Below are 115,343 nucleotides of genomic sequence, written 5' to 3' on the forward strand. Positions count from 1 at the left end.
CGTAAGTTCGGTTCGGCCCGCGTTTTTAACTCGCCGCTTGCCGAGGCCAATATCATCGGACGTGCCGTCGGCATGGCCATTCGCGGCCTAAAGCCCGTTTGCGAAATACAGTTTTTTGATTACATCTTTCCGGCGATGATGCAGATCCGAAATGAGGTCGCCCTGACCCGCTGGAGAAGCGACGGTGACACAAAATGCCCGATGGTGATGCGTGTGCCGGTCGGCGGTTATCTAAAAGGCGGTGCGGTCTATCACTCGCAGTCAGGCACGACGCTCTTCTCGCACACGCCGGGCCTGATGATCGTCTATCCGTCAACCGCACTCGATGCGAATGGCCTGCTGAGAACCGCGATCCGCTGCGACGATCCGGTCCTGTTCCTCGAACACAAGCACCTTTACCGACAGGTCTACAATAAATCCGCCTACCCGGGAAGCGATTTTCTGATACCGTTTGGTAAAGCGAAACGCGTCCGTGAGGGCAGCCACGTTTCGATCGTCACCTACGGAGCGCTCGTCGAACGTTCGAACCAAGCCGCAAAACGCCTCGAAGCCGATGGCATCACCGTCGATCTCATCGACCTCCGCACGCTGGTTCCCTACGATTGGGAAGCTGTCGCCGAGTCCGTGAAGAAGACCAGCCGCGTAATCGTCGCCCATGAGGACCCAATTTCCTACGGCTACGGTGCCGAGATCGCCGCCCGCATCTCGAACGAACTCTTCGAATACCTCGACGCCCCGGTCGGCCGCGTTGGCGCCACCGATACCTTCGTCGGCTACGCCCCGCAACTAGAAGATTTCATCCTGCCGCAGTCGGAGGATGTCGAATCCGCAGTGCGGGAGTTGATGAAATACTGACATATGCCATACGTGTCGATGTTCTTTGGGATCATCATCAGGATGTTCCACAACGAACACAATCCGCCGCATTTTCACGCAGAGTATCAGAGCCAAGTCGGTGTTTTTGACTTCGATGGTAATATGAAAGCGGGGTCGATGCGTTCGAGGACTGCTCGCCGGCTCATCCGTCAATGGGCGAGATTGCATAAGGACGAACTTGAACGAAACTGGGAACTGGCGATGAGCAAGAAGGAGATCCAAAAGATCGATCCGCTGGAATAGTGATGAAGAACGGATATTTGCCAAGGGTTATCGACGCCGATTACCTGAAGGACTATAAGATCAAGCTCACGTTCGACAACGGCCAGATACGGGTTGCCGATTGTTCGAAATGGGTCGGCGGCGGCGTTTTTGAGGCGCTCAAAGACAAAAAGTACTTCAAAAAATTCTTTGTCGACGGCTGGACCATATCATGGCCCAACGGCGCCGATATCGCACCAGAAACACTCTACGAAGAAGGCGAACTGATATAGAAGCAGGCCGTATCATGAACTGCACAAATTGGGAGTAGTTCGATTTGCGTAATTCGTGTTACTTCGTTGGCGATCTATTCAGCCGATAAACGCCGGTCGTGACGCGCTCGGCAGACCCTTCATCAACCAGCTCGTGGTTTGCCTTGCCTGATTCCCAACGGTAGAAACCGAATTTGCCTGACAGCTCACCGAGCAGTGTCATGCCGCAGGCCTGAAGATACGTTCGGGCGAGTTCCCGGACCGCCTTTTCCCGGCTCATTTTGACCTTTAGCTCCTCGGGAAATCGCGCCTCGGCAAGTGTCCAGATATAGGTGAATTTGGGCATATAAACGACCTCCGCTGGAACGACTTTCATTCGGCGTTGCAGCTCGTCTATGGCAGTCGTCAGGTCTTTCTTGTCCTTAAAGCCGCACTCGGCCCGTAGATCGGCGGTCGCCATTTCCCATTCTTTGCGGAGTACCTTTAAGACTTTCTGGGCATTAGGGGAAAGCACGCCGGACTCGCCCTTTCGCGAGCATCCCCAAAGCGTGTTGAATACAGGTATCATCCGCCGCGAGAGAAACCACGACTTGCCCTTGATGAGCTTGCCGTAATAGATGCGGCCGCGGGCTATACAATCGTCCTTTAGCACCCACGCGCGGCTGGCTTCGTGGTCCTTTTGAACATTCCTCGGCAGGTGAGCATCGCGCCGACCGCAGACCGCGGTATAGACCGACGGCAGTCCCGCGCGGGCGTCGGTCAGCCCCAGGCAGAAGCCGATCTCCTCGACCATCGCCTCGACATCCTCTGCTGAGTCAACGCGCAATGATTCCTCACGCCGCCATTTGCGATCTCGGTATAGTTCTATCTCCTCCGGAAGTGTCTTGTAGCTAACAGCCACGATAAATGCCGATAGGCATAATAGCAGAAAAGGACGGGCGATCCTCGGATCGCCCGTCCGCAGTTCTGACCGAGGGACTGTGCTATCTTGGTCCGACCGACGACGAGGACGTTGACAGAACGGTCAACGTGGACCCGGCCATAAGGCGAATGTCGTCCTTTCCGGTCAGGATCACAGAACCGGCTCCGCCGCCGGCACCGATCACAGCTCCGATAGCCGCTCCTTTACCACCGCCAATGATGGCACCGAGAACTGCCCCAATACCGGCCCCAATACCGCCGCGTTTGACCGTCTCTTTTGTCTGACTGTCGCCCTTTGCTGTTCCCTCGTTATCAACCTTCACAGGCTTGCCATTCTGGTCCTGGATGCTTTGCAGGACGGCGGCGAAATCATACGACTGTCCGTCTTGCAGCGTTATCCGTTCGAAGTTAAAGGTGATCTTTGACTGGCCCAGGACCTTGCCTGATCGGTTGATGCCCGTTATATAGCCCTCGACCCGCGCACCGCGGAATTCACCGGGCGACTGCACCGTCATACGGAAGCGATCATTATTCTGCGAAACTTTTGTGTTGATCTCATTGTCGAGGACACCTGTCAGGACAACGCCGTTCGGGACGATGAAGTTTCCCGATCGCGTAGTTGCGATAGTCGGCACGCCACCGTTTGACACATTACCGGACTGGTCGTTGTCAGAATATGTGCCGTATTGGCCGGACGTGTTTCCGCTGTTGCCGCCGACGCTGAGTTGAGCGACAGAATCGATCTTGTTATATACGCTTTCGGCAAAGACGGTCTGATTCAGATAGTCGGTCGTGATCCGTCTGGACACCTTCATTGCACGTCCCTCCGATACAGAGGTGAATGTAATGTTATAGTCCGTTTCGCCGCCGATCGACGAGACGATGAGCTTGTCTGCTGAGAGTGTTGCACGCAGGCGAACACTGCGGCCCTGTGCATCACGCTCAACCTTGTCGCGTCCGTCCGCAATGAACTTGACGGCCGGGGCGTTAGATGTGGCAAGAGTTACCTCGCTTCCACGAATGTCGATAGCGATCTGCTCAGGCGCCTCCAGCTTGTCACGAAGATCCTGTCGCTGGTCGTTTCCGAGCTGCGTGTCCGAAACGATATCATCAACCTTCTCGCTCCGGACTCGATCGATCTCATACGTGCCGGACAAACCCACGCTGAGCGTCTTGCCCGGCGGGTAAGACGAATAGTCTCGCACGGGCTCAGGCACCGTCTCGGCGCTCCAGTTAGTTACGATCCCATAGTTGGCCGAGAGACGGTCGATCTGCGTCTTGACGGCAGTCCAATCGTCATCGATCCGACGGTCGGTCTCGAGTCGTGCGAGCAGATTGCCCACGGCTCGCGCCGCACCGACGATGCCGCTCACGTCGGCGCGGCCCTCGCGTCGGCGGTCGAAGTTCTGCTCAAACGACCACACACTGTCTCTAAGCCCGCGAATATTATCCGTTGCAAGGCTAACGTCCGTACTTGATTCAGAATTGCTCTGCATGTATTCGCGGAGGTCTGATTCGAGGTCGTCGATCCTGGAGTTCAGGCCACGAACGGCGTCGCGAATGTCGCGGTCATTGCCGCGCTGGGCCTCGGCCGCTCCGGCTCCCGCCAGAAGAAGCGCCGCCGAGAGAAGCACCGTCCAGATACGATCGTTAAAGCTTTTCATAGTTGTTGTCCTCCGCGTGGCCGACCAAGCACACGACCACCTCGCGCTCTTTTGAAGCATTTCGCGTGCCATAGGTTGTGCAGGGCAACAAGATACCAGGGTTTGCGTATGCTAAACTGAGCGAATAAGTCCACTATCCAAGATGTCATCAAACGAATACAAAGCAACGGTCAAATATGCCGGGGATGAGTTCTTTATCGGAACCACTCCGAACGGATACTCACAAGTTATGGATACCAAAGGAGATAGACATTCGGCGCCGACGCCTATGGAGATGCTCCTTGTATCTGTGGCGGCCTGTACAGCGGTCGATGTGATCTCGATCCTTAATAAGAAGCGCCAGAATGTGACCGATTATGATGTCGAGATCACCGGCGTCAGGGCTGACGATCATCCACGCAAATTTATTTCGTTTCACATTAACCATATCGTGCGCGGTCGCGACATTTCGGAAAAGGCTCTTATCGACGCCATCGAGCTCTCAGACGAGAAATATTGCTCGGTCGCGGCCACGGTACGGCCGACAGCGACTATCACAACGACCTACAATATAGTCGAATCCTAAACTCTATGAGATATTTAGCGATCTTGATCCTGATGCTTGTTGCGTCGAGCATTCTTGCCCAGGCTCAGATACCGTTGGCGACGGCAGTGCAGATCGCAAAGTCCGAGGACTCGCGTACCTTTGACGCGACGTTCGAAGCCTTGTTCTCTAGCCCAAATGCTGATGTGCGTCGGCGGGCGGCCCTAGCGGCCGGACGGATCGGCGATGTCGCGGCGGTCGGCGCACTCGAGAGGCTTGTTGCGAAGGACGCCTCGGACGACGTTCGAGCCACGGCAGTATTCGCTCTGGGTGAGATCGAATCGCTTGACGGGGCAGCGGCTGTCGTAGCGGTGCTGGATGATACAAAAGCCTCCGCCGAGGTGCGCGGCCGTGCGATAGAGGCTGCGGGGAAGATCGCCGCCGCAAACCTCCCTCAGGATGATGCCAAACAGCTCGGCCTGGCTATACTATCGGCCCTAAGGTTTGAGGACACAAAGCGGTCAGCCGCATACGAGAATGTTGTCCGATTGGGCCTTACCGCACTTCTTCGCGTCCGGCCTCCGGGAGCTGACGACGTCGCAAAACGCTTCCTGCGGTATTCGGATCCGTCTATCGTCGCGGACGCACTCAATACTCTCGCACGGCTGCGCTCAAGGGATGTGAATCCGGAAGTACGCGATCTGCTCAAAAAGGCATCTGACCCGCTTGTCCGTGCTAATGCAGCCCGCGTGCTAGGGGCGGCTGAGGCAAAGGCACTTGTCCCTGAGCTTCTTGTCGCGGCGGTCGAGGACAAAGACAGCCGTGTGCGTGTGTCGGCGATCAGATCTCTGGGCTCCTTGAATGATAAGGGAGCAGCCAGACAGCTTATTGAACGCGGCAACATTCTTCTCGCCGAGATCGGGAACACGCCCTATCGCACTCCGCCTGGTCAAAAGAGTGAACTGATCGAGATAACTGTCGTGATTGGCAGATTGCTCCAGGGAACGGGCGACCAAACTGCGATCAAGTTTCTTAAGGATTTTGGGGTTCTTGACCGCCTTATGACGCCGGACATATTCATTGCGCTGGCGAGGGTCTCTCCATACGAGATGCTCAAGACCTATGACCACACGCATTGTGCATTCAAAAAGTCACAGCCGTCATGTTGGAAGTACCTTAGCGGACTCGATCAGGGGCGGGCCGAGCTTGCCCGGCTGCCCGCCGGCGACCCGCTAAGGGCTGAGGCCCTTGAGGATGTGCGAAGCGCTGTAAAGGCCGAGAAGGAACTCGAATTCGCCCCTGATTCGAAGAATACCAGGATGGCAATTCCCGATCGGTTGCGGAGCTTTGCTGCGTTCAAGACGGATGACACAGCGGAGATAATTCGCCCGTTCCTGACCTATGGAGATGTTCAGGTCAGGGCGGCGACGGCAGGTATTCTCCGTGATCTGCCGAGTTCTAAGGAGAATATTGATGCTCTCAAGAGTGCCTTCGACAAGGCGATGCTTTCCGACAAACGCGACAACGATGCTCAGTTGGCGATACTTGATGCATTGTTCCAACTCAACAAGACAGAGGCCGTTGGGCGATTGCTCGTCGCGGTAGATTCGCCGGACTATCTCGTTCGCAAGCGCGCGATCCGGATGCTCGAAGACAAAGATCTACAGAAGGCATTTCCAGAGATCACAACCACCCTCGATAAAGTACGTGCAGAACATAAGGACCGTGTTCTGCCTTATTCGGGCGCCATGGGAACAAAGCTTGGACAAGTGCTGAATTCCGACGCAGATTACCGTCGCGCTCTGTCACGCCGGAACGGTTCGGTCAAAGCGGTGGTAAAGACCGATAAGGGGACTTTCACAATCGACTTTCATCCGGAAGATGCTCCGTTGACAGTCGATAACTTTATCAAGCTCGCACGCAAGCGGTATTTTAGCGGCCTCGAGGTGCATCGCGTAGTGCCGAACTTTGTAATGCAGGACGGAGACCCGCGCGGTGATGGCAGCGGCGGGCCCGGCTGGTCTATTCGCTGCGAGATCAATATGCACGAATACCGCCGTGGTGCGATAGGCATGGCTCTCTCGGGGAAAGACACCGGCGGCTCACAGTGGTTTGTGACCCATTCACCCCAACCGCATTTGGATGGCGGCTACACCGTTTTCGGCCGAGTGAGTGAGGCCGATATGAAGGTCGTCGATACGATCGTGCGCGGCGATAAGATCATCAGTGTAAGAATCATTGGAAAGTGAAATAACCGCATAGATGTCTATGTGGTTGTTGTTAATATGGATGACCTTGAGCGCCAGGAAAGAAGGGTCAAGATCGAGCGGAATCTCGATGAGCTTTCGCGCTATCTCGACGGCTTATTTCGAGTACCCGGAACCGAATGGAGGTTCGGGCTCGATTCGCTGATCGGATTGATACCGAATGTCGGCGACACGCTTACGGTCGTCCCTTCGTTATACATACTGGTTTCCGGCGTTCGTTACGGCGTGCCGAAGATCACGTTGCTTCGCATGGCTTTCAATATCGGCCTCGACTATGTCGTAGGAATGGTACCGTTCGTGGGCGATGCATTCGATTTTGTCTGGAAGGCCAACAACCGCAATATGAATCTGATACGCGAGCGGGCCGCCGGCCTTGGCCGGGGAACGACGGGTGATTATGTGTTTGTCTTTGGCCTTATCGGGCTGCTGATAGCGTTGCTGTTAGGCTCGATCTTTCTAAGCATGTTCGTCATGTACTGGCTCCTCTCGAGCTTGGCGATGACCTGAAGCGATCAGGCACCCGCTGAAGCGGCAAACATCTTCTCCAAAGCACCTGTTAGAACACCTATGCCGTATTCTCCGGCGGCTCGCGATCTGAGTTTTCCTTCCCCGTCGAAGAGATAGTAAACAGGCACCCACCCTTGCTCGTTCTGAAATGCGTCCTTAAGCTTGTGGAGGCTGTCGACAGCCGTCGGTTCCGTTATCCCATTCGCGCCGATCGCCTCGTTAACCGTGTCCAGATCGGTATCGGCCTCATAACGCGGCATGTGGACCGCTATCGTCTGCAGACCAAGCGGGCCATACCTTGCCTTTAACTCATTGAGCGCCGGCATTTTCTCCTTGCATATGCCACACGATACCGCCCAGAAATGCACGAGCGTCGGCTTGCCTTCAATATGCTCGGTTGCTTCCTGCAGTGAGCCATTGATCCAGGTGGTTGCCCCGTCGAACTCTGGCATCGCATCTCCAATTCTCATTGGCATAACAGTCTTCTCCAATCGAATGTGTCAGCAGCCGGGCTACCGATGTAACCCGGCTGCTATTCACGATAGTTGCTTTATACCTTCAAATTCTCCTGTCCCGGCGACCAGTCAGCGGCACAGAGGCCACCCGTCTGCAGGCCCTGAAGGACACGCAGGGTCTCATCGACCGAACGGCCGATATTTAGGCTGTGGACGACCGAATACTGCAGCACACCTTCAGGATCGATGATGAAGAGGCCGCGGAGAGCAATATTCGCATCCTCGACGAGAATGTTGTATTGCCGTGCGAGTTTGCCGCCCACGTCAGATGCGATCGGGTAATTTACGCCTTCGATGCCGTTCTTGTCTTTCGGCGTGCGAAGCCATGCCCGGTGCGAGTGGACCGAGTCCGTCGAGATGCCGATCACCTCGGCGCCGATGCCATTCAGCTCGTCGAGGCGATCTGAGAAATGGATGAGCTCGGTCGGGCAAACGAACGTAAAATCAAGCGGATAGAAGAGCAGGATGAGCCATTTGCCCTTGTAATCCGAGAGCTTGACGTTCTCGCCGAGTGTATCGATGTTCTTGGTCGACGGCATGTCGAAATCAGGCGCCGGTTTCCCGACCTTTGCGAATGTGACCGCGTTCTCGGCGGCCGTTGCTGTTGCTGTTGACATAGTTGTGTATTTCTCCTTGTTATTTCATCAGACGGTTTCTCGACCGTCGCGAAAACTTTGATTGCTGCTTGGCCTTGTATGATCCAACTCCTGACGGTTCCGCCGATTCGCTCGTGCAGGCTGAACACTTGCCTAGCAGCGTGAGCTCGATCGATTCGGGTTCAAAATGCGAATACTCAGCGGCCCGAGCCATCAAGCCGGACGGCAATTCCATCTCAATATCTACCAGCCGACCGCATTCAGTGCACAGTGCGTGGTCATGTCGATGCATGACCGCATCAAACCGGCTCGATCCGTTGCCGAACCTGATCTCTGTGATGTGCCCGGACTCCTTGAGATAGCGAAGGCTGTTATAGACCGTTGCGAACGAGATCGATGGTAAATGTTCCTTTGCCGCTGTGAATACCTCGTTGGCTGTCGGGTGAGAATTACTCATCCGAATGACATCAAGGACCGCCTCCCGCTGCGGGGTCAAACCGGATGTTTGCTTGTCCAACGTGTCACGCGACATATACTATAGTTAGAATAATTCTAATTATAGCACTTGTCAACAACGAAATTGAAAGATCTGTATTAGGGCTTGACCAAGAGCTTTCGACGAGCAACAACCGTCAAACGGGCCCGCTTAGAGCTAACGTCGATCATTCGTTCGGCAACGCCGCGGGTTTCGATTACCGGCATTTTGGGCATATAGGTCACAACGTACGCAGCGTCGATCATACGTGCGACGAGCGGGGCCTTCTCGAGCATTTCGTCAGTCGTTTCCGGTAGGATAAACTCGCCATTCGTGCTGTCGGCAAGTGTGGATAGCTGCTCTTGGCTGGCCTCGAGGTCGGCCTTACGGGCCCGCATACGGCGCAGAAAGCTGCGGTCGGTAACGATGGTCGGGCCGACCTTGACCCCCTTATCGCGGACACCATTGGGCAGCGTCGCCTGTATCTCATCCGGGATCGCCTTTGGTGGCGGTGTCTGAGAAATACCTTTGGCCCGAGGTTCGATATCGGCAGTTTCGAGTGCTGTGTAGCTAATGATGTGAACAGAGATATCCGTTGCCACCAGATCGCGGATCGCATCAAACTTCGCAGACGGACGGCCGAGGCTATCAGTTCCATCTGTGATGAGGACGATATGACGATTGTCGGCGGGGTTCCGCATCACGAACTCGCGAGCCATCTTGAGAGCATCGGTAAATAGCGAGCGCCGACCAAACTTGGCCCTGGTGATGGCATTGACGGCATCAGCCGGGTCGCTCGACCATTCCGATAAGATCTCGGGCTTGTCCGAGTACTGCATCACCGCGATCGAATCGCCAGCCCTGAGCGCCGTGACGAGAGACTTTGCCACAAGCCGGGTTTTGTCGAGGGTCTTGACGAAGCGCATCTCGCCGCCTGTGTCCATTACGATGAGAACTTGCGCCGGTATCCGCCTTACACTGGTCGGCTGATGAAGAAGATCGTTCTCCGTGATGACGATATCGTTCGCCGTCAGGCCAGGGAAGAAATTACCATCGGCGTCGAAAGCCAGGACGTTGAGCTTGATCTCTTCGGTGACGACCTTGAGTGGTTCTTCCGGCGTTGGCGTTGGCTGCACCCGGCCGCTCTGGCCGAAAGCGATCGTTGACAATGTAAGGAAGAGCGCACAGCTTAAGACAGACTTCATCTGATCGTTCGATGCCTGACTAAGATCAGGCTTTGCTTCATAACACCGGAAACTCATCGACAAAGTCGAGCAGGTTGCCGACATAAGCGGGAAACTGCGGGCATTCGATGCTGTGCGGTCTCAGCAGCTGTTGAGCAATACTTGTGTCATAGGTCTGCGAAACAAAGAAGTACGGCACGCCATGATGCGGCAGACCGGTAACGAGCGGCGAGATACGCGTGTTGAGAAACCACTCTGTCAGCCGCGGCGATGGACGGAACTCTGACCTGCGGCCGGTCAACTCTTTTGCGATAATGTCAAAAAGCTCCGCCGTTGTCAGCGGAGACGGGTCGGCCAAGGCTATCGTTTGGCTTGTAGCGGCCTTGTCCTTCGCGAGCGCGGCCATTGCGTCAACGACAAAGTCCACAGGCACCAAATTGAGCCTGACGGCGTCATTGCCGACGTTTAGGATCCGGAGTATCTGAGGAGCTTTTCGCAGGTATTGGATCAAATAGTAGATGCCGTCGTATTTCGCCGTCTCGCCGGTTCTGGAATCGCCGACAACCACTGAAGGACGAAAGATGGTAACCGGCAATGTCGGCTTTAGACTCTGAACTTCCAACTCGGCGAGATACTTTGTTTCCTCATAAAAATTTCGAAAGCCAGCCTTATGCTCGAGGTCGGATTCCAGTACCAGGCCCTCGCGTTTGCCGGCCACATAACAGGTTGAGACGTAATTGTATCTGCGAAGCGGACGGATCGTATGCACAAAATCATTAATATTCTTCGTCCCCTCGTAGTTCACACGGAACGCTAGGTCTTTCTCGACCGCGAGATCATATGCCGCTGCGAGGTGAAAAACGTCGGTCACCTCGTGCTGCATCGTTTCAAGATCTGTGTCCGAAATACCAAGTTTCGGCAGCGTGATATCGCCCTCGACCAGAACAAAACACTCAAGCGGAGTACGCGTGGTCTCGGCAATGTCCTCGACCTCAGCCATGGCTTTTTCGGTAAACTGCCGCTGGACTATGAGAAAGAACTGCGTCTCAGGGGCGGCGAGCTTCTCTACAAGACGGCTGGCGATAAAGCCCGGAAAGCCGGTCACAAATATGGATTCGCGAAAGAGCATAACGACAATCTGATTCTATCAAGCAGCTGGAAATCGATGCAAAAAAAGTATTTACACATGTTTTTCGTCTGTGCTAACGTTTGAAGCGCTCTTTTTTGTGTGATGAGAATTCAGGAGATGCGGTCCGGCACCGTGCATCTAAAGAGGAGGATGGACGAGGATCACGAAACAAGCGATGTTACGTCTGCGTTCGACGACGCATTATCCGATGTCCTGCCGTCGCGGCTCGATGATCCCGTTTGGGCTGTAATATCCTTCGAAGGGCTGCAGGCAGGCGGATTGACCTATGCGCAGGCCCGGGGCCTCATGTTTGAGCTCGACGCGCAGGGTGTCGCAGGGCTGTGTGTGGTTACGGACGAAGCTGCGACGCGGATCATGGCCTAGAGCTCTAATACAACCTTTCCGAAATTTACGTTCGATGCCACGCGAGCATAGGCATCAGCCACTTGAGACATAGGAAAAACACTGTCCACGTTAGGCCTAACATGACCGTTAACGAGCATCGGCAGTACTTCCCGCGAAAAGCGGTCGGTCACAGCAACTTTCTCGGCAAAGGTGCGCGAGCGCAGCACGGTGCCCCGTATTACGAGCCGTTTCTTGAGGGCCAAACCCAGATCGAACTCTGCTTTGCGGCCCGATGTCAGTCCGACGAGCATCAATCGTCCTCTTTCGGCTAGGCACGCAAGATTCCGCTGGAAATAGGAGCCGCCAACAAGGTCGAGGATGACGTCAACGCCTCGTCCGCTGGTTGCGTGCATGACCTTGTCTGTGAAATCTCCGTCGGCAGCGTCAATTGCAACATCGAGACCGAACGGTTGGCACCGGTCAAGCTTGTCAGCCGTCCTTGATGTGCCGATCACCGTCGCACCCGTGGCTTTGGCAAGCTGAAGCGCGGCCAGGCCGACGCCCGAGCCGACCGCATGGACGAGGATAGTTTCGCACGCGGTTAGGCCGGCCTGCGTAATAACGGCATCATGAGCCGTAACAAATGCTTCAGAAACCGCAGCCGCGGCAAGATAATCAAGGTCATCGGGTATCGCAGTGATCAGCGACGAATGCGTCAGCACAAATTCTGCCTGTCCACCGGCCGAGACTATTCCAAATACACGATCGCCGAGTTTCCATGTCGAGACAGTGCTGCCAATCGCCGTGATCTTGCCTGCGAATTCCAGGCCGGGCAAGTGAGGATCGTACGTGGGCGGCGGCGGGTATAGTCCCTTGGCCTGGAGAATATCAGCCCGATTGATACCGGCCGCGTGAACCTTGACGAGAATAGCGTCGCCGCGCGGCTCTTCCGGAGGCGGAATGTCTCGTACCTCAATCCCATCCAAACGGCCAAACTCACTAATGTAGACCGCTCGCATACGGGGCTATTTTAGCTCAATATTGTTAGCCTTCAGGGTGTTTCCCATCGCTCGCTGGAGTTCGGCGATGGCTTTGTTAAGTTCGGTGCGCGCTCGAAGCTCACTGCTTCGGCCCGCGGCCAGAGCGGTCTGGCGCTCGAGGACCCTATAAACATCGGATTGTCCGGCTAGCATCTTGCGGCTTTCTGAATCGTACTGTCGGGTCAGATTCTCACGAGCAATTGCAGCCGCCCTCAGTCTCGCTTCCACCGTCCTTACGGCCTGCAGCGCGTTTCGTACCTCGACCTCGATGCCTTGTTCTACCTGCTCGCGCTGAACCTCAAGCCGATCAGCCTCCACACGGGCCCGGCCAAGTTGGGCCTTTGCGGCCTTATCACCCGGGAGTGGAATATTGAAGTTGATGCCGACGCGAAAGACCGGATACCTGTGAGCAAAAACGCCGCGGTACGGACTGCCGATAAGCAAAGCCAGGTTGGCCTGCTGCTGCTGACACGCCGGCGAATTTGGATTCGTCTGACATGCCGTCGGAAAATCTGGGCTAAAGTTCGGATTCGCACTCCCTCCAATTCCCGTCTCGGTGATACTCGCCGTGAAGTCGATCTGAGGCTTGGTCTGGTCCTTATACAGCCGCTGGTCGATCAGGTTGATCTCCTTCTGAGTTCTGTTGAGGTCAAGCTCAGGCCGTTGCGCAAGAGCCGTGTCCATTGCCTCGCCGAGCGTTGTCGTTGGTACGGCCTGGTCGACCGGCTCTATCGGCGTGATCGAACGGCGCCAAAGCGGGTCGCTTCGGTTAGACGAAAGAAGGAACTTGAGCGCGTTCTCTGCGAGATTAACCGTATTTAATGCGTCATAAACGGCCTGTTCAAACGTGGCAACCTGTGTCTCGGCCGCCACAATGTCTATTGGTGCCAACTGGCCTTCGTCGACGAGGCGGCGGTTGTGATCGAGCTGCGATCTGGCGTCGCGAACCGCATCGCGCTGGACCTGAAGATTTCTAAGGGCGAATGCGAGGTCCCAATACGCCTTTTCGACATTCGCGACCGTTTCGATCGACCGCTGGCGAAACTGAGTATCGCTTAACTCAATGTTGCGCTTTGCTAGGGCAAGCGAGCGCCGGGCAACATCCGTCTTGCGGCCGCGGAATAGCGGCTGCAGCACCGAGAGGCCAAGGCTTGCATTGAGCTGCGGGCTGAGGATCGAGATCGGGTTGTCCGTCGCCAGACGCTGGTTGCTGAGCGAGGCTGTGGCAATAGTTCCGAACCGTTCTGATGCCGCCGAGATAGACGCATTGCCAAACATGGTGCCGACCGTCGTTTTCTGATTACTGCTGAAAATACTGACGTTCGGGGCAGTTGTCCGATCATAATATGCCTGACCGGTCAGGCGTGCCTGGAAAGCACCGCGGGTCGCTTTTAGGTCGAACTCGGCCATCGTAACTGTCTTGCGCGAAATCTCAATGTCGCGGTTGTTCTCTAGGGAGAGTTCGATCGCCTCTCTGAGTGTCAAGGTTTGCTGATCGGCGATATCAACACCGACGCGGCCGAGATCGGGCAAGAGCCGGTCGTCGCTTCGATAGTCGGGAGCTATTGCCGGAACTGTTATGGTCTCGGGCGACGGTGACGGCACCTGTGCGCGGGACGAGATGACCGCTAAGGCAAAGAACGAGATCAATAGAACGTGACTAAACTTCAGCATCCCGAATTACTGCCTTGTAAAAACTGAACTTGTAGCACCGGCGAACCGCCGCTTGATGCCGCCGAAGAGCCACTCGGCAACACGATTGACGTATCGGAACAGCTTCAGTTCAGCGAGATCGTCAAAGAGTGAATAGAAGACGGGAACCGCAAGCAGAGTGAGGAGCAGACACAATGTTTGGCCTCCGACCACGAGAACACCGATAGATCGGTTAGTGCCTGAACCGGCGCCAGTGCCGACGACCAGTGGGATCATGCCTGCGACCAAGGCGATCGTTGTCATAAGTATCGGCCGCAGCCTGTCGCGATTGGCCTGAATGATCGCGTCATAGCGCGACATTCCCTGCGAACGGAGGTGATTGGTATGGTCGATCTGCAGGATCGCATTCTTTTTCACCACACCGAACAGCAAGAGCAACCCGAGGCCCGAGAAAATATTTACCGTCTGTCCCATGATGAGCAGGCTGAATATGCCGAACGGAATGGAAAGAGGTAGTGTCAGCAGGATCGTCACCGGATGAATAAAGGACTCGAACTGTGCAGCGAGCACGATGTACATGAATACGAACGAAAGAGCGAAGGCGAGTAAAAAGTAGAATCCGGCCTTGCCCATCTCCTTTGACTGGCCGACATAGCCGGTGCGGTAACCCGCCGGCAGATCAAGCTCCTTAACATAATCGTTGATCGCTGATGTAATATTTGCGGCTGATCCGCCGGGCCTTGTATTGGCGAGCAGAGTTACCTGACGCTGGCGGTTCGTGCGATCAACCGAACTCGGACCTGTTCCCGCTGACGACTTGACTACACGGTCAAGCGTGACCCAGCCTACCTTTGATGACGGCACAATAAGGCGATTGAGGCCCTCAATACTTGTTCGAAACGGATTGATCGCCCGTACGCGAACCTCGTATTGATCCGTGCCGGCATTGAATGTGGTGGCTTCCTGCCCGGCAACCAGCGTGTTCAAGGCTTGGGACACATCGCCGACGCGAACGCCCAGATCGGCCGCCGTGTTACGGTCTACCTCCAGCCGCAGTTCCGGCTTGCCCGATATGAGCGTTGAGTCAATATCGACGGCATCTTGGATCGTCCTCATTTTAGCGAGGATCTTATCTGAGTATTCCTCGAGCTTCTTGATGTCAGGCCCTGAAATCAAGAACTGCACATTAGCGTTTCGAAAGCCGCCACCGGAAAAGGCCTGAACCTGTTGGACGCTTGTGCGCAGCTCGGCCGGGAAGCCTTTGAGCAGCTCGCGCGCATCGGCCATCATGGCCTCTTGAGACTTGGCGCGATTCTTGACGTCCGCCAGCTTGACATATATCGTGCCTGAATTTACGACCTGTTGCTGCCCGCCTCCGACCGTAGCGAGAGTGTCGGTAACACCCGGGATCTTTCTGACCTCCGATGCGATCCGCTCAAATATCTGCGAGGTGGCTGTCAGGCTTGACCCTTCGGGAGCTCGTATCTGGATCTCGAATTGAGATTGGTCATCCACCGGTAAAAAGTTCTTGCCGACGAATACGAAGAGCGGAACAATGCTGAGAAATACTAGCACGACCAGGCCGATGATCACCCATCGATGACCCATCGAGAATCGAAGCATCCATGTATAGACGCCGTCGAGATGTCGAAACCAACCTTGGTAATGGCTGCTGGCTTCGGCCTCGGCGATCATGCCATCACCGTGTATCTCAGATTCGCTCTCTGCGATCTGCCGGTGCGTGTCTTTCTTAGCCTTGATGAGCCTGGCCGCCAGCATCGGCGTCAGTGTGAAGGAGACTATCAACGATACTGCGACCGCAAAAGCAGCCGTCAGGCCAAATGAAGACATAAACCTGCCGACGATGCCCTGCATAAAGCCGATGGGCACGAACACGGCCATCAACGAGAGTGTGGTCGCCATCACGGCCGGACCGATCTCGCGCGTGCCCTCGATAGCTGCCTGGAATGGGTTCATTCCCTTTTCGTCGACAAACCGATAGATGTTCTCGAGCACGACGATCGCATCATCGATCACGATGCCGACCATCAGCGTGAGCGAGAGCATCGTGATCGAATTGAGCGTGTATCCCATTGCATACATCAGTGCGAAGGTCGAAATTATCGATGTCGGTATCGCAAGCCCTGCGATAAACGTTGAGCGAAAGCTCCATAAGAACAGGAAGACCACGATAGCCGCCAGGATCGAACCGACGATCAGGTGTTCCTCGATGTTGCGTAGGGAGTTCTCGATGAAGATCGAGTTGTCTCCGATGATCCGCATCTGAAAGTCCTTCGGGAGCGTCGGTTCGATCTCTTTCAGGCGTTCTTTGATGTCATGCGCGACAGAGACGGTATTCTGCCCGGACTGTTTTGAGACGACAAGCGTGACGGCAGGCTGTCCGTTCAGCCGAGCTTCTGACCGCGGTTCTTCGGCTCCGTCCTCGACATAACCCAGATCCTTGATCTTGACCTGATAGCCGCCTCGCGTTGCGACCACTACTTCGTTGAATTCCTCCGGCTTTGCTATCTTTCCGACCGTTCGAACGCTCGTTTCAGTTTGTCCCTCGTCGAGGCGGCCTGAAGGAAACTCCATGTTTTGAATACGGAGTGAGCCAGCAACCTCGGCCGGCGTAACGTTATACGAACGCATCTTGTCTGGATCGACCCAGACGTTGATCTGACGTTCCTGGCCGCCGATGATCGTGACCTGGCCGACGCCGTTGATCGATTCGATGCGTTCTTTGACCTTGTTCTTTGCGATCTCAGTGACGTCGCGTCGGGAACGCGGAGCTGAGATCGAGATCCGCAGCACAGGAGCCGCATCCGTGTCCAGCTTCTGGACCGTGGGCTGTTCGGCCGTGTCAGGCAGATTGGGAATAACGGTCTGGACGCGGTTCTCGACCTCTTGCGCCGCAACGTTCACATCCTTCTCGAGAACGAACTGGACAAAGACCTGCGAGACGCCCTCGATCGAAGTCGAGCGAAGCTCATCGATGCCGCTTATTGTATTGACAGCCTCCTCGACCTTTTCCGTGATCTCGGTCTCGACCTCCTCGGGTGATGCGCCGGGATTGATCACGGTCACAGTGATCGTCGGAAAGTCGATCTTTGGAAAGAGGTCGACGCCGAGGCTCAGGAACGAAAATGCCCCCACCACCACGAGCGACATGACAAGCATCGTCGCGAATACCGGACGTTTGACACAGACCTCGGCTAACCACTGCATAACGTCAATTTACCTGTCGGACCAGGACGCCGTCCGATAATTCGCCAATCGCACTAGTTGCGATCACGTCGCCCTCCGCAATGCCTTGCTTGATCTGGAGCATGTCCCCTTCGAGGATGCCTGTCTGGACAAGCTGCTCCCTCGCCGCCCCATCTTTTACGACAAATACACGGCTAAGGTCGCCCTCCGTTCTGACGGCTGCGGCCGGAACCATAACGGCATTCTCACCCTTTGACTGAGCGATCCTTACGGTCGCAAATTGGCCCGGTTTGAGCAGGCCCTCGCCGTTCGGCACCTCAGCCTCTACCGTTAGCGTTCGAGCGGTGGCATTAAGGCTTGGCAGGATCCGGGCAACTGTTCCTAAAAAGTTTCGATCCGGATAAGCACTGACCTGGAGCGAAATACCCTGTCCTGTCTCCACCTTGCCGATAGATTGTTCAGGAACGTCTATCTTGAGCCGCAGGGTGCTTGTCCGGACAATGGTCGCAACCTTTGTGTTTGGTGCGTTGGGCGTAATGAATTCGCCCAGATCGGCCACGCGTTCGGCAATATAGCCGCTGATCGGAGCCCGAATGGCCGTGTCGGTGAGTGCTTTTCGTGCCTGATCTACCTGCGTTTCGGCTGTTGCAATGCCCGAGCGAGCTGCGGCGACCTGTGCCTCAGCCGAGTTGATCGCCCTAACAGCTACGGCGGCGTTGGAGCGGGCCTCATCAAGCTGGCCGATCAAGGCGTCACGCTGCGCCCGTCGCTGGTCAAGGAACGATCGCGATACGTCCTCCGTAGCAAACAGCCGCTCTGCCCGAGCGAGTTCTTTCTCGGCAAGAACGAGATTCGCCCGCGTCGATTTTACCTGCGAGAATGTTTCGATATCGAACGTCTCACCGTCCTTCAGGCCAAGCCGCACCTGCGCTTGCCTGAGTGTGGCCGTCGCGGTGTCAACGGCCCGTCGCTGCTGCACGACCTGAGCCTCGGCCTGTTCGAGCCGCAGCCGCGCGTCACGATCGTCAAGGCGCACCAGGACGCTGCCCTTCTCGACATAGCTCCCGACATCGAAATTGACCTCAACGATCTTACCGCCAATGACCGGCGCAACATCAGTCTGCGCATCACCTGCAAGATTGCCCGTAGCTTCAAAGTACGTCGGTATCTGCCGTGTGACGGCCTGGGCCGTTGTGATATCGACGATCGTCGGCTGATTGTTGGCGGAATTGCTGCCGGTTGAGTTGCGCGAACTGCAGGACGCCCCCAAGCCCGCCGCCACGATCCAGCCGAGTACTGCAAACTGTTTCTTCGTGATCATCTTGTTCCTACGCCCTAATGCCATTCAGAAGAATCTCGGCAAAGTTCTTCGCCGCTGTCTCGTTCGATACCTTCAAGATCGTTCGGCTCTTGTCCCAGAGGATGTTGTTAATGGAATGATGTATGAGCATCCCTATAAACGCCCGCACGACGATCCGCGGATTCACCTTCCTAAATGCCTTGTCACGTTGCCGACGCGAGATATATCCGCCGATGAACTTGTAGACTTCTATGACAAATTCATCAAAGAAGCGCTGAGCTAGATCGTGCTCCTCTAGCGCCGAGTAAAATAACAGACGCATGAATGCCTCATCGGCGTGGTGCTTATTCATTGCGTCGAGAGCGATGTGATAGAAGACTGCAAAATCGTCATCGCTCTTGATCGCCTTTTGCAGCTTCGCGTTTTCCTCCCACGGAAAACGCCTTACGCCTTCCTGGCAGCCTTTGGTGTGCAGTATCGCGCCGTAGAGTTCCTCTTTATTGGCAAAATGCCGAAAGACCATCGCCTCGGATACACCGGCGGCCTTGGCGATCTCTTTTGTGGTCGTACCATCAAAGCCGCGTTGTGAGAAGAGATGGACAGCGGTCATCAATATCTGCTCACGTCGGGCGTCGCCCTTCATTCGGCCAGTGTGTTCACATGTGAAAGCGTCCCGGGTCAATTCTCTATACTTAGTAAGTGCTTACTAACTCCATCAACAAAGATTCGCATCTGCGCGGTTATTATGTCAACCGCGGCACTCCAATTGTGACCGAGAACGAATTCGCGAACATAATGGTTGCATTTTTCGTTACAACCAATTGGCGGCTAACTCTCATCAGAGAGTCCCGGACGCATTTTCACCTTGGAGGACAGAGATCAGCAATGTCGGAGTTTGAAGCAGAGGTCAAAAAGGCAGAGAAGGAACTGGAGCAGGGTTTGATGACGGTAAACGAGCCCGTTGACGGCAAGGCCGGTCAGGACGAGTTTTTAGGAGATCTCAAGATGCAGGCACAGGAATACGGACAGAAGATACAGGACACGGCGTCGAAGGCCTATGACTACGCCAGCGAGAAATTTACGCAGGCCGGCGACAAGATAAAGGACCTTTCGAGCAAGGACCCGCGTGAATTGGTCGAGGATGCGAAGGAATTTGCCCGCCAGAAACCGGGCCAGACGATCCTGATCTCGGCTGCTGTTGGGCTCGTACTGGGCCTGATACTGCGAGGGCGCAAATAGGGCATGGGACCAGGCAGATTTTGAAGGGCGGGGCCGTCATCGGTCCCGCTTTTTGTTTTACTTTTGTCGCCTTTTTCCTTTACTCTACGCATTCAAGGTATATGAAGAACGATCTCTTTGTCCCGGCCGCCCTGCTTTGCCTCGCATGCCTGGGTTGTTCCCTTGCAGATAAACTGAACAACAAGCCGACAAATACCGAGTGGACCAATACAAATACTAACTCGAACGTAACAGAACCGTCACCGGAAGGTGGCGACGAGGGCCAAGACCGGGCCGGGTCGGCTCAAGCCTTGGTCTCAGACCTATACAAGGATCACGATACGGGCCGCAGCCCCTTCTTTCAGACGCGCGACCGAGGTCTTGTCGATCGGTTCTTCACAAAACCGCTCGCCGATATGATCTGGAAGGATTCAATGAACGCCACGACTGAGATCGGGGCTATAGACTTTGACGCGCTATATGATGCCCAGGACGTTGAGAAGAAAGGCTTTTCCGTTGGTTCGGCTGAGGTCAGCGGTGATTCGGCGACGGTCGTTGCGACATTCACGAACTATGGCGAGAAGAAGCGCGTAACCTTCCTCCTTAGATCGACAGGCGGCGTCTGGAAGATCGATGACGTTAGGTACCAGAACGGAAACTCGTTGATGGGGCTGTATCGACAAACTTACGGGAAGGGCGAGACCAAGACCAACGCGCCCACGGTCAAAAACGTTGCCGGTGAGTTTGAGGGAACCTTTCGCGTCGGTGACACGACCTGCACGGTAAGGCCAATTCGGATGGCTTTCGAAGTCCGTTGGGCAAAGGGACGCGGCAGCGAAGTGTTTGTTTTCAGGAGCGGCAACGCCTTTGATTCCGATGACGGCAACAGCTTTGAGTTCGACGATGAGAACTATAACTCGGGTACATTCTATCGCGCGGACGGCAAGACGTTTCCGGTTCGACGAGCGAATTAGTATGATTACGGCGATTCCCGGCTCGCTCCGAAGTTTATGAAGCATATCAAACTCCTGGTCCTCTTCGTGCTCCTGATGGCGGTGACATGCAGTTTGGGCTGCGGTCCGGCGACGGTTACGTCGGACGGGCCGTCGGCGAAGAAGGTTCGGATCGGCTTCGCGATGGATGCCTTAAAACAGGAGCGCTGGCAAAAGGATCGCGACCTTTTCCTGCAACGTGCCGCAGAACTCGGTGCTGAGGTGCTGCTCCAAACTGCTGACGGCAATGACGAAGCGCAGATGAAGCAGGTCGAGAGCCTGTTGACGCAGGGTATCGATGTGCTGGTTATCGTCCCGCACAACGCAGAAGTCGCGGGTGCGATGGTCGAGATGGCCCGCAAACAGGGCGTGCCGGTCGTTTCATATGACAGGCTCGTGAAGAACAGTGAGCCGGACCTTTACGTTTCATTCGATAATGAACGGGTCGGCGAATTACAGGCAGAATATCTCTTCGAAAAGATGCCGAAAGGCAATTATGTGTTGATCGGCGGAGCCCCGACGGACAACAACTCACTGTTGCTGCGAAAAGGCCAATTAAACATCCTTCAAGCAGCGATTGACCGCGGCGACATTAAGGTTGTTGCCGATCAGTGGGCCAAGGAGTGGCTTGCTGAGGAGGCCCTCAAGCACGCCGAGAATGCGCTAACGCAGAACAATAACAAGATTGATGCGATGGTGGTCTCAAATGATGGGACTGCGGGCGGCGTCATCGAGGCACTGAACGCCCAAGGCCTCGCCGGCAAAGTCCTCGTATCAGGCCAGGACGCTGAACTTGCCGCCTTGCAGCGCATCGTCAGAGGCACGCAAGCGATGACCGTCTACAAGCCGATCTCACGGCTAGCTCCTGCTGCTGTTGAAGCCGCCATAGCTCTTGCAAGAAAAGAAAAGCTTAACACGACCCGCACCGTCAACAACGGCCGCATCGAAGTTCCCTCGATACTCATTGAGCCGATACCCGTCGATAAGAACAACATCGATACAACGGTCGTCAAGGACGGATTTCAGGACCGCGAAAAGATCTACAAGGAAAACTGATCTGGCGAATTTATTCCCACTCGATCGTGCTGGGTGGCTTTGACGAGATGTCGTAAACGACACGGTTTACACCACGCACCTCTGACGTGATACGTGACGAGACCTTCGCGAGAAACTCATGCGGGAGCCTTGCCCAGTCGGCAGTCATCCCGTCTGTCGAGGTGACGGCCCGGAGGGCGACGGTTTTCTCGTAGGTGCGAAAATCGCCCATGACCCCGACCGATTGTATCGGCAGCAATACCGCAAAGGCTTGCCATACTTCGCTATAGAGGCCGGACGTTTTCAGCTCTTCGATAAAGATGCGGTCGGCCTGCTGCAGCAGTTCAACTTTCTCGGTAGTAATGTCGCCGAGTATCCTCACTGCCAGGCCTGGCCCGGGAAAAGGATGCCGTTCGAGGATCATCTCGGGGATACCGAGATCTCGGCCGATATTGCGGACCTCATCCTTAAACAGTTCCCTTAGAGGTTCGATCAACTTGAGCTGCATCTTATCGGGCAGGCCGCCCACGTTGTGATGTGTTTTGATCGTTACCGACGTCCCACGTGGGCTGACCGATTCGATCACGTCAGGGTAAAGCGTGCCCTGGACGAGCCACTTTACATCGCCGATCTTCTCAGCCTCGGCCTGGAAAACATCAATGAATGTTGCTCCAATGGCTTTTCGCTTCTGCTCCGGATCGCTAACGCCGGAAAGGACCGAATAGAAATCCTGCGATGCGTCCACGCCGACAACGTTGAGATGAAGATTCTCCCTGTAAACCGAAAGCGTGTCCTCAAATTCCCGATGCCGCAATAGGCCGTTGTTGACAAAGATACACGTCTGTCTCGGGCCGATGGCCTCGTGCACCAACACACCGGCGACGGTCGAATCGACACCGCCGGACAAACCGCACACCACGTTTCCGGTCGGACCGACGATACTGCGAATGCGCTCGATCGCTTCAGCGATAAAGCCTGCCGGTGTCCAATCACCCCTGCAATGACAAGTTTCAAACAAGAAATTTCTTAGGATCTCTTTGCCTAGCGGCGTATGGGCAACCTCAGGATGAAACTGAACACAATAGATATCGCGTTCGGAGCTTTCCATGGCCGTGACGACCTCGCCCGTCGTTGCCGTGACCTCAAAACCGACCGGAAGCTCCGTGACGTGATCACCGTGACTCATCCACACGTCGAGCTCGAATGGCAATTCGCGAAACAATCGCGTCGCCCCGCTTAAGACCTTGAGCGTCGCATGGCCGTACTCACGCCGTGCCGCGGGAGCGCTCCTGCCGCCTAGGTCGACAGCCACGAGCTGCATCCCATAGCAGATGCCCAGAATTGGCGCTCTGACCTTATCATAAAATCCCGCCTCGACCCGCGGTGCATCCTCGTCCGAAACACTCGACGGCCCGCCCGACATGATCACACCTTTGGGGTTCTTCGCGGCGATCGAATCCGCAGGCATGTGGAAGGGATGTATCTCGCAGTAAACACCTTGCTCGCGCACACGCCGTGCGATCAGTTGGGTGTACTGTGAGCCGAAGTCGAGGATGAGAATGAGTTCGTGCTGCAAGGGTCTTTTACTATTTCGCCGACCGTCGGGAAACGGAGTTGACTGGTTCTAACGACTCCTTGATGAGCCTTTCGAGGACATTCTCGTTGACATCGGCGAGACGTTTAATGACGAGGCAGCTAACGCCCGCCTTATGAGGGCCGAGTTTCTTGAGCAGCTTTGCCTCGACCGGCCTTCCGGCGAGAACATAGAGCGACAAGTTACCCTTTCGCGGGCTAAATGCGGTCCTTGGCCATTCAAGCTCGCGGCCCGTGGCATACTTCAGCATTTGCGAGCCGAATCCGATGATTGCGGGGCCCCACATTACGGGCTCCTCGCCCGAGAGACGTCTCATCATCTCGACCACTTTTCGAGCGTCGATCCGCTGTTGTTCGTCGGCGACGCCTTTTAGAAATGTCTCGACGCTTGCCTTTGTCGGTCTGGTCTTAAGCTCCGCTTTTGCCATTTGATGTCACGATTCTAAACGACAGGCGCCGAAACAGCCAAATACTTGACAACGCAGACACAACTTTCTAATCTTGTTATTCGCCTCAAAATGAGGTGTGCCATTATTCCGCAGTAGCTCAATGGCAGAGCATTCGGCTGTTAACCGAAGGGTTGTAAGTTCGAGTCTTACCTGCGGAGCCAATATTTATAATAACTTAGCCCGTCAACGTTTGACGGGCTTTTGTTATTTACCTACGAAATTACCTAACGCAAGCGGGGGTTACCTTTGCGATCCTAAACGTTGCCCCTGGACCTCGCATTTCGCGAGGTACGGCAACAAATGCTTTTCTTTCGAATAAAGAACGCGAATGCCGACCCGGAAGAAGCCGATAAGCCCTGCATTTCGTTTGCGAAGAAGGGTCATTTTGGAGATCCCAAGGAACCGCGAGGCTTCCGCCTCACTCAACAATGGCTCGACGATATCCGATGAATCTCCGGAGTCGATATTAGGTTCGTGCGGGGTTTCGTTGCCGGGTTCCGAACGTTGCTCAAGTGTTGGCGCTTTAAATAAGGAAGGGTCGCACGCGAATCGTATCGATATCGATTCGCGTGCGACCACGATTTTTTCACATAGGTGTTCCACTACCAAGCGTTTTTTCTCGTTTGAGAGCGAAGGCCATCGATCTTCAAACACCTGTGCGCCGAAGTTCATGCGACCGATCTGCGAAGTGAAAACGTTTTCCAGATCATCGGCTGGAATCTTTGAGCGGCATCGACCGCATACATATTTGTTTGAGTTCGAAGGGACGCTCATCGAACCGCCGCACGCACAAGCCAAGCGCCCGACGAAGACATTCGCCGACGGCTTGTTCTCACGGACGCCGAGCAAACGATTAGCACGATCCCAGATATCGGTCGAGACAATCGGCTCGACCTCGATCTGAAGACCGCCCTCGTCTCGTGTGCCCTTTGCAGTTTTATCTCTTAACAGTCGATCGATCGCCGTGTCGGAGAATTTCGCCTTGTTTCGGGTCCGATAGCCGAGATCGTTCAGAAGTTTCGCTACCGTCTTCTTTCGACGGTGCTTTAGAAAAAGATCATAGATGAGACGTCGCACCGGCGCCTCGCTCTCATCGATTTCGAGCTTGCCCTCGTGCCAGCGATAGCCAAACGGAGCAACGCCGCCTCGCGATCGAACTACATCCTTCTCGTTCACTCCGCGTGTCCCTCCGTTAGAATTTCGACGATCGCGTCGTTTATCTGCTCGACGGCGGAAGGCGGCGCGTCGGCATAGGAAGTAACGACCGTATAGCCCCTGACCTTATCCGGCGATCGAACAATATCGAGATCAGCACAAAGGCGTTCGAGGTAGAGGTGAAAATTTTCGGGCTTCAGGAATGCGATGCGATCGATGTTGCTTCCATCGATAGTCTCGCGCGCGGCCTTCTCGATCTCGCGCAGGTGCCGTTCATCGGGAGATAGGACGATGACCTTTTCATATCCGGAGCTAGTGCATTTCTGGATACTCTGTACCTCATACGGAACCGTGTTTGTAACGGCGATCTCGCAAGCCACTTTTAGGCTTCCATTCTCGAGAGCTACATCGATCCGGCCAATACCGCCAAGCACCTGCTTTTCAAGCGTTGCAATAAAGTCATATTTCTCAGCGATCCGCTTCACTATCCGCTGCAGATATTGATGTTCGCCGGTCTCGACACCGGGCATATTGCGATCAGGGGCTCCATCCGTCTCTATCGGGGATACTTCGCGCTCAGGTTTCGGCGGGGGCTGTCTCGACGGAACCATTCGCCCGCTCGCCGCTTCAGCTTCGGCGACGCACTTAGCGACTGCAAAGCGGTCGCGTGAGCGTTGCACCAGCTCAGCCTTCTTTGTTTCAGGAACGGCGTCGGCCATAGTTGGCGGCTTGATAGTTTTGAGGTTGAAATCGTTATCGGATCTTTCTATCCGACCGATGGCTTCGCCAATGCCGAGATTCTGGAGATCCGCCGCGTCGAAGTACGAGAAACCTCCGCCGAACCGGTCGGCGTCGGAATCTCCCAATCGGAAGCAGATCCGCGTGTAGCAATTGGATATCACGCTCGCCGCAACCTCTTGACTCCTGCTCTGAAGCTGGCGGAATTCTTGATGACTTAGATGCAGGCCGACATTGTACTTGCGTATCCCCGATAAGATTGGCTCGATACTCGGGCCAACGAAGTTGTGAAACTCATCGAGATAGATGGCAAAGAACGGCCGGTTTGTGGTTTCCTGTCGGCTCAGCGCGATCTGGTGCAGCTTGGTCACGATCAGCGTGCCCAGCAGGTGTGCGTTTTCGAGTCCTATCGTGCCCTGCGCAAGTTTGAACAAGAGGATCTTGCTGTTGTCCATCATCGATCGGAAATCCAATTTGTTTTCTTTTTGACAGACGATATTCCGAATGAGCTTCTGGCGGAGGAACGCATCGAGCCTGATCAGGATCGATGCCTGCGGCTTCCTGGAGACAAGCGGAAACTCATGCATCCAGAAGTACCGAACGGCCTCATCCTCGACCGACAGTAGAAAGTCTTCTCTGAACTGCTTTTCAACAAGGAAACGCTTGAGATCAATGAGGGTGCCGCCCCGGCTGCTTTCGAGGAGGGCCAATACGCCGTTCGCAAGCGTCGCATCCATCACATCGCCCCAGCTCGTGGCCATTCGCCGAAAGGCCGCCACAAGGTCCGAGGCGATAAGCGTCTTTTCGAGGTCGCTGTGTGCCTGGAGAACGTTGAAGCCGATCGGAAACTCAGTGTCGGACGGGTCGAACAGAAGTACATCGTCGAGTCTTGAGTCCGGAACCGATGCGCAAACCGCGTCCACAAGATCACCCGCGGGATCGAGCACACAAACCCCTTTGCCCGCTTCGACGTCCTGTCTTATGAGGTTCAAGAGCAAGGTTGACTTGCCTGACCCCGTGCTTCCGACGATGTGCACATGTCGCGAGCGCTGCTCATCGGACAACGTCGCGGGCCGTGTCTGTCCGTCGTGGATGTTTTCGCCGAGGAGAACCGCGTTGCCTTCCGCGAGGCGCGGTATACGCTTGGTTTTCGACGCCGACCGAACCAGCTTGTCGGCTCTTATCGATGAGCACGGCAAATGAACGAGTGACGCGAGCTCGGACGTGTTTATCAGAAAGCCGCTCCTATAATTGGTCCTCGAGAAAAACGATAAGCGGTGATTGTTTGCCGGATATCCGTCGGAACCGAGAGCGATGAGTTCATTGCTTTGCGGATGACTGAACTGCCTGAGGCTGCCGCCGATCTGACGGATCAATTCCCAGGCGCGATCGGTTGTACCCGATTGAACCATCAACCGGATGGTGACGGCATTCAAAGGCGTCGCGAGCTTTTCCTTGATCGCTCCGACATAGGCCGGATTCATTTCTGCTAGCAGCTTCCGCTGCTCCGGATCGGACTGGATCGCTTGTAGCGTCTGGCTCCACGCAAATCTGGTCGGAACGAACAGAACCTGAAATGCCGCGCGATCATCGCCCGTGAGCGGAACGAGCGAGCTGACAAGGCCATTCAGAGGATCGGGATTGAAGGTGCGAAATCCCCGAAGGGGAAGCAGAAAACTGCCGGATAACGCAAAATCCGCAATGACGGACGGGTGTCGCCCCTCGAACTGTTTCTTCAAGAATCCGTCGCGACGGGTGATCGTGACCGCTGGTACGATCGTCTTCCACTGCGTCGTGAGATGTGACACGAAGGCGCCAGAGCACGCGAGCTGGACCGAGATCGCATCCCGGTCGCCATAGATCTCATACGAGACAGGGTCGCGGAAGTGACCGAGCGAGAGCAGCAGTTGCTCGCTGACCACCGGGGTGACGTCCAGCTCGCCGGGCAACTGCAGATGCAGTTCGCCGACATCACCGGTCCGGTAATATCGATCGGGTCTCGCGGTCGGGAGTGCCGGGATCGGAGCGTTTCCAGTTCCAACAGCAACTGGAATGCCGGTACTGACACGATTACGGATCACAAGACCGCGAATGCCGCCGCGTGTCCTTGCGTCGTCCGTGACAGGGTACTGTTCGGAAGGGGCTGGATTTATTCGGGAACAGGGCGGCTCAAGCTCGACAGCGACATCCCAAAGCGTCCAGCCACGGCAAGGCCTTTCCCAGGATGAAAACGCATTCGCCCAATTTCGGGCGTGTTGTTGATCGACGTAGTCCAACGGTCAAACTCCATCATCTATAGAACTCGCGCAGCAGCGGCCTTTGCTCGGCCGGATGCAGCGGGCGCACACCGCGCTGCGCTAGTACGTTGGTAGCCTCAACCACGCAACCCCTGATCGCCTGTTCGAGAGCGTCGTACATATCCGTGCGGTAAAAGGTCGGCGGTGCGATCGTCCGCTCCACGATGAAGCCGAAGTACGGTATTTCGAACAGGATCATAGAAAATCGCGACGGCATCGCGGCATACCGCCACGACACGAGCAATCCGGTGCCCACCGGAACCGCGCTGATAAAGCAGACGGCGTCTCGAAAGCGAATGAGCAGATATGTGCGACGTGTTGACAGTAGATGCCATTCAAGACGCGAGACCCGCGAAACGTTGATACCGATGATCTGTCGGCGAGCAAAGACGTCCTCGATGACACCGTAGAGCTCAAGCGGCGACACCGGATACCTCTCGAAAAACAGCTGGTGCCGGCGATAGTCCGGTCGCGTGTCGCGCACTGCGTTCACGAACCATCTACCGATCCGGCCGACGGTGCGAAAAGGCGTGATAAAGATCAGCCGGAGCATTGCTCTGATCGATCGCCTGATGAGCGGATTGCGCGGCATCACATGACGGCCGATCCATGACAAGCCGAGCGCGATGAGAACAAGCCAGAAGATCAGCGAGAGGCATGCAAGCAGTGATGACGAGCCGCTATCCATCGTTAGTGCGTGAGGTTGAATGCCTCGGTAAGCATGTGCTCCACAAATGTGTACGCGTCGCCAAAAGTCGTCGCCGGCTTTTCAAAGTGCAGCTTGAACCACTTACTGGCAGGCTCAAGAAGCTGAATGCATCGGCCGTGGCGATGCTTGGCGATGTAGACGGGCGGATCGTAGAGATACACCTCAGCCGTTGGTGGATCCCGGAAAGCGATGCGGCCGCGAACATAATCCTGGACGATTCCCGAGCGGTCATAGATCAGAAAACGTCCTTCAAACGCCTCGTAGCCGCCCCGGTCATCGTATGACCAGTCGAAAGGGCCCGCGAGGTTCTCAGCAAAAATTATCGATTTCTTGCCGAATGTGCCCATGTGCATTTGTCACCCCCGATTCTCGCCGTTCACGAGCAGACCGGACACTGGGGCCTCCTCTCAACGTTCCCGATACGGTCCGGGGCAACTCCGGAGAGATCGGCCTCCCGCCAGTTAAAAGGCTTCATCGTTCCCCAGCCCATGAGCGCCCGGTGGGCAAAAAAGATCGTGAATGCCGCCATCATGAAACAGCTGGATACGACCGCCGATGCGCATGGCGTGATACGTTCGGGGTCGAGGTTCGGCAACGCGCACCACAGGCATGGCGCCAACGGCGATGCATCCTGAAGAAAGACATGGCCCCGCATACCATTGAGACTCAGCATAGAAAAGATCGCCGGGATGCCTCGCTTACGAGCTTCGCGCACGACATGCAGGCGACAGGCATTGTTGTCGACGCCGGCGATGATCAAGTCGGCCGGGAGCGGGTATTTCTCGACCGCGGCTTCGAAGGGCAGACCGATACCCGTAATGTCTGCGCCATCGATGGCGTGCGCCGCGACATGATGAGCGAGACGCTTGCCTTTCCGCTTTCCGAGATCCTCAGCAAAGAAGAACTGTCTGGACAGATTCGACTGATCGACGCGGTCCTCGTCGGTGATCGTGATCGTCCGGCACCCGCTTCGCGCCATTCCGATCAGGGTAATGCTATTGAGCCCGCCGGCACCGACGCCGAGTACACGCGCCTTGCCCAGCAGTTCCTGGTGATGTGCGGGCACGCCTTCGTGCCGGGCAAAAAGGCCGAGCGCGGGAGGCGGTGCGGGAACGAAACGATCAGCGTGAACCATCTCGATCGGTTCTGGCTCGGTCTGCAGGTGTACGGGAAATGCCCCCTCTGGAACGACCTTTGCTGGTTCGGTGTAGTTGTCCACAGCTATACCTCCAGCTTGTAAACATGCTCATCGGCCGTGACCGACGCCACGCCGTCGCCCGTGATCGAGACCGCCATCGCTCCAGCCTCCAAGGCGGTTCCCCAAAAACGGAAATACCGGTCCTCGACCATGATCGCGGACACAAGATCCGGTGAATAATTCTTAAGCCAGTCCGCGTGCTGGCGGAGATCGATGCTGCTCGGATGCGTCATGCCGGGGCCGCGTCCCGGGTGCGAGTGGATCCAGAGCGCAAAGTATGTTCCGCTCTGCGACATGGCGATCAGTGCCTGACCGAGGCGATCCGGGTGAGCTTTGACCCCGCCTGCGCTCGCGTTGCCGGTCACGTCAAACAGGGCCTCGATCGTCACGACATTGTCCGATCGACGACCGGCACCGACGATCATCCGTTCTGCGGGAAACAACGACTGCCTGAGCTCGAACATCATTGCCGACGGCAGCTCCATGACGTGCCTTCCCGTTCGCCTCGTCGGACCTGGTTCCGGCACCAGGCCCGGACCGACCGTCATAGCAGCGTGACCTTTAAGACCGAACCTGCTGTGCAGCTCCTGGCTCGCGGCGAACAGAAGGTTCAACGTTTTCGTCGTGATATTGGCCGCGCGATCGGAGTTTGCCGTACCATTGACGGCAAGCTGCTTTGTATTGGCAAGCTGCGTGGCCACAATGTCGGCCGCGGTCTGCGGGCTGATCGGGACCCTTGAGGTGACCAGTCGCCTGATCGCGGTGTGGCACTCGGTCAAGTTCTCGATTGCCGTATGCAGGCTTTCGGTTTGAGCCTGATCGAGGCTCGGTGCGCCGGTTGCGTACTTCAGGCCCTCGGTCCATTCGTTGAGGAGCGAGCGCTCGACGGTCTTTAAGGTGTCTCGCGCGTCATCGATATCTTGACCGGGTTTAAAAATCCGGACCGCCTTCGAAGGCAAGTCCTTTATCTGGTCGAACATTTATATATACCTCCTTATCTGTTGTTGATCGACTCATCTAAGATTTGTTCAAAATAGAGCAGCGCCTCATCGACATTTCTCGGTGACCGCTGCCAATGAAGGATGTACCAGCCGGTGCCGATGCCGAACTGTTGGAAGCACGCGTGATGCCGGTGCCTGCGGATCTCGCGCGGCGGATTGTAAACGTAAGCCTGTATGCGTCTTCGACGGCCGACCTCGATCCTCCCTCGGAATCTGTGGTCGCCCACCTGATAATGACCCTCATAGACCTCGCGATCGCCGTCCCGCCGTCTCGTCCAACCGCGCTCATCCCAGGCCCCTCGCCGCGCAGGCTGCACGGTCTCGGCCCTGACCGGCGTGACCGGCGTCACGGCGGCCGGTCTGACCATCGTCGCCGCGATAGGCGTCGGGCGGATCTGGATCACGTTTAACGGTGTGATCGTGACAACCGACGACGGTCTTATTATTGTCGCCGGGCCGGTCGGCCTGACCGTGATCGGAGCAGATGGAGTGATCAGTGTTGGCATGATGGAAAAACAAATGCCAGCAGGCGGCGTGCGGCCGCCCGCTGGGCGATAGGTGTCAGTCAGACGAAAACCGGTATGCCGGCCTCCACGTCGGACTTTGTCGCGAAAACCTTTTGGCCATCGCTGACAGCCTGGTAAAGGTCATCGTTAAAACCGAACGCTCCGCCCTCCGGCCTGTTGAGCTGAAAGCCCGTCAGGTTAAGCTGCGCGAGAACGTCGCGCGGCTTGGTGCCCGGAAGGATCTGGACGTCCTTATACTCGCGGCTGCCATCGGTGCCGGCTACGGAAATGATTATCTGTTTCATGGTCGTTACTCCTGTTCGTGATATCCGCGGGTGAACGCGTATAATACGGCTAAATCTTTAGCACAATATTATACTGTCAGTCTTACCATATTATTATGGCACAATGCAAGCATAAAAGTGGGCCTTGCAATATATCGTCGTTCGCAAAGCCCAGGTCTTAGTTAAATCGTATCGATGAGGGGCGAGCGTGTTGGATCCAAGCCCGCGTCTTTAATAAGTTTGCGGATGGCTTCCCGAACAAGATCAGACTGTTCCTGCCTCCGGTGTAAAGCGATAAACTGTAGGTTATCTTTCATCGCCGGATCTAAAAGGTACGTGGCCTTCACAAAATCACGTGTAGCGACCGCTTCGTCAGGTGACATCTTTTTGCCGCGTTTCATATTTTTCACCTCGTGGTTGATAGACTGTATTGCTGTATCAATGACACAGCTGTATAAAACTACAAACCATCATAACTCCATATTACCTGAATTGTCTACATCTTTCTGTTTAAATTTATGTGAAACTTGAGTGGAAATTTCCGGAAAATTTTGCTAAATTTTCGAGGATTCATTATAACTTCGACCTTCCGAAGAGTTATGAGCAGAAGTAAACGTCCGGATTCACGTCCGGACGAGCCGACATCTGGAACTGAAAAAGCGTATCGCGAGCGCGATCGGCGGCTCGGGCTGTTTATCGTAGAGGTCGCGCGGGCGACGCATGAGGGTCGTTTGCCCGTGAATCAGACCGATATTCGACGTTCGTTAAAAAAGAACTTCCGGCTCGATCTGCCACCCGCCACGTCCACTTCGTTGACGAACATTCTAAAACACGAATATAGGAACAAGATCTGGCTCAAGGTCGATGGTCAAAAAGTCACGCTCTTTTCCGAGGATGAAACACTCGTCGATTCGCGAGCCATTCGCGCTTTATATCTGGCTCGCGAAGAGCTGAACGATGACGGACACATTGCTTTAACGGAGTGGAAAGAGCTGTGCGCCTCGGAGCTAAACCTGTCTGACGAAACATGTGAAGAGTTTCTTAACGACTTTATCAAGTGCCGGTACATTGACGGCCCGGATAAACGTGGCTTCTTGAAGGTGGATGTCCGTGCTATTGGCGAAGACGAGTTCTACCTCGCGGCGGCTGCAAAAGCTGGCCTTAAGAAGTCGATCGCTCGAACCAAGCCGGCGAGACTCTAGCCTTACTAGCTAGTACCAGGCGCTGGCTCGCCGTTGCCGGCTCTTGACAGCATTTTGATTTCTCGCTATCGTAACCGGTCAGCCTGGGTCCCAGAAATGGGCACTGACTGCTCACCCACCATCAAAAAACGGCTTAACTAAACCTCTTTTTCTGTCTCAAAAATCCAAATCGAACAGTCTTAATAATACCCCTGTTGCCTAAAGCCGATTCGGACTACGCTAAACCAGACGTTCGCGATTGTCCCCATGCCCATGACCATAAATAAACGCAATAAATCAGAACCGAATACGGCCTTATGGCGAGCCCGACGCAAAACCGGACTTGAAAGAAAGCAGTCGGCGTGGCTTCTCGGCCATCGGACGCCTGACACGATCGCCCGATACGAGCGCGGCGAGACGGAGCCGAGCCTTGATAATGCGGTCAAATTATCCATAGCCTATGGGTGTGGACTCGAGAAGCTTTTTCCGCTCAAGTATGAGTCTTTTCGGCGCGAGCTGGCGACAAAGGCTCTTTCCATACGGATGCAACCAACGGACGCGCGCCATGACCTGTTTGCTCGGATAAATGTTTGCAGCTACGAGGATGCTCTTCGCGATCCTGAGCGTTCAGCCGAATACTTTCCGCACGTGCGCGATCACGTGACGAGGCTCGCGAAGCGCCTTGCGGGCTTGTAACAAGCTAACCACTACTCTATATCAGTTTTTCTCACCTTTATGTCTTCCACCAACCCAAACATCTTATCCCTATCGCTAAGCCGAAATCGCCTTGCTTTCGCGGTTTTTAGACATGGAAAACTCGACTTTCATGCCGGCAAAACACTCCGTCAGTATCGATCGGTCCGTGCTCGCAACCGAGCATTAACCTCGATTCTCGCGAACCTCGTCGTGGCGCATGCGATTCATAAGATCGCGCTGCCGCGTCTAAATAAACAACAGCGGCGCTCAGCCGCTCTGTGCAGTCTCTACGAGGTCGCCAAGCAATTCTGCTCAAAGACTTCACGACCGCTTCTGATGCTTGACCCTGTAGAGTCTCGGCGTATGCTGATCAAGCGGGGAAAGCCATCGAAAGCGAACGCTCGTGATTACCTTGTCGGGGTTTTTCCTGATCTCAAACGTTACACCCGAGGAGAAACCGAATGGGAAGGTCGATATTACGACCATATTTTTACCGCAATTACCGGCGGCCTAGCGGACATCGGCTCCCGATCTGGAAACGTACCGTGGAAGGAAAAGACAGATGACTGATACCAAGAAGGGATATTCGGAGGGGTCGCCAGGAAACGAAACGGTCGGAATCGTTTCGAAAGAACCCGCTGTTTCTGATAGGGCGAATTTGAAACGGTATGTTCACCAAGTTTGGCGAATCTCCCAGCGCCGCAAGTCGCGGCCCATTGACAAAAAAACGAGCGCCCGCTAATTTTATGAGGCCAGGCCGTTCGGCCTCGGCTCTTCACTTCCTAACCCTCAATAGATGTTAAAAGGCTACTTTGCCTATGTTCGGGTTTCCACGCAGAGACAAGGGCAACTAGGCACATCTCTTACAGAACAAACGGCGGCCATCGACCGCTACGCCAAGACCTGGAACCTTGAGATCGTCAAGAGGTTTGAAGAGCGCGAAACCGCTGCCAAGACCGGCCGTCCGGTCTTCTTAGACATGGTCAAAGCACTGAAGCGACGCCAGGCTCGCGGAGTTCTCATACACAAGATCGACCGCAGTGCTCGGAACCTTCGCGATTGGGCTGAGCTGGGGTCACTTCTCGATTTAGGGATAGAGGTACATTTCGTCAACGAGAGTCTGGATCTAAACTCGCGTGGCGGAAGGCTTTCGGCTGACATTCAGGCCGTCGTGGCTTCGGATTACATTAGAAACTTGAGGGAAGAGACGATCAAAGGAATTCGCGGCCGTATCAAACAGGGTCTGTTTCCGTTTCCTGCCCCGCCTGGATACCTGAATTTGGGCTCCGCACGACCGAAAGAGATCGATCCCGTTACCGGTCCGCTGATCAAGAGCGCTTTCGAGCTTTACGCAACCGGCAGGTACAGTCTATATGCACTGACGGAAAAGATGTTTGAACTCGGTCTTCGAAACCGGAACCGGGGCAAGCTCTCAAAGAATGGTATTAATATCTGCCTACGAAATCCCTTCTATATGGGACTGCTGAAAGTGAGCACAATGAAAGAGGTCTTTGTTGGCCAACACAAACCGCTTATAACAAAGGCCCTTTTCGACGAGGTCCAGAACGTACTCGACGGCAAAAGGATAAAGAAAACGACGAACCACTTTTTTGTTTATCGCCGCCGCGTCCGATGCGGATACTGCCAAAATCTGCTCATTGCCGAACGCCAAAAGGGTCACGCCTACTATCGCTGCCACACAAGAAATTGCGCCCAGAAGCCCCTGCGAGAAGAGCTGATCGAGGGTCAGCTTTGCGAAGTTCTAAAGAGGATCGAGTTCGGGGAAGATGAGCTGCAGTATTTCGAAGTTGAGATCTTGAAACTACAAGAAACCGAACCAAAACGGCTCGAGAAAATGAGGCGGGAACTGTCGATGAGGGCGGAGCTCATCGCTCCACGTCTGAATCGCCTGGCAGACGCCTACATGGACGGTGTCTTCGATGGTGAAACCTACGCCCTGAAGAAGAATTCCCTGACCCGAGAGCGGATCGAGATCGGGGAGAAGTTGGCGGCATTGGAGGACGACAACGACCTTGTGATGTCTGAACTTAAGAAATTTCTCGAACTGGCAAAATCCGCTTATCTAAGCTTCAAATCGGCGAATGATGAGGAAAAACGGGAATTAGTCAAAACGGTAACCTCGAACATTACGGCAAAGGATAAAACCCTCTCAATTAAGCTGAATTCTCCCTTTGACAAGGTGTTCGAGCGACACAGCGGCCCGGGTGGTTGCCCGTTTCGGGATACATCTCGAACTTTATCCGCATCACTAAGCCAATTGTTGAAATTCTTCCGCGAAAATCAAGGCGGACGTCAGCGCGAGAAAGCCCCGGGCTGACCCTAATTTGATCGCCGGGGGCTTCATTCTCGTTCGTACCGCTGGATTAATGCTTCTGTGGCGGGGCCGGGGTAATCATAGCAAGTCCTCGTACTTTATCAAGCTCTGCTCGTAGGTTATGTGATCTTACTCCATCAACGCGATGGTTGATCCTCCGAGTTCAGAATCGCCCGGTTCAAGCAAATTGACTTGAGGCATGGCGGGGCCGGCAATTCCCCGGACAGAGCCATAAAATCCCGAAGCGTTCAGCAGGATGCGGTCGAGCTGTTTCTCCCGCTCCTTCCAGATTTTTGTCATTTGAAGTTTCTCGCGAGAGTACCCATCCTGTATTGACTTGAAGCCTTCGAGGATGCCTTCAAACTGTCCCTTGAACTCCTGGCTTGTAAGAAAGTCGTATAGCATTTCAGCCTTGGTCTCCTTGCCCTGTTGGATTTGGAACCGAGCATGGACGTCCAAGAGACCATGCCGGAGGACCATAGAAAGACCTCGAACCTGCCAGAAGTTACAAATCCAAACTCCGTCCTGAAAAACATAACCGTCGCAGCCGTCGGGCATAGCCGCAGTCACAAGGACAAGAATGTCGGCCGTGACCACCTGGTTGTCTTCTCGAAGCTTCTTTAGCCAGTTTGCATCAAAGTTTTTTGTCCGCTTACTCTCGTAGTAAATTTTCCCGCATTCGGCACCGTAGGGGTTTCGGACACACTGCAGAGTATCGGCTCCACGCTGGCCCTTCTTAATTTCGGTAATTTCGTCGAAGACGTAGAGTTCCCTCAGTATCCGTTCAAGCTCCAATTCCTGCACTTCGCCTTGGAGTTGTACCGAGCCTTGGTCGGCCTTGCGCTTCATCTCGGCCGCAAGCTCCTTTTGGTCCTCTAATTGCTTCTCAAGCTCTCGTAGTTTAAACGTATATTCTTCTTCCACGGTGCCCCGTATCCTGGATTTCTCCGTTTTGAGTTTTTCGCTAAACTCAATTTCCTTTTCAAGGGCAATTTCTTCGCGCAGATCTTCCTTCTCGCGGCGCAACCGCTCGATCTCTGCCTTGGTCTTATTCAGCTCACGTAGACGGGTTGACTTTTCCGCGAGCTCGTTCTTCATCGCAGATATCTCCGCGTCATTCTCGTTTTGAAGGCGCTCGCGGATAACGCGCTCCAGTTCCTTTTCGCGTTCGGCCTGACGGGCTTCGAATTCTTTCGCGAGCCGACTCTCGACTTGTCGAGATAACACGTCACTTACGTCGATTGGTTCACCGCACTTGGGGCAATTGATGTTTTGTTCTTTCACAGCTAATGGGCCTCCTGAGATTTGATTCCTTTCAGTCTTAAAACTGATCTCGTCTCCTATTGCACTAGCCGTGCCAAAACCTAACTTATTGACACAATAGTAATTATGGCCGATTGGAATTTTCGGAACAGAATATTTCTTATTGGATCAAGAACTTATTTTCTATCCACGAGGTTAGGATCACCTCTCACGCACTCTTAGGAATACTTGGGTGCCCATGCCCTGGCCTTCGATGTTAGTCGTGAGAGCCACCAGGTTCGCACATTGGCTTTCATGAGGCAACGTGAAGTTATACTCCTTCAAGCGTGCGTTTGTGGACCAAGGGATTGCCCAATAACCCATTCCCTGATCGAGACGGATCTCGACGATCTTGCCAGAAGATAATTCGATTCTGAATGCCCGGCCGTGTTCTATTTCGGACCGCCGTTCGAAGATGTGGATGTTTGCTTGCAATCCTATTGAACCAAGCGTCATTTCCATCACTCTGTTCCTCGCATTCATATCTACCCAATTATGAAAAAGCCGCCATGGGTTCAGACGGACATCGGATTTGTCCATTGTTGAAATCCCGATCGCAGATGCCTCCCATCTCACCCCCACCAACGCTTTAAGACCTTTTGCGATCTCAGTCAGCAGCGCCACCGACAACGGATCAAAGAGATACCGGTCGCTGTAGGATACCCCTATCACCCGCTCATTTGCGCTATTAAGTAAATCACCGGCTGCGCTGTGTTCAGCCATGATGCGGTTCCAAAACCGGTTTCCGAATCCTCGCACTGGGCCATCAATCTCATTTCCAATGTCGATTTGCCGGTCACTGCGTTCCGCGGCGGGCAACAAATCCTGCATCGAGAGGGCTGGGGAATCATAATCTAAGCGCACAAGATCATCGCCCTTCACCAGCGAATTGTCCGAAATTCCCCAGTTCGGATTAAACTCGGTTACGGCGACGTCTCCCACCGCCCATTTAGTTACCTTCCCAGCGGTTTCGGCTAGCAGATAAGCATCACCAACTCTCGGAAGCTCTGTAATCGCTTTGACCTCAATATCGGGGTGGCCAGCCAGATTAGCTAGTGGATAGAGGTCAACTGAGTCCAATCCTTGTTTAGCATCTTCCGGAACAATGATCTCGACCTTCACATTCTGCCCGACTAGTCTGAAAGCAAGCGCTCGCAACGGAGAAGCCGCGACATCCCAATTCTCCAGATCGCCACCCGCAAATAGCCGTACCATTTGTACCCCGCCGTTGATGACTGCCTGCCAAATGGATTCGCTGATAGTACGGGGCTCCAAATGGCTGCGGTCGGTGCCGAAAAAGGCCAGTTCGTCAGGAAGACGAAAGCGGTCAAGCCATACAGTTGAAAGGATCTTCAACGCCTTCTTTCGATCCAGGCGATCGTTGACAAATCGCTGGTCATAGTCGAGGATGCATCGGGGACAAGCACTGTCACAATTGGCAGGGCAGATGAGCCTTTCCCAGGCCTTCTTGAACAGCTCGGTCATGTGGTCCTCAGCCCGCGAGGAATAGCCAGCCGCGAAACGATCGTAGATCAATATCGATTGACAACGGCCGTCTGTTTCTAATCGAGCCGGCTTAATGTCACAGCCTAGTTCGTTGGCTTGGACGCCCATTAGCTCCGCGAGTGAGTCTCTTACAGCAACAGCAATTGTCAACGCTGCCATCGGGTCATTGAGCCAGACACCGGCGTCATTCTTCAGCTGCAGTTCAAACACGTCGGTATACCCCTCGGTACCAAGAGCTAGATCTTGCTTGATCTTCCAGTTTTCGTTGCTCCCTGGGCATGTTGCTGCGTCGGCCTTCGACCGACGGAGTTTGCGGTGTGGTCGCGCGAATCCCGCCGGTATCTCGCCTTTTTTGGTAACCGGCTCCGCCCTTCCACACTCGAGACAAACCGCGTAACCTAGACCAAATTCGCCCTTAGACTGGTTGAAGATGTGCCCTTGTGTGGTCGATCGGAAGCGGCCAAGTTCCGGATTGAGAAGCGGCAACCATTGGCCATCTGCGTTGATCCATGGCGCCTCGACTGGGACGAAATGTTGGGACGAAGTATCGTTAGTCGGGTCGGTGTAGAAATCCACTGCGAACCCTGACGGCTCAAGAAACGGGGTCGGTGTCACGACCGCTGAGCCGCACCTTTCGCAGGAAAGATCTGTTACAAATGATTTTGACCCGCTCGCTCCACACGCTCGACACCGCCAGGCGGTTTTTATGCTCTGGACTTCCTTGACCTGGTCCTGATCCGCAGGGATGTGCCAATTCAGTGTTACTCCGGCAGAACGGTAAACAAGTCCATCCATAACAACCTCTGAACCGGGAGCGTACTCACGCAACGCGGAAACCAAGTCACGGCTTGCCAATTCACGGCGCTTGTACCTGTTGTCATCGCGCCCTTCGGGATTCTGGAATCGCCTTTTAAATTGGCTTACGGTTAGATTGTCGAACGGCGCGATATTCGTCGGAAATCCATAAGCGGGTAAAAAGCCCCTCGAAGCCAACTCACCTAGTAGATATTCACCCCTTTGCCTTTCTTTGTGCAGATCGACGGCTTTGACAGCAGCGTCACTTTCCCCCGAGCCTCTGGCTCGAAGCGCCGCGGATTCAGACTCAAGCCGTTCCCACTCCCGCATCCAGGCATCATTGATCTTCTTGATCATATCGCCCGATATGTCGACCACTCGCTTCACGCTTTGCCCATCATAAATGCTGCGCTTAAAGAGGTAATTCAAACCGCCTGCAATATCAGAGTGTTCCTCAACATCGAAGCTTCTGCACCAGGCTTCAAACTGTCCGGCATGCCCTTCCAGAAAGAACATTCCGCAACTAAGTTTCGTCTGTTCATTTGAAGTTCCCCGAAGTTGTTCCCTAAGAAAACGCGAAAGCAAAAAGGAATTCGCATGGCGTTGAACGATGACCGGACTATCGAGAGCGACGCGAGGAGCAGGAAGGGGCGTGTCGAATGCCCAGCGGCTGTTCGCGAACACCGACTGATCATGCGGGTTTGATTTGCATAGCGTCATTACGACAGATCGAGCCTCACGGCGGCGGCCCGCACGACCTGCCCGCTGCAGATAATTTGCGGGATGCGGGGGTACATTGTTCATCGCGGCCACGCTTATACCGCCAATATCGATGCCCATCTCCATCGTCGTTGAGCACGAAAGCACGTTGATCTTTCCTTCCTTGAAATCGCTTTCGTATAGCTTTAGTTTGGTCGAGTCCTGTTGGGCGGAATGCTCGGCCGTCGTGTAATACGGTGAAAGCTCGATCACACGATCATTCGAATTTGACCACAATCCCTCCTCGCGAAGCTTCGCAACATCCTGATTTGAAAGCACCCATTCGCGGCCGATCTCGATCTGTTCCAATTCGTTTGTTACTCCGGAAAATGGCGGCGCGTACTGTGGGATCTCTACCCGAACACACCCGACGGTTTCCTTCGCTGCGGTTCGCGGCAAGTAGGGTGTTACACCTCTCAACGTAACATCCAATACGCGTCTGGTAACCGGGCATATCCATCCAGACCGGATCGGAATAAAGGCCAGTCTGTCGAGCGGCAGCGTGAAGCCCGGGTCTCCCTGCTTCAACAACCCAACAGAACAAAGATCTTCCCAGGCCGAATCCAGCACAGCATTTATGCGGTCATGGCCGTCCGGATCCGCGGCATCCGCATTTAGCACGAACGATAGCAACCGAACGAGTGTGCTGTTGCGACCGAACTTCGCACTAGGCCAGCGACGCTGATCTCTTTTCGGCTCGTCTTCTGTTCGAGCCACAAGAAAACTCTGCGGGAACGGCATGCCAAGCCATCGCCTCCAACTGTCATCGATGGCCAGCGATCCGCCGGCGCGAACAAAGAAGTCGAGGCATATCTTTAGAAAGTCCCTCCACGTATCGAGGTCGAATTGTGAGGCCTCGATAGCAACCTGCGGGACGCGGTTTATGCCCTGCAAAAGAGGGTAAGCGGTCGAAACGAGGCCCATCGATTCAAGGTTGACAAGCCGCTTTGGTCGTCGTCCGAATTCACGGATGAGAAACGTCTTAGCAAGGGTGTGCGCACCATGTTCTATGGTAAAGACGCTTTCTGAGTACCGGCGATACCGTGCAAGCATGTTCATAAAGTCTTGCCCTTGATGGGCAAGTTCCTGAGCCAACTGATTGAACCCAACTGGTGAAGGATCCTTGAGTTTTTCCAGCTCAGCTTGCTTATCTGAGAGCATAGTTTCTACGACTGAATTTGGTCCCGCGTCTAGTGCCGTCTCCAGCTGTCGCACGTCATGTTCGAGCCTTCGTCGATCACTAACTGATCCTGTCACCGAATCGCGCAACGTCAAATGATAGATCAAGGCCCTCACACGATTTCTCTCAGAACCCAGTTGTAGATTTGCTGCCAGTCGTGCGGTGCCCTGGCGGCTGTCATTAAATGTCAACAGCTTCCGGCCACGCCAAGGCCGATTAGCGGCATCATTTCCATCTGGGGCAAATTCGAGCAGTGTCGGCAAAATGCCATCCAACAGATACGGCGCACCGATTCGGCAGTTTTGGAGCAGCGGCCTGGCCTTTGTGTCCTTTTCATTGCAGACCGGACAACTTAACCCGGAACCGTTATCTTCAACGGCCCAGACAGCGACTGAATTGGAAGATGGGTCGCCCATTCTTCGCGTTTCGCGATCTATGTATTCAAGACCAACCCCCTCTAACTTCTGGTTAAGGATCAGCATCTTAAACTGCTGGCTTGGCACGGGCAGTTCATCAAGAACCGTGTCCTCGATCTCTTCACCGGGGTCGACGTCAAGCTCGAAATCGTCGAGCGCATTTTTTGGCCTCAGATGTGCGACAAAACCCTCATCGTCTACTCCTGCGAGCAATTGAGCAGAACCGCAGCTCGCACACATGACGAGCTCATACGCAGGAGCTCCGCAATCACAGTGCTTCCTCGGGTCAGTGTAAACCTGGCCAAAGTGCCAGTCTGGATCGTTCAGGAAGTCAGCGCGATTGGGACATTCCTGATCGGTACAGGCCCACAAGCCCGACATCGTTTGGTGAAAAAAATGGGAGCGTAGTGGAAGGAACGACTCGCCATTTTCATTGAGCGTTCCAGAAAGCAAATCAAGCCATTCAAGCGACTTGATCTGACCTTCGCGAGAAGGGTTTTCCTCTCCATTCAGCAATTCGCAAATATCCGACAATTTGGCGATCGGAGGCGTTGACGGGTTACCGACAAACTTATCGCGGATCTTCCGCGCTGTTCGGTTCTTCGATATAGTCTCAAATCTCCCGTCGGCTGCGATTCGCTTTAGGTCATTGAGAGATTCATTGCCCGTAGGCTCTATCCCGTGAAGGGAAGGAATGACCCGTTCGCCGGCCACCAGATGAACGCGATCCTCATCTGAAACGCCCGCCACATCGGCAAGAAACTTCTTTAGCTTTAGTCCTGCTTCCCCATTCGGATCTCCTATGGTCGCAGAGGTTGCAACAAACCGTACCTGGTCAGGCGCTACGCCGAACGCGTTCAGGACGCGTCTTATCAGCAACGCGGCCTCCGCAGCTTGTGATCCTATGTAGCTGTGAGCTTCGTCAAGGACGATCCATTCGAGCTTGCCCTCTGACTGATCCAGGATCGGAGCGTCAGTGGTCCGCACGAGCATATATTCAAGCATCGACGCGTTTGTCACCAGGATAGGGGGCGGTGACGATCGAAGGGTCTTTCGGTCCATCACCTCGTTCGGATTGGCTTTGTGGTGCAGTCCATTGAGATTCTCGGGTGTATTACCGTTATAGAGGCAGAAACGAATATCGCTGCCAAATGCGTGTGTCCACGCGCGAAGCCGTTCACGCTGGCTATTTATCAGCGCATTAAGGGGATAAAGAAACAGCGCTCGCACACCGGCCAGCTTAGTTTTCTGCACCTGTTGTAATCTCACAAGCCGATCGAGGATCGGAACCATGAAACACTCTGTCTTACCCGACCCCGTGCCGCTCGCCACTATAAGCGACTCCGGAGACTCTTGCGACAAAATCTCCCAGGCCTCGATCTGATGTAGATACGGATGCTGATCACGTGGAAACCGATAATCTGCCTTCAGATCTTTGGGCGGGTTATCCATTGCGTTTACAAGTTCCTCCGCCAGCAGGCTGCCAGCGAGGTCGGCCATGCTTTGGCCTCCCGTTCGCCATCCATACACCGCTTCAAATGCCGCATCGGCGAGAAACGACCCTGGCTTTCCAAACGGACGATCGAAGACTTCATCCATATGTCTGCGCAATGGCAGGTTTGCGAACCGGAACCAACTCATCGCCGCAAGTTTTGCCCGGTCCGAAAGGATCGGTAGCAATTCTGAGTAATACGACATTTTCATTTGTGTTCTTATTCTTCCGATGAGTCGAGCAAACCGTCGGCCAGGCAACGGGCGATCGTCAGATTGAAGGCTTCGTCGAACCAGTCTGGATCAAATGACTTATGACTATACAACAGGCTAAGTTTTTTCGGGTCGGAAAACCATTCCTCGGTTTCGCCCAGGGCAACGCGGGCAGCCAGGATAAGCGGTAGATTGATCACCCCGTCGCTAACACCTCTATTGTCCTGATACAAATATTTTGAGATTTTCGTATTGGTGCGAGCACGCGCCACATCATCCGAAATAGCTTCAGGCCACTCTTCGTCATCGGAGTAATGCCGGTGCCAAAGTTTCTGCAATTCAGCATCTGCTCCTACGAATAGCCTCGCCGCAGCACCAGCAGCGCCAAATCCTCGCAAGCACGCAGCTTCTCGTCTTTCTTCCTCAAGATGCGAGGCCTGCAATATACCAAACAAATAAAAAAGCGATCCGAAATCCGCCGTGAGATCCGCGACGCGGGACTTGAGAAATGTCTTGAAGATCATTGGAGCTTGCTCGGGTCCGAATAAGGTATTTACTTGCCGTTCAAGAAGTGTTACCGCGGTTCTCCAATCAGCAAAAGTGACCGTCTCCCAGGAAAAAGGAAGTTCGTTTGCGAACCGGCTAAGAAATTCGCCACGAAAGTCGCTAAACCTCAAGGCCAGTGCTGCCATTGCTTTTGAGGAGTGCGCAAATCGTCGCCATATGTCCAGAGTCGATAAGGGAAGGTGGCCTAAGTGGTGTATCAACTGATTCACCTCGGTCCAGCCGGAATCTTCGAAATCAGAGGCGATCGTCTCAATGAAGGCGTCCATAGCGTTTTCGCGATCAGTACGATCTCGCGTCGTCATAGCAAGGACGTAATGGCTGTCCGATTCTATCGGGTCACCCACGGTCCAAAGCATTGGACGGAACTCTATGGCCGCGTCCTTCGGCGGATAGATCAACCATGCTCCCGGTTCGCGTGTCTCCGGCGCAAAACTCCACACCACCCTTTCGCAGCTTTCGCTATCTAACTTTTGTAGTTTGAGTGATTCTTCACCTGGCCTTTCTAATGCCACCGCAAATGCTTCAACACTCGCAATCGCGGTATCGTCGGCGCGGTTCGGATCAAGGTCTATCCAAACGTTTTCGTCATCCCTATCAGGTCTGACTTGATAGGGGAGTATTGTAAGCCGGTACTTTGGCTCACCATCTATCTGAATGGTCGAGATCACCGTTGAATCCGGATTGTCATCGATGGTATGAAGGTAATCTATCTCGGATCGATAATCTGAAATTCGTATCTCGGTCGCGAGTGAATCCGGAACGGCTTTAATAGCAAACGTTCGTACGATGTCCTTTTCGGCGGCCTTCAGTTTAAGATGCACTTTGCTTCCCGGACGGGTTCCCATAACGACCAAGCGTGTGCCCAATAGTTCCTGAACCGCTAGATGCGAAAAACAACCCAGTTCATTTCCCTTTCGATCGAATCCGCGAACTCCCGCTGCCGGAAATGGGATCCGGACCCGGGCCGGGGACGGCGTGTGACTCCAAAAAACTTCGAAATCAATGAGGTCGGGCGTTCCCGTACCCCCCTCGACGGACACATTAATAACCAGACTGTCACCGAATCTCGAACTTTCGCACTTGACCTCGGGTGTCGATGTAGCTACGAGGGTGGACTTCCAACCATCGAAGATTATCTTGCCGGAACGTGCATCTAGCGGCTCTAGTCTGAGTCGCGAGCTTTCCGGCAACAGCAGCATTCTAGAGCGATGTTTGATCTCGCCGGTTGCCGGATAATGGACTTGTACGGGGCCGAGAGGCATTGATTTCGCCAAGCCGATCGAGCTACATCTTAGTTCGCCCGGGGCCTTGCGTTTCATTCCGTCGCCGTCAACGATGTACAGGGTCGGCATTCCCCGAAATGCAACTTTTGGGCTTTGAAAGTCAAGCCATACATGCTTGCCGATCCAATCGTAGCTTTCGTCTACGCCAGCGGCACTGCCGGTCTTTAACCGGTATGTGTTTCCGCTTCCGTCTTGGGCGACTATATCTCCTCGGAACAGAAATACTTGCCGGGCGGGCGCAAGTAGATCGCCAAGACGTTGGATCTCCCCCGACTCGTCTTTTCCTTTTAGGTTCCAGTTCACCGGTATGACGACAAGGGCTGCCTGAGAGCCAACACCGCCGGCCCCCTGACGTGCAAACCTGTATTGCGATGCTTCTTCAGAGAACAACCAAGGAAGTTCGGCGTCGAGTTCACTTGCTCTGGGAGGGGTCGCCGACCACACACGTCCATCCGGCGAAGTAAGACGCACTAGGTGCTCGCTAGCAGCGTGCTCATCAGATAGTTCCCACGTCGTTCTCGCAACGCGGTACTCGTTGCGACCCACCAGCCGTCGGATGGACGTTACCTTGAGTTCCTCTCCTGCATGTACCGAGAGCTCGGCAGATCGAGGTAGTCCTTCGTCACTGTCGATAGCAAAGAGCTCTGAAATATCGCGATCACTAATTGCATCCGGTAGTTCAATCCCGGACCTTAATAGCCAATTGCCGTTCTGATCCTTTTCTAGTGTTCGATCGACCGGTAACACAAGTGCCCGATGTTCAAGACGAATATAGGCTGCCTCTTTCACGAGTTGCTCGATCAGCGCTTGTGCATGGGCATCCTCAATAGGAAGTGGAAAACGGTCGCGCCATTCTGGAACTCTTTGGTCAAGCAGCGTTATTGGATCTCCCTCTGAAGTAAGCTTTGCCTTCTCTTTAAGTTCCAAAACGGTCGATGTGATATTAGAGATGAGGGAAAAGATTTCCGGTCGCCGAAAACTCTTGGGGAGCAGATTCTCCAGACTTTGTACCCAGCTCTCTAGGTCCGGTCGAGAAACGGACGTGGTTTTGGCCAGCCGAAGCACCCTACTAATTAGTCTTCCGATCCCTCCGTGGGCGGTCGCGAGCAACTGCATAGGCAGTCCGCCCTGTGCCGCGACATTGCCGATATACGTATGACCGCCGGTGTTTGAAAGTCGGAGGCCCCAGCCTCGGAGACCTTCTTCCACACAATCGCTGCGCTTTTGCTGTGTCCAGTCATCCGAGCTGACCCCGAGATCGCTTAAAATTGGTTTCCACACGAATCCTAAGCCCTTGTATCGTCGCCGCCACCATTCGGCTACATACATCACGAAGAGATCCGGAAATCCGGGCCGAGTACCGACGTATTGGAAATCATTATTAACGAGCAAAGCGGCGATCTTGGACCGAAGAAAGTCTTCAAGGAGCTTAAACTCGCTGTCGGACACTCTATATTGAAATAGATTTCGTTCGTCCGGTTGCTCTAGTCCGCGGGTCTCCAGGAACAATTCTTTCCAATCGAAAAATGACAAGAATTCCGTTGCCTCGGTAAAATCCATTTTTGGGGGAGTTGGCTCCATGCGCGATTCGATAAATATACTCAGTCACTCTCAAAACCGTGGTTGGTGAACTTCAGTGTCCGACTATTCTCTGTCACCGTACGTACTACGTTGTCCGGCACGCCGGCTTCCACTTCCGCATCAATTTCAAGCGTGACTCGTACTTTAGCACCGACCAATCCCGATAAATGAGCAATCACCTCATCGCCGATCTGACCGGCATCGCGTCCGACGCGGGTCGGATTTAACTCCACCGTCCCGTGAAAGCGATTTGGTTGTGCGGGAGGGGTCGCGGACGGGACCTCCACTCCGCCTAATACACCTTGGGCTTCATGTGCCGATCCCGGATCAGCAAATGTCACACCAGTACCGGTAGCAGTAGGTGACCCAAGTAATGCTTGCTCCGCATCCATCTGCTCCTGCGCGATTTCTGGCTTTACTATGACCGCTGCAGGTTCCGAACCATCGAGCGAAATATTGCAACCAGAACGAAGACCACGGTAGCGAGTTTTCTCTTCGTCATAACTGTCAGCGAAGGCGAATGATTCGTTTCTCCATGTAAGCAGCGATACACCGTTCCGAATCGCTCCAAGCAATACCGAAGAGTCGGCAAAGCGAGGAAGATAGAGGTAGCGAGCACAATGATCAACGAGCTGCCTAACCGAAATGTGGCCATCGGGCCAAAGCGGTATGCCGTGCTGTCCGCCGTCAAGTTCCATTCTTAGACGTGTACCGGCGAAGCTCGTGATCAGCAGCTCGTCATTTAGCAGCTTCTTACCCGCCCTAACGGCCAGGTCATCCTGCCCCGAAAGTTTCATGCCCTGCCATTCGATTGCCGCGTGCGGATTCTTTTGTACCGGGACCAGCAGCCATTGATATGTCTCTGGAACCCGAACGTCTAAAGTATTTTCGGCAGCCTTTTTCTGATTTTCAGCTTGCTTTACCTGACTCGGCGTCAAGTTGAGTGACGTCTGATCCTTGATGATAGAGTCCCAGGCCAGATAGTTTCGTGCTGCGTCCTCGAGATCTTGCAACCGAGCCTTGTCTGCGGCTAGAAACACCAGTGTGTTCCGGTACAACCTTGGGGTGTTCCCGCGATATTCGAGAATCGCTTGCGCGGCGGCTTGGGCCGGGTTGTCCGCTTCCTTTGAATAGGGATGATCAGGGCTCAGAACAACTAGCCGCGTATCGAGATCATCCGCTACATCCTGACCCGAGGACGGCAGTGGATGTATCTTTCGGAACTCCCCCTTCTTTACTAGATTGTTACTTACGCGATCGGCCAGCTCCTTTGCCACCCGGTCAGGATCACGCTTCAGCTGCTCTCGACGATCCTCAGCCATTTTTGTAACTGTCGGCTGAGTCGAATACCAATAGCGCGTGCCGTCCTGATATAAGTATGTTGCGGAGGCGGCGAGCCGACGTAACGCGTCGCCAAAGATCGGTGCTGATTCGCCTGGCGTTACACAGCCAAGGTTTACTCGGCGTTCATCGAGTCCCTGATGCGATCCGCCCGAGGTCGGAGCCGAACCAAGGTAGATCGTTCTCGCAACACGCCTCGCCGCGTGGACCTTACCTAGATTTGGAAGCTCGTTATCGATCTTTAATGGAAGCGAATTCGGACCGTCGACATCCTTCTCCAAAATCGGAACCCAGTTATCCGAAAGATAGCGTGTGAGCTCGAACTGAATCCGCTGGTCATCTATGGGGATAGTTGACGGCATTATCATGGAGCTGTGATCGCCTTTTTCCCAGAGACTATGAATCACCGCTGCCATTAAGCGTAGGACGCCGCGAGTCCGCTGAAACTTCACCAGGGTTGACCAATCGTTGTACAAGCGATCGAATATTTCGGGATGTATCGGATAAGCGGCCTTGATCCGGTTTTCATAATCTGAGTCACCGCATTCTGGTGGGAACTCCTGCCGCTGCGAATGGTATAGATCCGAAAAAGCCCGCGCAGTCACGTCACGATTTTTGTACTGATCTGCGGTTAGGGGTTCAAACAGACGACGACGTACGATTTCGAACCCTTCTTCTGCCGTCGCCGGACGCCAAGAAGATTCCAATCGGCCGACAACATTTCGAAGCCGATCGAGCGCCTCGCGTCCGCGAATACCGCCGACCTCGACATCATCTACCTGCGCATGTGGAGAACCAGAAGTGTCCGACGCGGGCAGCGAGATCACAAGCAGACAGTTTCCCGCGAGTTTGGCGGATTCGGTCAGCGCTTGAGCGAATGTGAACTGAGTTTCGAAGCTGCCGGCCGGAAGATCGCTTTGATCATGGAGTTGGCGGGCGTAGGCAACCCACTCGTCGATCAGGATCAGGCATGGCCCGTTTTCCTTCAATAATTCCCGGAGGACGTCCCCGGGGCTTGTGGCGTTCTTATCATCCTCAGCGATGCGGTCGAAAGCTTTCCGCCCACCAAGCTGATAGGCCAACTCACCCCAAAGCGTTTTGACTACTGTTCCGTCCTTTTTTGTTACCGGATTCCCGGGCGAGATCCTGTTTCCTACCAGCACGACGCGATTCGCTTTCGGCAGCGTGGCAACATCGGCTTCCGGCATCAGGCTGTCAATGCCGGGAAGATCGGCCGCACTTGCACCTGAAAAGAGATGGTAGAGGGCGAGCATCGAATGTGTCTTGCCTCCACCAAAATTTGTCTGGAGTTGAATTACCGGATCGCCGCCTTTTCCGCTCATGCGCTGCATTGCACCCGTAAGCAAACGCTTTAGGCTCTCGGTTAAATAGGTTCGGCGAAAGAACTCAGTTGGTTTTCTGTATTCGTCTGAACCCTCGCCAAGGTGAACCTGCCATAGATCGGCAGCAAACTCGGCCTGTTGGTATTCGCCGCTCGCGACATCTTTGTGTGGTGTGATCACTTCGCGCCACGGTTTTACCGCACCGGTTGCGGTCGCTTCAATTAAGGAGCCGCCAGCCTTTCGCTTTTGGCCGCGGACCTGCTCGTCAAAACGGAGTCTAAGAAGCTCCATCTTCATCTTTTCGGCTTCCTCAGCTTGAGGGGCAGAAACTGCAGTTAAAAGACGGACAGTCGAATCCAGCACTCGATAGGCGTCGTCGCTTGAAAACGACTCCTGATGAGCCCACGCGTTTCTATGAGTACGTAGTTCGGCCACAAGGCTCCGTTCCGCATGACCAAGCGTATGGCCAAATATAACGTTCCACGCATTAAAAACGAATTTCAGCAAAGCCGCTACATCCCATTGCGATGGAGGTTTGTTTCCTGTATTTGGCTCGTTAGCAAAAGGAGCGAGCACCTCAGCCGTCACGCGCTTAGCATCGATCCCCGACTGAAGTTCGCGGTCCACATAGGGCCCCAGACCCGCCTTGAGCAGTTCCATCGCCTTCCCTACACGCTCGTAATTTGAGATAGCCATATATTTCAGTTACCCGGGAATCCTACGGCTTCACGGGGTTTGCCGCTGCAAAGGTCCGGCACTCATCGTCGTTCATCACGAAGCCGAAGTATCCGAGCCACTCGGACGTTGACTCAATGACCCTTTCAGATTCTTTGTGCACGTTCCACGAATGCTGACGCCATGCTCCGTCGTTCGAAAGAGCATAGCCCGTGGCGATCGGATGCCCGGACTGCTGATAGACGGCGGTCGCGTTTTCGTGACACTCATTCCGTTTACCCGGATGAAAGTTCGCGGTCTTGCCTAAGACCAACTTTCCGCGAGCGAGGATATTCTCGACATCGGGTTCATGACGTATGACAACAGCCTCACCGCCGTAAAGGAGTAAACGCTGTTTCAGTTTCTCGTGCTGCGGATCGGGGTGACTGGAGTGCGCCGTCATTCCCATCGCTCTCAGGCGATCCTTCCAAGCGGCGTCCATTGGGTTCGTCATGATCATATCTCGTTTTCGAATAGCCCGGGCGTCTGTCCTAACCGGGCCTCGTCAGTCGCTTCGCGTGAAAGCCGCATTATCTCTGGCCAGCTTTGCACGAGCCCGTTGTAAGACATCGCCTCCGACGCACGCTTTTTGCGATCGCACAACGTGTAAAGCCGGTAGCATAGCTCTCGGGCAGTTTCAGCTTTCGCGCCGAGTTTCGCTACGATATGTGCCGCTGCAGCCTCGCCGTCCTTTTCCAGGACTCGCACCAGTTGGTGGACCATGTCCCATACTGTCAGGCGGCTATCCGATTCGGGCGTCCAGTCAGGTTCGAGCTCGTTCGGACGGAAGAGCCGGACCTTGCCGGCCTTTGCTTCGAGGATCGGGCTCGACCGAGTATCGGCCATCTCGGCGATCGACGTATTCTTTGCCTTTGAAAGCTGTTCCGCACGGCCGAATTCACCCTGCTCAAAACCCATCTCCTCAAACCATGTCAGCGCCCAGCGTGTATCGGGGTCGAAATCCCCCTCCTGTTCGGCCAGTACCTCGTCCAGCGTCTCGTTTATGAGTTCAAGCGCGTCACGTACCGAAAGGCTTTTGCCATCAGCGTCTAAGACCTTTTCATACCGAGAATAAACGGCCATTCCCGGCCCAATCGCCGCCTGAGCCAAATCTACCGGTGCGATGTTGCAGCGCTGAAGATGTCGAAGTGCGTCAGGTAGTTCGAGCTTAAGCGCGTTTACTAACTCGCGTCTGGTAACCGTGGGAGCGTCTCGTGGGCGCTTTCTGCACACCAAGATTATCGTAGCCGCGAGGGTGTTCGCATTCTTCGCCAACATACGGCCGCCACCGACGGTTCGCATCGGCCAAGTCCCCGTAATTGCAAAACCGGCTTCAATCACCGCTGCCAAAAAAATTTCCCAGCCTGTGCTCGCAACGGCCCCGCCTTTATTGATTTCGGATTGTTTGAAAGCATAATAGATCGTCACTGGAAAGGCCGGGTGAGATTGCGACGAGAGTTGACGCATGGCATCCGTCATGCCAGACAAGAAGAACGCGTCCGCCTTCTCCTTGCCCCCGTGACGATGAGGAGTCGCTACCAATTCCTCAGAGCGTGGTACCGCTAACGTCGCCAGTAGGCTTGGGAAAATCGGTTTAAGAGTCCGTCTTATCCAAACATAAAAGAACTCAGAAAGGTCGGAATACCCAATGTTGTCGTAATACGGCGGATCGGTGGAAATTACCGAATTGTTAATCCACTCACATCGTGTTGCGGCGTCGTGTTGAAATGCGGCGGCGGCCCCTGAAGAGGTCGGCAGGTATTGAACTGACCGTGCTACCCCCTCTGCTATTGACGCTATTGTCATTACGCCCCGGTCAAAAGGCACTGTTTCTGGAAAGTCCCAAGCCATTGGAATGGCGTGTTTGGTAAACAAATGGCCAAGATTTTGGTTGCTAGGGTTCCAGGTGCATAACGAATTGTTGTAGTCAGCAAATTTATCAACAGCCATGGCTAGAAACGTCGCAATCGCGTCGCCATACGCCAAAGCTCCTCCGCCGTTGGCCTCCAAGCCAATCGAATCATCAGGTAGCCCGGCAGTGATTGCATCAGTCGCAACCTTACTTCGGAGTTCTTGGACGATATCCGATAGGGTTATCAGCGAAACGAGCTGTCGCGGCGTATACAGATCAGACCATTGCTTCATCCCATATTCCTGGATTCGAAATCCCAACGCTTTGTCGGGCAAGACGCCTGGAGGAATGTTTGAGGGCTCTGCCTGCAAGGCGCACCTTTCGATCTCTGGAGTAGGTGAAAGAAAGGTTCGTCCCCGGTCGGTATCCACGACCAAGGCGATTAATCGAAATCCAATGCGGCCGGCCTTTCCCTCGCTTCTCACATAATCGAACGGTATTGGCGTATCAGACATAATGCAGCGGAACCCGCCACTTCCGGGCTTTGTCCCGCTTTTGGCGCGGTCCCTATCCTGGGGTTCCCCAGTCATCACCTCAAATGTGTAATCCCGGTTTGCGATGACCGGGGAAAGAAAGGCTTCTTTTCCAGACTTCGTAGACAACAAAAACGTCGCAACGAGCGGCACTCTCACATCCCTAAAGGCGGGGTTGGGACTCGCGACGGTTCGTGCCCAAAGATAGGCAGAGACATCTAATCGTTGACCGAGGTGTCGCGCTAGGTCGGGGCGGGTCTTGACCATCTCTTCAGATATTTCGACCTTCGGGTAGAGATGACCCAGCCGTTTCTTCGTTTCATCCTGTACCCATTTTCCGTAGTGGATAATGTCGGCCGCGATACCTTCATTGCCCTGCCACGACTTCATCGACTTCTCACCATCGGCTTTCTCCTGCCAGTCATTGTTAACAGGTGGCATTGAGGAAAACTTCGAGGGTATCTCGATCATCGCCTTGTTAATCAAAACGGCGACAGGGTTTAGATCCGACGCGTAAGACTCCAGTCCCAGTCGTCGTGCTTCGAGGGGTAAGGCTCCGCCCCCGGCGAATGGGTCATGAAATTTCGGTAAGGCGGTTCTATCAAAAAGTTCGGTAACCACGGGATGATCTGCATTGTTAGCACACTCCCGTCGCCAGCTTTGCCAAATTTCGCGCCGTGCTTTCTCAAGCACGAATTCGTTACTCGTATTTTCCCAAAGGACGAGTTCTTCTATGATCTTAAACAGTCTGTCGCGTTCAAGCTCTGCGATAATCTCGTCGAGCGTTGGCTCTGGCCCCGGTGGTGGGGCACTAATTCCCGACGCCTCGGCCCTCCTCAGTTCGGCCGTCGCCTCGTCCCAAACTTTGTGACGTTTCTTTAATTGGCCTTCCGCGCGTTTTCGGAGCTTAGGATCGGATTTCAGCGTATCGACGTATTCCGAGGGATCATCGACCATCTGCGAAAAGAGCACAACTCTCGCGGCGCCGAGTGGTTGGCGAGCCCACCACTGGTGTATACCGCGAGGGTGGCCTTTCAGAAAAGGGTTGCCTTTTTCCCGCACTGACGCCTTATTTATCGCCTCAAGCGGTAATGCTACTTCGATTAATTTCTTTCCTAGCCTCATTCCTAATCCCTTTTCAAAATAACAAGATAAATACCGCCGATTCCTATATCTCTTTCCTCAGAGGCAAGGACTCCCGACCCATCTTTTCAATCAGGCCGGCCGCCTTCATTACATAATCGAGGCTGATCGAGGGAACTTCGGAATGCTCTTTTAGGTATCCCGACAGATAGTTTTCCGAAGGGTTGTCTATACCAAGCCTTCCACAAACAAGATACGCGACCGATTCGGCCTCAAACTCCTTTTCGTACAGATCGATGAAATGGCTCCGGTCATGCCACCACTTGCCATTTGGCGTTCCAAGATGCCCGCAGTACAGATGGCCAAGCTCATGCACCATAGTTACGTAACGCACTTCTCGGGAATGATTTCCATTTAGTATTAGGTCATAACGTAACGGCACCTGCTTAAGCTTACGTTCCGGATTTCTGCTTGCTACGGCATTAACATATCGCCCCGGATCGGCTTTCTGAATTGAGCCTGCCATTTGCGAACCCAATTGCTTTTCGCTGACACGAACGCCATCACGTAATGCGTTTTCAATAGTTAGATCAAACTCGCGGCCAACGCTTCCGCTCCGAACCTCGAAAGGTTGTTCAATTTCTTCCGGCAGGGGCAAGGCATATTGAAGCGGCTCGGTATCGATCACATCGAATACGAACATTACAGGACCCCTCGGCTGCAATATGACGATGGGTATTGCCGTAGGTTTGATAACTCGTCCGTGATCCTTGTTCCATCGATGAGCCGTAGCAACAAATCTCGCGCCCGGCCGCTGCGAGTAGATGAGCATTGCATTGAAAGGCGAATAAGTCCGGAACTTTCGCACGAACTTCAGCATCTTCAAATACTCGGGTCCGGTCTTATACTTCCGGGCATTTTCAAAGAGCTCATCCAGCGCGGTCCGCGACTCCGACTCACTTAAACCAGATTCCATTACACGCTCGGTGTACTCGATCTGCCACGAAAGACTTGAACACACCCCTCCATCCAATGAACTCATGATGGCTCACCTGCCTGTGCTAAAAGCTCTGCGAAGTTGTAATTCACACTTGTCACGCCAAAATCCGGCTCCTTCTTGAATGGCTTCCGTATGTAATGCACTTTATGTGAATTGCCTTCTAAAAATTCGACGATAGCGAGGATAAAATCGTCCGGCTTGTTTAGCGAATACAAGATCTCGTTTTTCGTAACGGTTATGGTATCAGCACCCGAAATACGCCCTTTCACTTCAAGAAAACGCAGTTTCCCTGTGCCCGGTATACGGCTTTCGACGTCGTAGCCAAGCTTTTCAAGTTCTCGGTCGACGGGCTCGAATCCGAGGCCGCGCTCAATATCCATAATGATCGCGCGTGCTTTCGCGGCAGAGATCTGCGTATTAACCGGCCCGCTGAGCTTTATTAGCGGAGTTCCGGTCATTTCTGCGATCAAACCAGCCGGAATGACAAGCATGCCGCCGAGGACAACAGGCGGTAGCGGAGAGATTTGACGTTCCAGCGCCAGATCCTCAAGTCGCTTTTGGAGGCGACCCTGCAAGAGATCTGCTCTCTTGCGGGCCTCCGAAGAGTTCAATCGTGCGTTTGATTTGCCCGCCTGCTCTTGGAGCTTTAGCTGCTCAGCCCGGTGATCCCAATACATGATCTCTTTCGTGAGTCGATCCTTTACCGCAGCTTCGGTCTTGTCGATCAGATCAATCTTTGGGCCGCGAACCTCGGCGAGATGTCCCGGCACGACGGTCGAAACAGCATGACCTTGAGCCAGTTGCTCGAGGTCGCCGATGATCCATTTGCATTCGGGTCGGTCGAGAATAGCTTCGGCCGTCGGTTCGCCAGAGGTCAGCGCCCGGTAATCCAGATAGGGCGCATAGTTTAAATGCCGCGTATGCCCTTCGCCATCGATTTCTACGTATAAGATTCTTTTAGAAATCACACGCCGCTCTTGCGAACGCGTGAGACTTGCATCCTGGATGGCATGTTCAAGAAAGAACACCACTCGGGGCGACGTACCAGTATCGCGATCGTCCACTAAAACCGCACCGCGGCGAAGGAGATCGCGATCGCGTTCGATAATAAGATCAATCGTCGAGTCCAACAACGGATGACCCGGGCACAAAAAAGCCGCGAGTGGCTCGTCCGGCGGCGCAATGAGGGATTTTTCAAAGGCAATGCGCTCGTAACGTGGCTGGACGGGCTCACCAATTCCGATCAGCCGGTCGCGGTTGCGTATCGGGGCGGGCACATGAATGACCTCGTATCGCCGAGCCTCTCGTTGTTTGAGCGACCCGCCAAGACGCTTGAATGCTTCCAAAAAGAATGATTCGACGTAGTGCGGTTGCAGGCGACGCGCGTCGGCCCGCTCCATATCCTCACGAATACGATTCACACGGGTTGCATCCATTGAATCGTGCGCGAGCGCTCTTTCCTCGAGTAGCTCTCGAATCTGATTCGGATCAAAGGCCGACTCAACAGCTTGCGACAGTCTTGCTCGCACGTCTGGCTGCTCACCATAACGGATTGCCCGGATTAACAAGTCACGAAGCGCATGTCCTTCAAACTGCAATTTGCCGAGTACGTCAAATACCTGTCCACCTAAAGCCTTTCGAGCTTCCTCAAGCTTTTCAAGCAGTCGTCTGTAGACATCGCCTTCCCGTGTTTCATCGGCAACGAGATTCCACAGGTGGCAGACCTCAGTTTGGCCGATTCGGTGAATGCGTCCGAATCGTTGCTCCAGACGGTTCGGATTCCATGGCAGATCGTAATTCACCATCAGGTGGGCTCGTTGCAGATTGATACCTTCGCCCGCTGCGTCGGTTGCAAGGAGAACCTGCACCTCGGGATCGTGTCGGAAAGACTCCTGAGCATTCATCCGGTCCTCGCGACCGATTCCGCCATGAATCACGGCTACTGCTTCGTTCCGCCCAAGCAGCGACGAGATCTTTCTCTCTAGGTAGTTGAGCGTGTCGCGATGCTCCGTGAAAAGTACAAGTTTTTGCTTTGGTGATCGAATGTGCGATGGAAATCCGGGCCGGCCGGTTTCTTCGACCGGGACAGGCGAGAAGATTTCGTGAAGCAGGTTCGCGAGTTCGCTCCACTTTTTGTCTTCCCCACTCTGTCGGACGGCATTCGCGAGGTACTCCAGCCCCTTTAGAGTTTCAATTTCTGCGCTCAATTCGACGATCGTGCCAGCCGCCGTTGCTTGATCAAGGATTTGTTCTTCCGCGAATTCCGCTTCGCTTTCAGGCGCTTCTTCAATGTCCTCAAGATCCTCTGCATCAAGAACGTCACTTGATGTAGGAACGATGAACAAGTTCTCCCCACCTCGTTGAAGTACCTCCATCTCGCGCAGACGACTTTCGAGCCGCTCCCGGCGCCGACGAAGTGACTGATAAATTGCTTCGGGCGATGAAGCAAGCCGCCGCTGCAATATCGTCAATGCGAAGCCGACAGTTCCGGCACGTTTGTCATTCTGAAGCGCCTCAGCGCGGTTGAATTCCTCACGCACATAGTCCGTAACCGCCTTGTATAGTTGAGCTTCTGGCCCCGTCAACTTATATGGCACCGTATAAGCTATCCGCTCTGGGAACAAAGGTGTCGAATCAAACTTAAGAAGGTTCTCCTTCACCATGCGCCGCATCATGTCAGACACATCGGCAACATGAACTCCGTCGCGAAAACGACCTTCAAAACGGTCGCCATCGAGTAGCGCCATGAAGAGCTGAAAGTCTTCCTCTTTGCCGTTATGGGGCGTAGCGGTCATCAGTAAGAAATGACGGGTTAGGGTTGAAAGCAGTTGTGCGAGACGGTAACGCTTGGTGTATTTGATTTCGCCACCAAAAAACGTCGCCGACATCTTATGAGCCTCGTCACATACGACGAGATCCCAACGACAGTCGGGGGCTTTGAGTTTTTCCTGTACGTCTTCGTTCCGGGAAAGCTTATCGAGACGCGCAATAGCAAGATTTGTTTCCAAGAACCAGTTGCCGGTACGAGCAGATTCCAGTTTATCGTTTGTTAGGATCTCGAAGGGGAGATGAAAACGCCTGTAAAGTTCATCTTGCCACTGTTCAGCCAGACTACCCGGACACACTATTAGGCAACGCACCACGTCACCGCGAGCCATTAACTCCTTGATAAGCAATCCGGCCATGATCGTCTTTCCTGCGCCGGGATCATCGGCTAGTAGAAAACGGAGGGGTTGCCGTGGGAGCATCGATTCGTACACTGCTGTAATCTGATGTGGAAGCGGCTCAACGACAGAAGTATGGACGGCTAAAACAGGATCAAAAAGATGCGCCAAGTGGATTCGCTGCGCTTCTGACACGAGCCGGAATCGATCCCCATCGCCATCGAAGCTCCAGGGACGACCTTTCTCTGCGATCTCCAACCTCGGTTCGTCATGACGATAAAGGAGCTCGTTAGCGACCCTGCCGGTTGGTGTCTTGTACGTGAGTTCAATCGCTTCGGACCCGTACCACTGAACGCTAACCACGGTAACCACACTATCCGGCAAAATCCCGCGAAGAGTAGCATTTGGTTGTAAGTTTTCGAGTTCGAACATGTAGTGCGCGGTTTACTCCAAATAAGCAAAAAACTCGACTCCGGGCGCCAATCCTAAAAAGCGTTACTAAGAGTCCTGTCGGTCCGTTACGAAAGAATCGATTCGCTCGCGGGGGCGCGGGAGTCTCAATATCATTCCTATCTAGTTGATTTGGCACATCGCCGAAAGAACTCCTCATCCCCCTCGAGCGATACCGTTTGTGCACAAAGCGTGCCAAAAGGAAAGGTCCCATGTCTATTGGGTCCCGGAGGTTCAGCGAACTGACTTGACCAGAAATCCTATTATATAACCAGAAGAATATTTATGTCTCGTATACCGGCTATGATTCAGGAATATTGTATTTCCTGAGCCAGTTCTTCAGCGTTTGATAATTTGCCATACCGAGTAGTTTTGATGCGGCACTCTTGTTGCCCCCGGCCTCCTTCAGGGCCCGTTCAAGATAGTGACTCGCAACTTCTCCTATGGTTTCAGATAAGGAAAAACCAGGCTCGAAGCGACGGTCCAGAATCTCCTGACGTTCATTGGAAAAGCTGCCTAACAAGGCCCCGCCAGCTTCGGCTTTTGTAACAATCTTGCGGCTACTCGTTACGGCGAGCCGCGTGAGAGTGTTCTGTAACTCTCGAACGTTCCCGGGCCAGGAATGCCGAAGAAGCACATTTCTGGCCCCGGTCGAAAGCTCCTTCTTTGGGATGAGAAGGCTGTCGGCTTCCTCGTTCTGCTGCTTCCACAGAGCATCAATCAATAGTCCGACGTCACCCTCGCGCTCCCGAAGAGCAGGTATCCGAAGTACTATGACCGCGAGGCGAAAAAACAAGTCTTCTCGGAACGTACCCCGCTGAACTTCCGAAAGCAGGTTTCGATTCGTGGCGGAAACGATCCGTACATCAACTTTTTTCGCTCTGGCTGACCCGACTGGTGTGATTTCTCCTTCCTGCAAAACGCGCAGAAGCTTCACTTGGGCTCCGAGCGGAAGGTCACCCACTTCGTCCAGAAACAAGGTCCCTCCATCAGCGCGTCCGAAAAAACCGACTCGATCTGCGATCGCTCCGGTAAAAGACCCTTTCTTGTGTCCGAATAGTTCCGACTCTACCAGTTCCGAAGGAATCGCTCCGCAATTCACTGCGACAAATTCGCTATTGTGCCGAGGGCTCGCACCGTGAATGGCGCGGGCGAGAAGTTCTTTTCCCGTACCACTTTCACCCTCGATTAAGACTGGAACGCCACGCACGGCGACCTTCTGAGCTTGATCAATCAGCGCCGTCATTTGACCGCTCTTGTGAAGAATGACCGAGAACTCGGGAGCGGACGGTGGGGGAGCGGCAGTGCGTTCTTGAAGGGCTCTGTCAGGGTCACGTAGAAGATCGGGAATGAATTCTGCGGCAATCTCGAAGGGTATCTTAGTATCGCGAATGCCCTCCTGTAGTGAAGTTTCAATCAAGTGGGCGGGGAATCGGGTCTTTGCAAGAATTATCCAGATAGCCGTCATCGCCGGCGTACCTGGACTCAAGTGGAACGTCAATTCGATTTTTTCGCTCGATTCCCGAATGGTGTCGTCAACGACTCGAAGTGCAGCGCGGTAGATCTCCTCGTAGTTGTTTGGACGTGATAGGTTTTCGTAATGAATTCTTACAGAGATCTTTCTTAGCGTATGAATCCACTTTACGTACGCGACAGTCGCTGCCTTGGAGTGGTTACTCAGCAGATCGATCTGATCAAAGGCTCGTGAAGTGATCGCTAAGCCTATGGGTCCAAGCTCTGCTTTTTCATTGCCAGAGGAAGCCTTCAGGTCAGTATTCCCCAGCCATGCAAGAAGTATCCTTTTCACATCCGTAACCTTACATGAGGGGCTTTTTTGTTAGCAAGCTGAAGATCATTTAAAAGAGGCTGTACTATCTGTCAGCTCGGGAGCAGAACTTTGCAATAGCGACCGCTAAAACATCTTGCACGTAGGTTGACTGGGTTCTATTCATTTGCGAAGCGTTACTACGGCTGAGCCGCGCTGGCTCTACGCATCGGAGCAGCAGTTTTGCTTTACTTTTGGGATTCTTTCGGTGCTGAATTTGTGTATCGATAAGCTGGATTTCGTGCCTTTGGGGATTTCAGAAATAAAGCATTTAAAGAAAGTTTCTAATACGCGAACTCCTGTTGATAACCTGCCAAAAAGATTACTGCGGTCGTCTGAATGTTACCCCTTTTTCGAATACCCATGGTCACGATATGATTTGAAGACCATTAAGCCTAAAGATCATGTCCAACCACATCAGATCGATTCTCGCGAATAATTTACTTCGAAGGCAACACTCCCAATGGTGGGGATTCGTTTGGCGGGGCTTGGTCGTCTCGCCGTCCGGGCGGCATTACCATGCGATGGGGCGATCGGTCTGGCTTTTCTTATACCTGATCATTCATGCAAATAGGAGAACCGGAACTCTCTACCGTCGCGTCGGCACCATTGCAAAGGATACCGGAATGTCCAAACGCACGGTTCAAATCTGGCTCAAGAATCTTCGGGATAAGGACTACATAGTCACCGAACGGACAGGGCGATCACTGATAATTCATATAACGAAATGGCGGCCGATCAATCGGCGTCCTGGTCCGCCACCAATAACTCCAAGCCCTTCCGTTTCGAGCCAAAACCACCCGTCTTAATATTCACCCTTTTGTTAAGTCCGGGCCCGCGTTAGGATTTGAGGGTCAAACAAAAACATTAACTCCTCCCGCCTTGTCCGAGATCGAACCAACCCCCTCCAACGAGGTCACGGTCTTCGCACAGACCAACTTCAGGAACCAGTTAAAGCCTTTTGGAATCCGTCAGTCTGACCGCCGAGCTCACATGTACTTGCTGGGTAAGACGGGTACTGGCAAATCCACTTTGCTTGAGACGCTGATGCTCGATGACATCCGCAAGGGCAAAGGCCTAGCCCTGCTGGACCCGCACGGCGACCTGATCCAACGAGTGCGTGCTCTCATCCCGGATGAACGGCAGGCGGAGGTGATCGACTTCGATCTTACTCGAACGGATCAGCCATTCGGGTTCAACCCGCTCGCAAACGTGGCACTAGACAAGAGACCCCTTGCGTGTTCGGGCCTGATACAAGTCTTCAAGCATCTCTGGAGCGATTCATGGGGGCCGCGGCTTGAACACATTTTGCGGAACAGCCTGCTTTCCTTACTCGATTATCCAACGGCAGACTTGTCTGACATCTCCAGAATCCTTACCGACAAAGCATTCCGGCATAAGGTCATGACAGTTGTCCATAACGAGAAGGTGAAGGAATTTTGGACCAACGAGTACGAAAAGTATCCCGAGCGATTTCGGGTCGAAGCGATCAGCCCTATCCAAAACAAGGTGGGCGCATTCTTGAGCCATCCGCTACTGCGCAAGATCCTCACCGATCCCTCAAAGTCGCTTAGCCTTCGACATGTCATGGATTCCGGCAACATCCTCCTCGTCAATCTTGCCAAAGGCAGCATCGGAGAGGACACCGCCAATCTCCTCGGTTCACTGATTATTTCGCGATTTGATTTAGCGGCCCTGAGCCGAGCGGATCTCGCGGAGGTCGAACGCCGGGACTTTACCCTATATCTGGATGAGTTTCATAACTTCACGACGCAAAGCCTCATCTTCATGCTCTCTGAACTGCGTAAATACCGCCTTTCGCTCGTACTAGCTCAGCAGTACCTGACCCAAATCGATCAGACTATTCGCGACGCAATCCTCGGAAACATCGGCACGATCATTGTGTTTCGCATCGGGGCTAATGATGCCGAAACGCTTGCGATGGAATTTGCCCCGGAGATCAAGATCTCCGACTTCACGAACCTTCCCAATTTCCATGTTTATCTAAAGCTGATGATCGACGGCAAAATCTCCCCGCCGTTCAGCGCCATAACCCTTCCGCCTTCAGGCTAGCCAAAAGCACCCCGATTGATGCATGTCCTTGTTTGTCTTGTCTCGAAGAGGTGGTCACGCCTTAGCCCACCTCTTCGGGACCTAGCAAACAAAATCAAAATTTCAGGAGGAACTGCTTTATGGCGGATGAAGTCTTTTGCCGCGAGTGCAAAAGAGAACTTATCGGTGCGCTTATCGTCACCGAATCAGTCGTGGACAAATACGTTTACATCGTTCATCAGGAGACATCCGATTGCAACTGGAGGAAATGCCGGGGTTGTCACGACATTCTTTGCAAAGGATGTGACGACGCTCAGCGGTATTACTGCTGTGATGAGGGTTTCATCCTTTCGCGTGAGCGTGCGACTGCTGCGCTAAAAGCCGAACCGGAGAAGCATGCAATGCGACCGTTCGCACCTCGCAGGACTGCCAGTCAGTAACGTCGACAGAGGTGTAAACCAACGGTTCAAAACTCCCACGTTCCAGCAGTAATTTCAAAAAACAAAAACATTCTGGAGGAAGACAATGACAGAGAAAGCAACAGTACCGGTCGAAAAGACCCAGGTCCTTAGCAATGGCCACAAACCGGCACAGCCGGACTATGAAACTCTCCCTTGGGAGAATCTTCAAACATCACCAACAAACCCGCGGCGAAGGATCAACGAGCAGACGATCGATTCTCTTGCGGAAAGTATCCGAACACAGGGCATTCTCGAACCTCTGATCGTCCGGCAAACCGGCAAGAAGTACGAGATCGTCTGCGGCGAAAGACGTTATCGCGCTGCAAAGGTCGCAGCTGTGACCGATATTCCTTGTCTGGTGCGCGAGCTCTCCGATGAGCAAGTGCTTGACATCCAGATCCACGAGAATCTCCATCGCGAGGACATCCACCCGATGGACGAGGCATACGCCTATCAATTCCTCAAGGAGAAACTCGGCTGTGATGTTAAGGAGCTCGCTTTAAGGGTTGGTAAACCCGAAGGGTATGTTCTCAACCGTCTCAAGCTCAACCTGCTGATCAAGGAAGCGCAAAAGGACATCGACAACGAGCATCTCCCGCTTACCTACGGCCTCGAGCTCGCGAAGTACACTCCCGAGATCCAAAAAGTTATCTACTCCGAGATCTATAGGAAGGAAGGCAAGTACCAGAATGACCGTTGGATCGAAATGCCCGTAAAAGGAGAGACAGTCCAGTGGAAGAGCTTTCTCGAGTGGATCAATACGCATATCCACCGCCTGCTTTCCAAGGCGCCGTTTGACCCCAAGGCAACCGACCTTCGGTCCGATGGCCTTGCCTGCGTGAAATGCTCTGAACGAACGGGAGCCGTCATTAGCCTTTTCGAGCCAAATCAGATCGGGAAAAGGGATGCGTGCCTGAATCCTGCCTGCTATTTGCAGAAGGCCCACAACCACGTTGAGGTCCGACGCCGCGAACTTGCCGAAGTCCGCCAGGTCGAACCGTCGGAAGTCCCTATCGTCAGAAGCTGGTGTTATACGGACGGGAAGGATTACCTCGGTACAGAATCCGCAGCGATTATCAGTGGAGCAAAACGAGGCGGAAACGCCAAGAAGTGCAACCACTCCGTTAGCGGGATCGATATTGAGCTGGAGAATTACGGCCAAATCGTTCAGTTATGTCTCAAGACCAGCGGCTGTAAGGTCCACTGGGCGAAGTCGACAAACTCGTCCACCGCTAATTCCAACAAGGAGGGATCCGCTGAAGATCATGCCGCCGAGCGATTGGAAGCACATCGCGGCCGACGTGAGGAGATCTGGAACGCAAAGGTTGCGGAGGCCGTTCGTGTCCGTGTTTTCAAACAGGCGGCGGAGAAATTCGAGAAGAAGTTTCGCATCACCGATGTTGGAACTGATTTTTTCCCGCAGCTCATCGCCCGCTTCTGGGGCATGACCGGATCAGGTGACTCAAACAACCTGAATGGCGTGGTCAAACGCCTCGTGGGCGAGTGGGATGCGAAACCGAAAAGCGGCAGCGGGATCTACATGACCGACGGCCGTGCCGCGATCGAACAGTTAAAGAAAGTCGAGCGTGGTGTGCAATTCCGCATTCTGTTCCTGCTTATTCATGGTCACAAGGGAACGATCGGCTACGGCAATAACTACAGATCCCAAAAGGAAGTGAAGGAGCTTGCCGCCGAATTCGGGATCGACTATGCCCTGCTCGATGCCGAAGTGAGACTCGAGTTTTGCTCTAAAAAGCACAAAGACTCTCACGAAACCTATCTCGAAGCGGTGCGGAAGAAAGACAAGGATGCGAAGGCACCCAGACTCTTTTCCGATAAATGGAAAGCAACGGATTAGTCGAGCACGCCCGAGACGACCCTAAGAGAGGCCACAGGCTGGCAAAAGCCATTTGTCGCTTATCGCGGGAGAGCCAATACAAAAACAAAACAACGGAGGAAATATGTCAGATTTCAAGATCGTGTATTTGATCGTCGAAAGGGGCTTTGAACCCAATCGACAGACGTTTTGGAGGACCGCCGGCAGCGCTTTTGTCTGCCGTGATGGAAGCTTGAACGTACGGCTCGATATCCATCCAGGCCTTACGTTCAACATTCGTGAACCCAAGTCGAATGGAGAGCGATTCGAGGCCGAAAGCGGCGTGGATCAGCCGCAGGAGGTGGAAGAATAATTCCCGTCGATCAAGGCCGCCGCCTAATTGCGGGAACGACGTATGGGAACCAGAAGTTTAACGATCGTCGAAGAAATTGGGGGCGCGGAGATCTGCGTCCTCTACCGACAGTATGACGGATACCCGACGGGCCATGGCGCCGAACTGAAGTCCTTTTTAGAAGGAATTCAGATAGTAAACGGGCTTAGTCCAGGAGACCACAAAAGGACGGCGAATGGGATGGATTGCCTCGCGGCCCAACTTATCGCCCACTTCAAAACGGGACCCGGGGGATTCTATCTTTATCCGGCCGGGACACGCGACTGTGGTGAAGAATATATCTACACAGTCTACTTAGAGACCGGCAAGCTGAAGATGCGTGTGGAGGCAGGCGCCGTCACCTTCTTCGGTCTTCCCGGGACCAAACAGGTCAACATGCCCACGCTCTATGACGGCGACATCGAGTCCTTCGATCCCGACGCCGTTGAGACCCTCTGGAGGACTGGGGGCCGGGACCAGGTCGTCAATGACTTTGTTGACGATGTCGTTCTCTCAAGCGAAACGCTCGATATACCGGAAGATCCCTTGCAAGAGCACTAAGTTCACAAAATTAATAGGAGGACAAAGTAATGAACGACAACAGTTCAACACTTGTCGCGCACTGCGGTGCGTACAAGGTCACACGGGGAGAGTTGAAGGAGATGCCTCTTCCCGAGGCAACGAAGACCCATCAGCCGCTCCCACATTTTCAGATAGTTGAGGTTCTCGAGGAGGCCCTTTCATTCCGTCATCTTCGCGTCGTCAAAGACGAGTATGCGGTCTCGCAAGACGGTATGAAGATGTTTGGGGTCATGGATCTCGACGCGGCGTTCGAAGGAGGGCGTTTCTCCATCGGTCTCCGCAACTCGAACGACAAGTCGATGAGGCTCGCCTTAACGGCCGGCTACCGTGTCTTCGTCTGCGACAATATGGCTTTCTCGGGAGATTTTTCGCCGCTGCTGCACAAGCATACGGCGAAACTCAATCTTTCCGATTCAATTGCTGTCGCAGTCGATCGCATCTATCGGGGCCTTGATTCCATAGCGAATCAGATAAAACTGATGCGTGAATTCGGTCTTACCGACAATGACGCTCGGCTGATTATCTATCGAGCCTTTGTCGAGAAGGCACTAAAGGGTGTTCCCCGCCAGCTGATGCCCGCGGTGCATGCAAACTATTTCGATCCGGCTCATGAGGACTTTCGGTTGCGAAACCTCTGGTCGTTATCGAATGCGTTCACCTCTGCATTCAAGACGCTCGGGCCGATGAAACAATTTGAGGCAGCGGCGAAACTCGGGCCTTACATGTCCGGGATAAAATGTGAAGGAGATGCGATCGAACGGCGACCGTTAGTTGACTGTGGCACCGGAAGTTTCCGTCTAGTCAAAGGCGAGGACGGAGAATTAAAGGAGGAAGAGATTCAAGACGCATCCGAGTGGGGCGATTCTGATGATCAAATAGATTCATTGGTCGATGAGGAAGCAGCGAGAGCCGCCGCCTGACCAAACAAAACTCAAGGAAGTGTGAAAACATACTTCCTTTTTTCTTTGACAAAGCGTTCCTAACTCTATGGAATGTAAGTTCCCGGGCCTAGCCTTTTCGCGGCGAGTCTAATATGCGGTCGAACGCAGATCGGCTGAAGACATTCTCGCCGTTCCTGCTGTGGGGTATGAATCGAACCAAGAGGTTCTTGATGTGGCTGATGATTTTCTCGACGAGCTCCAGAAACTCAGAGAGTTTTCCCTCGATAAAAACTACGAGTTTTACAAATAGCTGGTTTCCTTCGGCGTATCATTGAAGGACATGTGAGTTCACAGAGGTGAAAGAACATTGAGGGCTGAGATGAGAATTGATCGAACTTCGGAATACGTTAACTATATTGAACCTCTGAAAGAGGGATCGGTTCATGTTGTAGCCTTCGCCGAAGAAGGACTCTCAAACTTTAGAGCGCTCGCGGAACTCTCGCTCAGACTCCCGATCACCAAAACTGTTCGACTCTGCGACGACATCAATTCTAAGGACGAAACCGGTACCCTGGGGCCGAAGGGAAACTTAACGGCGCTTCCCAAGCGATTCTTTCGCGACGAGGATTTCGACAAAGAAGGATTTAGTCGATGCCTTCGGGACGCTTTCATTGCAAATCGTGACCACTGCAAATCAAACCATCTTGTCTTTCAGTTCAGCTGCGTGCAATTGCATTTAGACAACTTATTCGAAGAAGTTAAGAAGATGGCCGAGCAGGAGTTTTCCGATTCGGGAATTGAGCAGATAACGGTTCATCTTGATGGTTAGATCGATGGCTGTATTGATCGAAGCAATTTCAGTAATTGTTCGCCGAAGGTCAATCGAAGAGCGCTTTCCCGGCGGCTGGCGAGGATTTCTCTCGGACGCACCGAATCGAACGCTATACAGTGATGAGGAAATTGCCTCCGTGAGTTTTATGTCTGCGGATGATGTGAAGGCATACATTTTTTATCTCGAGTCTCACGGCCTCGATTTCGAGATTGGAGGCAAGACAGTGGATATTTCGGTCGTGGATCAGGTCCGCGGATTCACGACGCCGTCGCCGTGGTTGGAGTTTGGTGATTTGGAGAAAGACGGAAATCTTGTGAAGGCGTGCTGGATTACAGGAACTGAGCCGAACTATGTTTTTACGCCGAGAGGATGGAACTACGAAGGTTCGCTTAGCCAAAAGCCAGGCTTCGTCCCTAAGGAGGAATTCGATCAGAAACTCAAATTTCTTCGGGAAGAAAATGGGCTGGAGGTTTATTTAGACTTGCAGACGAATGAGGAACGCTACGTTGGCCGCGCGCATGTAACGGGAGAGACTCGGGGAGAGATAGTCAGGACGTTGGAAGGCCTGTGTGCGGTGGCTCATGAGTTAGACGTAGAAGCTCAACTGGCGAGGGAGTCAAAAAATGAATCGCGCGGTGCGGAGATATTCTTACGTCTAAGCGAAGAATTGTTGCCAGAGGCCCAACGGATCGCGAGAGTTCCAGGGCGTAAATTAGCGTTCGCTCATTTTACATGCGGATTAATTCTTCGCGTGCTCAAAAGGCAACCCGAGGCCGAAATATACTTTCGTCGAGCAAACGATCTCGCACCCGGAACTTCGCACAATCTATTGGAATTAGTCCGGTGCCTCGGTGAACAGGGGAAATATGATGAGGCCCTGCTGTTCGCCCGGGAGGCGGTTGCATGCGAACCAGATAATCCGGCCTGCCTAGGAAATCTCGCAATGTCGCTCTTTATTATTGGTGAAAAAGAAGAAGCCAGATTGCACTTGGATAAAGCCCTAGCTATCGATCCAAACGATACAATCAATCGCCAAATCCTGCAGAATTTTTTGAATTAAAACGAAACTCGGTCAGGTCTGCGATTCCCGGCTATTTGAGTTCTACAAACTGTCTACCGTACCAGAGGAGTAAATTCCTCGGGCCAGTCGTCGCCCACCCATTTCGGTCGGCCGCTAGGCACTTCTTTCCTGAGAGAGAGATAGTTTGTTTCATTCCGGATACAAGGTTATTATCTGGAACACGAAATTGTGTATTTATGCCCATTGATTCGGCATAATTCATAAGTTAAGCGCAGAACTCGAGGAGGAATTATGTGGGTATTTGGCTACGGATCGTTGATGTGGGACGACTGGGAGAAAGAATTTCAAGGTGTCAAACATAATAGAGCGAAACTGAATGGCTATCATAGAGACTTTAATAAAAAATCTACGCGCAATTGGGGAACCAGTGAAAGAGGCTGTCCAACGCTTGGATTGGAGGAGTTGGAAGGGGCCGAGTGTGTTGGTAGTGCCTTCGAGTTTGATGATAAATATAGGGATTCTATAATGACTCATCTTAAAGGTAGAGAGGGTGAGAGTTTTGACCTACCAGAATTAGATGTAGAGTTGGAGAATGGGCAAGTTGTCAAAGCCGTAACGCCTGTTAACCGGCTTAACAATACGTACTTGGGGAGCATAAGCGTCGAAGATCGCGCCCGAAATGCGAGAGTTGCGACGGGGAAAGATGGTAAGTGCTCTGATTATATTCAAAACATCCATCGCCATTTGAACGACTTAAGCATTGACGATCTATATGTGCAGAGAATGTGGGAAGCACTACAGAAATAAAGCGGTAACTACTCATTCAAGCGGGCGCGCGAATACGATAGCCTCTTAAATTGGATGTTACATACAAACATGGCATCTACAAGATTAAAAGGCATTACGCCAGAGGAACTCATCAAGATATACAGTGACGAAGTTCGCTTCTTAATCGACCTGAAGCGGTCCGTAGGAATTCTTAACAATCGAATTCACGACAAACTTTCTTTGATCGCGATCGAAAAGTTGCGCGGGCGACACCCGGGCGTCACATTCGAATATGGGGGTGCGGGTGTGGGTGGCATTGACATAATCGGACGCAGGGATGACAACCCAGTAGTCGTTGCTGAGGTAAAGACCACCGACACCTTAGGGATCGCCAAATTGCGAGGACCGCAAAAACTCGCAATTGAACGCGACCTACAACGGCTCATGGACGCTCCAGGCAATGTCGCGCGCTATATGATCGTGATCTCCGAACAAGCGAAACAAGCTGTCGAACAACTAATACAACGCCAAGAACGATTTTCGTCTGTCGAGGTCATCGATGCTATTGGTTTTGTTAATGAACCATCTGTCGGGATGGATTTGCTTTGATGCGCGTTTGCACGTGGAATCTGAATAAAGCAAATGCATCCCGAACGGGAAGCTGGGAATATCTCTCCGAGCTACAACCAGACATTGCCCTGCTTCAAGAAGTCAACGCAATTCCTGAACCTATCGAGAAAGAGTTCGACGTACTTTACCGGAAGGCTCTCAAAAAGAGCGGAGATCGGCAGAACTTCGGAACGGCCATTTTGGTCAGGGGACGCGTTAAGGGCCCTCTCGAACTATCGTCAGAATGGGACTGGGTTAATCGCGAACTTGCACTTTTCAACGGCAATATTCTGGGCGCTGAAGTTGTATTGGATTCCGGGGACGAATTCAACGTCATCTCCGTCTATTCTCCGGCTTGGCCCATTGATCCACGTCGATTGGTAGGTAGTGATATCTCGGAAGTCGCTGACAATGATATTAAATGCGTAAAGCTAGAAAACAATCCGAAAATCTGGGGAACGGAACTACTTTGGGCAACGCTTCGTTTTCACCTGCCTTCTTCAGACACACCATGGTTGGTTGGAGGCGATCTCAACTCTTCGCCGACATTCGACACTATGTGGCCCGGTGGCCCACACGGCAATCAGGAGGTTTTGGATCGAATGCACGCACTGAATCTAACCGAATGCTTGTTTCACTCAAAGGGTGAACTGACACCGACGTTTAAGAACGCGACCGACAAATTAGTTATCCATCAAATTGACCATTTATTTGCGTCGAACGCCTTCATCGGGAAACTGCGAACGTGCGGTGTTGGTGATGCGAGCCGGGTATTTGAAGGACGACTCAGTGATCATCTTCCAATAATCGCTGACTTTGGTCTTTGAAAAGATCAGGTTGGCACGGCCTTCTTCATTCCAGAACTTCCAGTTTGGTATTCATCGTCGCGATCTGACATTCCAATTCGCTTGCACCTTCGCGGACCCTTTAGCCAAAACGACGGCCGTCGCTGAGTGATTTTCGATGTCCAAAATGTAACCCCAGGCCTCGCTTACAATAAACTAAGGAGAATGAGCCGCTCGACATCTCGGATCTTCAATAATACTGCCAGATTTAAGGGGTGTCTTCTTGGTGGAGCCGTCGGCGATGCCTTGGGAGCGGCGGTTGAGTTTGACACCCTTGACCGAATTCGCGAGCGGTTTGGCGAAAGCGGACTCGCCGATTACGCGCCGGCATACGGTCGGCTTGGCGCGATAACCGACGACACGCAAATGACTTTGTTTACGGCAGAGGGTTTGCTTCGGGCCGATCAAGATACATCGCTCCGCATCATCGACTCAATCTACCAATCGTATCTGGCTTGGTTGTACACACAGCGCATCGTCATTGATGAAAGATTTGCCGAACCGCCTGCTCGACCGCCGGGATGGCTTGTTACAATTCCAGAACTAAACGCACGCCGCGCGGCCGGAAGAACTTGTCTATCGGCACTGCGAAGCGGTAGGAAGGGAACAGTAACAAACCCTCTTAATAATAGTAAAGGCTGTGGTGGTGTCATGCGGGTCGCTCCTGTTGGACTGATTGCGGAGAATCCGTTTATTCTTGCTCGTGATGCGGCGGCAATAACACACGGCCACCCCGCAGGATATTTGAGTGCCGGCGTACTCGCCTTGATAATTAGCAATATTTTGAATGGTCGTAGCTTAGCTGATGCCATTAATCATGCAGTTTATGAAGAGTTTCTACAACACAGTGATTTTGAAGAGACATTCGTGGCTTTAGACCGTGCGGTCAAACTAGCATATGACAGGAGTGTCGAACCATCGCCGGAAACCATTGAATCGCTTGGCGGGGGATGGGTTGGCGAAGAAGCTTTAGCAATCTCAATTTATTGTTCGCTTGTTCACGAAAATGATTTCGGAAAGGCCATTCTACTTTCCGTTAATCACTCCGGTGATAGTGACAGCACTGGAGCTATCACCGGCAACATCATCGGGGCGTTGCACGGAATCGATGCAATTCCCTCGCATTGGCTTGAACGGCTCGAATTAAGAACAGTGATCGAACAAGTAGCCGACGATCTGGACACAGCAACACGCGGTGCTAACCTTTCTTGAGGCTGTGGAGAGATACGACTGTGAAGAAACAAATGGATGTTATTGAATTGAGCAATTCAGTCGGCGAGATTGCTAGAGCCGAGTGTGAGAAGGCAAGGATCCCATTCGTGACTCCGCTCCAAGTCGGCCTTGGGAGCGGCTTCGACGTGGCGTTAACCCTCATGGAGCAATCAGTGGGGTTGTACAAGGGCTTGAGTCAAGAGAAGAAGCGACGCGTGGTCGAGTACTTTCGGGCTGAGGCAGAGCGAAGCAAGGCTGTTGATCCGTATATTGTGATCTGGTACTTAGCGTGGGCGTCGGTCATCGAAGCAGAGCCCGAGGATTCTAAGTGAGAGATACCGTATTGAGCAGCGGATCGGAAAACCTCGACAAGGTATGCGGCCTCGTCGGCGTTGGCAGGAGTGAGGAGGCGCTGAACATCGTAAGACGCGAGATTGAAAGCGCATCCAGTGATTTTGCGCGGGCCGTAGCCTATGAGCAGCTCGGCAATCTCTATCAAGTCATGAACGCCCCCAGCAAGGCGATCCATGCATTCGAAACTTCCTTGCGGCTTCACGGCCCTTTGAACGTCCCCGCAGTCACACGCGTGTATTCGTCGCTTGGTCTAGCGTACAAACTTAGTGGCGAAACAAATAGGGCACTAGAGATTTACGCGGCGGGTATCGATAGATTAATGGATCGCGCAATGAGGATTATCCACAAAGATGGCGAGCTGACGTCCGAAACCGAAGAAGACGGGGTTAGGACGTTGAATGTATCGACAGATGTTTTTGAACGGATTCGAGAATTGTGCAGGTTAGATATTACTTTCGCTGCTCTGAGAAATAATATGGGGACTTGTTATGCTGAAATAGGTGACAAGCAATCGGCTAGACGAGCATTCGTCGAAGCAATCGAATTTACGCCGGTGGGTTTTGCTTATCAACACCCATCCAGTAATTTGGCCGAACTTGATCCCAATGAAAAGGAAGTATTCCTTGATTTAGGAATAGCACTCAAAAAGACCGATCGATTGGACGAAGCCATTGAGGCCTTCAGACGAGCATTAGAGATTGATCCGAATTATGATCTTGCGTTCAGTAGTTTGGCGTTGACCCAAATGAAGACGGGCGATTTTGAAATTGCTCTTCACAATTATGATGAGGCGATAAAAGCAATGACGCGAAACATTGTGAAGACATTCAAAAACTCCCGTTCAAAAGGCATTATCAAGCAACATGATTCTCATCATTTGCTCTGGCTCGAATTCGCCTTTTTTGGAGCTGTGTATCTGTCGTCCCTCGGCGAAAATGTTAAGAAATTGGCTTGGCCGACTGGCGATCAAGCAATTCAAGAAGAGCGCGATGAAGGCTATGACGGTCTTTATTGGGTTGATAAAACTGATCCACAGGGTGAAACGACTCGACTATTCCTGCCCAACTATTTCAACACGTTTCGTGAGCACCTGACCTACACCTCAGGGTATTCAATCTTGCTTCGGGGAAAAGGGAGCGCGCTCCGTGAACTCGGACGCCGCGCTGAAGCTGATGAGCACTACACTGAGGCAGAATACTTTAACCCAAAGGAAAATAAGGGCAATTCGGGCTAGCTAAAAGGTTCAGTCTTATTATTTGTGCGGCGTTTGAATTGAGAAATTGGTATTACTACTGCTAATCGCTGACACGTAAGCGGATTTTCCCCCTAATTCAAAGCGGAGCGAGGAGCGTCTACTTTGACCTTCTCTTTCGGTTCCGAATGAAGCTCGGGCGTTTGTGAATGGGAAGGCCGAAGATCTGTTCCTCAAGTTTTGTGAACTGCACACTCGCGCAAAGCCCCTTCTCGATTCGGCCGAATCGTTCAAATCTCTTTACTAAGAATTTATAACTTACTAAGGCGGGACAGATCTTCTTAAACCTGACAATTGACTCTGCAGTGCAGCCGGTTTGGGGGACGCCGAATTCGTGAAAATGCGCGAGCATCTCGTCGTCCGGGTAGATGAATTGTGCAGCGAATACTTCGGCTCCGACTTCGATCATTTCATTCTCGTTGTAGCTGCCGCACTGATATTTGCCATCGCGGATCGCATCCTGATCTACGTAGTGATGTTTCAACTCGTGCACAAGAGCGAAGGCTTTCGGCTCACGCGGCAGACCATTGCGGATAGCGACGCTTGGACCGTCTTCATCGACGATATATATCGCCTTGATCTTACCGCCCTTGAACGGCCATTGATCGATGCGGATACCTTCCTTCCGATAAATGGCACGGATGACGTTCAGATCGATCTTACTTGTGTCGATGTTGTACAGACTGCGCTTTTCGCCCGCCATCTGTTTCATCTGCTCGTAATAGGGGGAGAATTGTGCAGACATTATTTTTTGGCTTTCTTGGCTTTCTTGGCTGCTTCGAGCTCGCGCCGGGCTTTGCGGTACAGAGCGTATTGCGTGATCTCGTCGAGGTCGCTTTCTCCGAGTTCGCCAAGCGCGCTCATAAGGCCTTGGAGTTTCTGCGGAGTTTCCATATTCGGGAAGAACGCTGAAATGCTTACGCCAAATATTTTCGCTAGCCGGTGTAGGTCCATTGCCGACGGTTTGTAGACCGCACCCTCCCAGCGGGAAATAGTGTTGGCGGTTGTCTTCATCTTATAGGCGAGCTCGTCCTGACTCATTCCTATACCTTCACCGTACTCCGTGCGCAGCTGTTTTATTCGTGCGCCGATCGTCTCGTACAAGTTTTTCATTTTGCGTGCGTCCTTGAACAGGAAGTACTACATCCTGTTCGCGTTGACAGGCTTTGGAATATTGATTAGGATTAAAAAGTTCCCATAAGAGGATACAACAGAATTTCGATTAACCGCAAACGAATTTATGAGCGCAAAGACCAAGCCCATTTTTGATACTGATCTGCCGCCGGGAATTCTCGATCGCCGAGTCATTCCTGATGAGCAGTTTGATAAGACCTGGGATTCGATCTTCCTCGGGGAAGGCGTCAAAGATCAGCTCCTCAACCAAGCGATCGTCGGCTTCACGCTGCGTTCCAAGGGCGTCGGACGCGAGATCATTCCGACGCACGGCATTGTATTGCTCGTCGGTCCGCCCGGAACGGGGAAGACGTCGCTCGCCCGCGGACTTGCATCCCGCGTCGCGAGAATGATAAAAGGTGCGACCTTCCTCGAGATCGAACCGCACTCTCTGACGAGTTCGTCGATGGGAAAGACCCAGCAGGCGGTCACCGATCTGCTAGGCAAGACGATCCCAGAACATGCGGCGTCAGGTCCAGTGATCGTGCTGCTGGACGAAGTGGAGACAATGGCGACCGACCGGCGCAAGTTGAGCATGGAAGCCAACCCGGTTGACGTCCATCGTGCGACCGACGCGGTCCTCGCACAGCTTGACCATTTAGCGGAACGTCATGGGAATCTCTTGTTCATTGCGACCAGCAATTTTGAAGGGGCGATCGACGACGCATTCATTTCGAGATGCGACCTTGTGATGACGGTGCCGGTTCCGAACGCAAAGGCGCGTCGATCGATCTTGGAGGACACGATCGAGGGACTCGCGAAACATTTCTCGTCGATCAAGAAGCTACTGGCGACGGATGAGTTTGAACGCGTGGTTGAAGTAACCGAAGGGTTGGACGGACGGGCCTTGCGTAAGATGGTCGCCGGTGCCTGCGCATATACCAAGGAGGCCGCTGTCGATCCCGGGAAGCTAACGGTCGAGGCGCTATTGAAGGCGGCCGAAGACGCAAAAACAACGCTTAAGAGGAAGGAGAAGTGATATGTCCACAGTTGTCGCAAGAAGGGTAGCCGCGGGCCCGGCGCATTCGGCCACCGAAGCGTGGTCGAAGATAACCGAAATACTATCGAAGCCGGGAACCGCAGGACGCACTGAGCTGGACGCGGTCGGCGGCGTCGCCGCGTCGCTGATTTCCGACGAGTGTTTTCAAGATTCGCCGGCCGTCGTTTCGGGCAGCGGCCCGCAGGTTAGGGTCTATTGCATCTACGGCGAAGACTCGGTTTCTGGCGATGGCGTAAATGAAGGTGTCCTTACATTCGAAGCTGCTACCGGCGACTGGTCGATGTCGCTGCCGTGCCATCCCGATGATCTCGAATGGGTTACAAATGAGCTCAAGAAAAAGTCCAAGCGGATTACAGCGAGAGATCAAACAAAAGACGGCGAATCGAATACCGCCCGTGCCGCGGGTGCCTGTGCCGTCGAAATTGATATGGAGGCATTTCTAAACGCATGAGCAGTACAGCAGTAGGCGTTTACACAAACGTCCATTCATACACATTCGTCACAGATAAGATGCTGACGTCGATCAAGAACATCGTCCGGATGAGCGGTCTCGACCCGGCCAAGATGACGAGCGAATGGCCAACGCTCGAGCTCGGCATCCGCACTTGGCTTAGCGACGGCGATCTCGAAGAAGTGCATCTGGAGGTGTTCAATCCGAGCACGGATGAGCTGGTCGGCCGCTGGGATTTTGAGATCTTCTACGGCCAGTCGGGCGACGGTTCATTCTGGCAGGATCCGGAGGATATTAAATATCACATCCGCAAGATCGGACTGAATCCGGCGAATTGCGATTACAGGGTCGTGACCACGACGGCAACTGGACGCAGAGATGTGACGGGTTGGTCGAGCACCAGTTTGAGGTCAACAGACGGGTTTGTTAAACAGGGCATTGGAACCACGATCGGTGCGGGATCGATCTCAACGGGTACCAGCTATTGGAGAAAGAAATAATCATGATCACAGTTCAAGACGCATTCAGAAAATTTCGCACGAACCTCGAGCTTAGGGATAAGGAGCAGGAAGACGCGCAGCGGCGCCATCGAGACATTCGTGAGGTTATGAAGCGATCGTTCTCGCTCGACCGCGATTTCCTGACTGGCTCGTACAAGCGGCACACAAAGACCAAACCACTCAAAGATGTCGACATTTTTTGCGTGCTCGGAGATGAGGAACGGCACTACCGTGACAAGAACCCGTCCTTTCTCCTCGGCGATGTGGAGAAGGAATTAGCGAGGGAGTATGGTGATAGCAACGTTTCGCAGCAACGACGAAGCGTCTGCGTCGACTTCGGCATAAAAGAAGATGAGAACGGTGAGACGGGCGACAAAGTGATGAGCTTCGACGTCGTCCCGGCCTTCGCTAAAAACAACCACTACGAGATACCAGATATGGACACGGCCTCTGGATGGACCGATACGGACCCCGAGGTCCATGCCGACCTGGCTGTAAAGGCACAAGCTGCGTACGACCGTCAGTGGAAGGGACTTGTCCGGATGATGAAAGCGTGGAACCGTCACCAAGGCAAGCCGATCAAGCCAGGATTCCTGATCGAGGTGATGGCCCTCGAAGTGTTGTTTCCACCTTGGGGCGGGACGTACACACGCGAGATACAAGCGTTCTTTGCGACGCTTGCCGACCGGATACACGAAACATGGCCGGACCCGGCTGGCCTCGGTCCGGATGTTAGCGATCGCATGGCGACAGCGGACTGCGATAACGCCCGAAAGGTCTTGCGTGAAAGCGAGCAGAGGGCGGCACTTGCGATCCGGCTCGAACGCGAGGGGAAGAACGGCGAAGCCTTGCGCACATGGAAGGACTTATTTGGGAAACAATTCCCGTTATCTTAATTTTTGAATACTTGCACGATGGGCGAACAAAGCGGAGCACGAATTGGAGGCGACGACTACCAGCATCTTTATAGCTGGTATTTGTTGTTGCTCCTGCTCCCGGAGGACAGCGTCTACCATCACGCTTACGTCGAGCATCCAAAGGCCGGCGCGGCTGACGACGTGACGCTGCACCCGAAAGATCCGGCCAAAGTCGCGGCGAAATACTATCAGGTCAAATGGCACGTTAAGGGTACCAGTCACTACGATTTCAAGCTGTTCACCGAGATCAAGAAACCGAGTAAGACATCCCTCCTACAAAAGCTATTTAACAGCTGGAAAGGCTTGACAAATGGTGGCGAGGCCGCGGAAGTCTGGCTGGTCAGCAATTGGTCTTACGCGACGGATATCGGTCCTTTCATACGCGAGAACAACGAGCTTGACGAACTGTTCCACAATTGCAGTTCGCGATCGAAAGCCGGTCGAGCCAAGAAAGAATGGCGCGACGCCGTTGGTGCGACGGAGTCAGAAATGGGAGCGTTCTGCCGCGACCTTCGTTTCCGTCTAGGCTTCGCGGGTACGCCTGAACTCGAGTCCAACATTGACGATCGAATGGCGCGTTACGGTTTGAAGAGCGGACAAGGTCCAAGGGACGTCGTGCTCGGGGCTATTAGACGTTTGATCAAGGCGGGTGGCGAGAAAAAGAAGGTAACCCGCGAATCACTTATAGAGCTGATCGACGAGAACGATCTCTGGGCTGAAGCGGCCGAGAGTCCGAAGGCAAGCCTGACGATCCATGGATGGACGAAAGAAGTATTCGATACAACTCCGACGGTTCAGCTGGATTGGACGGCTTACATAGATCGCGACACACGGCGAGTACCTTCACAGGAAGAGTGGTTAAAGGAGCTGCAGCCGGAGTTGAATGCGGCGAAGAAGAAGTTCCACGAACGAGCGGATAACAGATACATCGACTTTCGCGGCAAACTCCCGCTGACGACCCTGCTTGCGATCGGAGCGGTGTTTCCTGATGTTGGCGGCTTTGCTTTTCGAACCCTGCAGCCGACGGGTTCGGAGAATAATCTCTGGCGGTCCGACACTACGCCGACACAACTTAAATTCGAGCACGAAGCGGCAGCGGGAAGCGGTTCCGGCGACGATGTCGTTGTGTTCTTGGCGGTATCTGGTAGCGGACGTGCCGATGCGGAAAGATTCTTTAACGAGAACCGCGATAAGTTCTCGGCGCTTATTTATGCGGAGCCGGACGGCGGTGGCGGACAGGCGATTTTGACCGGAGCTGGAGACGCCGTTGCTCTTGCAAATCATGCGAAGGAGTTGATCCGCAAAACTCGGAGTGAATTTGCCGCAACGCGCATCCACCTGGTTTTGTACGCCCCGGCCTCATTCTGCCTTTTCTTAGGACAAAAGTTGAACGCGATAGGAACGATAATTACATACGAACGAGACAGTACCGGCGGGTATCAGGAGTCCTTGTCTATCGCGACTGGTTAACGGCACAAGCTCGATCGAGTAAGGGATTTTGAGTCTCGAAGACATCCGTCTCCAGCTAATTCAGCCGATCCGAGACAACCGGGAATGCGGACGTTTCCGACAGATAAGTGTCCAAAGCGGACGCGACTTTGCTCGTTGTTTCCGCCTTGACGTTGAGGTAGCGAAGAAATGTTTTAAGCTGCGAATGCCCGGTAATTTTCATGACCTCAGTGTGGGAACAACCGGCCAGGATCATCCTCGTGGTAGCCGTATGACGGCAATCATGAAATCGAAAACCGTTAACACCTGCATCTTCGCAGAGCGACTTGAAGGCAGTTTTGATCGTATTGGTAACACCAAATACGAGCCCATCTTGGCTCTTTGGCGAATAGCTCCATAGTTTTTCCAGCTCCTCGCGCAGCCGTCGGGTAATACCTACCGTTCTGGCCTCCTCGGTCTTCGTATTGGTCTGGGGTATGAAGATCTCGCTGGTAGCGAAGCTCACGTCAGCCCAGCGCATCCTAAAGAGCTCCCCTCGCCGCATCGCTGTGTCCAAAGCACATATCAACAGAGGTCGTAGATGCTTGCGGCGGCCAATGCAGGCGTCGAGCAAGCGGGACTCTTCCTCGATCGATAGAATTCTATCTCGCTCTACTTCAGCTGCCTTGGAAATAATGCCTTTGGTCAACGTGAACGGATTGCGAAGAAGCCATTCGTTCTGAACCGCATAGTTCAGAATCGTCCTTAAGAGTTCCAGTTCCCGGTTCACCGACGCGATCTTTCGCTGCCCTCCGTAAGTGGTCGGTGTTTTCAACCGTGTTTGCTTAAACCTCTCAATATCGGCACTTTTGATCGTCCGTATCGGTTTGGCGCCAAAGTACTGTATGAGAGTCTTGAGGGACGATCTGACCGGGATGAGCGAGCGTCTGCCTGAGACTTTGATACCGTTCGAATACTTGGCCGGCAGTATTTTTTGCTCGGCATAGACGGCCGCGAGTCCTGCAAAAGTCAGTTTGTCAGATCGGAGCGTATCTTCGCCGTGCTCTTCGAGTTCGCGCCTCATTTCGTCAACGGCACGCTTGGCCGATCTTTTATCCGTAATCGGCTTATACTTTTCCTTTGACGTACCGGTATCGGTTTTGTACTGAAACCGGGCGTACAAATTACCGTTTATTTCCTTCCAATACCTGGGCGAAGATCGCTTCTTTTTTGTCTGATCCGTCTTCACAATTTCCTTCGTGCAATACCCGAATGCTTCTCATTACCTATAGATTTACCTGCGATCTCCATCTTACTTAATGTTATCGAATGAAACAACATGTTATGCTTGTACGTCTATAACCGCTGAAATAAATGAGGTTATGAGATTTTGTAGACGTAGTTTTGTTAACAGTTGTAATCCAGTTTTTCCTAAAGGAAACGACTGTTAACCGAAGGGTTGTAAGTTCGAGTCTTACCTGCGGAGCCAATTAAATCAATACCATAGCCTGTCAACATTTGACGGGCTTTTGTTATTTATCTAAGAAGTTATCTAACGCATGGTGCTATTAACCTTTGCCAGTCGAGAATTAGCGCCGACCCTCGCAGCTTGTCAGATACGGCATCAGATGTTTTTCTTTTGAATAAAGTATACGAAATCCGACCTGGAAGAATCCGATAAGTCCTGCATTTCGTTTGCGTAGCAGCGTTGATTTAGAAATCCCGAGGAAAATGGCTGCCTCAGCTTCACTAAGCAAAGGTTCATTTAGTGGTTCTTGAGGAATATTTGACGGCGGTTGTTCCAAATGCCCGTCGAGGCCGGGTTGCATTGGTTGCCCAAGTGCCGCCGTTTTTAATAAGGAAGGGTCGCACGCGAATCGTATCGATATCGATTCGCGTGCGACAGTGACCGCTTCACAGAGATGTTCTACGATCAAACGTTTGTTCTTTAGGTTAAACGTGGCCCACGATTCCGATAAAGTATGCGAACCAATTCTAAAAGGTTCAAGCTGAGAAAGAAAAACTGATTCAAGGTCATCTGACGGAATTTTAATGCGACAACGAGGGCAAACATATTTTGTGGAATTCGAAGGCACATTCATCACGCCGCCACATGAGCAAGACACACGACCAGCGAACAAGTTGACCGGCTGTTTTACTTCCCGGGTTCCCAGCAAAGTATTGGCCCTTTCCCAAACCTCAATTGATACGATCGGATCGACCTGGATATCGGCGTCTATCTCACGGCGAACACCTTTGGCGGTTGTATCTCTTAGTAATCGGTCGATTGCCATGTCTGAGAATTCTGCCCGGTTACGAGTTCGATACCCAAGATCATTCAAAATTAGTGCGACGGTCTTCTTTCGCCGATGTTTGAGAAAAAGATCAAAAATAAGACGCCGGATTGGTGCTTCGGTCTCATCGATTTCAAGACGCCCGTCACGCCATCGATAACCAAATGGAGCGGCTCCACCGCGCGATCGAATTTGTTCGGTTTTGTTCACTTTTTGTCCCTCTCGTCCAAAACCTCTAATAAGGTTTGTCCAATCACCTCTGCCTCGGCAACTGAAATCTCGGCGTATGAAGTTTTAACGCGATAGCCATTGACCTTTACTGCATCCAAGGGCTTGTTGGATGTCTCATTAGATAAGCTCTCAAGGAAGACATGAAAGTTTTGAGGTTCCAAGAACGATAGTCTGTCGAGTTGTGAGTTTGCAAGTGTTGTCTTTGCGGCTTGTTCAATATCTCTCAGATGATCCTCACGCAGGGACAATACAACAATGCGGTCATATCCCGCACTGAGGCATTTCTGAATATTTCGCACCTCATACTCCACTGTGTTTGTCACCGCAATTTCACAAGCTACACGGACAGTGCCGTTATCAAGGGCAACATCGATACGACCGGTTCCACCAAGAACCGATTTTTCTACTGTTGCAATGAAGTCGTATTTTTCTGCTATCCGTTTCATTATGCGCTGTAAATACAGGTGCTCATTTTCAGATGGTGAGAGATCCTTTGGATCTACGGTCGGAGGCGCCGCCCTGTGTGCTGAAACAGTTTCGTTCTCAGGTCTTACCGCACATGACACCGGATAGGTTTTCGCATTTTCTGCGAGGTTTTCAACCAAGCTTTTCGCAGCAGCAAATTTCTCGCGTGATCGCCGGATAATTTCCGTCTTTTTGCGCTCTAAGACCACAGTCTCGGGCTTAGGGGCTTCATTTGTCTGCAAGTTGAAGTCGTAATCGGCCCTCTCAACACGGACGATCGCTTCGCCGATCCCAAGATTCTGAAGATCCGCTGCGTCAAATGAAGAAAACCCAGCCGCGAAACGGTCTGCATCGGTATCTCCAAGCCTGAAACAAATGCGCGTGTAACAATTCGAGACAACACTTGCCGCCACCTCTTGGCTCCGGCTTTGTAATTGTCGAAATTCCTGATGACTAAGCGTTAAGCTTATGTTGTATTTGCGGATGCCCGAAAGTATTGGTTCGATGCTAGGTCCTACGAAGTTGTGGAATTCATCAATGTAGATCGCAAAGAACGGTCTTGAATCGGTGTCCTGCCGGCTAAGTGCAATCTGGTGAAGTTTTGTTACGATCAGAGTTCCCAGAAGATGTGCGTTCTCCAGACCCATCATGCCCTGCGAAAGCTTTACCAGCAAAATCTTTTTGTTGTCCATCATCGAGCGGAAGTCCAATTTACTGTCTTTTTGACAGACGATATTGCGAACTAACCGCTGTCTGAGAAACGCGTCCAAACGGATAAGAATTGATGCTTGAGGTTTGCCGGAAACAAGCGGAAATTCATTGTTCCAAAAGTACCTGACGCTATCGTCATGAACGGATGTAAGAAACTCTTCGCGGAACGGTTTCTCGACCAGAAACCGCTTCAGGTCAGCGAGTGTTCCGCCGCGGTCACTCTCGAGAATAGCGAGAACCGCATTGGCCAGGGTTGCGTCCATAACATCACCCCAGCTTGTAGCCATGCGTCTGAACGCCGATACGAGATCGGACGCGATCAGTGTTTTCTCGAGATCGCTATGCGCCTGTAAAACATTGAAGCCGATCGGAAAGTCTGTATCGGACGGGTCGAACAGAATCACGTCATCCATTCTGGCATCAGGCACATTGGCGCAGACCGAGTTAACGAGATCTCCAGCCGGATCGAGCAGACAGAGGCCGTTCCCAGCCTGCATATCTTGAATGGCCATATTTAGCAGAAGCGTGGATTTTCCTGATCCTGTGCTGCCGATTATATGAACATGTCGAGTGCGTTGATCCTCCGATAAGGACGCCTGCGTGTCGCTACCGTCATGACGGTTCTGACCGAGGATAAGAGTGTTGCCTGATGCAGCCTTTGGCACAGGCTTCGTTCGAGTGGCGGCCCGTGCGAGCTTTGGCGTTTGAATAGAAGATGCAGGTAAATGAACAAGACCTGAAAGCTCCGATGTGTTAAGCAGCATGCCCATTCGATAATTAGTGCGTGAAAAGAAAGATAGACGGTGATTGGCCGCTGAATAGCCGTCACAACTCAAAGCGATAAGCTCATTGCTACGCGGATGACCGAATTGTCTGAGGCTTCCACCTATCTGTTTCAGAAGCGTCCAACAGCGGTCAAAAGAGGATGCCTGACCCATGAGACGGATCGAAACAGCAAACAACGGAGTTGCAAATTTATCCTTGATTGACGTTGAGTAATTGGGATTGATCTCGTTAAGCAGTTTTCGTTGTTCCGTATCGGCAACGGCTCGAAGCGCTTCATCACCCCATGCTGATTTGGCAGGAATGAACATTACTTGCAACGCAGCACGTTCATCTGACGCGAGCGAAGCAAGGGAGCCGATGACGCCTGCGAGAGGGTCAGGATTAAAGCTTCGAAACTCGCGAAGCGGCAGCAGAAAACTGTTTGAAAGTCCAAAATCAACAATGACTGTAGGCGCCAAGCCGCTGAATTTATCAGCAAGAAAACCGTCCCTGCGTACGAGCGTTACGTCGGGAACAGAAGCCTTCCATTGCGATGTAAGATGTTGGACGAGAGAGACCTCGCACGCGTGTTGGAGTGATATTGTTTCGCGATCACCAAAAATCTCAAATGCAACCGGCGTATTGAAATGACCGATCGACAGTAAAAGTTGTTCACTTAACGCAGGATTAACGTCCAATTCACGCGGAAGCTGTATATGTATCTCAGCCAAACTGCCCTCACGATAAAAGGTCGAAGGCTGGCCAACTTTTACCAGTTTTGTTACAAGCTGTGGTTGTAAAGGAGTCTGATTTACAACGCTTTTTTCAATGAAGCCTCGAATTCCTCCGCCGGTCCGAGCATCATCGATAATCTGCCTAGGTGGTGCAGGCTCAACGAATATTGGGGTAAATGCCGGTTCAAGTGCTACCGCGACATCGTATAATTTCCATCCACGACAACATTGCTCCCAAGCTTTGAAAGATCGCGTCCATGCTTCAGCATAATGATGATCCCGGTAATCCATGACTCCGCCCGTTAGTTATAAAATTCACGCAGAAGTGGTCGCTGCTCATTCTCAGTTAACGGGCGGACGCCACGCTGGACCAACACGTTTGTTGCCTCAATAACACAGCCACGAATTGCTTGTTCAAAAGCTTCATAAACATCAGTCCGATAGAACGTCGGCGGGGATATTATGCGTTCAGCTATGAATCCAAAATACGGTATCTCGAACAGGACCATCGAAAACCGCGAGGGGTTTGCCGTATATCGCCAAGTCACAAGAAGACCAGTGCCAACAGGCACGGCGCTTATGAAACAAACAGCTTCGCGAAACCGGATCAAAAGATATGTACGCCGAGTTGACAACAAATGCCATTCCAGACGCGAGACGCGGGAAACGGTGACGCCTATTACCTGACGGAAAACAAATCTGTCTTCGATAACGCTGTAAAGCTCAAGAGGAGATACGGGATATCGCTCAAAGAAAAGCGGATGACGACGGTAATCAGGCCTCGTGTTGTGGATTGCGTTGACTAGCCACCGACCTATCCGGTAAAGAGTACGAAACGGCGAAACAAAAATAAGGCCGAAAAACCATCGCGAGATACGTCGCAATACAGGATTTCTCGGTAAAAGATGACGGCAGATCCACGAGAGGCCGAGTGCTATAAGAACAAGCCAGAAGATCAGTGAGAGACATGCCAAAATTGTGTTTGAGCCATCACTCATTGTTAGTGTGTCAGATTAAACGCTTCCGTCAGCATGGCCTCAACAAACATGTAAGCATCACCAAAATTTGTTGCTGGTTTTTCAAAATGCAGCTTGAACCACTTGCTATCCGGGGTCAGCAGCTGCATACAGCGGCCGTGACGATGCTTGCTGATATACAGCGGCGGATCATACAGATACACTTCTGCAACGTGCTGATCCCGCTGCACGATCATGCCGCGAACATGATCTTTAAGATTGCCCGCCCGATCATAAATGAGAAAGCGGCCTTTGAAGGTTGTTTGGGCGTTGCCGCTCTCCTGATACCAATCGAGCGGACCGGCAAGGTTCTCGACAAAGATCATTAAATGTTTGTTGAATGTGCTCATTTTGATGCTCCTGTCACGATTTTTCAGATCATCCCCTCACAAACCTCGCACCCCTGCCGTTTCTTCACCGTTCCGATGCGATCAGGTGCTATACCTGAAAGATCGGCCTCCCGCCAGTTGAACGGTGTCAGCTCACCCCAACCCATAACGGCCCGATGTGCAAAGAAAACGGTGAAACCGGCAGTCATAAAACAGCTCGAAACAATCGCTGAAGCGCACGGCATTATCCTTTCGGGGTCAAGATTCGGCAGAGCACACCACAGACATGGTTCTAGGGGCGATGCATTCTGCAGAAAAACCTGTGTTCGCATCCCGTCGCGACTCAACATGGAAAAGATCGCCGGTATTCCGCGTTTGCGAGCTTCCTTAACGACATGTAGCCGGCACTCATTATTATCGACGCCGGCGATAATCAAATCGGCGGGCAGCGTATACTTCTCAAGGGCGTCTTCAAACGTCATTCCAATGCCGGTGACGACCGCGCCGGCCATCGCTTGCGCGGCAATATGCCTTGCAAGCCGCTTGCCCTTTGGCTCGCCAAGATCATCAGCGTAAAAGAACTGCCGAGATAGGTTGGTGCGGTCGACGCGGTCCGCGTCAACGATCGTGATCGATCGCGCTCCGCTCCTTGCCAAACAAACAGCAACCCAGCTACCGAGACCGCCGCCGCCAATCACGAGGAACCTTGCCGGTTCGAGCAGATCCTGCCGATGAGCCGGAATACCATCATGCCGGGCGAAAAGGTCAGGTTCCGCTTCATGTGTTGCCTTTACCTCTTCAGAGCATGCGATTTCCATTGGATCGCCGATGTCGAACAGTTCTTCCGGAAATTCTGCAAAGGTGTCGCTCGGTTCTGACACTTCTTCATCGATATTGATCTGTGAACCTGTCATCACTTTTTACACCCCCAAACGATATACATGGTTCTGAACTGAAACGCCGGAAACGCCGTCACCATCGATCGAGATCGAGATCTTTCCCGATTCCACCGCCGTTCCCCAAAAGCGGAAATATGCGTCTTTGACCATAATCGCTGATACAAGATCATCCGAATAGTTCTTGAGCCAATCGGCGTGTTGCCTGATATCAATACCGCTCGGCCTAGTTGCTTCAGGTCCGCTTCCTGGGTGTGAATGTATCCACAAAGCGAAATGACTGCCGCTCTGAGACATCGCAATGAGAGCACGGCCCAAAAGGTCCGGATCAGCCTTGACGCCTCCCGTACCTGCAACGCCGGTCACGTCAAACAGAGCGTTGACCGTCACATTATTGCCGTGGCGGTAACCCGCTCCGACCATCATTCGCTCAGCCGGAAATAACGCCTGCCAAAGCTGAAACATCATAGACGATGAGAGCGTCATAACCGGACGGGAAGTTGTGGTTGCCACAACATCGACTGCGGTAGTTTCACGTCTTCCGTTCAACGAAAACGTGTTCTTGATCTCCTGTTCCGCCGCAAAGAGCATGTTCAACGTTTTCATCGCAACGTTCATCGCTGCGTCGTCCCCGGCACCGATGCTTTCGATGAACCGCTTTGTATTTGTAATTTGAGTTGCGATGATATTGGCGGCATGCTGCGGATTAACTGGGCAGGCAGCCTTGTAAAGGATCCTGACTGCGGTATGGCATTCCGTCAAATTTTCTATGGCAGCGTGAAGATAATCGTTTTGTTTCGGGTCAAGGCACGGAGCGCCTGTAATGAGCACAAGGCCGGCCTTCCATTCCTTTAACAACGACTGTTCTATCTGTTTCAACGCACTTCGAGCATCAAAATGCGCGTCACCGCCCCTGATAATGTTTATTGCCTTCGACGGCAATTCCTTAATTTGTTCCAACATTTTTGGTTTTTACCTCCTGCCTGATTTACATATTGATTGACTCATCCAAGACTTGCTCAAAATAAAGGATCGCCTCATCAACATTTCGTGGTGACCGGCTCCAGTGCAGGAGATACCATCCAGTACCAAGACCGACCTGCTGAAAACAGGCATGATGTCGATGCCGGCGGATCGCCCGCGGCGGATTATGGATGAATGCCTGAATTCGACCACGCCGCGCGACCTCGATTCTTCCTCTAAACCGCCTGCCACCGACCTGGTATTCCCCTTCGTAAATCTCGTTGTTGCCGTTACGCGTTCTTATCCAGCCCCGTTCATCCCATGCACCGCGATTCGGAGGGCGTACAGTCTCAGATCTTGCCGGTGTGATCGGCACCAGTAACACCGGCCGGATCGGAATCACGGTCGCCGGTCTGACCTGCACAACCGGAGAGGAAGGGTGAATTGCGATTATGGCCTCAGAAGGCCGGATCGTGATCGGTCTTGCAGGTGTGATCAGTGTTGCCATTATCCTTTTCTATAAATAAATGCCGGCAAGCGAGGGACATTCGTGGCTTGCCGGGCTATGACAGTTACTACCGCCCCCAAAGAGGTTAAAAGCTGTCGTCTGTTCCGGCTTCGACATCCGATTTCGTTGCGAAGACCTTTTGGCCGTCAGCAACGGCCTGATAAAGATCATCGTTGAAACCAAACGCTCCGCCTTCTGGTTTATTCAGTTGAAAGCCGTTCAGATTAAGCTGTGCAAGAACATCGCGAGGCTTAGTGCCAGGCAAGAGCTGCACATCTTTAAATTCACGGCTGCCGTCCGTGCCTGCGACAGAAATAGTAATTTGCTTCATAATTTGTCTCCTTTGGTTTTCAGTAAATTACGGGTCAAAGTCCATTGACTTTTCCTCCGTAACAGCTAGAATTTTAGGCGCAGGGTATCCAAAAATATCCGAAAAAAAAGCGGATTTTTGGCAAAATAAAACGGAAAGGATTCCATATTTTTTCCTAATAAATTCGTAAGAACTCGTGGCTAACATTTCGCATTACTGTATTCAATTTGACGGGTTCTTTTTGAACCCAAAAGAGAGATTACTTTTCAAAGGTGAAGAGCGGGTAGACCTTCGAGGAAAAGATTTCGATATTTTGGTCTATTTGGCTGACCGACCGAATCTCTTTGTAACACATGACGAGCTATTGGACGGCGTGTGGGGACCCGACACTTACATTGATGACAGCAATATCACGGTTCATATAGCAAAGGTACGAAGTGCCCTTGGTGGCGACGGTGGGTATGTTGAAACAGTTCATGGCCGTAAAGGGTACCGGTTCGTTGCTCAGGCAACACGAGTCCCATGCCCTTCGACACGTCCGGTAGATGTGCCCGCGTGGATTAACCCTGTTGCTAAGAGCGAATTTAGCGTCGAATGTCATAAGTTCGTTCCCGTGTTTTTGGGAACGAACGCTTACATCGACTTTGAAGAAGCCACGTCGGAATCTCTGTGGTCCGAGCACAAAATACTCGAAAAAGAGGAGGGCGGTTTATACGTTCTTCCGGCAGGCGTGGGAGTTTGGCATATTTCACATGATCTTGATTTTACAACCCTTACAGATTTAGCGACTTGGAGGAGAAACACTTATAGGGAAATAAACGAGGACCGCCACGTGATCACTACCAGCACATCAAAAATCATCTCGATGCTACCGCAAGACGCAGACGATCCCCTTGCTTCCGCTCGGGGAAAGATCGGCTATGTATTATCGGTCATGATATTAAATGCACCAATGTGGGAAGAGCCTAGCCGGTTGCGAACGGCTATCAAACTCCTTTCCTGCCTGACTCCGCTGCAGTCCGAGGAGGGCGACGAGCAAGCTCGTGAGGACGCCATTCGATTGGAAAATGAGTTGCTGGAAACAGGCTTTGCGCACAAGGATGTCGTTGAATTCGGGTTATCAGGCAGTGACCTTGGATTTGCGAGTTGGGCGGGCGTTTCCTATTACAAGTTTTCCGGTCAGCCATCGCGCTTGCGGGAACGAATCATTGAATTCGAGATTGCTGTGCAAGGACTCTGGTGGTATACGTCTTGTATAAAGAAGATCTGTTTATCCGCGCCTCTTACGCCTAAATCAAAAAGAAAACTGAGCGCGCTTGTCGGTGCGGTGACGCGACAAATGGGACGATTGAAAACCATTGGTGCGACCGAAGTAAGCTCGCAACGCACCATGTGTGAAGCCATACTCGCAACCAGTCGGCTGGAAAGTCTTGTAGACGACACCGTAAAGCTTTTCAATCAGATTTAATTTCATTATCCAAGTTATAAAAAGGAATCATCATGATCACATTTCAAAATCCAGTACTCATCGTAATTGATATGCAGAACGGGTTTCTGGGAAGCCGTTCAAATTATATTATCCCGAGTGTTGTTCAACTTGTCGAAGAGTGTCAGAAGCGAAAAATCCCGACAGTTTTTACTAGGTTTCACAATCGAGAAAATAGCCCCTACGAAAGATTGATCGGCTGGACCCGGCTTAGAAACGCCCCTGAAACTGACTTGACACCCGAGCTAAGCCAGTTCGCACAGACGATCATCGACAAAGATTTCTATAGTTCTTTCACGGAAGAATTTGCCGAACTGGTGAAAAAGAATGATTGGCGAACGCTAATCCTATGCGGCGTGGCCACCGAAAGTTGTGTGATGAAGACCGCCGTGGACGCATTTGAAAAAGGGTTTACGCCGATCGTCATCTCCGATGCATGTGCAAGCCATGCCGGGGAAGATGTCCACGCATCGGGCCTAATGATCCTCGGTCGGTTTATAGGAAAGGACCAGCTTGTTACGAGTAACGATCTCATCCGTAAACTTGATACGATCGCCGCTGCCATAAATGGCTGAATCCATATTATCTCGCCCCCTTCCGGCGAAATAAACGCGAGACCAGAGGCGGCAATAAGGCTATTGACTTTTTTCGAAGGATCAGGCAATATTACCGGTCGCTCGGAACTTTCTCCAGCGATGTTAAGGTCACATCACCACTGAACGACCCACGATAATTCGGCTTATTCCAGCCGGTTTTCTACTTACCTGTGGAAAACTAGGCTTCAAAAGTATCTTAATATTCCCCCTTTTCCTAAGGCTTAACAGCCAATACTGTATAAGTAGTAATCGGCCCATTTTCCGATACGCTCGATTTAGCTCATCACCTATAAAAAATGTCATCTAAAGTAAAAAAGCTACATAATAGCGGTCTTTGGCTCATACGTCGAAAGCGCGGACTCGAAAGAAAGCAAGTTGCCTGGATGCTTGGTCACCTGTCACCTGACCCCATTTCAAGATATGAAAGGGGCGAGCGGCGACCTAGCCTTGAGACGGCCATCAAACTTGCCATTCTTTATGATTGCCCAATCGAAGAGATGTTCAGGGAGCGATGTGACCAGCTTCGTTCGGAGCTATCATCAAAAACACTCAAGGTTTCACGTTCGACGTTTGCGATAACCCCGGCGTCAAATTTAATGGGTGCGATCAACCAATGTAGCTACGAGCGTCTGTTGGAAGACCCCGGCCTGAACGACATTGGCAAATCTGCCATTCGCGATCATGTAACGAACCTTGCAAAACATCTGGCTCGACTGTGACATGAATAATCGAGTCCTTACAAATTAAATTCAAACCTATCAATGCATCACTCCCAGCCCTGCATCTTATCCCTGTCATTAAGCCGGAACCGTTTAGGCTTCGCGATTTTTCGATATGGCACCCTTATTTATTACGGCGGCAAATCACTGCGACGCTATGGCAACGAGGCAGAACGTCGTCATGGAGTAAAATTGATCATTCTAAAGCTAGTGGAACGGCATCACGTTACCGCCTTACTTCTTTCTCAATTAAATAAACAACAACTGCATTCATTAGAACTTCGCAGGATCCACAGATATCTGGATCGCGTTGCATTAAGCGACAGTTTGTCCATTCAACATTTTGATCCTGTTTACGCCCGTAGTCTTATTTGCAATACAAAGCGACCAACGAAAGCAGCCACAGCACAAATTCTAGCCACGCAGTTTCCCGACCTGAACAGGTATGTGCAAGCAAAGACAGATTGGGAGCGTCGATATTACGGTAATGTTTTTACGGCGGTCGCCGGAGGAGTAGCTTATGGACGCTAAAAAAGAGTTGAAGACACCGCCCCTTGATGAACTTTATCCCGGGCGGTCGCCGGAGGAACTGGCCAACATCCAGCGAAACCTGCAACGGTATTTAGAGATCGTCGGGCAGATTTACGGCCACCACAGCCACATATCTATTGACAGAAAGCAGCTTGGTCGCTAATGTGAAAGGGCATTCGCCACAGGACTGACCAGTCCGTAACACCACTAATATCAAGATCGATGACAAAGGGTTATTACTCTTATATCCGCGTGTCCACGCAGCGGCAAGGACAACAAGGCACGTCTTTAGCCGAACAAACCGCCGCAATTGATCGTTACGCCAAATCGTGGAACCTAAACGTCGTAAAGCGATTTGAGGAACGTGAAACGGCAGCCAAAACCGGACGTCCGGTGTTTTTGGATATGGTAAAGGCACTAAAAGAGCAAAAAGCGAGAGGCGTGATAATCCACAAGATCGATCGCAGCGCACGGAACCTTCGCGACTGGGCCGAGCTGGGATCGCTGATCGACATCGGCGTAGAGGTTCATTTCGTTAACGAAAGTCTGGATTTGAATTCGCGCGGCGGTCGCCTGTCCGCAGACATCCAGGCGGTGGTCGCGTCAGATTACATTCGAAACTTAAGAGAGGAGACCATAAAAGGTATCCGGGGAAGGATCAAACAGGGTCTGTACCCATTTCCCGCGCCGCCAGGCTACAAAAACATGGGTTCGGCAAAACCGAAAGCGTTAGATCCGGTACAAGGACCGCTTATAAAGCAAGCCTTTGAACTATATGCGACGGGAAATTACAGTCTGTATGCATTGGTCGAAGAAATGTATGCTCGCGGCCTTCGCAATCGTCAGAACCGAAAGTTCTCTAAAAATGCCTTGAACATGTGTTTACGGAATCCGTTTTACATGGGATTGATCAAGGTCGCATCGATGGTCGAGTTGTTTGTCGGTCAGCACACACCGCTAATATCTAAACCATTATTCGATTCGGTTCAGTCTGTGCTGGACGGAAAGAAAATTACGAAGAAGACCCGGCATTTCTTTGTGTTTCGCCGCGTTGTTCGGTGCGGGCATTGCAAGAATTTTCTCATTCCGGAACGTCAAAAAGGACACGTTTATTATCGCTGTCATACACGGGAATGCGTCCAGAGACCATTGAGGGAAGAGGCCATTTCCGGTCAATTGTGTGAGGTCCTAAAGCAAATCGAATTCTCCGATGATGAATTGAGTCACTTTGAAGTGCTTATCAATAAGTTTCACGAGGAGGCTCCGAAACGAATTCAGGAGCATCGTCAGCAGTTAGAAATCGCACTCAGCTAAATACATCGCGGTTGGAAAAACTCGCTGACGCTTACATGGACGGCGTGTTCGATCGCGAAATTTACGCAATAAAGAAGAACTCGCTGATAAATGAAAAGGCCGATATCGTAAGTGAACTTAACGAGTTGGATCAAGATACAGAGCAAATCACGCTTAAGTTACGAAATTTTCTCGAACTCGCAAAATCCGCTTATTTAAGCTATGAATCGGCAGATGATGAAAAGAAACGGGATTTGATCAAAACGGTGACCTCGAACCTTGTCGCGACCGACAAAAAACTCATAGTTAAGCTGAATTCCCCCTTCGATCTCGTCGCTGATCGACCTAACGGCCCGAATGGTTGCCCGTTTCGGGACGCTCCTCGAACTTTTTCCGCACTATTAAGCCAACTTTTCAAATACTTCACCGGTAATCGGTCAGTGTGGTCCCAAACGGAAGTCCGGGGCGGGTCAAAAAATGCTGAGCTGATAGCAAAATAAATGAGTAGTTGGAACCCTAAATTGGCGGTTCAGGCGGGCTTACCGTATCATAATAGCAAGTTATAGGAGATTTTCAAGGCCTGTTTCCGGCTTCCCGCTAACGCTCACGATGTTTGTGCAGCGCGGATGTGCCGGACGTGCAATTATAAGTGTCTTTAAAGAAGTCAGAGCTATATTCCTCTCTTTGGGCCAGCTGCGATGAGCTTCGCGGCGGGATGGACGCTAGTCAATATAAGGATTATGTCTTAGTCCTGCTTTTCATTAAATACATTAGCGACAAATACGCCGGTGTCCCTTACGCACCGATCAAAATACCGGCCGGCGCGAGCTTTGCTGATATGGTCGCCCTGAAGGGCCGGCCTGATATTGGGGATAAGATCAACACCGACATTATTGGCCCGCTTGCTGAGACAAACCGACTGTCCGATATGCCTGATTTTAATGACGACGGCAAGCTAGGCAGCGGCAAAGAAAAGGTCGATCGGCTAACCAATCTGATCGCGATCTTTGAGAACAAAAATCTGGACTTTTCCCGCAACCGTGCCGATGGTGACGACATCCTGGGCGACGCTTACGAATATCTCATGCGTCACTTCGCCACCGAGAGCGGTAAAAGCAAGGGCCAGTTCTATACACCGGCCGAGGTCAGCCGGATAATGGCTCGCATCATAGGAATCCGAGAGGCCGCAACGACCGCCAGTACGACTGTGTACGATCCGACCTGCGGCAGCGGATCGCTGTTATTGAAAGTTGCGGACGAGGCCGGCACTTCAGTAACGCTGAACGGGCAAGAGAAGGATGTTGCAACGGCCGGTCTTGCTCGGATGAACATGATCCTGCACAACAATCCGACGGCGGTCATCGAGGGGCGGCAAAGACTATTGGCGACTCCGCTTTTAAGGATGGCGACACGATCAAGTCATTTGATTATGTGGTCGCAAATCCGCCTTTTTCAGACAAGCGTTGGAGCACAGGTTTCGATCCACACCATGACGAATTTGATCGTTTTGAATCGTTTGGTGTCCCGCCCGCTAAGCAGGGAGATTATGCGTATCTTTTGCACATTGTTCGTTCGCTCAAGAAGACAGGTAAAGGGCCTGTATCTTGCCGCATGGCGTGTTGTTTCGCGGCAATGCCGAGGCGGAGATACGACGCAACTTGATACGAAAAGGTTATATAAAAGGCATCATCGGTTTGCCGCCCAATCTCTTTTACGGCACCGGCATTCCGGCTTGTATTATTGTCATCGACAAGCTTGATGCTCAGAACCGTAAAGGCATTTTTATGATCGACGCAAGTGCCGACTTTGCAAAGGACGGCCCCAAAAACCGACTTCGTGCACAGGATATCCATCGGATCGTGGATATTTTTACAAAGCAGATCGAGGTCCCGAAATATTCCCGCATGGTGTCGGTTGACGAGATCGAACACAAGAATGAATTTAACCTCAACCTGCCGCGATATATTGATAGCCGTCCGCCCGAGGATATTCAAGACATTGATGGGCATCTGCGCGGCGGCATACCTGAACGCGATATTGATGCTCTTGGTCGATATTGGTCTGTCTGTCCCGATCTTCGGCATTCGCTTTTCAAGCCAAACCGTGATGGGTATGTCGATCTTACGGTTGAAAAATCAGATGTTAAGACAGCTATTTACGATCACTCGGAGTTTGCTGCGTTTACCGAAGGGATGCGACGGCATTTTACAGCTTGGCAAGACCGGATAACCGGCGAGCTTAAAAACGTCAAAACCGGGTTTCATCCAAAGGAACTCATTCACAGCGTCGGCGAAGATATCCTTGCACATTATCAAAACAGACCACTGATCGACCCATACAGCATCTATCAACACCTTATGGACTATTGGGATGAGACGATGCAGGACGATTGTTATCTGATAGCTGCGGATGGATGGAAGGCAGAGCCGTATCGTGTCATTGTAAAAGACAAGAAAGGAAATGATAAGGACAAAGGGTGGGCCTGTGATCTGGTGCCTAAACCTCTAATCGTCGCTCGATACTTTTCAGCGGAGCAGATAGCAATTGATGAGCTAGCCGCACAGCTCGAAGACAATACAGCAAAGCTTGAGGAACTCGATGAGGAAAACGGAGGCGACGAGGAGTATTAAGCACGGTCGCAAATCGGACGGATGCCCTGATCGCCAGACAGGAAGCGATCGTTGCCCTGCTTGAGCAAGTTGACGCAGAGAGTTTTGGCAATTACAAACAAGCCGTGATCGATCAGGAAAAGTATCGTGGCCGGCTGAATGACATTGCTGCCGATCCGCGGATTCAAAACTTAGCAAACGAAAAAGGCAAAGTGACTCTTGTAGCAGTCAACGCAAGGCTGCGGGAACAAATAGATCAAAACGAACACGGCACTCTGGAAAGCTACAAGCTGGCAACCTCTGAGCTAAAGAAGGCTCAGGACGCGGCAAGAGAACATCTTAAGCAAGGTTCCGACGCAGTGCAGAAACATTTTCTCGCCAATCCCGAGCACGAAGATTTCAAAGAGCTTGCGGTGCTTGAAGAATATTTGCGGCTGACCGATCTGATCAGCGGCCTTAAAAAAAAGCTGAAGGAAGCGGAGAGTGAATTGGACGCTCTCGCCTATGCCAAATATCGGACATTGACCGATGACGATGTAAAGCAGCTTGTGGTGGATGATAAATGGCTCGCGTCGCTTTCAATTGCGATAAATGGCGAAGTTGACCATATAAGTCAGCAGTTGACTGGTCGCGTAAAGGAACTGGCCGAGCGATACGATACACCACTGCCGCAAATGGTCGAACGAACAGCTGAGCTTGAAACAAAAGTGAACGGTCACCTCAAAAGGATGGGCTATTCATGGACGTGAAGCCAGGTTACAAAATGACCGATGCGGGTTTTATCCCCCGTGATTGGAGCGCCAAGAGCGTCAGCAGCATTAGTACACCGGTCAGAGGCGGCTCACCGAGACCGGCAGGTAATCCAAGATATTTCAATGGCTCGTTTATTCCTTGGCTTACCGTAGCATCGTTAACTAATATCCCAGACTCAAAGCTACTTGTATCGGAAACGGCAAGCTGCTTAACCGAAGAAGGCGCGTTGCACAGCCGAACCCTTTTGCCTGGCACATTGATCATTGCGAATAGTGGGGCGACCCTCGGTGTTGCAAAGATCCTCGAAATCAGGTGTTGCGCAAATGACGGAATAGCAGCGCTGCTTTCATTGGACAAGGAAATTAGTCCGCACTATTTGGCGCACTACATAAACACACAGACAAATTACTTGCGGGATAGTATCGCAACGGGAAACGGACAACCAAACTTAAATACGGAGCTAATCGGAAAATTTATTATTCCACTTCCGCCGACAAAGATTGAGCAGTTAGCGATTGCTGAGGCGTTAAGCGATGCGGATGCTTTTATCGAATCGCTTGAGCAGCTAATCGCTAAGAAACGTCAGATCAAACAGGCCGCGATGCAGGAGCTACTCACCGGTCGAAAACGGCTCGATGGTTTTACGGACGAATGGACGCCGAAGCCTTTGGGCAAGTTGTTCTATATCAGCGGAGGATTATCCGCATCTCGCGATCAATTGGGTAATGTAGGATATTGCTACCTGCATTATGGCGACATTCACACCTCCGACAGGAGCTTTATCGATGTAGCATCGGAGTTTTCTAACATTCCCAAACTAAATGTGTCTCTTGCCAATGTTTCGGCTAAAACGCTCCTAGAAGATGGAGACGTAGTTTTCGTTGATGCTTCGGAGGACGACGAAGGAACAAGCAAATATGTAGTTATTGATAACGCTGACGACATCCCATTTATCTCGGGACTACATACGATTGTTGCGAAGAGAAAGACGGAAGAGCTTGAACCGATATACCTGCGTTATTGCTTTCAGAGTGAGGCCATTAAGTTTCAGTTCAAGTATTTTGCGGTGGGAACGAAGGTTTCAGGTGTAAGCAAAGGAAACATTGTGAAAATCGTGTTACCCGTGCCAACGCGGGATGAACAACTAGCAATTGGAGCGTTTCTTTCAGACATCGACTCTGAGATTTCCGCACTCGAAACAAAATTGGGAAAGGTTCGAGGAATCAAACGTGGAATGATGCAGGATCTATTGACCGGGAAGATCCGACTGGTCGAATCCGCATCAAGTGTGATCCAGATTGATTCGATGCGGTCGCAGTCATCCGGTAAGTCATCGGGCCACAACGAACATTTCAATGAGGCTGTGATTATCGGAGTTCTTACAAAGCAGTTTGGCAGTAATGAATATCCGCTGGGACGAAAGCGACGCACCAAATTTGCTTATTTGCTTCATCGGCATTGTGAGGGCCAGGCGCTAGGGTTTATGAAAAAAGCTGCGGGACCATATAACCCAACGGTTCGATATGGTGGTGCGGAGCAAATCGCAATAAATAAAGCTTACGTCCAAGAATGTCAATCAGGCAGTCGGACGGGATTTGTCGCCGGTAATAGGATCGCTGAGGCCGAAAACTATTTCATCGAATGGTATGGAGGGATGCTTTAGTCTGGCTCAAGCGGTTTAAGAAGCGAACAAATGACAGTCTCGAACTGCTAACCACCGTCGATATGGCTATGGTCGAGCTCCGGAGAGAACAGTTCGACAGTATCAATGGAAAGCGTGAAAGATGTAATTGCCGCGCACCCAGAGTGGTCACCGAAACTTAGTCGTGAAGTTTTTTCGGATGATAAAATTGCGGTAGCGATTAAGGAGGTGACAGACCTTTTTGGTTAGACGGTGCATATGCCAAACCCGACGTTTGTAGCTTATATTGATGAATCCGGGGACGAAGGATTTCGGTTCGACGGCGGAAGCTCGCGTTGGTTTGTCCTCAGTGCGGTAGTAATGCGGAAAACGCACGAGGCCGTGATGATCGATCTCGTTCGAGATGTTCGCGCTCTATTAGGCAAACCGCCGAAAAAGCCGCTTCATTTTAGGGACCTTCGGCATGAGCATCGCTTGCCCTTTTTGGATCGAATCGCTGGTGCTGAACTTAGTACAATTTCAATACTGACGCATAAACCGTCATTAACAGAACCAGCAAAGTTTCGCGGTGGATCGCGGCTTCACCATTATAACTTGCGCTATCTGCTGGAACGTGTCTGTTGGCTTTGCCGTGACGCTCGGAGCAAAGACGACACCGGCGATGGCAGTGTAGAGCTTGTGTTCTCAAATCGAAAGACCATGTCTTACGACGACATAAGGAACTATCTTGACGGTCTGATCGCCAACGAAGCCCTTAAGCTCGGCGGCGAACGTATTCACGACATCCGGCTAAGCGGCGATATTATTAAGACATCACAAATACAAACCTTTACGTCCGGCAAACGTGCGGGCCTTCAGATAGCGGATGCTGTAGCGTCAAGTTGCTTTTACGGGTTAGAGCCGTCAAGGGTCGGTTTTATTGAAAGCCGTTATGTAGAAATGCTAAAGCCGGTAATATACACTCGCGGTGGAAAGACTCTGAGTTATGGGATGAAATTCTTCCCGGTCGGGATCGATCAGATTGCGAATGAAGATACGAGATTGAAATGGGTCGAGAACCATTTCAAATAAAAAAGCAGGCCCTGGGTCTCAGTATATCCTTTTGGTAAAGGTTGCCATCCTTAACGGACGACCTGAGATTTACCCCACGCACACCTGCTGATTTAATTATATACATTTGCTTTACATTGTCAAGCATTTTGTTGCGTTTGTGAAACACATCTAGCATGAACGGTATTGGCCAGCCAGAACGAGTTACTCAGGACCGCGTGATCGAATTGTTCCGCGATGAGCTTGGATACCGTTATCTCGGCGACTGGTCAGACCGGCTTGGCAACACCAATATCGAGGCCGATATTTTGAAGGGTTGGCTTGCCGCAAACGGATATTCAAATGAGCAGATAAATCGTGCAATATACCGGCTTCGCGCCGAGGCGGACAACTACAATCGCAGCTTGTATGACAACAACAAGGCTGTTTACTCGATGCTTCGCTATGGCGTTGAGGTAAATGTTGATCCAGGGCAGCCGACAAAAACGGTCCAGCTTATAAACTGGAACGAACCAGAAAAAACGATTTTGCAATTGCCGAGGAAGTGACGCTAAGCGGAAACTATACGCGACGCCCGGATATCGTGCTCTATGTCAACGGCATTGCAATTGGGGTGCTTGAGTTAAAGAACAGCCGCATCTCGATCGGCGACGGCATCCGCCAAAATCTTTCAAATCAACAGCCTGAGTTTAATGCATGGTTCTTCAGCACCGTGCAATTCATTCTTGCCGGTAACGACTCTGAGGGTCTGAAATATGGGACGATCCTGACCGAAGAGAAGTATTTTCTGAATTGGAAAGAAGACGAGCAGGATAACACTCGATACAAACTCGACAAATATCTGCTGAAGATTTGTGAAAAGGATCGTTTGATCGAGTTGATGCATGACTTTGTTTTGTTCGAGAACGGCATCAAGAAACTTCCACGCACGCACCAGTATTTCGGTATCAAGGCCGCCCAGCAACGTGTCCATGAAAAGCGGCGGCATTATCTGGCACACTCAAGGCGCTGGCAAAGCATTGTTATGGTCTGGCTCGCCAAATGGATACTGGAGAATAATCCACATGCCCGCGTAGCGATCATCACCGACCGGGACGAGCTCGACAAACAAATAAAGCGAGTTTTCGAAGACGCCAACGAGCAGATTTACAAAGCGAAAAGTGGCCGCGATCTTATCAACCAATTAGGCCAAGCAACACCAAGATTGCTTTGTTCGCTGGTCCACAAGTTTGGCCGTCGTGATGTTGATGATTTTGACGAATTCATCAAAGGTATCGAGGCACAGCCGAGTCAGACCCACGGCGAGGTTTTTGTATTTGTCGATGAGTGTCATAGAACGCAGAGCGGCAAGCTTAATCGTTTGATGAAGGCGATAATGCCTAACGCGATCTTTGTTGGCTTTACCGGCACACCTTTGTTAAGGCGTGACAAGCAGACGACGATCGAAGTGTTTGGCACATATATCCATACATACAAATTCAGTGAAGCGGTCGATGATGGTGTTGTCCTTGATCTGATCTATGACCCTCGCGACATTAACCAATGGATCAGCTCACCGGAAAAGGTCGATGCATGGTTTGAGGCAAAGACACGCGGGTTGAACGATTGGCAAAAGGAAGAACTAAAAAATAAATGGGGAACAATGCAAAACGTGCTCAGTTCCCTTAATCGAATGGATCATGTTGTCGAGGACATAATTTTCGATTTTAGCGTTAAGCCTCGATTATCGAGTGAGCGGCAACGCGATCCTTGTCACCGGAAGTATTTACGAGGCGTGCAAATACTTTGGTCTGTTCCAGAAAACGCCATTCAAGGGCAAATGTGGTCTTATCACATCTCATAATCCACAAGTCAGAGATGTGACGCTCGAAGAGGTTGGAGCCAACACCGAATCCGACAAACAATTTATCCATAATACCTACAACAATCTCCTGGAAGATGTTATTCCAAAGTCGGGAATGACGAAAACCGAAACGTATGAGGAGAAGGCCAAAAGAGTTGTTTATTAAACAGCCGGCAAATATGAAGCTGTTAATTGTCGTGGATAAACTTCTCACAGGCTTTGATGCGCCGCCGTGCACTTACCTTTATCTCGACAAATCGATGCAGGATCACGGTCTGTTTCAGGCGATCTGTAGAACTAACAGGCTTGACGGTGAGGACAAGGACTTTGGTTATATAGTCGATTACAAGGATCTCTTCAAAAAAGTTCAAAATGCGATTGCGGTTTACAGCGGACGATCTCGATACTGATACGGACGGTATCGATCCCAATGTATTGCTAAAGGACAGGCTAAAGGTTGGCAAAGAGCGTCTCGATGACGCACTGGAGAAACTAACGCGCTTTGTGAACCCGTTGAGCCGCCAAATGGCGAGCTTGAGCATATACATTATTTTTTGCGGTAACACCGAAATTGAGACGGATCTTAAAGAACACGAACCGCAACGCACACAACTTTACAAGGCTACTGTGCTTCTCGTCAGGGGCCTTTTCAAACAGTGCGGATGAACTCGCCGACGCAGGATACACTGAAGCCGACATTGTGCGGATCAAAAGTGATCTGGACCGATATGTAAACGTCAGAGACATCATTCGTCGAGCTAGTGGTGAAATACTCGATCTTAAACCTTACGAAGCGGATATGCGTCACCTTCTCGACACTTATATTGAGGCGGATGCCCCCCGCGATCTCCCCGTTCGGTGACCTTTCTTTGATCGACATCATTGTGCGAACCGGCATCGCAGACGCAATTGCGACCCAGCTAGGTGGTATGAAGGGCGACAAGCAGGCCGTTGCCGAGACAATCGAAAACAACGTAAGGAGCAAGATCATCAAAGAACATCTCAATGACCCTGAGTTTTACGCCAGGATGTCAGAGTTGCTCGACGAAATAATTGCTGCTCGAAAAGCAAACGCGATAGCATACGAAGAATATTTGAAACGGATCGCAGAGCTTGCAAAAAAGGTTAGTGCCGGACAGGATGATCAGACACCGGAAAAGCTGGATACACCGGGTAAAGAGAGCACTGTATAACAACCTTGGCAACAACGAAGAACTTGCGCTACGCGTACATGAAAAGGTAATGCAAATTCGGCCGGATGGCTTTCGAGGCATACAGCCGCGGGAACAAGTTATCAAAGCAGGCATTTATGAGATTCTTAACGACGAGGTCGATGTCGAGAGGATATTTAATATTATTCGTGCACAGGCGGAATATTAGGACTTATGGAGATCGAGTTGGGTGATATCACTGCCGATGTAACTCTCAAAAACATCAAAAATATTCACCTCAGCGTTCATCCGCCGACAGGACGCGTAAAGATCTCTGCGCCCGAACGAATGAATCTTGACACGATTCGGGTTTTTGCAGTCTCCAGATTAGATTGGATCAAACGTCAGAGAAGGCGTTTCAGTGAACAGGAGCGCGAACCGATTCGTGACTTTGTTTCTCGTGAGAGCCATTACTTTCTCGGGAAACGCTATCTGTTGAAGGTTACAGAAAATGACGCACCCCCATTAGTCGTTTTACGTCATCGTGAGATTGAATTGATAGTTCGCCCAGGGACTACGAGATCACAAAAACAAACTCTGTTGGAAAAATGGTACCGGAAGCAGTTAAAGGAGATCGCCACGAACCTTATTGAAATCTGGCAGGCGACGATGAATGTCACTGTCAGAGACTTCGGCGTAAAAAATGCGAACTAAGTGGGGTTCCTGCAATCGAGAGGTGGGCCGTGTTTGGCTTAATCTTGAACTTGCAAAAAACCACGAGAATGTATCGAATATGTTCTGGTGCATGAACTGGTTCATTTATCAGAGCGCACCCACAACTACCGTTTCTTGTCTTATATGGACGAATTTCTCCCTGAATGGCGGCATAGGAGAGATCAGCTCAACCGCCTTCCGGTTAGCCATGTCGAATGGAAATACTAAGACGCAGTTTATCCGGGAGCTATTATCATTCGATGGACGCAGTCTAACTTCTTAGATGAGAACAACCAATTCGCAAGGTGTGCAAAACGATTGCTCATCTGAGGGAACAGTTCCAATCGCCGTCCATACCTGTTCAAATCTGAAATCCAGCTTGATAATGCGATTTTTTAGAGGATCGTTCATTTGCAAACAAAGTCTTTTTTAAGAAAGATAACAAAAAGCACTGAGACACTGTGGAAATAGGTGTAAAACTATGGGCTAAAAGGTCTGTTTTTTACCCCTATTTAGATTTGTTTTTCCAAGATATGATTCTGAAGTGAATTGAAAAATTAACAATGAAGTCATGTCTCAGACAATCAAAAACATCCTTGACACCAATACCTTTCCTTCGCGACGTCCACATTCCAAATGGTGGGGTTTTGTTTGGAGAGGTCTTGTGGTAAATGGAAACGCTCACCACTACCACGCAATGGGGCTCGGTCTGGCTGTTTCTTTATCTGATTATTCACGCCAACCGAAAGACCGGCACTCTTTATCGGAGGGTTAATACCATCGCCAACGATATCGGGCTATCAAAACGAACCGTACAAATATGGCTAAAAAGGCTTCGTGATAGCGGATATATTATTACTGAACGAACCGGCCGCTCTCTGATAATTCATATAACGAACTGGCGCCCGATCAATCAATTTCCTCGCCCATATTTCCGCGGAGACAAGCCAAATTAAAGCTAAGTTGGCAAGCATCCGAGATAAGACTACTTGGTCTTAAAAATCACCCTTTTGTAAATAACCTTATCTGGCTATTATACCCTCATCTCACTAGTAACCTATTGACCTTTGACCACTCCTAATGAAACATCTTCTCCGTCCGACATAACTATTTTTGCGAAAACAAGCTTTAGGAACCAAGAGCAACTTTCGGAATAAGACAAGCTGACCGCCGAGCCCATATATATCTTTTGGGTAAAACAGGAACCGGCAAGTCCACTCTGCTTGAGGCGATGATGCTCGCGGATATCAGCAGAGGGGCGGGGTTTGCACTCCTTGACCCTCACGGCGATCTGTTAAAGCGAATAAAGGAACGAATCCCGGACGACAGACTTGCCGACCTCATCGATTTTGATGTGGCGGACCCTAAACAACCATACGGCTTTAATCCCATCGCAAATATCTCGGTGGCTAAACGACCGCTTGCGTGCTCAGGCTTGATTCAGGTCCTTAAACATCTGTGGAGTGATTCTTGGGGACCGCGGCTTGAATACATTCTTAGAAACTGCCTTTTATCACTGCTCGACTATCCCGGAGCCAATCTATCCGACATTTTGCTTCTGCTCTCAGACCGAAACTATCGCAAAAAAGTAATCCCATTTATCAGGAATAAACAGGTCAAAGATTTTGGCTCTCTGAATACGACCGATACCCTGAACGCTTTCGTATCGAAGCTATCGCCCCGATTCAAAATAAGGTCGGAGCCTTCCTTTCACCCGTCGCAAAGAATTCTCACGAATCCGGAACAGCCGCTAAGCCTAAGAAGGATCATGGACGAAGGTAAGATTCTGTTGGTCAATCTCGCAAAAGGCAGCCTTGGGGAAGATACATCAAACCTTTTAGGTTCGCTGCTAATATCCCGTTTCGATCTTGCGGCACTGAGCCGCGCGGATATCTCGGAACCCGAGCGACGAGACTACGCTCTTTATCTGGATGAATTTCACAACTTTACGACACAAAGCCTGATCTTCATGTTATCCGAATTGCGCAAGTATAGATTGTCGCTAGTGCTTGCTCATCAATATCTAACACAGCTTGACCCGAACATTGAGAGAAGCGATCCTGGGGAACGTCGGTACAACGATCGTCTTCCGAATCGGCGCCACTGATGCCGAAACAATCGCAATGGAATTTGCACCAGAATTTAAGCTCACAGACTTTACAAACCTTCCCAACTATCACATCTATCTCAAGTTGATGATCGACGGTAAAGTATCCCGCCCTTTCTCGGCCGTAACGATTCCACCGATACCAGATACGGCGGCTGCCTGACGCTCTTTCCGTTCCAGCGGCCGCCAAATCCGTTTGTTTGTTTCCTCCTGTGGGCAAACCCTTGCCTGTAGGAATCTGCAAATAAAACACAATTCAAAACTGGAGGAAAACATATATGGAAGAAACCCTACGATGCATTCTTTGCCATAAAGAACTCGAAGGAGTGATAGAGGTGATCACGGTGAAAATTGGAAGACTGCCCCTGTCTCGTTTCAGTGAGAGCTCAGATTGCAACTGGACAAGGTGCAAGACCTGCAAGCGGTCGATCTGCAAAAGCTGCTACAAGGGACGCCTGATCTCTGTCATGAAACCGCTTTTAGCATTCGTCGCGAGGACACTGTGCAGGCGCACGAAAGTTCATTCCTAGAAGCCGCTTGACACTCGCCTTGACGGCTCAAAATAGACAAAACCAAAAAATACCAACCCAACATTACAGGAGGAAAAACAATGTCTGACTACAAGATAGTCTATTTGATCGTAGAACGCGGCGTTGAGCCGAATCGCCAGGTCTTCTGGCGGCCGGCTGGCAATGCCTTTGTTTGCCGGGACGGAAGCTTGAATCTCAAACTGGATATGTATCCCGGCCTGAACTTCAACATCCGCGATCCGAAACCCAACGGTGGACGTGAAGACGCTGAGCTGACACCTGCCAGTGAGGAAGCCGGCAAGGGAGAAGCCGAAGTGGTTAACTTTCCCAGTCTTGGGAATGGTCACAATACACGGTCGCAAAAGACCGTCTCCAAAAGACCGGCTTCCGCGCCGGTGGTTACAAAGCCTGCGGGAGCAAGTGATGATGATCCGCCGTTTTGACAGGTATCGGTTCTGCACCGTGGTAAGGAGGAAGAAAATGCTTCAAAACAGACGACCACTATCGGTCAAAACCATTAACTAAGAGGAGGACACATATGAGAACAAGAAGCCTGACTGTTATCCAGGAACTGAGCGGCAGAGAGATATGCGGCCTCTACCGAAACAATAACGGCGGGCTGACCGAACACGGCGCTGAGCTAAAAGCATTCCTAGACGGTTTCAGAGTCGTAAACGGAGTCGGCGTCGTAAGCCGCGAGAAAGTAGCCTTTGGGATGGGCTGTTTGACGGCCCAGGTCATTGCCCACTTTACGAGAGAACTTGGCAGTGCCCCTCTCAATACAGGTCAAGGCCGGAAGCCCACTCCCTTTCGGCTTGCCCGGCACCAGACGCGATCACATGCCGATAATCTATAACGGTTCGGTGAGGGATTTCGATCCCATTGAGGTCGAGTCAGCCTGGTACAGACGAAAAGAGATTCTGGTCAATGATTTTTCAGACGATCCAGTATTGTCGGCCAAGATCATTGTCACAAGATAACTCTTCTACACTCCCACACAAACAACAACAAGAAAAAAGGAAATCCAGCAACGGTACAGGTCGTCCAGTACCTCTCGCCTAATTTCAGTGTGCGAAAGGAGGAGTCCTGAGCCGCAGTGTGTTTCAAAGCAACAACAATCAGGAGGAAAAAATAATGACAGCAACAACGAAAATGAAAAGGGAGCTTGAAAATGATTCATCGGTCTCACAGCCCGACTACAAGCTGATAGCTTTTGAGGATCTTCAAACATCACCGACAAATCCGCGGCGAAGGATTGATGAGCAAACGATCGCACAACTTGCGGAAAGCATCCGCAATCAGGGCATTCTCGAACCTCTGATCGTCCGCATCAAAGGAAAGAAGTACGAGATCGTGTGCGGCGAACGGCGGTATCGAGCGGCAAAGGTAGCGTCTCTGAGTCAATTGCCTTGTCTTGTCCGCGAACTTTCGGACGAGCAAGTGCTTGATATTCAGATCCACGAGAATCTTCACCGCGAAGATATTCACCCAATGGACGAGGCCTACGGCTACCAGTTCCTTAAAGAGAAGCTGAGCTGTGATGTCAAAGAACTTGCGCTAAGGGTCGGAAAACCAGAGGGCTATGTTCTCAATCGACTCAAGCTCAACCAGCTGATCAAGGAAGCCCAAAAGGACATTGACGATGAGCATCTTCCGCTTACCTATGCACTTGAAATTGCGAAGTATACCCCGGAGATCCAGAAGTACATCTACGCCGAGGTATACAGGACGGAGAGCAAGTATGAGGGAGACCGGTGGATCGAAACACCTGTTAAGGGTGAGACGGTTCCGTGGAAATCATTTATTGATTGGATCAATACATATATCCATCGAACGCTTTCGAAGGCCCCGTTCGATCCTAAAGCGATCAACTTGCGCTCCGATGGCCTCCCTTGCGTCAAATGTCCCGAGCGGACCGGCGCGGTGATCAGCCTTTTCGAGCCCAACAGGATCGGCAAGAAGGATGCATGCCTGAATCCCGCGTGTTATCAGCAGAAGGTTGAAACGCACGTCGTGGTTCAGCGTCGCGCATTGGCCGAACTTCGCAAGGTTGATGTGTCAGAGGTTCCTATAGTCCGCGACTGGTGTTATACGGACGGGAAAGACTACCTGGGGACGGAATCGGCAATTGTCATCAATGCAAAACGCGGCGGAAGTGATAAGGAATGCGATCAAGCCATCGCCGGTATTGATATTGAGCCGGAGAATTACGGCAAGATCGTACAGATATGTCTAAAGACCAGCGGATGCAAGATCCACTGGCGCAAGTCGATAGCCTCGTCAACGGCCGAATCGCAAACGGAGGCAACCGCTGAAGCTCAAGCATCCGAGCGATTAGAAGCACATCGCGGTCGACGCGAGGAGATCTGGAACGCAAAAGTTGCCGAGGCAGTCCGGGTCCGTGTTTTCAAGCAGGCGGCGGAAGGATTCGAAAAGAAGTTCGGCATCACCGAAGTTGGAACTAATTTTCTGCCGCAGTTGATCGCCCGATTCTGGGGCATGACTGCGTCAGGCGACTCAAACAACCTGCATGGTGTCGTCAAGCGCCTTGTAGGCGAGTGGGACGCGAAACCGATTAACGGCAACGGGATTTACATGCCCGACCGCCGAGCCGCGATCGAAGAGTTAAAGAAAGTCGAGCGTGGGATGCAATTCCGCATTCTGTTCCTACTCATTCACGGACACAAGGGAACGATCGGCCATGGCAATAACTACAGGTCCCAAACGGAAGTGAAGGAGCTTGCCGTAGAATTCGGGATCGACTATGCGCTGATCGATGCGGAAGTAAGACTCGAGTTTTGCGCTAAGAAGCACGAAGACGTTCACAAGAGTTACCTTGAGAACGTGCAAAAGAAAGCCAAGAACCACAAGGTGCCAAAACTCTTCTCAGAGAAATGGAACGCACGGGATTAGTCGTGCACTCCCAAGACATTCCCTGAAAAGGCGACAGCCGGTCAGAACCTTCTGGCCGGGAGCCAATACAAAAACAAACCACAACACAACGGAGGAAGTATGTCAGATTTCAAGATCGTCTATTTGATCGTCGAAAGGGGCTTTGAACCCAATCGACAGACGTTTTGGAGGACCGCCGGCAGCGCATTTATCTGCCGTGACGGAAGCTTGAACGTACGGCTGGATATCCATCCAGGAATTACGTTCAACATTCGTGAGCCCAAGTCGAATGGAGAACGATTCGAAGCCGAAAACGGCGTCGAAGCGTCGCGAGAGGAGGAAGAATTCCCTGCAATTAAGGTAGCTGCCTGATCGCGAGAGGATCGACGTTATGGGAACCAGAAGCTTAACCATCGTTCAAGAAGATAGGGGCGTGGAGATCTGCGTCCTCTATCGACAGTTTGATGGCTATCCGACAGGCCACGGAGCCGAACTGAAATCCTTTTTAGAAGGAATTCAGATAGTAAACGGGCTTGGCTTGGGAAAAGAGAAAAGAGTGGCGAATGGGATGGACTGCCTCGCAGCCCAGCTTATCGCTCATTTCAAAAAAGAACCCGGCGGATTCTATCTTTATCCGGCCGGAACGCGCGACTGTGGGGAAGAATATATCTACACGGTCTACTTAGATGCCGGCAAGCTGAAGTTGCGTTTGGAAGCAGGCGCCGTCACTTTCTTCGGTCTTCCCGGGACCAAACAGGCCAACATGTCCACTCTCTATGATGGCGAGATCGAGTCCTTTGATCCCGACGCTGTTGAGAGCCTTTGGCGGACTGGCGGCCGAGATCAGGTCGTTAATGACTTTGTTGACGATGTCGTTCTCTCAAGCGACACGCTCGACGTGCCGGAAGATCCATTTCAAAAGTACTAAGTCAAAAAACAAATAGGAGGATAAAGTAATGAACGAAAACGGTTCAACACTTATGGCGCACTGCGGTGCGCGCAAAGTCACACGGGACGAACTGAAAGAGATGCCTCTCCCGGAGGCAACAAAAACACATCAGCCGCTCCCACATTTCAAGATAGTAGAGGTTCTCGAGGAAGCTCTTTCGTTCCGTCATCTTCGCGTCGTAAAAGACGAATATGCCGTCTCGCAGGACGGTTTGAAGATGTTTGGGGTCATGGATCTCGATGCAGCATTTGAAGGGGGTCGTTTCTCGATCGGTCTGCGCAACTCGAATGACAAGTCGATGAGGCTCGCCTTAACGGCCGGCTACCGTGTCTTCGTCTGCGACAACATGGCATTTTCGGGAGATTTCTCGCCGCTGCTTCACAAGCATACGTCGAAACTCAATCTCACGGATTCAATCGCCGTCGCGGTCGACCGCATCTATCGTGGCCTTGATTCGATAGCGAATCAGATAAAGCTTATGCGGGCATATGGTCTTACAGACAATGACGCACGGCTTATTATCTATCGAGCCTTTGTCGAGAGAGTGCTCAAAGGTGTTCCGCGCCAGCTGATGCCCGTGGTACATGCAAACTATTTCGATCCCGGTCATGAGGATTTTCGCTCGCGAAACCTCTGGTCGTTATCGAATGCGTTTACGTCTGCCTTCAAGTCACTCGGACCGTTGAAACAGTTCGAAGCGACAGCGAAACTCGGGCTTTATATGTCCGGGATAAAAGATGAAGCAACCATTGCCGAAAGGCGACCGTTATTTGACTGCGGCACCGGAAGATTCCGTCTCGTCAAAGGCGAGGACGGAGAATTAAAGGAGGAAGAGATCCAGGACGCATCCGAGTGGGGCGATACCGAGGATCAAATAGATTTAATGGTCGAGGAGGAAGCCACGAGAGCTGCCGCCTGACCAAATTCAAGGAAGTGTGAAAACATGCTTCCTTTTTTCTATTCGCCAGCTCCAACGTGCGCACCAGTCAGTCTCTTTTACCGGCCCGCATTTGATAGTCCCCGCACTGATTTGACGCGGGCTATATGATTATATATGTTTATATGAACAGATGTTCATATATCCTAAATTGGGGTGAGAGAATAAATGAAAGAGCAAGCTGCCGCAATGATCACCGACCTGTGCGAGATCCAGTACGTGGACGATGAAAAGGTTCGTCGCGTGACCAAAACTATGAAACCCCTTTCTGCGATTTCGTTGTTAGCTGACACGTTCAGGGCCTTAGGCGATCCGACTCGCATAAGGATCGCTCATGCGTTGTCACACGAGGAGCTTTGTGTTTGTGACCTCGCAAATTTACTTGGGGTTTCACAGTCCGCGGTATCGCACAGCCTGCGGGTCCTTAGACAGATGAATCTCGTCAGGTTTCGCAAGGAGGGTAAGATCGCGTACTACTCCCTGGACGATGAACACATCGATCATCTGCTTGAAGAAGGTTTTCGCCATGTTGAGGAATTGTTGTGAACCGAAGTTGGCTGATTCGTGTGTTTTTAGCACTTATTGTATTCGCGTGGTTGTTATGCCAGCGAAATCTCGAATTATTTTAGATTTATTTTTAGGTTGGTTCTTATGTTTTCAAATAACGTCCTTCTAGGTGTGATCGCCGGTATAACGATTTTTCTTGGCCTTCCGATAGCACGATGGCAAGGTGCGTCTGAAAGGTTGCGAGGCATCCTGGCTGTTGCTTCCGCGGGTGTACTCCTGTTCCTGGTTGTCGAGGTAGGGTACCACGCCATGGAGACGGTCGAAACGTCAGCAAAGGGCGGGGAGGCCACCACTGCGTTGCTGCAAGGAATTGTCTTGGTCGCAGGCTTTATGGTCGGGCTTGTGGGCCTAGCATTCCTTGAAGAGCGACGGAAGAAACGCGCCGAAACACTTGGTCTTGATGCGTTAGAAGTGGCAACGATGATCGCGGTTGGCATCGGCCTGCACAATTTTGCCGAAGGTCTCGCGATCGGCCAGTCTTTCTCGGGGGGGCAGGCCGCTCTCGGCACGATTCTTGTCGTCGGTTTCGCCCTGCACAACGCGACGGAGGGGTTTGGCATTGCCGGTCCGCTCGTCGGACAAAAAGTAAGCTGGGCGCGACTTTTATTGCTCGGCTTGATCGCCGGAGCACCCACCGCCATCGGTTCCTTTGTCGGCGGTATTTGGGTCAATCCGACTATCGAGCTTCTATTTCTTTCTGTTGCCGTTGGCTCTTTGGTCTATGTCACCCGGGAACTGTTTCGCCTTCGTTTTGCAACGCTGGGAGCGGTCGGATCTACGGCTGCGCTTGCGTTCGGATTCTTTCTTGGATTTGGCACCGAGCTTGTTGTAGGTATCGCCGAGTCAAAGGCCGCCATTCAAAACGCCCCGTCCGCTTCGACCGCGACACTCCGGTTTGCAAATAAACAGGTGGATCCGTCGAGTGTGAGCCTTTCGAGAGGACAAGCGATCACTATTCAGAATGACGGAAATCTTCCGTTGGTCTTTGAAGGGAACGGTCTCTTTATTGGCGAAGTTGTTGCCCCGCCAAATGGCCGGGTGGTTGTGAAGGCCAACGGCGGCGAAGGAAAATACACTCTTGTTGACGAGCGCGGACAAAGCTCGACCGCCACCGTCATTGTCCAGGCCGGTGAAGAAGTCGAGCCTTTAACAGCCGAGGTCGATGCCGTAGGCGCTCTGATGGTACTTGAAGGCCACGTCAGAACATCAAAAGCCCTTCATGATCGCGGCACAAAGGGCGAAGGTCCGAATCCCGCACTCGATCTTAAACGCGCCGGGAAGCACGCCGGACACCCGCAGCACGAGTTGTTGATGGGCAATGAACCAGACGCGATCTCTTTGCAAAAGCTCTTGCGCGAACACAATGTTTTCGATTCCCTTAACAACACTTTGACCGAATTTGTGGCTGTTTCCGGTAAATCCGAGACCCCGGCTGACGATGTAGAAAAGAAATATCAGATGGTCCTCACAACAACCGAGCAGGCTTGCAAAGCCATTGCGGGCGACGCCTACGACAAGCCAGACTTTCGCAAACGAGCAATGCGTTTTGTGCTGGATACGGCGGAGGGCGAATACACGACGGCGACCGAAGGCAACCGGATCGATATTCAGGAGGCGGGAACTCCCGGTAAGGATAATCTCATCGAGTTTCAAGACGCGCGAGGCTTTCTGATGGCTATGCGTGAAAACTTCCTTTCAGGAACGTCTACGATTGTCTTAAGTAAGGATGCGCAAACCGCACTCGATAAATTGCAGAATGACCTCCTTAGATCGCTTGAACCGCCTGACCTGAATAATCCTGTCCGTGCCTCAGACTTCAAAGCATTGATCAGACGCGTTAGCGACGGAATAGAAAGTAGAAAGTCATGACGAAAGATCGTAAACGAGAAATAGCCAAATTCTTTTGCGGCGCAGAAGCATTTCATGCATTTGCTCATGGAATCTTACTGGTTTCCGGAACAAGGATCACGATTTTTGGGATTTCTTTCTCGTCAATATGGAGCGTCGTCTCACTAGCTATCAATCTCTTGATTGCCCTCGCCTTGGCTAGTTATGCATGGGGAATATTTGGACGCCGTGCGCAGGCCGGACACGCGAATGATGAGATGTAATTGAAGATCAGCCATCGTGATAGATAATGGAGATCGATCACAGTTCTGCAAATCTGCCCCATGTGCTTTATCACGTGGCAACGGTGATCCTCTTCATAGCGATTTTGCTCGGATGGTTCTTTCTAATGTCAAGGTTCATTTCTCGCCGACGTAAGTCAAAACAAGATCCATTGATCGATCGACCTAACTTTAGACGGACAACCAAAAGGCGATCAAAGAGACGCAGGAAATAAGGTTCCGAACTAACCCGAAATAAAATGTATAAAACCACCTTCGCCGTTTCGAAAATCGGCTGTTCTGCCGAGAAAGGTGTTTTGGAGAAGGCAACCGGCGAAAAAGGGCTTGGCTCAGATTGCGGTTGCTGTCAGCGATAAGGAGCATAACGTGAAACTGAACGCGGCAGAAAAAAACCTAACTCGGCCAGTAACAGATTCTGGTCATGATCCAATGGTAAAACCACTCGATTGTAAGACCAAAGTATGGCGAAAAAGACCCCTCTTTCCGCATTCTTCGGAGCCCTAATTCTGGTTCAGGCAACCAATATCTAGGCTAGCGGGAACGTTAGGTATTGTCTGCCGTCATAGGCGTCTTATATTTTGTTTGGCGCAGCCCACGAATCAAAAAACGCACGTTAATCGCGAGGGAATTGGTAGATTCTATATCAGAGAATAATGAAACAAGGTCGCGAACTTCAGTTCTCGGCCTGCCGGTGGCAAGGTATTAAGGCGTATGAGTTCTAAACAAATTGATTTTCGTGTCGCTAATATGGATTGTGAGTCAGAAGCGGCCGCCATTGAAAGAGGTTTCAGGGGCTTTCCGGGTATTCTCGGGTTGAAGACTTACCCGAAATCCGCAAAGGTCGCGGTCACCTTTGACGAGGATACGACGTCCGCCGACGCGCTGAAAGAGAAACTAGAGGCTTTGGGTTTCCCGGCGCAGGAAGGGCGTGGGATGGTGGCCAAACCTGCCCCCTGGCGCAATCCTAAGGTTGTAACCTCTGCAATTTCAGGGATCCTTCTTCTGATCGGTTTTCTCTTGACTTTCGCGTCTACGCCGGCAGTCGTTTCGACGATCATTTATATTGCCGCGATCCTGGTCGGGGGTTATTACTTCGGACGTGAAGCCCTCGAAGAACTCGTTTTCGAACGAGAGGTGGGTATTGAGCTATTGATGAGCATTGCGGCTGTGGTGGCCGCCGTGCTGGGTCTCCCCGGAGAGGGAGCCATGCTCGCATTCCTATACTCGATTTCGGAAGCGGCTGAGGGATATACGGAAGAAAAGACTCGCGGGGCAATAAAAGCCCTGATGGATCTAGCTCCGAAAATGGCTTTGGTTAGACGCGACGGTAACGAGGTCACAATTCCAGTTGAGGAGATTGCCGTTGGTGACATTTTCTTAGTAAAGCCCGGGCAGTCGGTGGCAACGGACGGTGAAGTTATAGCCGGCTCATCAAGCGTAAACCAAGCGCCCGTGACCGGCGAGAGTGTACCGGTCGAGAAAACGATCGCCGACACTCTGTTCGCCGGAAGCATCAACGCTGAAGGGTTTCTGGAGGTCCGAGCGACGAAGACCTTTGCAAATAATACGATCGCCAGGATCATTCATATGGTTGAGGAGGCTCACGAGCAAAAAGGAAAAAGCCAGCAATTCATTGAGCGCTTCGGCAGACGTTACAGTCCGGCCGTTTTACTTGTGGGAATCATGATTGCAATAGTTCCACCGTTGGTCTTTGGATCTGATTGGACTACATGGCTCGTTCGGGCAACGGTATTTATAGTTGCTGCCGCGCCGTGTGCTCTGGCGATTTCGATCCCTATCACGTTAGTGGCGAGTTTGGGAACCGGAGCGCGAAATGGGGTCCTGATCAAAGGCGGATTGTACGTAGAGGAACTGGCCAAAATTAAGGTTGTTGCATTGGACAAGACGGGAACGATCACACGCGGTCACCCTGAGGTTACTGACTTTTTAGAGCTTCGGCCGAACGGACAGGCAAGCGGGATGTCACCAGAAAAGGTTCTATCGATTGCCGCAGGGATCGAACGGCGGAGCCAACATCCTTTGGCGAATGCAGTGGTTGAGTACGCCGAAAAACAAGGCATAACGGTCTCGGAGGTCAGCGATTTTCGATCCCTCACCGGTGCCGGTGCATCTGCAGGCGTTGATGAGTCCACGGTCTACATAGGCAGCCCAGACCTTTTCCAAAAGCAACTCGGCGCCACTCTACACGCGGAGGCGGAGACTATTGACCGCCTGCAGGCTGAAGGTAAAACTGTGATCATCATAGGTGCGGAACGTCAAGCTTGGGGACTCTTGGCAATCCGCGACAATATTCGCTCCAACGCTCGTCAGGCAATCATAGATCTTCACGCTGCCGGGGTGGAAAGAATCGTAATGCTCACCGGCGATAATCCACGGACGGCGGAAGCCATCGCGTGCGAAGTCGGCATCGACGAGTTTTACGCGGACCTCAAGCCGGAAGATAAAGTAACCAAGGTACGCGAATTGTCAGAGCGGTACGGCCACGTCGGGATGGTCGGCGACGGTGTAAACGACGCACCGGCCCTCGCGGAGGCGACGGTCGGAGTCGCAATGGGGGCAGCCGGAACGGATGTCGCGCTGGAAACCGCGGATGTAGC

Annotated in this window: 97 protein-coding genes, 1 tRNA gene and 3 pseudogenes (2 of these 101 only partly in view); 59 read left to right on the plus strand and 42 right to left on the minus strand. The window is 52.1% G+C overall.

Annotated elements, in window-relative coordinates; translation table 11 throughout:
- The 3 genes in view from IPM59_03155 to IPM59_03165 are tightly spaced (at most 3 nt apart) and all read left to right on the plus strand, a layout consistent with a single transcriptional unit that may run on beyond the window.
- On the plus strand, positions 1–855 hold the final stretch of the coding sequence (locus tag IPM59_03155; protein MBK9214585.1) for a dehydrogenase E1 component subunit alpha/beta. It extends 1,284 nt beyond the left edge of the window; the window shows 855 of its 2,139 coding nt (coding positions 1,285–2,139); its start codon lies beyond the left edge, outside the window; the stop codon is at positions 853–855.
- Between the two features lie 3 nt (positions 856–858).
- The gene (locus IPM59_03160; protein ID MBK9214586.1) at positions 859–1,119 is read left to right on the plus strand and encodes a DUF4160 domain-containing protein; all 261 of its coding nucleotides are present in this window, start codon (positions 859–861) and stop codon (positions 1,117–1,119) included.
- A gap of 2 nt (positions 1,120–1,121) precedes the next feature.
- Positions 1,122–1,370, plus strand: a complete 249-nt coding sequence (locus IPM59_03165; GenBank protein MBK9214587.1) for a DUF2442 domain-containing protein — start codon at positions 1,122–1,124, stop codon at positions 1,368–1,370.
- Positions 1,371–1,428: 58 nt separating this feature from the next.
- On the opposite strand, the gene IPM59_03170 is transcribed toward IPM59_03165, so the two are convergent.
- On the minus strand, positions 1,429–2,250 hold the full coding sequence (locus tag IPM59_03170; GenBank protein MBK9214588.1) for a winged helix DNA-binding domain-containing protein: 822 nt from the start codon (positions 2,248–2,250) through the stop codon (positions 1,429–1,431).
- 82 nt (positions 2,251–2,332) lie between these two features.
- Positions 2,333–3,934, minus strand: a complete 1,602-nt coding sequence (locus IPM59_03175; protein ID MBK9214589.1) for a hypothetical protein — start codon at positions 3,932–3,934, stop codon at positions 2,333–2,335.
- A 142-nt stretch (positions 3,935–4,076) separates the two neighbouring features.
- On the opposite strand from IPM59_03175, the gene IPM59_03180 reads away from it, so the two are divergent.
- From IPM59_03180 to IPM59_03190, 3 genes are read left to right on the plus strand one after another with little or no spacing between them, the layout of a single operon-like run.
- The gene (locus tag IPM59_03180; GenBank protein ID MBK9214590.1) at positions 4,077–4,499 is read left to right on the plus strand and encodes an OsmC family protein; all 423 of its coding nucleotides are present in this window, start codon (positions 4,077–4,079) and stop codon (positions 4,497–4,499) included.
- A 5-nt stretch (positions 4,500–4,504) separates the two neighbouring features.
- Positions 4,505–6,706 carry a peptidylprolyl isomerase gene (locus IPM59_03185; GenBank protein MBK9214591.1) on the plus strand — a complete coding sequence of 734 codons (2,202 nt, stop codon included), beginning with the start codon at positions 4,505–4,507 and terminating at the stop codon, positions 6,704–6,706.
- A 36-nt stretch (positions 6,707–6,742) separates the two neighbouring features.
- Positions 6,743–7,231 carry a DUF4112 domain-containing protein gene (locus tag IPM59_03190; GenBank protein MBK9214592.1) on the plus strand — a complete coding sequence of 163 codons (489 nt, stop codon included), beginning with the start codon at positions 6,743–6,745 and terminating at the stop codon, positions 7,229–7,231.
- Positions 7,232–7,236: 5 nt separating this feature from the next.
- Here IPM59_03190 and IPM59_03195 read toward each other — a convergent pair whose 3' ends face one another.
- The 5 genes from IPM59_03195 to IPM59_03215 form a co-directional block, all read right to left on the minus strand.
- Positions 7,237–7,707: a TlpA family protein disulfide reductase gene (locus tag IPM59_03195; GenBank protein MBK9214593.1), complete on the minus strand. Its 471-nt coding sequence runs from the start codon at positions 7,705–7,707 to the stop codon at positions 7,237–7,239.
- A gap of 74 nt (positions 7,708–7,781) precedes the next feature.
- The gene (locus IPM59_03200) at positions 7,782–8,363 is read right to left on the minus strand and encodes a peroxiredoxin (protein MBK9214594.1); all 582 of its coding nucleotides are present in this window, start codon (positions 8,361–8,363) and stop codon (positions 7,782–7,784) included.
- Between the two features lie 19 nt (positions 8,364–8,382).
- Positions 8,383–8,874, minus strand: coding sequence for a transcriptional repressor (locus tag IPM59_03205; GenBank protein ID MBK9214595.1), 492 nt, complete (start codon positions 8,872–8,874; stop codon positions 8,383–8,385).
- Between the two features lie 62 nt (positions 8,875–8,936).
- Positions 8,937–10,022 carry a VWA domain-containing protein gene (locus IPM59_03210; protein ID MBK9214596.1) on the minus strand — a complete coding sequence of 362 codons (1,086 nt, stop codon included), beginning with the start codon at positions 10,020–10,022 and terminating at the stop codon, positions 8,937–8,939.
- Between the two features lie 37 nt (positions 10,023–10,059).
- A complete protein-coding gene (locus tag IPM59_03215) occupies positions 10,060–11,130 on the minus strand; it encodes an SDR family oxidoreductase (protein MBK9214597.1) in 1,071 nt (356 codons plus the stop codon).
- Positions 11,131–11,229: 99 nt separating this feature from the next.
- Here IPM59_03215 and IPM59_03220 point away from each other — a divergent pair, with 99 nt between their 5' ends.
- Entirely contained in the window at positions 11,230–11,514 is a 285-nt protein-coding gene (locus IPM59_03220; GenBank protein ID MBK9214598.1) for a hypothetical protein, read from the plus strand.
- Here the strand turns inward: IPM59_03220 and IPM59_03225 are convergent.
- From IPM59_03225 to IPM59_03245, 5 genes are read right to left on the minus strand one after another with little or no spacing between them, the layout of a single operon-like run.
- Positions 11,511–12,494: an NAD(P)H-quinone oxidoreductase gene (locus IPM59_03225; protein MBK9214599.1), complete on the minus strand. Its 984-nt coding sequence runs from the start codon at positions 12,492–12,494 to the stop codon at positions 11,511–11,513. The genes IPM59_03220 and IPM59_03225 overlap by 4 nt on opposite strands.
- A 6-nt stretch (positions 12,495–12,500) precedes the next feature.
- Positions 12,501–14,189, minus strand: coding sequence for a TolC family protein (locus IPM59_03230; GenBank protein MBK9214600.1), 1,689 nt, complete (start codon positions 14,187–14,189; stop codon positions 12,501–12,503).
- A 6-nt stretch (positions 14,190–14,195) separates the two neighbouring features.
- On the minus strand, positions 14,196–17,396 hold the full coding sequence (locus IPM59_03235) for an efflux RND transporter permease subunit (protein MBK9214601.1): 3,201 nt from the start codon (positions 17,394–17,396) through the stop codon (positions 14,196–14,198).
- 4 nt (positions 17,397–17,400) lie between these two features.
- Positions 17,401–18,696, minus strand: a complete 1,296-nt coding sequence (locus IPM59_03240; protein ID MBK9214602.1) for an efflux RND transporter periplasmic adaptor subunit — start codon at positions 18,694–18,696, stop codon at positions 17,401–17,403.
- A gap of 7 nt (positions 18,697–18,703) precedes the next feature.
- Positions 18,704–19,318: a TetR/AcrR family transcriptional regulator gene (locus IPM59_03245; GenBank protein MBK9214603.1), complete on the minus strand. Its 615-nt coding sequence runs from the start codon at positions 19,316–19,318 to the stop codon at positions 18,704–18,706.
- Between the two features lie 242 nt (positions 19,319–19,560).
- On the opposite strand from IPM59_03245, the gene IPM59_03250 reads away from it, so the two are divergent.
- From IPM59_03250 to xylF, 3 genes are all read left to right on the plus strand, one after another.
- A complete protein-coding gene (locus IPM59_03250) occupies positions 19,561–19,914 on the plus strand; it encodes a hypothetical protein (protein MBK9214604.1) in 354 nt (117 codons plus the stop codon).
- A 101-nt stretch (positions 19,915–20,015) separates the two neighbouring features.
- A complete protein-coding gene (locus IPM59_03255) occupies positions 20,016–20,867 on the plus strand; it encodes a DUF3828 domain-containing protein (protein ID MBK9214605.1) in 852 nt (283 codons plus the stop codon).
- A 36-nt stretch (positions 20,868–20,903) separates the two neighbouring features.
- Complete coding sequence (gene xylF / locus IPM59_03260) at positions 20,904–21,941, plus strand: D-xylose ABC transporter substrate-binding protein (protein MBK9214606.1); 1,038 nt, start codon at positions 20,904–20,906, stop codon at positions 21,939–21,941.
- Positions 21,942–21,951: 10 nt separating this feature from the next.
- Here the strand turns inward: xylF and guaA are convergent, their stop codons facing one another.
- Both guaA and IPM59_03270 read right to left on the minus strand, forming a co-directional pair.
- Complete coding sequence (gene guaA / locus IPM59_03265; protein ID MBK9214607.1) at positions 21,952–23,496, minus strand: glutamine-hydrolyzing GMP synthase; 1,545 nt, start codon at positions 23,494–23,496, stop codon at positions 21,952–21,954.
- Positions 23,497–23,506: 10 nt separating this feature from the next.
- Positions 23,507–23,941 (minus strand): DUF1801 domain-containing protein, encoded by a 435-nt coding sequence (locus IPM59_03270; protein MBK9214608.1) that lies wholly within the window; start codon positions 23,939–23,941, stop codon positions 23,507–23,509.
- Between the two features lie 107 nt (positions 23,942–24,048).
- Here IPM59_03270 and IPM59_03275 point away from each other — a divergent pair.
- A tRNA-Asn gene (locus tag IPM59_03275) sits at positions 24,049–24,123 on the plus strand.
- A gap of 79 nt (positions 24,124–24,202) precedes the next feature.
- On the opposite strand, the gene IPM59_03280 is transcribed toward IPM59_03275, so the two are convergent.
- From IPM59_03280 to IPM59_03320, 9 genes are all read right to left on the minus strand, one after another.
- Complete coding sequence (locus IPM59_03280; GenBank protein MBK9214609.1) at positions 24,203–25,138, minus strand: recombinase family protein; 936 nt, start codon at positions 25,136–25,138, stop codon at positions 24,203–24,205.
- The gene (locus IPM59_03285; protein MBK9214610.1) at positions 25,135–28,131 is read right to left on the minus strand and encodes a type IV secretory system conjugative DNA transfer family protein; all 2,997 of its coding nucleotides are present in this window, start codon (positions 28,129–28,131) and stop codon (positions 25,135–25,137) included. Before IPM59_03285 ends, IPM59_03280 begins: the two co-directional genes overlap by 4 nt.
- A 13-nt stretch (positions 28,132–28,144) precedes the next feature.
- Entirely contained in the window at positions 28,145–28,840 is a 696-nt protein-coding gene (locus IPM59_03290) for a hypothetical protein (protein MBK9214611.1), read from the minus strand.
- Between the two features lie 2 nt (positions 28,841–28,842).
- A complete protein-coding gene (locus IPM59_03295) occupies positions 28,843–29,214 on the minus strand; it encodes a hypothetical protein (GenBank protein MBK9214612.1) in 372 nt (123 codons plus the stop codon).
- Between the two features lie 23 nt (positions 29,215–29,237).
- Complete coding sequence (locus IPM59_03300; protein MBK9214613.1) at positions 29,238–30,080, minus strand: ThiF family adenylyltransferase; 843 nt, start codon at positions 30,078–30,080, stop codon at positions 29,238–29,240.
- Between the two features lie 2 nt (positions 30,081–30,082).
- Entirely contained in the window at positions 30,083–31,039 is a 957-nt protein-coding gene (locus tag IPM59_03305) for a hypothetical protein (GenBank protein ID MBK9214614.1), read from the minus strand.
- A 14-nt stretch (positions 31,040–31,053) separates the two neighbouring features.
- On the minus strand, positions 31,054–31,566 hold the full coding sequence (locus IPM59_03310; GenBank protein ID MBK9214615.1) for a hypothetical protein: 513 nt from the start codon (positions 31,564–31,566) through the stop codon (positions 31,054–31,056).
- A 59-nt stretch (positions 31,567–31,625) separates the two neighbouring features.
- Complete coding sequence (locus tag IPM59_03315) at positions 31,626–31,871, minus strand: hypothetical protein (GenBank protein MBK9214616.1); 246 nt, start codon at positions 31,869–31,871, stop codon at positions 31,626–31,628.
- 161 nt (positions 31,872–32,032) lie between these two features.
- Positions 32,033–32,251, minus strand: a complete 219-nt coding sequence (locus tag IPM59_03320; protein ID MBK9214617.1) for a hypothetical protein — start codon at positions 32,249–32,251, stop codon at positions 32,033–32,035.
- A gap of 198 nt (positions 32,252–32,449) precedes the next feature.
- On the opposite strand from IPM59_03320, the gene IPM59_03325 reads away from it, so the two are divergent.
- The 4 genes from IPM59_03325 (at position 32,450) to IPM59_03340 (ending at position 36,065) form a co-directional block, all read left to right on the plus strand.
- Positions 32,450–33,052, plus strand: coding sequence for a hypothetical protein (locus IPM59_03325; GenBank protein ID MBK9214618.1), 603 nt, complete (start codon positions 32,450–32,452; stop codon positions 33,050–33,052).
- A 252-nt stretch (positions 33,053–33,304) separates the two neighbouring features.
- On the plus strand, positions 33,305–33,727 hold the full coding sequence (locus IPM59_03330) for a helix-turn-helix transcriptional regulator (GenBank protein MBK9214619.1): 423 nt from the start codon (positions 33,305–33,307) through the stop codon (positions 33,725–33,727).
- A gap of 210 nt (positions 33,728–33,937) precedes the next feature.
- Entirely contained in the window at positions 33,938–34,297 is a 360-nt protein-coding gene (locus IPM59_03335; protein ID MBK9214620.1) for a hypothetical protein, read from the plus strand.
- Between the two features lie 226 nt (positions 34,298–34,523).
- Complete coding sequence (locus IPM59_03340) at positions 34,524–36,065, plus strand: recombinase family protein (protein ID MBK9214621.1); 1,542 nt, start codon at positions 34,524–34,526, stop codon at positions 36,063–36,065.
- A 126-nt stretch (positions 36,066–36,191) separates the two neighbouring features.
- Here IPM59_03340 and IPM59_03345 read toward each other — a convergent pair whose 3' ends face one another.
- The 9 genes from IPM59_03345 to IPM59_03385 form a co-directional block, all read right to left on the minus strand.
- Positions 36,192–37,346, minus strand: coding sequence for a DUF2130 domain-containing protein (locus IPM59_03345; GenBank protein MBK9214622.1), 1,155 nt, complete (start codon positions 37,344–37,346; stop codon positions 36,192–36,194).
- A 180-nt stretch (positions 37,347–37,526) separates the two neighbouring features.
- A complete protein-coding gene (locus IPM59_03350) occupies positions 37,527–43,619 on the minus strand; it encodes a DEAD/DEAH box helicase (protein ID MBK9214623.1) in 6,093 nt (2,030 codons plus the stop codon).
- A gap of 113 nt (positions 43,620–43,732) precedes the next feature.
- On the minus strand, positions 43,733–47,134 hold the full coding sequence (locus tag IPM59_03355) for a hypothetical protein (protein MBK9214624.1): 3,402 nt from the start codon (positions 47,132–47,134) through the stop codon (positions 43,733–43,735).
- Positions 47,135–47,175: 41 nt separating this feature from the next.
- Positions 47,176–50,535 (minus strand): DUF499 domain-containing protein, encoded by a 3,360-nt coding sequence (locus IPM59_03360; GenBank protein ID MBK9214625.1) that lies wholly within the window; start codon positions 50,533–50,535, stop codon positions 47,176–47,178.
- 22 nt (positions 50,536–50,557) lie between these two features.
- Positions 50,558–51,007: a hypothetical protein gene (locus IPM59_03365; protein MBK9214626.1), complete on the minus strand. Its 450-nt coding sequence runs from the start codon at positions 51,005–51,007 to the stop codon at positions 50,558–50,560.
- Between the two features lie 2 nt (positions 51,008–51,009).
- The gene (locus tag IPM59_03370) at positions 51,010–53,895 is read right to left on the minus strand and encodes a DUF1156 domain-containing protein (protein ID MBK9214627.1); all 2,886 of its coding nucleotides are present in this window, start codon (positions 53,893–53,895) and stop codon (positions 51,010–51,012) included.
- Positions 53,896–54,106: 211 nt separating this feature from the next.
- Entirely contained in the window at positions 54,107–55,063 is a 957-nt protein-coding gene (locus IPM59_03375) for an ImmA/IrrE family metallo-endopeptidase (protein ID MBK9214628.1), read from the minus strand.
- On the minus strand, positions 55,060–58,617 hold the full coding sequence (locus tag IPM59_03380; GenBank protein ID MBK9214629.1) for a DUF3883 domain-containing protein: 3,558 nt from the start codon (positions 58,615–58,617) through the stop codon (positions 55,060–55,062). Before IPM59_03380 ends, IPM59_03375 begins: the two co-directional genes overlap by 4 nt.
- Positions 58,618–58,936: 319 nt before the next feature.
- Complete coding sequence (locus IPM59_03385; protein MBK9214630.1) at positions 58,937–60,442, minus strand: sigma-54-dependent Fis family transcriptional regulator; 1,506 nt, start codon at positions 60,440–60,442, stop codon at positions 58,937–58,939.
- 542 nt (positions 60,443–60,984) lie between these two features.
- On the opposite strand from IPM59_03385, the gene IPM59_03390 reads away from it, so the two are divergent.
- The 15 genes from IPM59_03390 to IPM59_03460 all read left to right on the plus strand — a co-directional run bounded on the left by IPM59_03390 (position 60,985) and on the right by IPM59_03460 (position 73,518).
- Positions 60,985–61,269: a helix-turn-helix domain-containing protein gene (locus tag IPM59_03390; GenBank protein ID MBK9214631.1), complete on the plus strand. Its 285-nt coding sequence runs from the start codon at positions 60,985–60,987 to the stop codon at positions 61,267–61,269.
- 73 nt (positions 61,270–61,342) lie between these two features.
- Positions 61,343–62,533, plus strand: coding sequence for a type IV secretion system DNA-binding domain-containing protein (locus tag IPM59_03395; protein MBK9214632.1), 1,191 nt, complete (start codon positions 61,343–61,345; stop codon positions 62,531–62,533).
- A 119-nt stretch (positions 62,534–62,652) separates the two neighbouring features.
- On the plus strand, positions 62,653–62,952 hold the full coding sequence (locus IPM59_03400; GenBank protein MBK9214633.1) for a hypothetical protein: 300 nt from the start codon (positions 62,653–62,655) through the stop codon (positions 62,950–62,952).
- Positions 62,953–63,037: 85 nt separating this feature from the next.
- Positions 63,038–64,831 (plus strand): ParB/RepB/Spo0J family partition protein, encoded by a 1,794-nt coding sequence (locus tag IPM59_03405; GenBank protein ID MBK9214634.1) that lies wholly within the window; start codon positions 63,038–63,040, stop codon positions 64,829–64,831.
- Between the two features lie 103 nt (positions 64,832–64,934).
- Entirely contained in the window at positions 64,935–65,162 is a 228-nt protein-coding gene (locus IPM59_03410; protein ID MBK9214635.1) for a hypothetical protein, read from the plus strand.
- Between the two features lie 42 nt (positions 65,163–65,204).
- Entirely contained in the window at positions 65,205–65,741 is a 537-nt protein-coding gene (locus IPM59_03415) for a hypothetical protein (protein MBK9214636.1), read from the plus strand.
- 29 nt (positions 65,742–65,770) lie between these two features.
- Positions 65,771–66,682 (plus strand): hypothetical protein, encoded by a 912-nt coding sequence (locus tag IPM59_03420; GenBank protein MBK9214637.1) that lies wholly within the window; start codon positions 65,771–65,773, stop codon positions 66,680–66,682.
- A gap of 340 nt (positions 66,683–67,022) precedes the next feature.
- Entirely contained in the window at positions 67,023–67,472 is a 450-nt protein-coding gene (locus IPM59_03425) for a hypothetical protein (GenBank protein MBK9214638.1), read from the plus strand.
- Positions 67,473–67,476: 4 nt separating this feature from the next.
- Positions 67,477–68,535 (plus strand): tetratricopeptide repeat protein, encoded by a 1,059-nt coding sequence (locus tag IPM59_03430; GenBank protein ID MBK9214639.1) that lies wholly within the window; start codon positions 67,477–67,479, stop codon positions 68,533–68,535.
- 252 nt (positions 68,536–68,787) lie between these two features.
- A complete protein-coding gene (locus IPM59_03435; GenBank protein ID MBK9214640.1) occupies positions 68,788–69,303 on the plus strand; it encodes a gamma-glutamylcyclotransferase in 516 nt (171 codons plus the stop codon).
- 69 nt (positions 69,304–69,372) lie between these two features.
- Entirely contained in the window at positions 69,373–69,873 is a 501-nt protein-coding gene (locus IPM59_03440; protein ID MBK9214641.1) for a hypothetical protein, read from the plus strand.
- Positions 69,873–70,700 (plus strand): hypothetical protein, encoded by an 828-nt coding sequence (locus IPM59_03445; protein MBK9214642.1) that lies wholly within the window; start codon positions 69,873–69,875, stop codon positions 70,698–70,700. Before IPM59_03440 ends, IPM59_03445 begins: the two co-directional genes overlap by 1 nt.
- A gap of 183 nt (positions 70,701–70,883) precedes the next feature.
- Complete coding sequence (locus tag IPM59_03450; protein ID MBK9214643.1) at positions 70,884–71,930, plus strand: ADP-ribosylglycohydrolase family protein; 1,047 nt, start codon at positions 70,884–70,886, stop codon at positions 71,928–71,930.
- Positions 71,931–71,950: 20 nt separating this feature from the next.
- Positions 71,951–72,262, plus strand: a complete 312-nt coding sequence (locus IPM59_03455) for a hypothetical protein (GenBank protein ID MBK9214644.1) — start codon at positions 71,951–71,953, stop codon at positions 72,260–72,262.
- On the plus strand, positions 72,259–73,518 hold the full coding sequence (locus IPM59_03460) for a tetratricopeptide repeat protein (protein MBK9214645.1): 1,260 nt from the start codon (positions 72,259–72,261) through the stop codon (positions 73,516–73,518). Before IPM59_03455 ends, IPM59_03460 begins: the two co-directional genes overlap by 4 nt.
- Positions 73,519–73,636: 118 nt before the next feature.
- Here IPM59_03460 and IPM59_03465 read toward each other — a convergent pair whose 3' ends face one another.
- Positions 73,637–74,281 (minus strand): ImmA/IrrE family metallo-endopeptidase, encoded by a 645-nt coding sequence (locus tag IPM59_03465; protein MBK9214646.1) that lies wholly within the window; start codon positions 74,279–74,281, stop codon positions 73,637–73,639.
- Positions 74,281–74,649: a helix-turn-helix transcriptional regulator gene (locus IPM59_03470; protein ID MBK9214647.1), complete on the minus strand. Its 369-nt coding sequence runs from the start codon at positions 74,647–74,649 to the stop codon at positions 74,281–74,283. Before IPM59_03470 ends, IPM59_03465 begins: the two co-directional genes overlap by 1 nt.
- Positions 74,650–74,776: 127 nt before the next feature.
- On the opposite strand from IPM59_03470, the gene IPM59_03475 reads away from it, so the two are divergent.
- From IPM59_03475 to IPM59_03495, 5 genes are read left to right on the plus strand one after another with little or no spacing between them, the layout of a single operon-like run.
- Positions 74,777–75,688: an ATP-binding protein gene (locus IPM59_03475; protein MBK9214648.1), complete on the plus strand. Its 912-nt coding sequence runs from the start codon at positions 74,777–74,779 to the stop codon at positions 75,686–75,688.
- 1 nt (position 75,689) lies between these two features.
- On the plus strand, positions 75,690–76,160 hold the full coding sequence (locus IPM59_03480) for a hypothetical protein (GenBank protein MBK9214649.1): 471 nt from the start codon (positions 75,690–75,692) through the stop codon (positions 76,158–76,160).
- On the plus strand, positions 76,157–76,660 hold the full coding sequence (locus IPM59_03485; protein ID MBK9214650.1) for an HORMA domain containing protein: 504 nt from the start codon (positions 76,157–76,159) through the stop codon (positions 76,658–76,660). The genes IPM59_03480 and IPM59_03485 overlap by 4 nt, the downstream gene beginning before the upstream one ends.
- A 2-nt stretch (positions 76,661–76,662) precedes the next feature.
- Positions 76,663–77,556 (plus strand): nucleotidyltransferase, encoded by an 894-nt coding sequence (locus IPM59_03490; GenBank protein ID MBK9214651.1) that lies wholly within the window; start codon positions 76,663–76,665, stop codon positions 77,554–77,556.
- 18 nt (positions 77,557–77,574) lie between these two features.
- Positions 77,575–79,047, plus strand: a complete 1,473-nt coding sequence (locus IPM59_03495; protein MBK9214652.1) for an SAVED domain-containing protein — start codon at positions 77,575–77,577, stop codon at positions 79,045–79,047.
- Positions 79,048–79,102: 55 nt separating this feature from the next.
- Here the strand turns inward: IPM59_03495 and IPM59_03500 are convergent, their stop codons facing one another.
- From IPM59_03500 to IPM59_03535, 8 genes are all read right to left on the minus strand, one after another.
- A complete protein-coding gene (locus tag IPM59_03500; protein ID MBK9214653.1) occupies positions 79,103–80,089 on the minus strand; it encodes a site-specific integrase in 987 nt (328 codons plus the stop codon).
- A gap of 505 nt (positions 80,090–80,594) precedes the next feature.
- Complete coding sequence (locus tag IPM59_03505) at positions 80,595–81,509, minus strand: recombinase family protein (protein ID MBK9214654.1); 915 nt, start codon at positions 81,507–81,509, stop codon at positions 80,595–80,597.
- On the minus strand, positions 81,506–84,496 hold the full coding sequence (locus IPM59_03510) for a type IV secretion system DNA-binding domain-containing protein (GenBank protein ID MBK9214655.1): 2,991 nt from the start codon (positions 84,494–84,496) through the stop codon (positions 81,506–81,508). Before IPM59_03510 ends, IPM59_03505 begins: the two co-directional genes overlap by 4 nt.
- A 709-nt stretch (positions 84,497–85,205) precedes the next feature.
- Positions 85,206–85,571, minus strand: coding sequence for a hypothetical protein (locus IPM59_03515; protein ID MBK9214656.1), 366 nt, complete (start codon positions 85,569–85,571; stop codon positions 85,206–85,208).
- 23 nt (positions 85,572–85,594) lie between these two features.
- The gene (locus IPM59_03520; protein ID MBK9214657.1) at positions 85,595–86,464 is read right to left on the minus strand and encodes a ThiF family adenylyltransferase; all 870 of its coding nucleotides are present in this window, start codon (positions 86,462–86,464) and stop codon (positions 85,595–85,597) included.
- Between the two features lie 6 nt (positions 86,465–86,470).
- On the minus strand, positions 86,471–87,409 hold the full coding sequence (locus IPM59_03525) for a hypothetical protein (protein MBK9214658.1): 939 nt from the start codon (positions 87,407–87,409) through the stop codon (positions 86,471–86,473).
- 25 nt (positions 87,410–87,434) lie between these two features.
- On the minus strand, positions 87,435–87,917 hold the full coding sequence (locus IPM59_03530) for a hypothetical protein (protein MBK9214659.1): 483 nt from the start codon (positions 87,915–87,917) through the stop codon (positions 87,435–87,437).
- Between the two features lie 85 nt (positions 87,918–88,002).
- Positions 88,003–88,248 carry a hypothetical protein gene (locus IPM59_03535; protein MBK9214660.1) on the minus strand — a complete coding sequence of 82 codons (246 nt, stop codon included), beginning with the start codon at positions 88,246–88,248 and terminating at the stop codon, positions 88,003–88,005.
- A 175-nt stretch (positions 88,249–88,423) separates the two neighbouring features.
- On the opposite strand from IPM59_03535, the gene IPM59_03540 reads away from it, so the two are divergent.
- The 24 genes and pseudogenes from IPM59_03540 to IPM59_03655 form a co-directional block, all read left to right on the plus strand.
- Entirely contained in the window at positions 88,424–89,695 is a 1,272-nt protein-coding gene (locus IPM59_03540) for a winged helix-turn-helix transcriptional regulator (GenBank protein MBK9214661.1), read from the plus strand.
- A gap of 32 nt (positions 89,696–89,727) precedes the next feature.
- Positions 89,728–90,288 (plus strand): cysteine hydrolase, encoded by a 561-nt coding sequence (locus IPM59_03545; GenBank protein MBK9214662.1) that lies wholly within the window; start codon positions 89,728–89,730, stop codon positions 90,286–90,288.
- A gap of 317 nt (positions 90,289–90,605) precedes the next feature.
- Positions 90,606–91,028, plus strand: coding sequence for a helix-turn-helix transcriptional regulator (locus IPM59_03550; protein ID MBK9214663.1), 423 nt, complete (start codon positions 90,606–90,608; stop codon positions 91,026–91,028).
- A 520-nt stretch (positions 91,029–91,548) separates the two neighbouring features.
- Entirely contained in the window at positions 91,549–91,722 is a 174-nt protein-coding gene (locus IPM59_03555; protein ID MBK9214664.1) for a hypothetical protein, read from the plus strand.
- A gap of 59 nt (positions 91,723–91,781) precedes the next feature.
- Positions 91,782–92,873, plus strand: coding sequence for a recombinase family protein (locus IPM59_03560; GenBank protein ID MBK9214665.1), 1,092 nt, complete (start codon positions 91,782–91,784; stop codon positions 92,871–92,873).
- An 11-nt stretch (positions 92,874–92,884) separates the two neighbouring features.
- The gene (locus tag IPM59_03565; GenBank protein MBK9214666.1) at positions 92,885–93,352 is read left to right on the plus strand and encodes a hypothetical protein; all 468 of its coding nucleotides are present in this window, start codon (positions 92,885–92,887) and stop codon (positions 93,350–93,352) included.
- A gap of 149 nt (positions 93,353–93,501) precedes the next feature.
- Positions 93,502–95,482: pseudogene (locus IPM59_03570) on the plus strand (SAM-dependent DNA methyltransferase).
- Positions 95,483–95,586: 104 nt separating this feature from the next.
- On the plus strand, positions 95,587–96,210 hold the full coding sequence (locus tag IPM59_03575) for a hypothetical protein (protein ID MBK9214667.1): 624 nt from the start codon (positions 95,587–95,589) through the stop codon (positions 96,208–96,210).
- A 14-nt stretch (positions 96,211–96,224) separates the two neighbouring features.
- A complete protein-coding gene (locus IPM59_03580; GenBank protein ID MBK9214668.1) occupies positions 96,225–97,877 on the plus strand; it encodes a restriction endonuclease subunit S in 1,653 nt (550 codons plus the stop codon).
- 237 nt (positions 97,878–98,114) lie between these two features.
- Positions 98,115–98,927, plus strand: a complete 813-nt coding sequence (locus tag IPM59_03585; GenBank protein ID MBK9214669.1) for a DUF3800 domain-containing protein — start codon at positions 98,115–98,117, stop codon at positions 98,925–98,927.
- A 155-nt stretch (positions 98,928–99,082) separates the two neighbouring features.
- Positions 99,083–102,129 (plus strand): annotated as a pseudogene (locus IPM59_03590) (HsdR family type I site-specific deoxyribonuclease).
- Between the two features lie 5 nt (positions 102,130–102,134).
- Positions 102,135–102,842, plus strand: a pseudogene (locus IPM59_03595) (M48 family metallopeptidase).
- A gap of 443 nt (positions 102,843–103,285) precedes the next feature.
- Entirely contained in the window at positions 103,286–103,570 is a 285-nt protein-coding gene (locus tag IPM59_03600; GenBank protein MBK9214670.1) for a helix-turn-helix domain-containing protein, read from the plus strand.
- A gap of 233 nt (positions 103,571–103,803) precedes the next feature.
- Positions 103,804–104,721: a hypothetical protein gene (locus IPM59_03605; protein MBK9214671.1), complete on the plus strand. Its 918-nt coding sequence runs from the start codon at positions 103,804–103,806 to the stop codon at positions 104,719–104,721.
- A 610-nt stretch (positions 104,722–105,331) separates the two neighbouring features.
- Positions 105,332–105,694 carry a hypothetical protein gene (locus tag IPM59_03610; GenBank protein MBK9214672.1) on the plus strand — a complete coding sequence of 121 codons (363 nt, stop codon included), beginning with the start codon at positions 105,332–105,334 and terminating at the stop codon, positions 105,692–105,694.
- Positions 105,695–105,789: 95 nt separating this feature from the next.
- Positions 105,790–106,107, plus strand: coding sequence for a hypothetical protein (locus IPM59_03615; GenBank protein MBK9214673.1), 318 nt, complete (start codon positions 105,790–105,792; stop codon positions 106,105–106,107).
- Positions 106,108–106,385: 278 nt separating this feature from the next.
- Positions 106,386–108,164, plus strand: a complete 1,779-nt coding sequence (locus IPM59_03620) for a ParB/RepB/Spo0J family partition protein (GenBank protein MBK9214674.1) — start codon at positions 106,386–106,388, stop codon at positions 108,162–108,164.
- A 99-nt stretch (positions 108,165–108,263) separates the two neighbouring features.
- A complete protein-coding gene (locus IPM59_03625) occupies positions 108,264–108,515 on the plus strand; it encodes a hypothetical protein (protein ID MBK9214675.1) in 252 nt (83 codons plus the stop codon).
- Positions 108,516–108,534: 19 nt separating this feature from the next.
- Positions 108,535–109,071 carry a hypothetical protein gene (locus IPM59_03630; protein ID MBK9214676.1) on the plus strand — a complete coding sequence of 179 codons (537 nt, stop codon included), beginning with the start codon at positions 108,535–108,537 and terminating at the stop codon, positions 109,069–109,071.
- Positions 109,072–109,099: 28 nt separating this feature from the next.
- Positions 109,100–110,011, plus strand: coding sequence for a hypothetical protein (locus tag IPM59_03635; protein MBK9214677.1), 912 nt, complete (start codon positions 109,100–109,102; stop codon positions 110,009–110,011).
- A 207-nt stretch (positions 110,012–110,218) separates the two neighbouring features.
- On the plus strand, positions 110,219–110,575 hold the full coding sequence (locus IPM59_03640; GenBank protein ID MBK9214678.1) for a winged helix-turn-helix transcriptional regulator: 357 nt from the start codon (positions 110,219–110,221) through the stop codon (positions 110,573–110,575).
- Positions 110,576–110,680: 105 nt separating this feature from the next.
- On the plus strand, positions 110,681–112,465 hold the full coding sequence (locus IPM59_03645) for a ZIP family metal transporter (GenBank protein MBK9214679.1): 1,785 nt from the start codon (positions 110,681–110,683) through the stop codon (positions 112,463–112,465).
- Entirely contained in the window at positions 112,462–112,707 is a 246-nt protein-coding gene (locus tag IPM59_03650; protein ID MBK9214680.1) for a hypothetical protein, read from the plus strand. The genes IPM59_03645 and IPM59_03650 overlap by 4 nt, the downstream gene beginning before the upstream one ends.
- Positions 112,708–113,472: 765 nt before the next feature.
- Positions 113,473–115,343 carry the 5' portion of a heavy metal translocating P-type ATPase gene (locus IPM59_03655; protein MBK9214681.1) on the plus strand. Its footprint extends 220 nt past the window's final position, so only the first 1,871 of its 2,091 coding nucleotides appear in the window; its start codon is at positions 113,473–113,475; its stop codon lies off the right edge, out of view.

The organism is Chloracidobacterium sp. (assembly GCA_016715795.1).
Classification (GTDB): Bacteria; Acidobacteriota; Blastocatellia; order Pyrinomonadales; family Pyrinomonadaceae; genus OLB17.

Excerpts from the sequence above, each read along its gene's own strand:
- IPM59_03160 (MBK9214586.1), top strand. The coding sequence starts at position 859 with ATGCCATACGTGTCGATGTTCTTTGGGATCATCATCAGGATGTTCCAC.
- IPM59_03165 (MBK9214587.1), top strand. The coding sequence starts at position 1,122 with ATGAAGAACGGATATTTGCCAAGGGTTATCGACGCCGATTACCTGAAG.
- IPM59_03175 (MBK9214589.1), bottom strand. The coding sequence starts at position 3,934 with ATGAAAAGCTTTAACGATCGTATCTGGACGGTGCTTCTCTCGGCGGCG.
- IPM59_03180 (MBK9214590.1), top strand. The coding sequence starts at position 4,077 with ATGTCATCAAACGAATACAAAGCAACGGTCAAATATGCCGGGGATGAG.
- IPM59_03185 (MBK9214591.1), top strand. The coding sequence starts at position 4,505 with ATGAGATATTTAGCGATCTTGATCCTGATGCTTGTTGCGTCGAGCATT.
- IPM59_03190 (MBK9214592.1), top strand. The coding sequence starts at position 6,743 with ATGGATGACCTTGAGCGCCAGGAAAGAAGGGTCAAGATCGAGCGGAAT.
- IPM59_03195 (MBK9214593.1), bottom strand. The coding sequence starts at position 7,707 with ATGCCAATGAGAATTGGAGATGCGATGCCAGAGTTCGACGGGGCAACC.
- IPM59_03200 (MBK9214594.1), bottom strand. The coding sequence starts at position 8,363 with ATGTCAACAGCAACAGCAACGGCCGCCGAGAACGCGGTCACATTCGCA.
- IPM59_03205 (MBK9214595.1), bottom strand. The coding sequence starts at position 8,874 with ATGTCGCGTGACACGTTGGACAAGCAAACATCCGGTTTGACCCCGCAG.
- IPM59_03210 (MBK9214596.1), bottom strand. The coding sequence starts at position 10,022 with ATGAAGTCTGTCTTAAGCTGTGCGCTCTTCCTTACATTGTCAACGATC.
- IPM59_03215 (MBK9214597.1), bottom strand. The coding sequence starts at position 11,130 with ATGCTCTTTCGCGAATCCATATTTGTGACCGGCTTTCCGGGCTTTATC.
- IPM59_03225 (MBK9214599.1), bottom strand. The coding sequence starts at position 12,494 with ATGCGAGCGGTCTACATTAGTGAGTTTGGCCGTTTGGATGGGATTGAG.
- IPM59_03230 (MBK9214600.1), bottom strand. The coding sequence starts at position 14,189 with ATGCTGAAGTTTAGTCACGTTCTATTGATCTCGTTCTTTGCCTTAGCG.
- IPM59_03235 (MBK9214601.1), bottom strand. The coding sequence starts at position 17,396 with ATGCAGTGGTTAGCCGAGGTCTGTGTCAAACGTCCGGTATTCGCGACG.
- IPM59_03240 (MBK9214602.1), bottom strand. The coding sequence starts at position 18,696 with ATGATCACGAAGAAACAGTTTGCAGTACTCGGCTGGATCGTGGCGGCG.
- IPM59_03245 (MBK9214603.1), bottom strand. The coding sequence starts at position 19,318 with ATGAAGGGCGACGCCCGACGTGAGCAGATATTGATGACCGCTGTCCAT.
- IPM59_03250 (MBK9214604.1), top strand. The coding sequence starts at position 19,561 with ATGTCGGAGTTTGAAGCAGAGGTCAAAAAGGCAGAGAAGGAACTGGAG.
- IPM59_03255 (MBK9214605.1), top strand. The coding sequence starts at position 20,016 with ATGAAGAACGATCTCTTTGTCCCGGCCGCCCTGCTTTGCCTCGCATGC.
- xylF (MBK9214606.1), top strand. The coding sequence starts at position 20,904 with ATGAAGCATATCAAACTCCTGGTCCTCTTCGTGCTCCTGATGGCGGTG.
- IPM59_03270 (MBK9214608.1), bottom strand. The coding sequence starts at position 23,941 with ATGGCAAAAGCGGAGCTTAAGACCAGACCGACAAAGGCAAGCGTCGAG.
- IPM59_03290 (MBK9214611.1), bottom strand. The coding sequence starts at position 28,840 with ATGGATAGCGGCTCGTCATCACTGCTTGCATGCCTCTCGCTGATCTTC.
- IPM59_03295 (MBK9214612.1), bottom strand. The coding sequence starts at position 29,214 with ATGCACATGGGCACATTCGGCAAGAAATCGATAATTTTTGCTGAGAAC.
- IPM59_03305 (MBK9214614.1), bottom strand. The coding sequence starts at position 31,039 with ATGTTCGACCAGATAAAGGACTTGCCTTCGAAGGCGGTCCGGATTTTT.
- IPM59_03310 (MBK9214615.1), bottom strand. The coding sequence starts at position 31,566 with ATGCCAACACTGATCACTCCATCTGCTCCGATCACGGTCAGGCCGACC.
- IPM59_03315 (MBK9214616.1), bottom strand. The coding sequence starts at position 31,871 with ATGAAACAGATAATCATTTCCGTAGCCGGCACCGATGGCAGCCGCGAG.
- IPM59_03320 (MBK9214617.1), bottom strand. The coding sequence starts at position 32,251 with ATGAAACGCGGCAAAAAGATGTCACCTGACGAAGCGGTCGCTACACGT.
- IPM59_03325 (MBK9214618.1), top strand. The coding sequence starts at position 32,450 with ATGAGCAGAAGTAAACGTCCGGATTCACGTCCGGACGAGCCGACATCT.
- IPM59_03330 (MBK9214619.1), top strand. The coding sequence starts at position 33,305 with ATGACCATAAATAAACGCAATAAATCAGAACCGAATACGGCCTTATGG.
- IPM59_03340 (MBK9214621.1), top strand. The coding sequence starts at position 34,524 with ATGTTAAAAGGCTACTTTGCCTATGTTCGGGTTTCCACGCAGAGACAA.
- IPM59_03350 (MBK9214623.1), bottom strand. The coding sequence starts at position 43,619 with ATGGATGAAGTCTTCGATCGTCCGTTTGGAAAGCCAGGGTCGTTTCTC.
- IPM59_03355 (MBK9214624.1), bottom strand. The coding sequence starts at position 47,134 with ATGGATTTTACCGAGGCAACGGAATTCTTGTCATTTTTCGATTGGAAA.
- IPM59_03360 (MBK9214625.1), bottom strand. The coding sequence starts at position 50,535 with ATGGCTATCTCAAATTACGAGCGTGTAGGGAAGGCGATGGAACTGCTC.
- IPM59_03365 (MBK9214626.1), bottom strand. The coding sequence starts at position 51,007 with ATGACGAACCCAATGGACGCCGCTTGGAAGGATCGCCTGAGAGCGATG.
- IPM59_03370 (MBK9214627.1), bottom strand. The coding sequence starts at position 53,895 with ATGGTCGATGATCCCTCGGAATACGTCGATACGCTGAAATCCGATCCT.
- IPM59_03375 (MBK9214628.1), bottom strand. The coding sequence starts at position 55,063 with ATGAGTTCATTGGATGGAGGGGTGTGTTCAAGTCTTTCGTGGCAGATC.
- IPM59_03380 (MBK9214629.1), bottom strand. The coding sequence starts at position 58,617 with ATGTTCGAACTCGAAAACTTACAACCAAATGCTACTCTTCGCGGGATT.
- IPM59_03390 (MBK9214631.1), top strand. The coding sequence starts at position 60,985 with ATGGGGCGATCGGTCTGGCTTTTCTTATACCTGATCATTCATGCAAAT.
- IPM59_03400 (MBK9214633.1), top strand. The coding sequence starts at position 62,653 with ATGGCGGATGAAGTCTTTTGCCGCGAGTGCAAAAGAGAACTTATCGGT.
- IPM59_03405 (MBK9214634.1), top strand. The coding sequence starts at position 63,038 with ATGACAGAGAAAGCAACAGTACCGGTCGAAAAGACCCAGGTCCTTAGC.
- IPM59_03410 (MBK9214635.1), top strand. The coding sequence starts at position 64,935 with ATGTCAGATTTCAAGATCGTGTATTTGATCGTCGAAAGGGGCTTTGAA.
- IPM59_03415 (MBK9214636.1), top strand. The coding sequence starts at position 65,205 with ATGGGAACCAGAAGTTTAACGATCGTCGAAGAAATTGGGGGCGCGGAG.
- IPM59_03420 (MBK9214637.1), top strand. The coding sequence starts at position 65,771 with ATGAACGACAACAGTTCAACACTTGTCGCGCACTGCGGTGCGTACAAG.
- IPM59_03425 (MBK9214638.1), top strand. The coding sequence starts at position 67,023 with ATGAGAATTGATCGAACTTCGGAATACGTTAACTATATTGAACCTCTG.
- IPM59_03430 (MBK9214639.1), top strand. The coding sequence starts at position 67,477 with ATGGCTGTATTGATCGAAGCAATTTCAGTAATTGTTCGCCGAAGGTCA.
- IPM59_03435 (MBK9214640.1), top strand. The coding sequence starts at position 68,788 with ATGTGGGTATTTGGCTACGGATCGTTGATGTGGGACGACTGGGAGAAA.
- IPM59_03440 (MBK9214641.1), top strand. The coding sequence starts at position 69,373 with ATGGCATCTACAAGATTAAAAGGCATTACGCCAGAGGAACTCATCAAG.
- IPM59_03445 (MBK9214642.1), top strand. The coding sequence starts at position 69,873 with ATGCGCGTTTGCACGTGGAATCTGAATAAAGCAAATGCATCCCGAACG.
- IPM59_03450 (MBK9214643.1), top strand. The coding sequence starts at position 70,884 with ATGAGCCGCTCGACATCTCGGATCTTCAATAATACTGCCAGATTTAAG.
- IPM59_03465 (MBK9214646.1), bottom strand. The coding sequence starts at position 74,281 with ATGTCTGCACAATTCTCCCCCTATTACGAGCAGATGAAACAGATGGCG.
- IPM59_03470 (MBK9214647.1), bottom strand. The coding sequence starts at position 74,649 with ATGAAAAACTTGTACGAGACGATCGGCGCACGAATAAAACAGCTGCGC.
- IPM59_03475 (MBK9214648.1), top strand. The coding sequence starts at position 74,777 with ATGAGCGCAAAGACCAAGCCCATTTTTGATACTGATCTGCCGCCGGGA.
- IPM59_03480 (MBK9214649.1), top strand. The coding sequence starts at position 75,690 with ATGTCCACAGTTGTCGCAAGAAGGGTAGCCGCGGGCCCGGCGCATTCG.
- IPM59_03485 (MBK9214650.1), top strand. The coding sequence starts at position 76,157 with ATGAGCAGTACAGCAGTAGGCGTTTACACAAACGTCCATTCATACACA.
- IPM59_03490 (MBK9214651.1), top strand. The coding sequence starts at position 76,663 with ATGATCACAGTTCAAGACGCATTCAGAAAATTTCGCACGAACCTCGAG.
- IPM59_03495 (MBK9214652.1), top strand. The coding sequence starts at position 77,575 with ATGGGCGAACAAAGCGGAGCACGAATTGGAGGCGACGACTACCAGCAT.
- IPM59_03500 (MBK9214653.1), bottom strand. The coding sequence starts at position 80,089 with ATGAGGCGCGAACTCGAAGAGCACGGCGAAGATACGCTCCGATCTGAC.
- IPM59_03510 (MBK9214655.1), bottom strand. The coding sequence starts at position 84,496 with ATGGATTACCGGGATCATCATTATGCTGAAGCATGGACGCGATCTTTC.
- IPM59_03515 (MBK9214656.1), bottom strand. The coding sequence starts at position 85,571 with ATGAGCACATTCAACAAACATTTAATGATCTTTGTCGAGAACCTTGCC.
- IPM59_03520 (MBK9214657.1), bottom strand. The coding sequence starts at position 86,464 with ATGACAGGTTCACAGATCAATATCGATGAAGAAGTGTCAGAACCGAGC.
- IPM59_03525 (MBK9214658.1), bottom strand. The coding sequence starts at position 87,409 with ATGTTGGAACAAATTAAGGAATTGCCGTCGAAGGCAATAAACATTATC.
- IPM59_03530 (MBK9214659.1), bottom strand. The coding sequence starts at position 87,917 with ATGGCAACACTGATCACACCTGCAAGACCGATCACGATCCGGCCTTCT.
- IPM59_03535 (MBK9214660.1), bottom strand. The coding sequence starts at position 88,248 with ATGAAGCAAATTACTATTTCTGTCGCAGGCACGGACGGCAGCCGTGAA.
- IPM59_03545 (MBK9214662.1), top strand. The coding sequence starts at position 89,728 with ATGATCACATTTCAAAATCCAGTACTCATCGTAATTGATATGCAGAAC.
- IPM59_03550 (MBK9214663.1), top strand. The coding sequence starts at position 90,606 with ATGTCATCTAAAGTAAAAAAGCTACATAATAGCGGTCTTTGGCTCATA.
- IPM59_03555 (MBK9214664.1), top strand. The coding sequence starts at position 91,549 with ATGGACGCTAAAAAAGAGTTGAAGACACCGCCCCTTGATGAACTTTAT.
- IPM59_03560 (MBK9214665.1), top strand. The coding sequence starts at position 91,782 with ATGACAAAGGGTTATTACTCTTATATCCGCGTGTCCACGCAGCGGCAA.
- IPM59_03580 (MBK9214668.1), top strand. The coding sequence starts at position 96,225 with ATGACCGATGCGGGTTTTATCCCCCGTGATTGGAGCGCCAAGAGCGTC.
- IPM59_03585 (MBK9214669.1), top strand. The coding sequence starts at position 98,115 with ATGCCAAACCCGACGTTTGTAGCTTATATTGATGAATCCGGGGACGAA.
- IPM59_03600 (MBK9214670.1), top strand. The coding sequence starts at position 103,286 with ATGGAAACGCTCACCACTACCACGCAATGGGGCTCGGTCTGGCTGTTT.
- IPM59_03610 (MBK9214672.1), top strand. The coding sequence starts at position 105,332 with ATGTCTGACTACAAGATAGTCTATTTGATCGTAGAACGCGGCGTTGAG.
- IPM59_03615 (MBK9214673.1), top strand. The coding sequence starts at position 105,790 with ATGAGAACAAGAAGCCTGACTGTTATCCAGGAACTGAGCGGCAGAGAG.
- IPM59_03620 (MBK9214674.1), top strand. The coding sequence starts at position 106,386 with ATGACAGCAACAACGAAAATGAAAAGGGAGCTTGAAAATGATTCATCG.
- IPM59_03625 (MBK9214675.1), top strand. The coding sequence starts at position 108,264 with ATGTCAGATTTCAAGATCGTCTATTTGATCGTCGAAAGGGGCTTTGAA.
- IPM59_03630 (MBK9214676.1), top strand. The coding sequence starts at position 108,535 with ATGGGAACCAGAAGCTTAACCATCGTTCAAGAAGATAGGGGCGTGGAG.
- IPM59_03635 (MBK9214677.1), top strand. The coding sequence starts at position 109,100 with ATGAACGAAAACGGTTCAACACTTATGGCGCACTGCGGTGCGCGCAAA.
- IPM59_03640 (MBK9214678.1), top strand. The coding sequence starts at position 110,219 with ATGATCACCGACCTGTGCGAGATCCAGTACGTGGACGATGAAAAGGTT.
- IPM59_03645 (MBK9214679.1), top strand. The coding sequence starts at position 110,681 with ATGTTTTCAAATAACGTCCTTCTAGGTGTGATCGCCGGTATAACGATT.
- IPM59_03650 (MBK9214680.1), top strand. The coding sequence starts at position 112,462 with ATGACGAAAGATCGTAAACGAGAAATAGCCAAATTCTTTTGCGGCGCA.